This is a genomic window from Gudongella ferriphila (assembly GCF_046224405.1).
Classification (GTDB): domain Bacteria; phylum Bacillota; class Clostridia; order Tissierellales; family Tissierellaceae; genus Gudongella.
This window is the reverse complement of record NZ_JBJXRK010000005.1, coordinates 1-115,343: the sequence shown is the minus strand read 5'-3', so window position 1 is coordinate 115,343 and position 115,343 is coordinate 1. Positions and strand designations below refer to the sequence as shown.

Here is a 115,343-nt window from a genome sequence, read left to right as displayed (position 1 = left end):
TGACTTCATCACCTGGATGCCTGCCTGGGATGCATATGGGTTTGTGGTTGCAACCATGCCGTTTCTACTGGAAACCAAATTTCTTTGGGAGTTGTTGTTTAACCTGAGGGAATCCAGTCTCATGATACACTTCCTTTCTCATGATTTGAAAAATAGATACCCCTTGGGATATCTATCTCTCATTTATATTCAGATTACTTTAAAGGCTTCAGTCCCAGAATCTCCCTTGCCTCTGCAGGTGTAGCAATTTCCCTGCCCAGCTCATTTGCAATCCTGACCACCTTGTCCACCATTTCGCCGTTGGACTTGGCAAGAACTCCCTTTGAAATGTAGGTGTTATCCTCAAATCCAACCCTTACATTGCCTCCCATTGCAATCGCCATGGCAGCTATTGGGAACTGGTTTCTTCCTATTCCCGCAGCAGTCCATGTTGACCCTTGTGGAATGCTGTCAACCATAAAGGCAAGGTCCCTTGCTGTGGCTGCCATCTGAACCCCAAGTACAAAATCAAAGTGCATCGGGGTCTTAATAAAGCCCTGCTTCTGGAACTTGATCGCATAATCGATCATACCCTTGTCGAAAACCTCTATCTCAGGCTTGATATCCCTTTCAATCATTATCTTTCCGAAGTTCTTTATGGTGTTCTCTGTGTTTACGAATATCTCGTCCCCGCCGAAATTAAGGGTTCCGCAGTCAAGGGTTGCCATCTCCGGAAAAAGCTCCGTAGGTTGAAGTCTTTCCTCATCGGTCATTCCCACTGCTCCGCCTGTTGAAGGCTGGATGATGACATCTGGGCATCTTCTTCTTACCTCGTCCATGCAAGCCTTGAACCTTTCCTTATCCTGAGTAGGGGTTCCATCGTCCTCCCTCACGTGAAGGTGGATGATGCTGGCACCAGCCTTGTATGCCGACTCCGCCTCCCTACCTATTTCCTCTACTGTATATGGTACATTTGGGTTGTGTTCCTTGGTTACTTCCGCGCCACAGATTGCAGCGGTTATAATAAGCTTATCCATTCTTTAATCCCCCCGTTTTTTCAATTCACAAATCACAATTCACAGTTCTCAATTCACAATTAAAATATAAAAACCGATTTAAATTCACAATTCACAATTCATACCCTCTCGATGAATTCCAATAAAAGCACAGCTTTTAAGTAATTCTATCGCCGGGCACTTCGCAGTTCATAATTAAAAGATAAAAACAGCTTTAAATTCTCAATCATCCTGCTCAAGCCTTAAGGTCTTAGATCTCTCCACAAGCTCAAGATGACATTCTATCTGTCATCCCGACTGAAATGGAGGGATCTCTTCTTTTCCTTCCACTTTCAACTTCTTACCTCTAACTTCTTAGATCTTAACTATTGTTCATTGTTCTCTGTTAGTTGTTCTTTGTTAATTGTGCATTGTGAATTGTGAATTAGTCTTATTTTCTCTTCTTGTCCTTTGGCACTACACAGGTTCCCTCAGCTCTTGCAACAACTATAGGCTCCTCTAGGAAATCGCATGCTGAGTCGTTTATGTCAGGTCTTGGAACGATAACCTTCCTGGCTTCGAACTTCATCTTTCTTGAAGTGTTACCCACCTTTGTTATTTCACCAACCGCCTCTATGTAATCTCCTGCATAGACAGGTGCAGTAAACTCAACCATGTCATATGCAACAAAAAGACCTTCGTCTCCATCATGTCTTATAAGCAGTTCAGTGGCAACGTCTCCGAACAGGCCAAGCATTCTGGCCCCGTCAACCAGGTTTCCACCGTAATGTGCATCGTGGGCGCTCATTCTCATTCTAATCATTACCTTATCCATTGAAAAATCCCCCTTATTCTTTGTTTGTCTCAATTATAACACAATCCAGATAAGTAAACTACCGAAAAAGCGTTTTCATTCAAAGGAGCTGTATTATTGAAGAAAAGGGTTGAATCTGATATTATGGAGGTATAAATATGTTAAAGATTTACTTTTGACTGGAATTATTTTTGATTTAAAATAAGGGGGGCTGACTATGAAATTAAAGGGTAATGCACTTGTAGCACAGGGCGGAGGACCAACCGCTGTTATAAACCAATCACTTGTTGGAGTTGTACTTGAGGCGAGAAAGTTCTCACAGGTCGAGAAGATCTATGGGGCACTTCATGGAGTTTCTGGAATAATCAATGAAGAGTTTCTTGATTTGACCCAGGAGACCACCAACAATTTTGAAAGGATTGCAAGAACACCTGGATCAGCATTGCTGTCCACAAGAGACAAGCCGGATGACGAATACTGCAATAAGATTTTCAAGGTCTTGGAGGCACACAACATCAGATTCTTCTTCTATATAGGAGGAAACGACTCCGCCGATACTGTGAGGATAGTAAACCAAAAGGCAATGGAATCAGGGTATGAATTAAGGGCTATACATATACCAAAGACAATTGACAACGACCTTCTGGTAAATGACCACTGTCCAGGCTATGGTTCCGCGGCAAAATTTGTAACACAGGCCTTTATTGGCGTAAATCTGGATGTAAATTCATTTGGTGGAGTCTATGTAGGAATCGTAATGGGAAGAAATGCAGGCTTCCTAACAGCCGCAGCATCCATGGCACAGAAGTATCCAGATGATGGACCACACCTGATCTATCTTCCAGAAAGACCATTTATAGTAGATAATTTTCTTTCCGATGTCAAAGAAGTGTATGAAAAGCACGGCAGATGTATCATAGCGGTTTCTGAGGGGATTGTTGATAAAGAGGGAACTCCAATCATCGCAACCCTCCAGGAAGAGGTTGAAAGGGACAGCCACGGAAATATTCAGCTTTCCGGAACCGGCGCACTGGGAGACCTTCTGGCTGATACCATCAAGAAAAGACTGGGCATAAAGAGAGTGCGGAGCGATACCTTTGGATACCTCCAAAGATCCTTTGTGGGATGTGTCTCGGATGTGGACCAGCAGGAGGCAAGGGAAGTGGGAGAAAAGGCTGCACAGTATGCACTTTGGAACAATGTTGACGGTTCAGTAACAATCCACAGGACCGGCATATATTCAGTTGATTACCAGCTGTCACCCCTTGCAGACGTTGCCAAGTACACCAAATCCATGCCGGACGAGTATATAAACGAAGCAGGAAACCATGTTACGGAGGCTTTCAAATATTATCTCCTTCCACTTCTTGGGTCAGACATGCCACAGGCTCACAGAATTCGTGCCCCAAGGGTGGAGAAAAAACTGAACAGATAGATGACCGACCGGATTGCAGGAAAAAACCTGCAATCTTTTTTTTGTCTCATTTTAAACATTTTGTAACTACTATTCATCTCTGTTGTGGTAGACTTTAGTTGTCAATAGAGGAGGTGTATTGTCCTGGATGAATTTATTAGTTTAAGTCATGTTAGAAAAATATATCGTATGGGTGATGAAAAGATAAAGGCCCTGGATGATGTGAGTCTTTCAATAGATAAGAGAGAGTTTATCTGCCTTATTGGAACCTCAGGCTCCGGGAAGAGTACCCTGCTCAATATGATGGCAGGGCTTGAAAAGCCAACGAAAGGCGAAATCATAATCAACGGACATCATCTTGAAAAGATGAACGAGAGACAGCTCACTAAATTCAGGCAGCTTAACGTGGGCTTTGTGTTCCAGTCCTATAATCTTATTCCCACCCTTACAGCACTGGAAAATGTTAGTCTCGTCCTTACCTTCAAGGGTGTACCAAGGGCTTCACGGGAGAAGGCTGCTGCCAAAATGCTCAAGAACGTTGGACTAGGAGACAGACTTCACCACAAGCCCTCAGAGATGAGTGGAGGTCAGCAGCAAAGGGTCAGCATCGCACGTGCCTTTGTCAGCAACCCACGGATAGTCTTTGCGGATGAGCCCACAGGCAATCTGGATTCCAAGACAACCTTTGAGGTTATGGACCTGATCACGGGGATGGCAAAGGAATTTAACCAGACCCTTGTAATAGTAACACATGATGCTGAAATCTCAGACTACGCTCACAGGATTGTGCATCTTAGGGATGGAAACATAGAAAAAATTGAAATACAAGAAAACCACAAGGAGGCAACAGAATAGATGAAACGGTTAATAAGCAGCCTATTGGCATTCATTATGATATTTGCAATATTACCAATTGAGTCTTTGGCCAATGAAGGACAACCTTATATCGAGCCTAAATTGATAATGGTCAGCCCAAACACATATACAGTAGATCCTGGCGATAGTCTCCGTCTGGATGTTGAATTATACAATAGTGGTGATTATGATGCTGAAAACATAATTGCAACCTTATCCTCCGACAGTACGGGACTTGTTCTAGTTGATGGAAAGAGCTACAGAGAAGAAAAATATATCGAACCAGGAGACAGAGAGACCTTGAGATTTGATGTTGCTGTTAACAAAAATGCTCCCGATGGAACCTATACAATGAATTTGGAAGTAGTATACTATGATTACTACCTGAGTAAAGAACTTACACTTGATAAGACAATCAACATCAGGGTTATACAGGAAGATTCAACTCCTGACCTGGTCCTCACAAGAACCGATGTAATGCCCAGTACAACCGTAAACCCAGGAGACCCTGTGGTTGTAGGATTTGAGCTTCTCAACCAAGGTGAAGGACCTGCAAGAAACATTACAGTAAGCCTGCCTGAATTATCAGAAGAATCCCTGGTTCTTGCCAACGGCCTGAGCATCCAGAGGGTTCCGGACATTGCAGGCGGAAGAAAGGGCTACGTTTATTTCGAACTGCAGGCATCCAATACGATCCGATCTGGAAATCACGAGATGATGGTTCGACTCAACTACAGGGACGGGGACAACAACATTGTGGAATCCCAGGAATATTTCTCATTCCAGGCTGCTAAAAATGATGCGAGGGCATCCAAGCTTGTAATTGAGAACCTAAGCTATCCCACAGGTGCTCTTGGTCAGAACAGGGAGGTCAAGGTTACCTTCGATGTGAGGAACCAAGGCCAGTCCCCTGCGAGTGATATTGAAATTAGAGCAACCAGCCAGGATGAAAGCGGACTTGTTCCAAAGTCACTTGGGATAACAAAAACAGACGAAATTAAACCTGGAGAAGTTAAGTCATACCAGTTCCTTTTTATTACAACCAGAACAGGAGATACCAGAAATTATCCAATCGAAATAACGGTGAATTATACCGATGAGCTGGTACAGCCTGCATCCAGGGACACCCTGACCCATATAATAGGCGTCTTTCTTAACGCCCCGGATGAAAATGCCAACCAGTCAACACCAAAGCTGATCATAGACAAGTATAGCTTCTCCCCTACATTGGTCAGTGCCGGGGAGCAGTTCCAGATGAATCTGTCCTTCTATAATACCAATAGCACAAAAACCGTAAGAAACATCAAGATATACCTGACTGCAGACGAGGAAACGGATTCGGGCTCTGTTTTTACACCGGTAAACAGCTCAAACACCTTCTATATCGACAGCATCCCTCCAAAGGGGAAAATCGAAAAGACCATAAGCATGTACACCGTACCGGATGCCAAGGCGAAGACCTACACCCTCACTGCAAACTTTGAATACGAGGACAGCCTGGCCAATCCCTACACTGCAGTTGAGCTGATTGGAGTTCCTGTTGTGCAGCAATCAAAGCTTGACACTGGGGAGGTAGGTTACTTCCCAGAAAGCTACGTGGGACAATCCACTCCAATTTCAGTTGAATTCTACAATACTGGAAAGGTTCCACTGTACAATATGATGGTAAGGCTTGAGGGAAACTTCCAGACCGAAAACGGACAATATTATGTGGGTAATTTCAACAGCGGCAGCAGCGATTACTTTGAAGGCTATGTAATACCAAGCGAGCCGGGACAGCTACAGGGCGAGATTGTCTTTACATTTGAAGACTCCACAGGTCAAATGAAAGAGGAAAGAAAGCCCTTTAGCCTGAACGTGATGGATATGGAGCCTATGCCTGATTCCCCAATGGAGCCTCCCATGGAGGAGCCAGGTGTGGGAGGCTCCCTCAACAGGTTCCTGATCCCTGGATTGGCAGTCCTGGCAGCGGTGGCAGGCTTTGTGTTCTACCGCAAGAGAAAGGCAAAAAAATTCAATGAGGATCTGGAAATAGATGAATAACATTGATATCTTTTTTATGGGAATCAAAAATCTGTGGAGAAGAAAACTAAGGACCTTCTTGACGGTCCTGGGGGTAATCATTGGAGCAAGCTCTATTATTGTGATGCTTAGCCTTGGCTTTGGACTTTCCCAGGCATTCGAGGACCAAATCTCCCAGTGGGGAAGCCTTACAACAATAAATGTTCATCAGGGCTGGTTTGACCCCTCCATTCCCGGAGGTGCAGGCAAGGAGGATGTCAAGCTTGACGACGCTGCTGTTGTGAGCTTTAAGACCCTGCCCCACGTGGTCGCAGTAAGTCCGACCCTGGAAACCTACGGAACCATAATAAATGGGAGGTACATCTCAGGTGTTCCCATCAGAGGAATTGATCCAAGCGTAATGGAGGAGTTCGGATTTGAGGTGGCGGAAGGTAGGCTTCTTACAGCAGGGGATGAGCTAACTGTTCTTTTCGGTAGCGACATGGTCCATAACTTCTACGACCCAAAGGCTCGTGTATGGCGAGAACCCAAGGTAGACCTAATGAAGGACAGGATGACATTAACCCTCAACCCAAGCTATGGCTGGGAAGATCCAAACATTCCTCCTTCTGAAAAGGTAAACTACAAGGAATACAAGATCAAGACAGCGGGAATTCTTGCAGGTGGCAACTGGGAGCACAGCTACGGAGTATACATGCCCCTTACCGAGGTGCAAAAGCTCATGAAGGAAAAGGAGAAGGCTGAGAACATAAGACCGGCTCCCGGTCAATCCAACGACTCTCAGTACCAGAGGATAGATGTCAAGGTGGATGACATGAAGAATGTTAAGGATGTCCAGGATACAATTAAGGCCATGGGTTATGAGGCCTACAGCCTGAACGATCAGCTGGAATCCATGAAGGAAACAGCCGGGATAATCCAGCTGGTCCTTGGAGGAATCGGTGCAATTTCACTACTGGTCGCCGCCATCGGCATTACTAATACCATGGTCATGAGCATTTATGAAAGGACCAGAGAAATCGGCATAATGAAGGTTATCGGTGCAACCATAAATGATATTAAGAAGCTTTTCCTTTTTGAATCGGCTCTTATCGGACTCTTGGGAGGAATTATTGGCATAGGTGTAAGCTATCTTCTATCCTTTGGAATCAACCATTTTGGAAGCGCTTTCGGCAATATGTTCGGAACAGGAGGAGAGACCAAGATTTCAATAATTCCAATCTGGCTGGTCTTTGCGGCACTTTTGTTTTCAGCCCTGATTGGTATAGTGTCAGGATATTATCCAGCAAGAAGGGCAATGAACCTATCTGCAATAGATGCAATAAGAACGGAATGACATAAGCTCCCCATGGGGAGCTTATTCTATTTCAAAGATGCTTCTACAAAGGCTTTGAAAAGCGGATGTGGTCTCGTAGGTCTTGACTTGAACTCCGGATGATACTGGACGGCCACAAAGAATGGATGATCCTCCAGCTCTACAACCTCCACAAGGCTTCCATCAGGTGAAAGACCTGAAAATCTCATTCCAGCCTTTTCGAGAACATCCCTATAGTCCATATTGAACTCATATCTGTGTCTGTGTCTTTCATCTATCGTATGAGTTCCGTATATCTCCCTGGCTTTTGTACCTTCTCCCAGGAGACACGGGTATGACCCAAGTCTTAATGTCCCTCCCAGGTTCTTGACATTCTTCTGATCAGGCATGATATATATTACAGGGTGTGGAGTATCAGGGTCAAGCTCCGTAGTGTGGGCTCCATCAAGACCTGCCTTGTTTCTGGACAGCTCCACACAGGCAAGCTGCATACCAAGGCACAGGCCAAGATATGGAATCCTCTTCTCCCTTGCAAACCTGATTGCTGAAATCTTGCCCTCTATCCCCCTGTGTCCAAATCCTCCAGGTACAAGGATTCCCTGAGCATCTCCAAGCAGCTCCTCTGCATTCTCCTCACTGAGATCCTCTGAATTAATCCATTTTAGGTCGATATGGGTGCCATTGGCCAATCCACCATGGGTCAGGGCTTCGCATACGGAAAGGTATGAGTCCTTAAGCTCCACATATTTTCCAACCAGCGCAATTTTTACTGACCTTTGAATTTTCTCCATTCCTTCAACAAGACTGTCCCACTGGGATAGGTCCACCTGGTCACAATCAAGCTCAAGCTTTCTCTGAACCAGGTCTCCTAATCCCTCCTTCTCAAGCATCTTTGGAATCCTGTAGATACTATCTGAATCCAAGTTCTGGATCACTCCCTCAATTTCAAGGTCGCAAAGGAGTGCAATCTTTTCCTTCAATTCCCGTCCAAGTGGCTTTTCAGTTCTGCAGATAAGTGCATCTGGATGGATCCCTATGCTCCTCAATTCCTTTACACTGTGCTGGGTTGGCTTTGTCTTAAGTTCACCAGCCTTTGAAAGGTATGGAACAAGTGTAACGTGAATATACATCACATTTTCCTTTCCCACATCGTATTTGATCTGTCTGATGGCCTCCATGAAAGGTAGTGATTCTATATCTCCCACCGTACCGCCAATCTCAGTTATTACAACATCAAAGGGTTGAAATCTTGATGTCCTTACGATTCTCTCCTTTATTTCGTTTGTTATATGGGGAATAACCTGAACAGTCTTCCCTTCATAGTCGCCCTTTCTTTCCTTTGATATTACAGACCAATAAACTGAACCGGTGGTAACACTGTTGTTCTTGGTTAGATTCTCGTCTATGAACCTCTCATAATGTCCCAGGTCAAGGTCGGTTTCGGCTCCATCCTCAGTGACAAATACCTCACCATGCTGATATGGGCTTAGGGTTCCCGGATCTACATTTATATATGGATCAAATTTCTGGATTGTCACCTTCAATCCACGGCTTTTCAACAGCTGCCCAAGGCTTGCTGCAGTTATTCCCTTTCCCAGTGACGATACTACTCCTCCTGTTACGAAAATATACTTGGTTACCATAAAATTTCCTCCTGTAATATCACTATTGGATTCTAACGTTAACATTTTACATCATTAACGCAAAACATTCAATGCTTTGTCACAAAGACTTAATATCGCCATCTTCCCATTCAATGTATAATATAGATAGGATTAAATATGGAAAGGGGATAGAAATGAAAAAATTAAGTTTACTATTATTGGTATCGATTCTTATGATCTCACTTCTTTCCAGCTCAGTAGCATTTGCACAGGCTAATACACCACCTGAAATATTGAAGGAGCTAGGGGTTCTCAAAGGCGACAAGAATGGAGACCTTATGCTTGACAGTTATTTGATGAGACAGGACATGGTTGTCCTTATCAGTAGATTGTACAAGGAGGAGAGCAAGGCCACAACCTATCTACTTCCTGCCAAGTTCAGCGATCTGGATGAGAATAATACCTACTATCACGGCTTTATACAATGGGCAGTGGATAAGAATCTGATTATTGGGATGGATGATGGTAGCTTTGGATTTGGGCGCAATGTGAAGGTAAGGGACTTTCAGGTTCTTCTTTTAAGGGTTCTTGACTACAGGGAGGAATCCGGTCTTTACGATTCCGTGCCTGAGATTGCAGAGAAGCTTGGCTTGATGAAAGGAATCAATGTCAATCCAAACGGTTATCTGATGAGAAGGACCATGGCAGAAATGACCCTCAATGCTCTGAAGCTGAACAAGAAGGGAAGCCCGCTGACACTTGCAGAAGTGTTGGAACTGGACCTGACCAAATATGAAAATACAGCTAACAATGAACGGTGAACAAAGTAAAAACTATTCAGTCAAGAATTAATATCTAAGAGGTTAGAGTTAACAAAATAAGCAAATAGCTAGGGTCCAAGATCCTTCGTTTTACTCAGGACGACAAGATAATTGTCACTCTGAACATGGCGAAGAGTTTTGGACCCTATTTTTGTCTTTTAACTTTCTACATAAGGAAAGTGTTTATGAATAGCGAACATATGGAAAGATCAGCTAGATTTTTCACTCGAAGTGAGAAAATCGCTTTGACTTGCATGTCTGAGCGAAGCGAGTTTGCAAGTCAATTTTCGAAACAAGTGTGATAAATCTCTGAGCTTGAATCAGAGAGCGGTTCATAACACTTTCCGAGTGAAACATTAAGACGAAATCCCCAATGGTAGTCGGGATGGCAGCTTATTGTTCATTGTTCTCTGCAATGTACTCCTCCGTAATGGCCTTAACTATCCTATCAAGCCCCTCCTTGAGGAAATCCCTTGGAGCTGCAACATTCAGCCTCATAAATCCATCTCCGCCGTCACCGAACCAGGTTCCCCCATCAAGTGCAACTTCTCCCTTTTCCACAAGCACCTTCTCCAGAGTCCTTCCATCCTTTTCATATGCTCTGAAATCAAGCCACATGAGATAGGTCCCTTCAGTTTCTGTAAAATCAATATCAGGAAGTCTCTCCTTCAGATACTCTCTTGTGAACTTAACATTCTCCTGCAGATACACAAGAAGGTCTTCAAGCCATTCTTCTCCATGGTTGTAGGCAGCCATTACAGCCTCTATGCTCAATGGTCCCTGATTTCCAATGCTGTTCTTCAATAGAACCTTTTCAACCCTGCCCCTGATTTCCTTGTTTGGGATTATGATATTTGAGGCATAGAAGCCAGCCAGGTTAAAGGTCTTGGTTGTGGACGTTGCAGTGATTGAAATATCCTCAAATCCTTTGTCAACAGAGGCAAACATTGTATGCCTGTTTTCACCAAGGATCAGATCATTGTGAATCTCATCCGCCAATACATACACATCATTTTCAAGGCATATCTCCCCCACTTTTCTTAGCTCCTCCCTGCTCCATACCCTGGATACAGGATTGTGTGGACTGCAAAGTACATAGAGCTTGTTTCTGGGATCCCTAGCCTTTTCTTCCAAATCCTCAAAATCAATATGGTATCGGTTGTCCTTCATCACAAGGGGTGAGTTGACAACCTCCCTATCATTTTCCTCAATGCTTCTTGAAAATGGATAGTATACAGGTTCATTTATTATTACACCGTCACCTTCTTCCGTAAGTGCCTGAATAACATAGTTGACCCCTGGTACAATTCCCGGTGTGAAAAGAATCCACTCCCTCTCTACATCCCAACCGAATCTTTTCCTTGTCCAGTTGATCACTCCCTGGTAGTATTCAGCTGGTCTTGCCGTGTATCCAAAGATTCCGTGGTGGACCCTATCCTCCAATGCCTTCAGTATCTCCGGAGCTGCCTTGAATTCCATATCCGCAACCCAATAGGGTAATAGTCCGGACCTTCCAAACAACTCCTTTTGCACACCCTCATCCCACTTTGAAGAATAGGTACCGCTTCTGTCCACAATTTCATCAAAATTATAAGTCATCTCTTTCCTCCTGTTTAGTATTTCATGAGATTATCTCTCTTCCCTTAATTGCTTATACCTTCAAGCTTCTTGTTGATTACTCCGTCCAGGTCTTCCATTGTCCTGCCCATAAGGATCTGAACCCCTTCCTCAACATTGTCTATTGCGTAAATATGAAAATCACCCTTTTCCACTGCCTGGATGACTTCATCCCTCAGGACCAGATTCTTGATGTTAGATCTGGGGATAACCACTCCCTGCCTACCTGTTAAGCCTATTAGTCTACACACCTGGTAGAAGCCCTCGATCTTTTCATTGACTCCTCCTATAGGCTGGATTTCACCCTTCTGGTTGATTGACCCCGTCACTGCCAGGTACTGCTTAATTGGAGTGTCCGACATTGAGGATAGTATTGCATAAAGCTCCGTGCTTGAAGCACTATCTCCGTCAACCACTGAGTAGCTCTGCTCAAATCCAAGACCTACGCTTATTCCAAGAGGCTTTTTCCTTGCATATCTCTGTCCCAGATAGCCACTTAGAATCAAGACTCCCTTGTCATGGATCCTTCCACTTTGCTTGGCCTCCCTTTCAATGTTGATAACACCTTCCTCTCCACTGTAGACTGTGGCGGTTATTCTACTGGGCTTTCCAAAGCTGTACTCACCAGTTCCCATGACTGCAAGGCCGTTGATCTGCCCCACTTTCTCACCATCTATGTCAATCAGCAGGGTTCCCTCCATAAACATTTCATTCAGCTTCTGTTCATACTTGTTGGATCTGTATATCTTTTCATCAATAGCCTTCTTGACATGCCTTTCGTAGACGTAGTCCGAGCCTTCCTCAGTTGCCCAGAAATCGGCCTCATACAGTATTTCAATTATCTGATTGAACTGGGTGCTCAGTTTGTCCTGGTGTCCGGCAATTCTGGTGCTGTATTCAACCACCCTTGATACCGCCATCTTGTCAAAGTGCTTGATGTTGCTCTCCTTACAGTGGGTTGCTATGAATTCACCCATCCTTTTTAGGTTCTCACTGCTTTTATCCATCTCAATGTCAAAGTCAGCCATGACCTTGAAAAGCTTCCTGAAGTCATCGTCATAATTGTATAGAATATTGTAGGTGTAGTCGTCACCAATTATAATTACCTTCACATCCAACGGTATCGGTTCCGGCTTAAGGGTTGCAGTCACTGCCATGCCCATAAGTCTGTTGTAGTTTTCGATGTTGATTTCATTGGTCTTAAGGGACCTTTTAAGCATTTCCCATGATATTGGATTGTTGAGGATCTCCTTCATCTGAAAGATTATATATCCCCCATTCGCCTGATGGAGAGATCCTGGTTTAATCTGTGTGAAATCCGTTGTCAGGACGCCCATCTGACTCTTGTACTCGATATGACCCATCAAGTTGTTGTAGATGGGGTTTGATTCAAGAATTATTGGGGCATTTTCAAGCTGGCTGTTGTCAACAAACAGATTCACCCTATACCGTATGAAGAAATTCTCGTCATTGCCTGTGGGCAGGTCAAACAGGGAAAAGTTCTTGGGTGCGTTCTTATTCTTGAACTTGCCCAAATTCTCAAGAATGTCCTTTTCCAGCTCGTTGAGATAAATTGCCGTTGCGGCCCTTTGACCGTATTTGTCCATAAGCTTCTTTATGTCATATCTTATTACTTCAAGCACCACATTCTGATCAAGCTGGTTAATGTTTTCAGCCAGGTCTTCATCAAGGATTCTTAGGTCATTGAATTCCTCAACTGTTGCAATTCTAAGCTCCTCGTACTTCTCCATCATGTCTTCCCGCTCTTCTATTGAAAGGGCTGCGTATTCCTCTTCATTAATGGGTTTTCCATCCTTCAGGGGAATGGAAATCAGACCCTGCTCACTTGGGGTATATACAAAACCATATTCTGCCGATTTTTCATTGAGCTTTTTAAGGACATTTCCCTTCTTTTGATTGAAAATCTTTATGACATCATTTTTTCTTGTTTCGTATTCTATTCCCGCAAAGGTTTCAGGTATGGTCCTCTTAAGATGCTCAATGAATCCCTCCAGTTCCTTCTTGAATTCCTTACCCTGCCCAGGCTTGAAGGAAAGCGCCTTGGGAGATTCCTTCCTGTTGAAATTATAGACGTACACCCAATCCAGTGGAACCGGCTCCTGCTTTGAATAGCCTTCGGCAATTGAATAGGTGAATGTGCTCCTGCCTGTACCGCTTAGGCCTGAAACATAGATATTATACCCCTTCTTCTTGATTTTCAGACCAAATCCAAGTGCCTGTGTTCCCCTGTCCTGTCCGATTATGCCCTTAAGGGGACTCATATCCTCTGTGGTATCAAAGTTAAGGTCCTCCTGGTCGCAAATACTTGTTAGCTCTTCAGCCTTCAATCTAAACTTGTCCTTCACTATCATCCCTCCCTACTAGAGTTTCACTTACAGTGTATATACCCATGAAAATCTGTAGTACCATTTATTTAAGCCATTCTGCTCCAAAAAAAGAAAAAACCAGACCTTCTGGCCTGGTTCACTGACTCGTTCTCATAATTTCTTTAGATGTAATACAAAGCATTAAGCAAAAGTGGTGCAATCATCGCAAATGCAATGACAATTACTATGACCATTGTGATTTTCTTCTTGTCCCTTATATGCATATAATATTCCTCCAATATTTTACCTTTGACTCTATTCTATACGTTTTTATCGCTTCTTGCAAGTCTTCTCCCTCCATTGATTCCCAGGAGCTGCAAGAATCCCAGAATCAGAGCAATCATAAGGGCTGCTGCTGCAAGGAGGAATGGAACCTTGCTTCCAAGTCCATAGGCAAAGCCTGCAATGATGGCTCCAGACATCTCACCCAAGGCCTTCACGGCATTGAATATTCCCGACATGAACCCAGCTCCGTGATGGGAATCCTCAACTGCAAAATTCTGTAGAAGAGGGAATAGAATGGTGTGGAATGTGAAATAAAAAAGGCTCCATATCATAAATGGATAAGTGGCATCCCTAAGGTATATCATGGTTGCAGACATCAGAGCGAGACCAAGCAATACCCTCATGGATGTCCTGAGCTCTGTTTTTCTTACAATCCAAACATTGATGGTCAGGTTGGCAACAAGACCTATTAATCCAGTAGTTGCCTTCCATATTCCATTGACTATGGGTTCAAAATTCAATTCATCTCGAAGATAATAATTGAAGGCATTGTTGTTGCTGGAATAAGCTATAAATGCAAAAAAGGTGATTCCCAGAAATGAAAGTATCCAAGGAGTGAATACTGCCTCTCTCTTCTCCTTTTCAGCAAGTATGTTCCATATGAACTGCGGCTTTGAGCCCAACTTCTGGGGCTTGTTTGATTCCTCCATAAAGAAGTATATCCCAAGTCCAATTAGGATCATTACACCGCCCTGAATAAAGAATACAAATCTTATTGGCAGATACCCAAGGGCTCCACCTGTCAGAAATCCTACAGCCATGGAAACACTCATGAGAGCTGAATAGGCGGCTATCATTTCTCCTCTTTTCTCTTCATTGCTTACATCTACTATCATGGCCATAAGCCCCACCATGAAACCCCCTGTAAACAGTCCCGCAATTGCCCTCATTACAAGTATCTGCCAAATATTATTGGCCAGACCGTATATTATCTGTGATGACCCGTATAGTATTGTCGAATACACCAAGGTCATCTTTCTGCTCTTTTTGTCTCCCCAACTGCCCCACAATGGGGATGTTAAAAAGGATGCAAATACCATCATTGCAAAGGATGTCCCAAAGACGTGGCTGGGCAGACCCAGCATTGTAAAGTATGTTGGATTCACCGGATGGTGAAAGTTGGTGGTTATGAAAATAAGAGATGAAAATAGCATCACCTTTTTGTATTTGTTGTTCAAGCTATCCCTTCTTTCAAAATACGTATAGATGTTATTCTATCACAACCGAAAGGGATAAACAATTGTTTACTGCCTCGAAATTAATCATGTAAAAACCGCCGACCAAAAGGTCAGCGGCTTTAATTTGCTTATTTTATTAGTTTACCAATTCAGCAGTTGAGAAGTCGATAGTTCCAAGAACTGATCTGTCCCATCCTACTAGGTTTGGAGAAACCAGCATAACGTCTGTATAATAGTAGATTGGCATTACTGGAAGTTCTGTCATCAGAATTTCCTGTGCTTCATAAAGTGCCTCAAAGTGCTCTGCTCCTCTTGTCTTAGCAGCAGTTGAAAGAAGCTCGTCATATCTAGCGTTATTATAGTTAGGATCGTTGTATGCGTTGTCAGTTGTGAAGATTGCAAGAAGTCCCATTGGGTCCATAAAGTCTGTCAACCATCCACCTCTAGCCATCTCGTAGTCGCCTTCTTTTCTTGTATCCTGGAATACTGCCCACTCTTGGTTCTCAAGCTTGGTGTTGATACCAAGGTTAGTCTTAAGCATTTCCTGAACAAGCTCAGCTACCTGCTGATGTCCTTCTGAAGTGTTGTACATGATTGTAAACTCTGGGAAGCCTTCTCCATTTGGATATCCAGCCTCTGCCAACAATGCTTTTGCTTCTTCTACTGCACTGGCATCAGTTGGGATTCCATATGTTCCTGCTGTCTCAGCAAAGTCATTTCCTTCATGGTCTGGGAATCCTACTGGTACGAATCCAGCTGCTGGAATCTGACCTGAAGCCATTGTCTCTGTTATAAGTGATCTGTCAACTGCAAGGTTAAGAGCTTTTCTAACTCTTACATCCTGGAACAGATCAAGGTCCATGTTAAAGTTGTAGTAGTAAGTTCCAAGCAATGGGAATACGTAGAAGTTTGGATCTTCTGCCATCAATCTTGGAATTTCAGCTGATGGTACATCAGGTAGGAAATGAAGCTCTCCACTCTGATATGCCTGGTAAGCTGTTGAAGCCTCGTCGATAAATTTACCTTCGATTCTGTCAATCTTAACTGCATCTGCATTCCAGTACTCTTCGTTTTTAACAAGTGTAAGTCCGCCACCGATTGAGTAGCTTGTTAGTTTGAAAGGTCCGTTTGATACTGCGTTAGCAGGATCTTTCGCCCATGCCCCATCTGCTCCGGCTTCAACTGCCTCTTGCTTGGTTGGCAGGAAGTGGTAGAATGAAAGCAAACTTACGATATAATCTGTTGGAGTTTCAAGCTGAACCTCTAGAGTATAGTCATCAACTGCAGTTACTCCAACTTCGTCCAGTGATCCTCCATTTACTGCATCATATGCTCCAACTACATTTGTATACTCCCAAATCCAAGCATACTCTGATGCTGTTGCAGGGTCCATTCCTCTTTTCCAGGAATAAACAAAGTCATGTGCAGTAAGTGGTGTACCGTCTGACCAGTTTGACTCTCTCAGGTTGAAAGTAACAGTCATACCGTCTTCTGATACGTCCCAGCTCTCAGCGATACCAGGATAGATCTCTCCACTTTTCTCTCTTACTAGTCCCTCAAATGTCTGGTTGATTACGTCTCCACCGTCGCTTGCTCCGTTAAGAACAGGGTCGATGGTCTTAGGGTCAGCACCTATATTCCAATGGAAAACTGACTCTTCTGAAGCAGGCTCTTCAGCTGGCTGCTCTGCTGGTTCCTCTGCAGGTTGTTCTGCTGGTTGGCTACATCCAGCCAATACTGTGATTGACATTACCAAAACCAACATTAAAGCTAATAGTCTCTTGTTCATTTTTTCCCCTCCTTAATGATGTATGTTGCCTTTATTTAAACCAGGCTCTACCTGGATTAAATACTTCTTTGAGGTGGCACATAAACGTGGTAAATGTTGAGAAAATTTTTAATATACTCTATTATACCACAAATTCATTATTTGACAAGATGGCAAGCCACGAAATGACCTGGTTCAACCTCTCTAAGCTCTGGTGTCACTTCGGTACAGATGTCCATGCAGTATCTGCACCTTGAGCTGAACCTGCAGCCTTCAGGTGGATTGATCGGGCTCTTCACATCACCCTCAAGGATTATCCTCTTGTTTATCTTATGTTGCTTTGGATCTGGTATGGGTATGGCCGAAAGCAGAGCCTGAGTATATGGATGAAGAGGATTCTTGTAAAGTTCAACGCTTGTTGTTATCTCCATCATTTTACCAAGGTACATTACGCCTATACGGTCTGATATATGCTTAACCATTGACAGGTCATGTGCGATGAACAAGTAAGTTAGCCCCATGTCATTCTGAAGGTCTTCAAGCATGTTTACAACCTGTGCCTGAATGGAAACATCAAGAGCTGAAATTGGTTCGTCACAGACCACAAGCTCAGGTTCCACAGCCAGTGACCTGGCTATTCCTATACGCTGTCTCTGTCCACCGGAAAATTCATGTGGATATCTGCTTGCGTGCTCCCTCTTCAAACCTACGGTCTGGAGCAGGTCATATATCTTTTCCAGTTTCTCCTTGCCGGAGTACAGGTTATGGGTTTCTATACCCTCTCCGATAATCTCTGAAACAGTCAAACGAGTGTTAAGTGATGCATATGGGTCCTGGAAGATCATCTGAAGCCTCTTCCTGTACTTCATCATGTCGTGCTGGGAAAGATTTGTTATGTCGTCCCCGTCGTATATGATCTTTCCTCCAGTTGGTTCATAAAGCCTTACAACACTTCTTCCAAGGGTTGATTTTCCACATCCTGACTCACCAACAAGTCCGAAGGTCTCTCCCTTGTAGATATCGAAGGAAACATCGTCAACAGCAGTCAGGTAAGCCTGCTCCCTTTTGAAAAAGCCTGTGCTCACATCAAAGTATTTCTTAAGGTTCTGTAATTGTAGAAGTGGCTTTCTCTCCTCCATATTATAAAGCCCCCTTTCTATAGCCTTCAACCTCTGGTGCATCCTCGTGCATCAACCAGCAGGCTGAAGTGTGATTCTCCCCTACGCTGAACATAGGAGGTGCTTCTTCTGTACAAATCTGCATAACATTTGGACATCTTGTGGAGAACGGGCAGCCTGTAGGTGGTGACAGCAGATCCGGCGGTGATCCGGCAATAGGCTTTAGCCTTCCTTTTTCCTCCGTATCCATTCTAGGTACCGACTTTAGAAGTCCTCTAGTATAAGGATGCTGAGGGATTTCAAAAATATCCTCAACAGACCCTTTTTCCATTGGCATTCCACCATACATGACAACAAGGTCCTTGCAGGTTTCTGCAATAACTCCAAGGTCATGGGTTATAAGAATGATCGCTGTATCAAGCTTGGTTGAAATATCTCTCATGATGTCAAGTATCTGTGCCTGAATTGTAACATCAAGAGCAGTTGTTGGCTCATCGGCAATTAAGAGCTTGGGATTGCATGAAAGTGCCATTGCAATCATAACTCTTTGCCTCATACCACCTGAGAATTCATGGGGGTATGACCTTATTCTCTTTGCAGGCTCGGGAATTCCAACAAGATGAAGCATCTCTATGGCCTTTTCCTTGGCTTCCTTGTGACTTACCTTCTGATGTCTTCTTATAACCTCAGTCATCTGGTTCTCAATCCTGAAAACCGGGTTCAAGGATGTCATTGGATCCTGGAAAATCATCGCCATGTCATTTCCCCTGATGTTTGACATCTTCTGGTCGCTGTATTCTGTTATATCCTTGCCGTCAAATATTATACTGCCTTCCTTGATGACTCCAGGGTGCTCAATAAGCTTCATTACGGAGCGGGCCGTAACACTCTTTCCACTTCCGGACTCCCCAACAATACCCATAACATCACCGCTCTTGAGCTTGAAGTCGATGCCCCTCACTGCCTGAACCTCTCCAACATGGGTATAGAAGGAGGTTTTTAATCCATTTACCTCTAATATATAGTCTTTATTATTTTCCATATCTCAATCTCCCTATCCTTTTCTAAGTCTTGGGTCCAAAGCATCTCTCAGTCCATCACCGATGAAGTTGAATGCCAGCATTGTAAACGCAATTGCCAACGCCGGGAAGAACAACTGGTACGGATATGTTGTAAGGCCTGATAGAGCATTGTTTGCCAGCGTACCCCATGATGCCATCGGTGCTGAAACTCCAAGCCCTATAAAGCTTAGGAATGACTCGGTAAATACAGCTGAAGGAATCATCATGGCTATGGAAACTATAATAGGTCCCATTGCATTTGGAATAAGGTGTCTGAAGATTATCTTTCCTTTTGACACTCCCATGACCCTTGCTGCAAGTACGAACTCCTGCTCCTTAAGGGATAGCATCTGTCCTCTTACAAGCCTTGCCATGGATACCCAGTAAACGCTACTCAGGGCGATTATGATGTTTGTTAGTCCTCCACCTCTAAACCAAACCATCAGGAGGATTACATACAGAACAAGGGGTATTGAGTTTATTATATCAACGATTCTCATCATGATATTGTCCACTCTTCCGCCTTCGTATCCTGAGATACTTCCGTATACAACTCCTATGAACAGGTTAACTATGGTAGCCACAAATGCAACAAGAAGTGATATTCTCGCTCCATACATAACCCTTGTCAAGAGGTCCCTTCCAAGTGAATCCGTTCCAAATGGAAAGAGTTTGTTAAGCTTGGTCATTGCAGGGTATTGTGCCACTTCACCATCCAGCTCAAGGGTGAAGTTGTAGTCATAGCCCATTTTGTTGGGAAGAAGGTTGTATGAAAAGTCAAGTATTACATCCTCTTCTCCCAGCTGGTATGTGTAGACCTTGTTGATCATGTCCCTTTTCATCGGGTCCAGTACAAGTCGCTCAATCAGGGTTCCATCCTCTGCAACGAGAAATACGTTATAGTCGTTTGAGACGTGGAAGTATCTTCCGTCAAGCTCATAGAGCTTCAGTGTCGGTGGAAGATTCTTGTATGCGTTGATCTGGTCTGAATATGAAAAATCCGTGAAGTTCGGCCCAATGGTTCCGAACAGTACAATAAGTATTACAACAACGATACCCATCATGGAAAGCTTGTTCTTCTTCAATCTTCTCCATGCATCCTGCCAATAAGTAAGACTGGGTCTGATGGCTTCGTTTTCTTCTCCTGTCTGTTCAATAAAAACAAATTTGTCCTTTGACATAGTCTACTTATCCTCCTTCAGCTTGATACGTGGATCTATAAAGGCATAGGCCACATCCACTATGAATATCATTATCAGGTAGAACACAGCATAGAAAACTGTGATACCCATTATGGTAGTATAGTCACGGTTACTTACACTCTCAACGAAGTGTCTACCGATTCCAGGTATTGCAAATATCTTCTCAATTACAAATGATCCTGTAAGTATAGCTGCAACCATGGGCCCAATGTATGTTACTACTGGGATAAGTGCATTTCTGACCGCATGCTTCATTATTACAGTGAATTCCTTTATTCCGTTGGCCCTTGCTGTTGTTATGTAATCCTGTCTAAGTACCTCAAGCATACTGGATCTTGTAAGTCTTGTTACAAATGACAGGGAATAACCTGCAAGCGCTATTACAGGACCGATGTAGCTTTTTGGTCCACTCAGGCCGAAGCTTGGAATCCACCCCAGCTTTCCTGCAAAGAAATATATTATAACTGTTGCTATTACAAAACTCGGTACAGTGATACCTATTGTCGCCAAAAACATTACAAAGTAGTCCAAGGGACTGTTCTGCTTAAGTGCTGAAATTACCCCCAATGGTATTCCTATGGCCACAATCAGCACCGATGCAATCAAACCGATTTTGGCTGAAGCAGGGAATCCTGAAATGATCAAATCGTTAACTGATGTACCAATCTTTGAATAGGATGGTCCAAGGTCAAAGGTCACCAGACCCTTCATGTAGTTCAGATACTGAATCGGCAGTGGATCATCCAGATTGTACTTGGCGTTCAATGCTCTCATGATTTCATCGGGCACAGGCCTTTCCCGTGTAAAGGGCCCTCCTGGAATTGAGTGCATCATTGTAAAGGTCAATGTAGTGATTAATATAATAGTTATCAACATTGATACAATGCGTTTTAAGTAAAAAGATCTCAAAATTGTTACTCCTTTCTATGTATTTTTTGAGTTGCAAATACTCTATCCTATTCTACCATCTTTGCACTGATTTTTCAAAATACTTTTTCAACTCAACCCTAGCCGGAAAGCGCTTTTCACAATTGCTTTGCTAGTCTGTTATTGCTTTGGCCCGGTAGATGACATATGTTGATATAAACGTTTGAATGGTCTCTGCAAACCTTTTCACAAGGATCTGTGAATTGATTTTCCACAAAATATTCCATCCATTAATTTTTTTTCACAGTCTTTGAATGAAAAAGACACCCTGGTGTAGATCTGCTTCACCAGAGTGCCCATGTTTTTTTATTTAACTAGATTGAACAGGGGCTATAGCCACAATCCTGACACTCGGAGCATCCCCCTGAGTGGTTCAGCTTTCCACCACACATTGGACATGTGTCCGGATCTTCCTTCAGCTGCTCCTCTGCAAGCTGCATTATTTCCTCCTGAAGCTCCTCAATCCTGTCCATGTTGCTCTTCTTGTTGTTTGTTATAAGGATACCGCTTCTTGCACATCCGTCCCTGTAGATTGTGATTCCCTTTAGTCCCTTCTCCCATGCATGAAGGTACAGCTCCTCAACCTGGTCTACGGTAAACTCGTTGGGTACATTGACCGTAGATGAAATGCTGGCATCTATATACTGCTGCCATGTGGCCTGGACCTCTATTCTCTCCTTGTAATCAAGGTTTGATGTGGTCACTATGAAATCAGGCAGCTCCTCCTCGTAGGATAGGTTGTTCTCCTCCATGTACTCCTTTATTATTGGAGTGAATACCTTGTAGTAGGTGTCCTCATGGTGTAGGGATTCGGATTTTCTGGTGTATGACACCTGGAAGATTGGCTCTACACCGTTGCTGCACCCAACAAGGGTCGAGATGCTTCCAGTTGGTGGGATTGTCAGAAGCTGTGAGTTTCTCAGACCGTGCTCCTTGATAAGCTCCAGAACATCCTCATCCGCATTCTCCTTCAGGAATGGAGATGCAAGAATGGCATCAAGATTGAATCTTGGGAAAGGACCGTCCTGCTCAGCAAGATGGGCTGATTGTCGAAGTGCCTCGTTTACCATGATCCTACCGATTTGGTGAATCAATGAGATGGACTCGCTGCTTCCATATCTTACCCCCATCTTGATGAACATGTCAGCAAGACCCATAATTCCAAGGCCGATCTGTCTAAGGTCCCTGGACATATCCCTTTGCTGCTCCAATGGATGAAGGTTCATGTTCTCATCAAGAACCTCATTAAGATATACAACCCCGTTTCTAACCATTTCGCCGAACTTCTCAAATTCAAATCTGGCATACTTTGTGAATGGGTGCTTGACGTATTCGCTCAGGTTTATGGATGAAAGGTTGCAGCTTCCAAATGCTGGCAGGGTCTCCTCTGCACATGGGTTAACCCCAGCAAACTCAAATGTGGGGTCGTGGCTCATAAGGTGCCAGGAGTCGATCTTCCCCTTGTAGAGTATGCCTGGCTCCGCCATGTTCCAGTTGTTAAGTGCCAGCTTCTTGTAAAGGTCCCTTGCCCTTATGACCTTGCTCATTTCCTCACCGGTGGATTCAACCTTGAAGAACAGCTCATAATCGGTGTCATCCTTTACGGCCTGCATAAATTTATCGTCAACGTTTACGGAAATATTGGCATAGGTAACCTTGCTAAGGTCGTTCTTTACATTTATAAAATCTTCAATATCCGGATGATTGCAATCGAGGTTAAGCATCAAGGCCCCTCGTCTTCCCCTCATGCCTATAAGTCCCGTAACCATTGAATAAAGATCCATAAAGCTCACTGCTCCGGTTGTCGTGCTTGCGGCATTGTTAACCTTTGATCCCTTTGGTCTTAACTTTGAAAGGGTAAGTCCAACCCCTCCACCGTAGGAATAGGTTCTTGCAAGATACTTTGCAGTATCGAATATGGATTCAATATTATCCTCAACCTTTGGCATAACATAGCAATTGCTCAAGGTTATCTTCCTGCCCAGCTTATCAAGTCCTCTACCGGCCAGAATCCTCCCTGCAGGCATGAACTTCTTGTCCTTTATGGCTTTTTTAATAGGATTGTTGTCTCCACTAACCCTTGTAAGGAAGTCATCAAAGGTTTCTGAATCATATCTGTATTTCTTCTCGTAAATATCCCTCTGAAGATCCGTCATGTTCCAGCCCTGCTCACGAAGTCTGGCCCTTTCCTCACGATAGATGATGTACTTTCTTGCCACCTCGGGTCTTGATTTCATCAATTCGACCTCGACGTAGTCCTGAATCTCCTCAATATTCACTGTTTCCTTGCCACTGAATGCTTCAATTGCTTTTTCACCGATTGACTTTGCCAGGTCCTCGTCGATGCCCTTCTCGGTTTCATTCATGGCCTTTCTAACGGCTATTGCGATTTTTTCCGCTTCAAAATCCACAACCTGTCCGTTACGCTTTTCAACTTTCAACATACCATTGCCCCCCTTATTACTCCGTACCTTTTACTCAAACAACTATATATTGTGTATGAACGAAGCTCTATATACAACATATATAAAATTTACCACATATACCGTTAAATTACAAGATGGGTTTTGGAGAAAAAGAGGTAAGTTTTTGTAACAAAATCTGTAGGTGTTGAGTTATGGGGATTGAAGCAGAAGTGGATTAATCTGTTCCATGTGATACAATATAATCAGGACTAATCATAACATATCTTTCGGTGTTTGTCTTTATGATAATTTGAAATGGAGGTGTATTATGAGCTACGCAGCGATACTTGACAAGATTCTAGACTCAAAGGACACAACTGTAGGCGGTGACGCAGCTTCAGCCCTTGCCGGAGCCATGGCCTGCGGACTTTTGGGAATGGTTGCAAGGCTATCCCTGATGGGTGAATACGGACTTGCGGATCATCAGTATATAAAGTTGGCGGAAGAGCTTGATGGAATAAGCTTCAGACTTCTAAGAGGCACCCAGGAGGATGTGAAGGCATATGCAGGTGTTTGCGATGCCATGAAGCTGCCTAGGGAGACCGAAGAAGAAAAGGATGCACGGGTCCACATGATTGAGGAATCAGGGGAAAGGACAGCGGAAATAGCAAAAAACAATGGATACCTTTGCAAAAGGGTCCATAAGATCGGTCTGATTCTTAGAAGCAACTCCAGCGCCAATACAGCCACTGACCTAGAAGTTGGCCTTTCATTGGCACAGGTTGGAATCGACGGTGCAGTTGGATGTATTAAGTCAAGTCTTCATCTTATAAAGGATGAAGAAAAGAAGAGCTCCCTGAAAAAGGATATCGAGGAATTGACCAAATCAGAAAATTACTACGAAAACCTGTACGACAGAAGTCACCATTAGAATACAAGGTAATATCCAACAAGTAAAAGTTAATATCTAAGAAGTAAGAAGATTAGCCAGGGAGACACTAAAGGGTCCAGGACTCTTCGCCTTGCTCAGAGTGACAATATGATTGTCTTCTTGAGTGTAACGAAGGTTCTTGGACCCTGGCTGTTTGCATATTTCTTACCTCTTACCTCTTACTTCTTACCTAAAAAGCTTGATTCCTCGACTACGCTCGGAATGACAGCTTCCTTTCAATTGTTCAATGTTCAATGTTCGCTGTTCACTGTTTCATTGACTTATCCATCTCATTTAAAGCCTTGAAGAATGTCTTCATGAACTCTTCCCGGTCAACATCCATAAGTACATGGGCATTTGGAGGTTCGTGCCTCATAAGCTCTCCCGTATCAGCAGCAGTCCTTCCCCTGTATACTCCGATGGATGTATCTATTTCAACCCTGTAGTCCTTTCCTTCAAACATTTTGGGATACAGCAGATACATTACGCTGACAACATCATGTAAAGGGTATGTACTCAATCCCTTTTTCCTGTGGAAGTTGGTGTAGCTATGGAGCAATGACCCGCTCATTCTTGAAACCAAGCCATCCGAGCTCATTAGCCTTTCTATCTCTCCATCGTTTATGGCAGCTTTGTTAGTGACCTCAAGTCCGCTCATCACTATTGGAACTCCTGAATCAAAGACTATCTTGGCCGCTTCGGGATCCGCATAGATATTGAACTCTGCAAAGGGTGTTCTGTTCCCTGAAAAAATGGAGCCCCCCATAAGAGAAATCATCTCAATCTTATCCTTTGTTTCCGGAAACACTGAAAATAAGAGTCCAATATTGGTTAATGGTCCTGTTGGAATAAGCGTCACTTTCCCCTCTGCCCCCATGATCTTCTCCTTGAGAAATACAATTCCATTGTCTGATTCAAGCTGAAAAACAGGTGCCGGAAAATCCCAGCCGTCCATTCCTGTTATGCCGTGTATCTCTCCTCCGTGAAGGGGATCCTTGATCAGGGGCTTTGCGGCTCCGCAGGCAGCAGGAATCTCTATCCTCAGAAAGGTCCACAGCTTTCTCAGATTCTTGGTGACCTTTGCAAGGGTCTGGTTACCTGAAACCGTTGTAACTCCAAGAATATTAAGCTTATCCTGGTTGGCAAGGGCCAATAGTAGCGCCATGACATCATCCACACCTGGATCACAATCAATCAACACGTTTCTCTTTTTCATTCCAAACCTCCTTTAAACACCCAGGACCTTCCTGCTGGAAGGTCCCTTAAGTTTAGAGTTGTCTTATTCAGCAAGCTCCAACGCTATTTCCATCATTTGAGTGAAGCTCTTTTCCCTTTCCTCCGGCGTTGTCTCTTCCTTGTTTACGATTGAGTCACTTACTGTAAGTATTGTAAGTGCATTTACCCCTGCATATGCTGCATTGGCATAGAGGGCGTAGGATTCCATCTCAACTGCCAGGATGTTCATGTCAATCCACTTGCTTCCGGCTTCGTCGTCCACTGTATAGAAGATGTCACTTGTCAGGATGTTCCCTACATGGTAGGGTATCCCCTTCTCCTCAGCCACAGTGGTCGCCTTCTTCAGTAGATCCCAGGATGCAATTGCAGAGTAGGTGCCTGGTAGCTTGTATTGCTGGGCATAGCTGGAATTTGTACTGGCCCCCATTGCAAAGATCACATCATAAAGCTTAAGGTCCTTCTGGTATGCTCCGCAGGATCCTACTCTGATCAGGTTCTTGACCCCGTAGAAATGAATCAGCTCATATGAATAGATTCCAATTGAAGGTACACCCATCCCCGTTCCCATAACAGATATTCTCTTGCCTTTATAGGTTCCCGTAAAGCCGAACATATTCCTTACACCATTGAACTGAACCGGATCCTCCAGGAATGTTTCAGCAATGAACTTGGCTCTTAGTGGATCTCCCGGCAGCAGTATGGTTTCAGCTATTTCTCCTTTTTTTGCACCAATGTGAGGTGTTGACATATAATCACTCCTTGTTTTCATGTAGTTTATTTATCATTCACAGTTAATGATACCCTTGTATTTGTACAGCAAACCAATTTCCACCTGTTCATCAATTCTCCCGAGAAAAAAATGCTTATTTCGTTAATTAATTAGTTAACACTCATTTAAAGCTTTAGATACTGGGTATATGTTAGGTAACATAGAATGTGATGTCCAGGTTATTTTAAAAGGTTAATTAAGGAGGCGTTAGTCATGACCAAGAAAATCCTTGTACCCATTGACGGTTCTGAATGCTCAATGAAGGCACTTGAGAGAGCTGCAGAGCTGGGCAACTTCTACGAAGCCGAGCTTACACTGGTCACTGTTATCGATAGCGGAAGGTTTGTTTCTGTTGATTTCAAGCAGGATATGATCAATTCAAGTATTGAGGCCGGCCAGGAATTACTTAAGGAATCAACCGAGAAGGTAGCGGATTATCCCTTCGGGGTTAAGTCAACCTACAGAATGGGTGACATAGCCAACGAAATCATCACCATGGCAGAGGAAAGTGATTATGACCTTATAGTCATGGGAAGCAGAGGTCTTGGAGTATTTACAAGAGCACTCCTGGGAGGAGTATCCCACAAGGTGGTTTGCCATTCACCAATCTCTGTACACGTTGTTAAATAGAAGTTACTTTAGGACCCCTGAATCAGGGGTCCTACTTTTTAAAGCTTACCTTCCCTCATGAACACTGCATTTGTACCGTTGATCCCGAAGAACTCCCCTGATGCCCTTTTCCCTATGGAATCGGGATATTCATCTACCTCAGCAAGGATCTCCCCTTCATCAACATTGACAAGCTTTCCATCCTGATAGATTACTTCCCCATCCACAACGGAAAGACAAACCTCATCCCCCCTTGCACTGTACACAAGGTTTGGAACCATGTTTCTCATGGGATAGGAATATACCGGGCTCATGGATGGCTTTTTTAGATCTATTGCAATAAAGTCGGCTCTTTTCCCAACCTCCAATGACCCGACCAAATCACCGAGGCCTATTGCCCTGGCTCCTTCAATCGTCGCCATCCTCAAGGCTCTCCAGGCAGGCATCACTTCAGGATCCGAATACTTGATCTTATTGAACAGTGCAACCAGCTTCATTTCATTTATGATGTTATGGCAATTGTTTCCGGGAGCCTGATCTGAACCCAGGGCCACATTTCCTCCCGCAGCCTGAAATGCAACTGACGGTGGCACTATCCCATCAATTATACCGATGGAGCCTGGACATAGGATCATGCCTGCTCCGCTCTGTGCAACAACCTTGGCCTCATCATCCCTGGCATCAGTAAGGTGGACTGCTATTAGCCTCTCGTTCAGGAATCCTTCTTCCTTTAGCCATTCTATGGGTCTTTTCCCATATCTCTTCTGGACCTGGTAGGTCTCCCTGTCCCCCTGCTGGGTATGCATATGGACAAGGGTATCCCTTCTTTCTGCCATGCCATAAATTTTTTCCAGAAGCTCCCTTCCTACAAAATCCGGACCCTGTGGCCCGAAAAGGACCCTGATCCTTCCACTATCCCTGTTGTGCCACTTGTCATAAAGCTCCAGGTTCTTCAACAGTCCCTGCTCTCCAAGGTCCCTGTTGAACTGATACAGCTCACCTGGCTTGTAAACCCTCTTTTCAGCCTCCCGTATCATATAGGTCAGGTTTCCCCTGGCACCCAGCTTGTTGATAAAGCCCGCCACAAACTCCATATTTGTCTCGTAGTCGCCCAAGGTCGTTGTACCTGCCTTGACCGCCTCAATAATCCCTAGCTTGCTCCCCTCATTTCGCTCATTATCGGTCAATACATTGTCAAATGGCTGCAGTCCATACATCATCCAGTTTCCAGTATCCTGTGCCAGGCCTCTCATTATTCCAAAGCCGGTGTGCATGTGAGCATCAATAAGCCCTGGAAAGACAGCCTTCTTCTCAAGCTGGAGGGTTTTCTCCCCATCATATGTCTCAAGAATCTCATCCTTCTTCCCAACGGCCACAATCCTTCCCCTGTCAATTGCCATGGCACCATCCTCCAGATACCCCACACCCTCACCTGTCATGGTGTAAAGATGCTCTGACACAACTACCATATCAACCCTATTCATCTCCATCGCCTCCATACTCTTTTAGAATTTCCTCCCGTGCTCCAGGGGTATTGTATACATCCATTACAAACCTTGAAATAATTTCCCCTCCAAGGGAAATCGCCTTGTGGGTCCTGTTTGTTTTCATTGCCAGGGCAAATTCCTCTGTGTGTGCATTAAGGTCCTTTCCCAGGTCAAGATAGGGATGGAATGCTGGGCATACGCTGCTGACATTTCCAATGTCAGATGACCCCCCTGTCTCACTGCTTGTATCCACCAGGTTCAATCCCAGTTCCGTGTAAATCTCCTCCAATATTTTCTCCCCACTGATATTCCTCCTGAGGCTGTCATACTTTTCCCCAATTTCCTCAACACTCCATGAGGTCCTTGTTGCAAGGGCGGCAGCTTGTGCACAATCCATTACCCACTTGCTCACCTGGTCAAGGTACTCCCTTTTTTCCGCTCTTACAAGAACCTCCGCTTCAGTATGGTGGGGGACTATATTAGATGCATCCCCTCCCTTAACAACATATCCGTGCAGCCTTACATCATCCTTGAGATGCTGCCTCATCATATCCATAGCATCAAAGAAAAGCCTTATTGAATTAAGGGCATTTCTTCCCTCCCAGGGTATGCTTGAAGCATGTGCCGGCTTACCATGGAAGGTGAACTTGTAGGCATCCAGGGCTAGAAACCTTGAAAAAAGTGCGTTCTTGTTGCTCATATGGATCATTACAGCAAAATCCATACCATCAAAAACCCCAGACTTGACCATCGGAACCTTACCACCATGCATCTCCTCATCCGGAGTTCCGATCACATGGATCTCAGCTGGAATCTGATCCCTCACTTCGTTAAGTACCAGAGCAGCAAGGATACTGATTGAACCGCTTGCACAGTGCCCGCATGCGTGTCCCAATCCCCTTAGGGCATCGTACTCAACCAGAATTGCCGCCTTTCTTGCCTTGCCTTTGTTGATTATTCCCCTAAAGGCTGTCTCCATCCCTGCAAATGGGTATTCAACTGGAATCCCATGCCTCCTAAGGAGCTCTACCATCCTCCTGGAGGCCTCCTGTTCCTCACCGCCTATTTCCGGGTTGTCAGCCATAAAATCATTCAAGGATATAATTTCATCATGGTATTTCCGGATCAGCTCTTTCATTTAACATCCTCCTGTCAAAAAATTTACCTATTTAGCTTATCATAGCAAATTTGACTTCCCAGGTATAGTGAACTTGGTGTTTTTTTCCATAATAATACTCAATTTACGTCTCAATCACATTTACCTGAGTTATATTGGGTATATAGTTACGGAACAGCAAATACAAATGGAGGTGTGACAATGAAAAAAATTCTTGTACCAATTGACGGATCCGATTGCTCAAAGAAGGCTTTGCTAAAGGCAAGAGAGCTGGGTAAGGCCTTTGATTCCCACATTACCATACTAACCATCATAGACAGCATCCGGTATCTTGATATGGATTTTAAATTCGATGCAGTCAGGGATGGCATTGACCTTAGCAAGCAGCTTCTTGTAAGCGCCTTGGAGGATTTCAAGGATTATCCTGGTGAAGTTGAAACCATCTACAAGACCGGTGACGTGGCTGAGGAAATAATCGACGTGGCCGAAGAGGGCAACTTCGACCTAATTGTCATGGGAAGCAGGGGACTTGGGATTTTTTCAAGGACAATTCTGGGAAGTGTGTCCCACAAGGTCATCCAGCATTCTAAAACCACAGTTATGGTTGTTAAGGACTGCGGACACCAGGAAGAGTGATACTGAATTGTCAGAAAACAATTGAAATTTTATCAAAAATAGTGTAACCTATAATAGAATCTGTATGTTTCTCACAAGGGGTGTGGGAACGTATTCAGATACTAAATTATAGGGGGGTTTATATGAAAACGAAGAAGCAGGCAACAATCGGTCACGCATTAATACCTATTTTCGTTCTAGTCTCATCTTTGTTTGTTGGTATCGTTTATCTCGGTACTGATGCACATATCCCAATACTGATTGCAATCATAGTTGCAGCAGCAGTTGGAATATGGGGCCTTGGATACACCTGGGGTGAAATTGAGAAGGGAGCCATAGAGACAATTCAGATGTCAATGCAGGCAATATTGATACTGATGGTTATAGGTACAGTTGTAGGATCCTGGATTCTAAGCGGAACAGTTCCTGCAATGATCTATTATGGGCTTCAGATTCTTTCACCGGGAATTTTCCTTGTGGCAACAGCTATAATATGTGCAATCGTATCACTTGCAACAGGAAGTTCATGGACAACTGCAGGTACTGTAGGTATAGCACTTATGGGAGTTGGACAGGGACTTGGAATGCCAGCATACATAGTAGCAGGTGCTGTTGTATCCGGAGCGTATTTCGGAGACAAGATATCACCACTGTCAGATACAACGAACCTTGCACCGGCAATGGCTGGATCAACACTGTTCGAGCATATCAAGTACATGTTCTGGACAACAATACCCAGTTTCACAATAGCATTGATACTTTACGGAATAATCGGTGCAAGATATGCTGGAAGCCAGCTTGATACATCAAACATCAATGTCATACTTGATGGAATCGCAGCTAACTTCAACATATCACCGATACTCTTCCTTCCACCGGTAATAGTAATCGCACTTGTAGTAATGAAGGTTCCAGCACTTCCTGGACTGATTTCAGGTACAGTTGTAGGTGGAATCTTTGCAGCGGTATTCCAGGGCGCAGGTCTTGGAGACATAATAAACACTGCACACTACGGATTTGAAATTGAAAGTGGAGTTGAAATGGTGGACGAGTTGCTTAACCGTGGTGGACTTGACAGTATGATGTGGACTGTTTCACTTATACTTCTTGCCATGACCTTCGGTGGAATCATGGAAAGAACAGGCATGCTGCACTCAATAGCGGCTGCAATCCTAAAGCTTGCAAACAACACAGGCTCACTTGTTACTGCTACAATACTTACAAGTATTGCTATAAACATATTGGCAGCTGACCAGTACCTGGCAATTGTAATACCTGGTAGAATGTACAAGGATGCATACGACGAGATGGGTCTTGAGCCAAGACTTCTTTCAAGAACATTGGAGGATGGGGGTACCCTTACCTCAGCACTGATTCCATGGAACACCTGTGGAGCCTACATGTCCAGTGTACTTCTGGTATCACCTCTTGCATATGCCCCATACGCATTCCTGAACCTGATCAATCCTATAGTTGCAATCATCTATGGATTCACAGGCTTCAGCATAAAGAAGCAAGAACCAAAAGCAGAATAGCAAAAAACCAGCATTCCCGAGGGATGCTGGTTTTTTAAATTATCCTTTCATTTCCGGAATCACATTTATCGGCTCTTCTCCCTCAAGAATCCTGACCATGCACCTGGCTGCATTCCAGGCCAAATTGTCATAGGTCCTCTGGGTGCCTGCGGCAATATGGGGAGAAAGGACGACATTATCCATCTGGAGCAGTGGATTGTCTTCATCCATTGGCTCCTTCTCATACACATCAAGTCCGGCACCAGCAATTTTCTTCTCCTTAAGCGCGCCTATCAAGGCCTTCTCATCCACTACAGGTCCCCTAGATGCGTTTATAAGGATTGCATTCTCTTTCATAAGGGAGAACTCCCTCTCACCCATCAAATGATGGGTCTGGTCAGTAAGGGGAGTAAGAAGAACAACAAAGTCACTTTCAGCGAGTAGCTCATCCATTGGCTTGTATGAAATTCCCAACTCCTTTTCGGCCCCTTCTTTTCTGGACCTGTTGTAGTAGGAAACCTCCATCTTGAACCCAAGGCTGCAGCGTCTTGCAACCTCCTCACCAATCCTACCCATTCCTATTATTCCAACCTTTGTCCCGGAAACATCAAGACCCATAAGGTGGTTGTTCTCCACCTTTTTCCATCTTCCACCCTTGACAAAGGAGTTAAGCTCCGTGATCCTTCTGGCTGTTGCTATGAGAAGGCCCATTACAAAATCCGCCACCGTGTCGTCCAAAATCCCAGGTGAATGGGTTCCAATCACCCCTGCCTCCTTCATTGCATCAATATCAAAATTGTTGTAGCCAACAGTGATATTGCTGACCACCTTAAGCTTCTTGCCCCTTTCCAGGAGCTTCTTGTCAATTGGAGTGATAAGGACAACTGCACCTTCAACATCATCAATCTTCTCGTAGATATCATCATAGGTTATAGCCTTTGTATAGTCCATTGGAACCAGGTCGCAGTGCTTCTTGACATATTCCATGATTTCATCCTTGATAGGATACCCGATCAATACCTTCCTTTTTGCCATCCCAATTCCTCCTTAGCTTTTTCTCAATTCAGGCACTATACATGCGCTGTCTCCCTTTTCCAGAACCTCCACAATGGCTCTTGCAGCAACCATTGCCATTTCGTCCCGGGTCTTCCTTGTGGCTGAACCTATGTGTGGAAGGGTGACAACGTTTTTCATCTGAAGCAGGGGATTGTTTGCATCCACGGGTTCCTTTTCATATACATCAAGGCCTGCTCCTGCAATCCAGCCTTCCTCCAGGGCCTTGATCAGTGCCACTTCATCCACAACAGGTCCTCTTGATGCATTTATAAGGAAGGCTTCCTTCTTCATTTTCTTAAGTTCCCCTTCTCCAATAAGATGATGGGTTTCATCTGTAAGTGGGGTCATTACAACCAGAAAGTCCGCGTTTTGGAGGACCTGGTCCATGTCCATATATCTGGCTCCAAGCCTTTTCTCTGCATCCTCCTTCCTGGTCCTGTTATGGTAGATTATATCCATGTCAAAGCCTTTTGCCCTTTTGGCGACAGCCTCTCCAATCCTTCCCATTCCAACTATACCAAGGGTTGAATGATGGATGTCCTTTCCGAAGAACTTGTCCATCTCCCCCTTCTTCCAATTTCCAGCCTTTGTATCTGCATCAGCCTCCACAATCCTTCTTCCTGCTGATATTATAAGTCCCAATATAAGATCCGCAACTGTATTGTCCAAAACTCCCGGAGTATTTGTACCCAGGACCCCCATTGCCTTCATGTCCTGGAGATTGTAGTTGTTGTAGCCCACGGAGATATTGCTGACCACCTTGAGGCTGGGCGCATGCTTCAACAGGTCCCTGTCGATTTTCATCCCAACCTCCAATATTCCGTCCACATCCCCTATGTTGTCCACAATGCCCTGGAATGTCTTCCTCTTTGAGAAATCCCACATGATGTAGTCACAATGCTGCCCAATGTATTCCTCTGCCGCCTTTGGAATTTCATTTGCAATAAATACCTTTGGTCTTTTCATATTGTCTTATCATCCTTTCTTTAAGCAAATATCGCCATCAGAGTCAATGTAGTGGTGAAAATAAGTAGCAGCTGCAGTGCAAAATATGGTCCGTATTCCTTGTAAAGCTCACCTGTCGATACCTTCATCTCATTCAGTGTAAGGGCCTGGCAAAGATGCAGGGGTGAATAAAAATAACCGACAAAGGACACTGCCAACAGGAAGAATGTATATATGTGAAGGGCATTGCTTCCAAGGTCCATCATTGATAAAAGTGGCAATGTAACAGCCAAGGCAGATGTGGGATAGCCTGTGATGTATCCGAAGAAGAAGGATACCAGTGTAAATATCAGCATTATTCTCACGTCTCCCTGACTTCTCATTAGCAGGTCGTTGATCAGCCCCAGCATTTGGTCCATCTGGAGTATGATGTCCTTTAGGACCAGTATTGCCGTAACAAGAATTATGGTGTTGTAGTTTATTGAGTTGTAGGCCTTGTACAGAAAATCCTTCTTGTCACTCAGGAAGTATACAATTATTATGCTTCCAATCATGGAAAGGAAGAATGGAAGTCCTGTAATAAGGTTTATTACAACAGACATATATATGGGCGATGTTATTATGAACAGATCAAGAAGCTTCTTTACTGAGACTTCCCTCTCCCTTTTCTCTCCGTTGCCCTTTCCCCTCATAAATAGCATATATCCCAAGAAGACCGTTCCTGCAACAAAGGGAAGTCCGAATCCGATAACCCTATAGACATTCAGCTGAGGAATTGCAGCCTTCACAAACATGATTACGGATACAAAGGGAAACAGAAACATTGCTATGTGCCTGTAGATAAGATTTATGGCTGCCCTTCTGGCCGGAACAATGTTGAGCTCCTCACCTATGTTGTTGATAAATGGGGCTGACAGTACTGCTCCTCCAGGCACGGACATTATTCCTATCATTGAAGGGATTATCATCATGATGATCTTCTTGCTGGTGATAAGTCCAAGAAGGGAATCCACTATCCTTTGGAGGATACCGTAATGCTTAAGTAGATTTCCAAGTATCCCTATCACTGCCACCGTTAGTATCGTGTCCCTTGAATACTGGTTTAGGATAACACCCATAAAGGTCTCTCCCAGCTTAAAAAGTCCCAGACCTGAGAATAGGCTTATGGAAAGTGTAACGGCAAGAATTGCATGACTAAGCTTAAATCCTTTTCTGATCATTATTGGTATAAGTCCAAATGATGCAAGTGTAACTATTAACTGTGTCATATCTTCGCTCCTAACATAAGTTTCGTTAATCTAATAATATCATATAAGTAAACCATATTTCCATATGTTAAAAAGATAACCATTCTAGTAACATGAACCTTACATAAGGAGCTTAAACCAAGGTCCTCGCAGCAAAACACAGCCATCAAGTTACCTCTAACCTGTTTGGCTGTGTTTTACACTATATAAATTTAATTAGGGGCGTATTTGACAATCCTCAAATTCTTGGAATTATACCTCCTCCAATTACCTTTGGCCAAATTGCAGGAATTGCACCAGGCCACAACCTCATATCAAGATAACCTATGGCAACAAATAGCAGAATACTTCCAATAATAGTTATTGGTAAAGCTTTCCTTAATTTTTCCTTGCCTTCGAAGATTATAAACGTGAATATGAACCCTGGTATTGTTACACTGAAGCCTAAAGCGAAAAGGCTAGCTCCAAACCCAACCATCCACATTATTATTTTCAACGCCAATCTGCTGGATAATCTTTGTTTCCTTTCCCTCTCCCTCTTAATTTCCTTAGGAATTTCTGATTGGTCTTCATCGATATTCAGAAGTGTCTCAAGACCAACATCAAGCTTGCTCATAATGCTTGGATAAAACTCACCGATTAGAAGAAGGGATAGCATCACAAATGTAGGTATGCTGATTATCAACGGGAACAGTCTTGCCTCCTCTCTGTACCCCATGGTTTCTATGATTATAAGGAGTACAAGAATTGTCAAAATAAGAGTAAAATAGAAGCTCGTGTTCTTAAATGCATTTACCCTCTGTCTCTTTTCTTTGTTTTTCTTTTCTACAGCTATTTCCACACCTGATTTCTTCGCCTTCAAATTGCTGATCCATCCTCTGACAAATGGTATTGCCAGCATCAGAACCATTATGGTAATCAGGACTATCGATATAGGGCTGGTGAAGAAAATTGTATAGCTTCCTCTGGATATCATCAATGATGTATGGAAATATCTTTCAGCCATTCCACCGAGAATAAATCCAATTACTATTGTTATTACCGGGAAATTAAATCTCTTGAAACTATATCCAATTATACCCAAGAGTACAGCTGCAAGTGCATCCCATATGTAACCTCTGAGTGAAAATGCCCCCAAAGCACAGAATATCAATACAAAAGGTGCGAGAAAGTGAACTCTTATAAATGTTATTTTTGCCAGCACAGGTGCTATGAAGATGCCTGTCCCACTGGATATCATCTGAGATATGAATATTCCAAGTATCAGCATCATTACTATTGGGAGATCATCCCTCAATAGCAATGGTCCAGGCTGCAGTCCATGCACAATCAATGCAGCCAATAGTATGGCAGTATCAGGGCTTCCCGGTATTCCAAATGCAACTGTTGGCAATAGAGCAGGTCCATTTTTTGCATCATTGGCAGTTTCACTTGCAATCAAACCCTCTGCACTTCCTTTTCCATATTCTTCAGGATGCTTGGATGCCTGCATCGCTACTGTGTACGAAATGAAATTTGCCGCCGATCCGCCTACACCAGGTATGGCTCCAATCACTGATCCTATGAGTGATCCCCTCAAGACCTGAAATGGCCTTTTTAGAACTTCATTAATTCCTTCCTTAACCTGTTTTCCCCAATCGGAGCTGTCATCTTTTTTTACTGAATCATGGGCGATCCTCCCACCCTTTGATGCGTAGACAACGATTTCACTTATTGCAAATACGCCCACCACAAAGGGTACCAGTTTTAGTCCATCCCAAAGATAGTAGCTGCCTAAAGTGTATCGTTCAATAGCAAACAGGTCACTGTAACCAACGAATGCGAAGAGTATACCAATTCCTCCGCCTGCCAAACCCTTCAAAAGGTTTCCTTTGCTTGCAAATGCTATTGTTACAAGACCAAAAATTATCAGCCAAAAGAAATCCACGATTTTAAATGCCAATAGAAATGGCCTGATTATTGGAATTGATATAAGCAACAAAATGAGACCAATTGTACAACCTATTGCAGAGGATGTTGCCGAAATGGAAATAGCCTTTGCCGCGTTTCCTTTCTGAGCCATGGGAAATCCGTCAAGACATGTACAAGCATTGGGCGTAGTACCGGGTGTATTTAGTAGAATCGCAGGTACTGATCCTCCAAAATGCGCTGACCCCATAAGGCTCGAAAACAGAATCATAGCTGTCATTGGTTCCATTGTAAATGTGAAGGGAAGCAGCAATGCCATTCCAGTAATAGGGCTGAAGCCCGGCAATGCTCCAAAAATAATACCAAGTATTGTGCCACCTAGAATTATCAGTATCCCTTCAAGGTGAAGCAGATATGATAAAGCTTCCATTAATGCCTCAATCAAGTGTCATCCATCCTTTCCTTCCTTCCTAGAGTCAGGGATTATTACTGCGTCTATAGAAGTTATTTCAGAGTATTGATAATGATTTCCACTCCACATGGGAGTGGAAATCATTAAACTATTAACTATTGGTTAACCTTGTCTACTATACCTATCTCATCAAGCAATCTCATAACCGTCGTAAGCGTTTCATTTATTTCAGCTTTTCCCTGGAAGTCCGCATCTATATTGCTGTCTTCTGCCCAAGTCAAGAATTCCTGATTCTCGAAAACAGCAGCTATTCCTTCTTCAAGTGTATCTGTTATATGGTCTGGTGTTCCTGGAGGAGCTCCTACCATATATAGAGTCATTCCCAATGGTAGTATTTCATTCAACTCAGGCTGACCTACATCAGCAGCGACCTCAGCAAGTGTCGGGGTGTCTGGCAGAAGCGGATGCCTTTTCTCTCCCATAACTACAATTGCATTAAGGTCTCCTATCATGGACGCCTGTCCACCAACTGATCTTGCAACCATGTCAACTTCCCCTCTCATGATTGCCATGTTGATAGGAGGTGTTCCTTCAAATCCAAGAACATAGGAATATTCGACACCTAATCTCTCAAGAAGTGCAATTGTCCATGGTACCTGGGTACCAGCCATGGAAGAGTCTCCAATAAGGACTTCTCCATCAAAGTCAATCAAATCCTGGATTGACTGGATATCTCCATCTGCACTCACCCAAAGTGCTGCAGGCGACTTGTAGATGCTGCAGAACCACTCAATATCATCAAGTGGGAAATCCAACTCACCAAGGGCGTTAAAGTTAGCCATGGTTCCAACAACATCCTGACCAATGGTATAGCCATCAGGTACTGATCTATGTAGCTCACCATATCCTACTCGTCCTCCCGCACCGGGTACATTATTTACCGCAACAGGCACTCCCAACACATCAGGCAAAAATCTCGCTATCCCTCTTGCGATAAGGTCCTGGCCGTCACCTGGATCACGTGAAATGTTCCATGTAATTGTTTCCTCTGGGTAGTCAGATGCGAGAGCTTCAGAAGCTGGGGCTTCCGTTGCAGGCTGTTCAGGTGCAGGTGCTGGATCATCAGATCCTGCACACCCTGAAAGAGTTCCTACCAGCAGTGCAATAAGTACTAACAACATTGAAATTTTTCTTAGCTTCAACATATAAGACCTCCTTTTATTTTATGTTAATTATGTCCGCCACAGACGTTTTTTTCATTTCCCCCCTTTTATCCTTTGACACATCCGCAGCTACATCATATTCATCAATTTTTATAAGCTCATTTGATTTTCGATAGTAGGTTTTAATTACTTAAGAATTTAAAAATCTGGATGCTTAAGTATATTCTTGTTTTTTATTCAATTGCATTTTTCTAAAATGAATAATTCATTTTGAAACTCATTGTTAACCAATATGAAACATTAGGTTTTCATATTTAAATTTATTTATTTTTGATATTCCTCTTCCTAATTTTGTTATTTTATCTCATAATGCTGCATTTTATTGATATTTGAACATCTGCTTAAAAGACATGTTATTTTCTGATTTTATCGACATTCGTGAAATTTGATGAATTGTTTGTTAGATTTTTATCTGTTACTATTTAATATTTGCAATATTCAGTGTATTTTTTTGGTATGCTTTCTTTAGTATTGTTTAGATCACTTAATCATGGTGGGTTTTTATTTGTTATTTTATTGTCAATATGTTCCCCTTCCAAAGCACCTTGTTTGGATAGCTCTATATTTGCTGAATCATGCCTCCTTTAAACTTATATATAATTAATGCAATTTTCATTCCAAGTTGCTTTCACACTTAAAACAATTAAATTGCTGAACAGTATTGCATTTCAAAATTAAACTCCACTTTTAAGAGAATTTTTCATACTAAAAAAGACAAGGTTGTTTTTCAACAATCTTGTCCTTTATAAAAATTATTACAGTCTATCCAAAGCGGTCCTTAGGTCCTCAATTATATCCTCTGCATCCTCAAGTCCCACCGAAAGTCTTACCAGCCCATCCTCTATTCCACTTTTCATCCTTTCCTCTTCAGTATAGGTTGAATGTGTCATTGATGCCGGGTGCTGTATCAAGGTTTCAGTGTCGCCCAGACTTACGGCAAGGGTGCAAAGCTTAAGGCTGTTCATAAGGTCTATTCCAGCCTGGAGTCCATCCTTGAGGGTAAAGGCTATCATGGCTCCCGGCAGACTCATCTGCCTCTTGGCCAGCTGGTACTGGGGAAAGCTCTTCAGTCCAGGATAGAGGACCTTTTCAACAGTCGGGTGCCCCTCCAGAAACTCAGCCACCTTCCAGGCATTGTCACAGTGCCTTTCCATCCTTATTCCAAGGGTCTTCATACCCCTGTTTACAAGATAGGCGTCAAAGGGCGACAGGGAAGCTCCCGTCATATCCTTTACCCCGAATAATCTCACATGGTCCATAAATTCCTGGGTTCCAACAGCAAACCCCGCTATAACATCCCCATGGCCGTTAAGGTACTTGGTTGCGGAATGTACCACAACATCAGCACCAAACTCCAAAGGCCTTTGTATGTATGGACTGCAGTAAGTGTTGTCAACAACTACCATGCAGCCCTTTACTTCATGGGCGATATCAGCTACCGCTTCTATGTCGACTATTGTCATGTTTGGGTTTGCAGGGGATTCCAGATAAACCACCTTGGTGTTTTCCCTCATGGCCTTCCTGACATTTTCTGGATCCTCCATGTCCACCAGGGTCAACTCCACACCAAACTTTTCAAGTCCATGTGTCAGGTATGCAAATGTACATCCATAGAGGGTCTTAGCTGCAACAATATGATCTCCGGAAGAAACCAGGCTCCAGATGACAGATGTTATGGCCCCCATTCCCGATGCTGAGGATACTGCAGCCTCCCCACCTTCTAGATTGGCCACCTTATCCTCGACCTGGGTGTTTGTTGGGTTGCCAAGCCTGGAGTATATGTAGCCCTTCTCCTCTCCCGCAAATCTTCTTCCACCCTGCTCTGCGTTGTCGAATATGAATGTGGATGTCTGGTAAATCGGTGTCGCCAATGCACCCATTTCGTTTTTTCTGTATCCTGCATGAACCGCCCTTGTGGAAAAGCCCATGTCCTTCATCTGATTGTCTTCCATTCTCATCCCCCTCTTATTTATCATAGACCGGTGTAAGGTACTCCCTGTATTTTTCGTTTCCTCCTGTTGTTATGTTGAAGAACATATCCTTAAGCTGCTTGCACACCGGACCTTCATGGCCGTCCCCAACCTTTCTGTTGTCAACCTCTACAACAGCTGTGACCTCCATGGCAGTCCCGCTGAAGAACACCTCCTGGGAATTGTAGAGCTCAGTCCTTGAAACACTTCTCTCAACAACCTCCATTCCAAGCTCCTCCCTGGCAAGGGTCATTACCGTATCCCTTGTGATTCCCTCCAGAATATCATCCGAAAGAGGTGGTGTAACAAGCTTGCCCTTCTTCACAAGAAATATATTTTCACCCGGACCTTCACAGACCTTTCCATCGTGAGTAAGGAAAATTGCTTCATCATATCCGTTCTGGAGGACCTCCAGGGAAGCCAGGGCTGAATTAAGATATGCCCCTGTGGATTTTGTCCTTGGTGGAAGCATTGTGTCGGTTATTCTTCTCCAGCTTGACACTGCTACCCTCAGTTCAGATTTCCCAGCGTACTTTCCCATTGGCTGGCAGTAGATCAGAAGTCTGTTGTCATCATCGAAAAGGGTGGGCGTAAGGGATTCTGAGCCCTTGTAAACAACAGGTCTGATGTATGTGGTGGTCTTGAAATTGTTTTTCCTTAAAAGCTCCACCGTAACATCACAAAGCTCCTGTACGCTATATGGAATATCCATATTTAGAGCCTTTGCAGACTCCAGAAGCCTCTCATAGTGTTCCTTAAGCCTGAAGCCGTACAGCTGACCTTTTTCCTCGTCCCAGTATGCCCTAATTCCCTCAAAGCAACCCAAACCGTAGTTTACAACCTTTGATCTGATGCTGAGGCTAACATTCTTCTCATCTACAATTTCACCATTGAAAAATACAAAACTCTGTTCCATCTAAACATCTCCTCCTTCGTATACCATCTCATTTATGGCCTTTCCTGCAGGAACTATGGGGTATACCCATTGGTCATTTGAAAACCTGCATTCCACCACCAAGGCCTTCCTGTTCTCCACTACCCCTTGCAGGGCCTCTTCAAGCTTCTGTGGGCTGTTTGCCCTCTTTCCCTGGATGCCAAAGGCACCAGCAAGCTTCATAAAGTCAACCTCATCTCCCAGGTCAGTCTCCGAGTACCTTTCCTCACAGAACATTCCCTGCCATTGCCTAACCATTCCAAGTGAATTATTGTTAAATAGTAAAATTATAATTGGCAGGTTGTACTTTGCAACTGTACCAAGCTCATTGAAGTTCATCCTGAAGCTTCCATCCCCTGTAACCAGAACCACTCTCTTATCAGGATTGGCAATCTGCGCCCCAATGGCTGCACCCATTCCATAGCCCATGGTTCCAAGTCCTCCTGATGAAAGGAATGTCCTGGGTCTTTTGAATATCCAGTGCTGCCCTGTCCACATCTGATGCTGTCCAACATCCGTTGCTACTATGGCATCAGGGAATTTCCTGTTTGCAAGCTTAAGTGCGGTGACTCCGCTCCAATCCTCCTCATATGCATTTTCTTCCTTCATTTCTTGTATCTGCTGCAGCCATTCCCCTCTGTCAGACCCCTCAATTCTCTCCTCAAGTGCTGTAAGAATCTTTTTCATGGATCCTGTGAGATTTGCATCCACCGCCTTGTTCTTGCCTATTTCAGATGCATCGATATCAAGCTGGACCACCTTGGCCTTTGGGCCGAACTCCTCTGCCTTGCCAATGACCCTGTCGCTGAACCTTGCACCAACTGCGATTATCAGATCGCTGTGACATACTGCAAGATTGTTTTCCTTGAAGCCGTGCATCCCCACAAGCCCAAGTGAAAGTCTGTGGTCCCTTGGGAATCCTCCCATCCCCATAAGACTTGAAACTACAGGGATATCTCCCTTCTCGGCAAATTTCTGAAGCTCCCCGGTTGTTCCTGAGGATATGACACCTCCTCCAGCATATATCACCGGCCTCTGGGAGCTGTTTATCATCCGGACCACCTTGTCCATTTGGTCCAGCTGCTCATTGGCTGCTTCCTCTGGAGTGCTGACCGGCTGGGACCTTTCAAAATCAAGGGCTGTCATGAGTATATCCTTTGGGATATCAACAAGAACCGGCCCCTTTCTGCCTGATCCCGCAATCCTGAAGGCTTCCCTCATTGTCTCCTCAATCTCTTCAACACTATGTACCAAAAAGTTGTGCTTTGTGATTGTCATTGTTATGGATGTGATGTCAACCTCCTGGAAGGAGTCTCTTCCCAAAAGGGATGATGCTACCTGCCCGGTTACCACAACCATGGGAACTGAATCCGAATACGCTGTCGCTATTCCAGTGACGGTGTTTGTGGCACCTGGTCCCGATGTTGCAAAGCATACACCTGTCTTTCCGCTGGACCTGGCATATCCATCTGCCCCGTGGGATGCTCCCTGCTCATGGCTTGTAAGGATATGTCTAAAATGCTCCCTATACCTGGTCAAGGAATCATAAAGCGGAATCACAGCACCTCCGGGATATCCGAATATGGTGTCTACTCCTTCCCTAAGAAGGCACTCCATCACTATATCTGCACCTGTCAACTTCATCTTCTCACCCCTGTATTCTAGTCGTTACTGCCCTCATAAAGCAAATAATCAATTCTATTTCTTCAACCAGCTCATCATCTTTCTAAGATCCCTTCCAACAACCTCCATCTGATGGTCCTGTTCCATTCTTCTTCTGGCTGTGAAGGAAGGTCTGTTTGCCTTGTTTTCAAGTATCCAGTTCTTTGCAAAGGTACCGTCCTGAACCTCTCCAAGGACCTTTCTCATTTCATTTCTGGTCTCCTCTGTTACGATTCTTCTGCCAACGGAATAGTCTCCGTATTCTGCTGTATCACTAACTGAGTACCTCATATAGCTTAGTCCACCCTGATTTATCAAATCCACAATAAGCTTCATCTCGTGGAGGCATTCAAAGTATGCGCTTTCAGGCTCATAGCCTGCTTCCACAAGAACCTCAAATCCAGCCTTCATAAGTTCTGTAACTCCTCCGCAAAGTACTGCCTGCTCTCCGAAAAGGTCTGTTTCAGTCTCCTCCTTAAAGGTGGTCTGAAGTACTCCGGCTCTGGCTCCGCCAATCCCTGCAGCATATGCCAATGCAACATCCATGGTGTCACCGGTTGGGTCCTGGTGGGTTGTAACCAGACAGGGCACTCCCTTCCCCTCCTGATACTGGGTTCTAACAGTGTGTCCCGGTCCCTTTGGTGCAACCATGAACACATTCACATCCTCAGGGGGAACAATCTGTCCGTAATGGATGTTGAAGCCGTGGGCAAAAGCCAGGTAGTTTCCAGGCGACAGGTTATCCCTTACATTGTTTTCATAAAGTTCAACCTGCTTTTCGTCGTTTACAAGAAGCATAACAACATCCGCCCATTTGGTGGCCTCACCCGAGGTCATGACCTTAAGTCCTGCCTCCTGTGCCCTTTCCCAGGACTTGCTCCCCTCGTAAAGTCCAACCCTTACATCCACGCCTGATTCCATAAGATTAAGTGCGTGTGCGTGACCCTGGCTTCCATAGCCTATTACAGCCACCTTCCTGTCTTTCAGTTTGTTTAAATCACAGTCGTTTTCGTAGAACATTTTCGCCATTTTACCATCTCTCCCTATTATGTAATTTATTCTGTAATTTACTCTGTAACCTCGTATACATCCTGGAATCTTTTCATCTGAAGGATCATATTGTTCATAAGGTCCTCGCTTTCAGCTCCAACCGTCAGTGTAAGCTTTGAAAGGGCATCATTAAGTCCCACTTCATAAACTATTCCCTGTAGCTGGCATCCTCTTTTTCTCATTAGTCCTGTAATTCTCATTAGAGTCTCCGGTCCGTTTTTTACCATTGCATTCAAAGTTCTTGTCATTTTCATTTCCTCCCTTTATTTTTTTGATTTTGGGTATTAAAAAATCCCGTCTCTGAAATACTTATACGTATTTCAGGGACGAGATTACATTCGCGGTACCACCCTGGTTTACAATCCACTCACGCAGATTGACTCTTCAGGTCCAAGGACAAGCCTTTAACCATAGCCATGTAACGGTGGCACATCTTCCACTTGGAAGACTCCCGGTCGCAGCTACTTTTTACATTTCGCCTTGACAGCTCCGGAGTGATCATTCCTGCGTCCTCTGATCCTGACTCTCACCATCCATCAGTTCTCTGTTATCAGACTCTCTACAGTTTTGTCTCCGTCATTGCTCTTGTTTGTGATTTAAATTAAACCCATTCTATAACTTAAAATCAAAGGTGTCAACACCTTTTTTTAAATAATTTAAATTATTTAGAATATTTTCAATTGGCACCTTTTTCAATGTTCTGGGCTATAAGCCTTGTAATTTCCTTTGTTCCCACGGTTTTTCCACCTTCCATGAAAACGTCTTCCGTGTGATATTTTTCCTCAAAAACTTTTTTCACGGCATCCTCGATGGACCTTGCAGCCTCAGGCAGCCCAAGGGAATGCTCTAGCATCATGGAGGCCGACAGGATCGTTCCGATTGGGTTGACCCTGTCCAGTCCTGCCAAGTCAGGAGCAGACCCGTGTATAGGCTCATATATTCCCTCTGTTCCGTCACCCATGCTGGCTGAAGGAAGCAGGCCAATTGAACCTGTCAGCATGCTTATTTCATCTGAAAGAATGTCCCCAAAGATGTTTGATGTGAGGATCACATCAAACTGGGACGGATTCCTTACAGCCTGCATGCAGGCATTGTCTATGTACATGTGATTCAGCTCAACCTGTGGATATTCAAGGTGGATCTCCTCCACAACCTTTCTCCACAGCCTTGATGTGTGAAGAACATTTGCCTTGTCAACACTGGTTACCTTTTTTCTTCTCTTCATGGCGGTATGAAAGGCCTTCCTTGCTATCCGCTCAATTTCCTCCCGGCTGTACTCCTCAACATCCTCTGCCCTTTCACCATTTTCATCCTCCCAGGTCCTCTTTCTGCCGAAGTATATGCCTCCAGTCAGCTCCCTCACCACACAGATATCAAACCCATTCTCAACAATGTGGTTCTTGAGGGGTGAAGCCTCCTTAAGTTGAGGATAAAGAATTCCAGGTCTCAGGTTGGAGTAGGCCTTAAGTGCCTTCCTTAACCCCAGGATGGCAGCCTCAGGTCTGAGCTCATGGGGAAGGTCATCCCATTTGTCTCCTCCAACGGCTCCAAACAGCACGCTGTCACACCCCTTGATTGTATTCAGTGTATCCTCAGGCAAGGGGTTTCCTGTGACATCATAGGCTGCTCCTCCCACAAGAACATCCTTAAACTCAAATTCAATCTCAAATACCTCCGAGATCCTGTTGAGGATCTGCACGGCACTTTCCACAACCTCCGGGCCTACACCATCACCTCTTGCAACCGCTATTCTATATGTCATGTCCTTCTGCTCCTCCCGCTTTTACGTATCCTACCAAGCCGCCATTTTCAATTATCCTTCTGATAAATGGGGGGTATGCCTCGCCATTGTAGCTTTTTCCTGTGGTTAGATTCTGAATTTCACCGGTCTCATAATCCACCTTGATTTCGTCCCCATCCTCAATGTCCCTGGATGCTTCCGGGCTTTCAATTATTGGCAGACCTATGTTGAAGGAATTCCTGTAGAATATCCTTGCAAAGCTTTCCGCGATCACACAGCTTACTCCTGCGCCCTTTATGGCTATTGGGGCATGCTCCCTTGATGATCCGCAGCCAAAGTTCCTGCCCGCAACAACAATATCTCCAGCCTTTACCCTTTTGCTTATGTCAGGATCAAGGTCCTCCATGAAGTGTTGGGCCAGCTCCCTGGGATCCGCAGTGGACAGATACCTTGCAGCAATTATAAGGTCTGTGTCAATGTTGTCACCAAATTTAATCACTCTTCCCTTGGATTTCATCTACATCACCTCCAAATCTTCTGGATTCCGGATAAATCCGCTTACGGCAGAAGCTGCCGCTACAGCGGGGCTTGCCAGGTAGACTTCGGATGTATGATGGCCCATCCTGCCTATGAAGTTTCTGTTGGTTGTGGATACGGCCCTTTCACCCTCTGCAAGTATACCCATGTGTCCTCCCAGACAGGGCCCGCAGGTTGGGGTGCTTACAATCGCTCCAGCCTCTATGAAGGTTTCAATCAAGCCTTCCCTGACGGCCTGCAGGTAGATCTCCTGGGTCGCGGGAAATATTATGGTCCTGACCCCCTTTGCAACCTTTCGACCCTTCAATATCCTTGCAGCCATCCTCATGTCATCCAGTCTTCCATTTGTGCAGGAGCCTATTACCACCTGGTGGATGGAGATCCTTGGGATATCATCAATCCCATGGGTGTTGTCCGGGCTGTGTGGAAATGACACGGTAGGCCTCACCGTTGAAAGGTCAATTTCAATGACCTGGTCATATTCTGCATCCTCATCGGGGCTGTAGACCTTCCATTCCCTTTTTGCCCGGCCATCCATATAGCCTTCCGTCACCTCATCCACAGGGAATATTCCGTTTTTCGCACCTGCCTCTATTGCCATGTTGGCCATGGTGAACCTGTCATCCATTGAAAGGTGTCCCACTCCATCCCCCGAGTACTCCATGGATTTGTACCTGGCTCCATCAACCCCTATCATTCCGATGATATGGAGGATTATATCCTTTCCAGTAACCCATTCCCCTGGCTTGTTTCTAAGAACTATGGAAATAGCAGAGGGTACCTTGAACCAGGCCTTGCCTGTGGACATACCAGCTGCCATATCGGTACTTCCAACTCCTGTGGAGAAGGCTCCAAGGGCCCCATAGGTACAGGTATGTGAGTCTGCCCCAATCACTGCATCCCCCGCAACCACAATTCCCTTTTCAGGCAGCAGGGCGTGCTCTATTCCCATTTCCCCGATTTCAAAGTAGTTTGTTATCCCCTGACTGTAGGCAAACTCCCTCATGATCTTGCACTGCTGGGCAGCCTTAATGTCCTTGTTTGGAGCAAAGTGGTCAGGTACAAGGGCAATCCTGTCCTTGTGGAAGACATCCTTTGACCCCATCCTTTCAAACTCTGCAATTGCAGGAGGCGCTGTGATGTCATTTCCAAGCACCATATCAAGCTCTGCCTCTATGAAATCTCCTGCAGCCACGCTCTTTCTTCCTGCATGGGCTGCCATTATCTTCTGTGTCATTGTCATTCCCATCTAATCACCCTTTCTATACGGCCATTGCCTCTTGTGTCTCTTCTTCTTGCATCAGCTTGTTAACTGCGTTAATATATGCGCTTATGCTTGCCTGGACCACATCAATGCTGGCATCTCTTCCCACAAAGTGCTTGTCCTTGTATCTCAGCTTCACCACTGCATATCCCAAGGCATCGGTTCCTTCCGTAATGGACTGAAGTGAGAAGTCCTCAAGGGTTATATCCTTATGGACACACTGCTCAATCGCCTTGAATGAAGCATCCACAGGCCCTTGTGCAAATGAGATTCCCTCCCTGATTCCCTCTGGGGTATCCAGAACCACAGAGGCTGTTGTTGTTATGGTATTTCCGCTGTTTACAACAAACCTCTCAAGCTTGTAGTAGTCCCTTGTCTCCTTTATCCCTCTGGTCAGGAGTATCTCAATGTCCCTGTCGAAAATCTGCTTCTTCTTGTCTGCAAGGTCCTTGAATTGAGCGAAGATAATGTTAAGCTGGTCATCGTCAATCTGATATCCAAGTGAGATCACCTTGTCCTTGAAGGCATGTCTCCCGGAATGCTTGCCAAGAACCAGGTTGTTTTTGCTTAGACCAACGGATTCCGGAGTCATTATTTCGTAGGTTTCCCTGTTGCTGAGAACACCATGCTGGTGTATTCCCGACTCATGGGCAAATGCATTGGCTCCCACAATGGCCTTGTTTGGCTGAACGTTTACGCCAGTTATGCTGCTTAGCATATTGCTGGTTCTGGTAATCTCTTGGGTATTGATATTGCTGTTTGCACCGTATTTGTCGCCTCTTACTGAAAGTACCATTGCAATTTCTTCAAGAGCTGCATTGCCGGCCCTTTCACCTATTCCATTTACAGTGCACTCTATCTGTGTCGCCCCTGCCTTGATTGCTGCCAGGCTGTTTGCAACTCCCAGACCAAGATCATTGTGGCAGTGAACTGATATTTGCACATTGTCCAGATACTTGGATTTTTTTCTGATGTCCATGATAAATTCATAGAACTCATCTGGTGTTGTGTAGCCCACCGTATCAGGTATGTTGATAATTTTAGCTCCCGCCATGATCACCCTGTCAAATATCTCAGCCAGGAAGTCAGTATCGCTTCTTGTGGCATCCTCAGCAGAAAATTCAACCTGGGAACAAAGGCTGGCCGCATATGCAACCATCTCTTCTGCCCTGTCCGCCACCTGCTGGGGTGTCATCTTAAGCTTGTACTCCATATGTATTGGCGAAGTGGCTATAAAGGTATGGATTCTTGGCTTACTCGCTCCCTTAACGGCCTCCCAGGCCTTGTCGATGTCTTCCTTCACTGTCCTTGCCAGTACTGCCACAGTTGATTCCGATATATGGTCCGCTATGGCCTTTACAGATTCAAAGTCGCCAGGGGATGCAGCTGCAAATCCTGCCTCAATCACATCCACTCCCAGCTTTTCCAATTGCCTTGCCATCATAAGCTTTTCCCTGTGATTCATGCTGCACCCTGGCGATTGTTCCCCATCCCTTAGTGTTGTGTCAAAAAAACTGATTCTCTTTGTCATTTTTATCCTCCCTTTCATAAAAAAAGCATCTGAAGTGCTCTAATGTAGCTTTTTATGATACTCATGAACGAAAATTTCAAAAATTTAAGTGGTAGAAATTTTCTATTCGTAATAAAAAAAAATCCTCCGTCCCTATAGATATTAATCTATAGGGACGAAGGATAAATCTTTCGTGTTACCACCCTAGTTCGCAGCAAGCTGCCTCATTCCCGGACTATCATCCGGTATCCATATAACGGTGGCACCGTCACAGACTACTTGCCGAAGCTTTCGCCCATGCTGCTTTGAAGCTAGTATTACATACCCTTTACTGCTGATTCACACCAACCATCAGCTCTCTTGAAGTAAATTCCTGGTATCTTTCTCTTCATCTTGGCATTTCTTAATATTGAAACCTATTATATATCCACGGTGATTTAAAAGTCAACACAAAATTTATACTTTTCTAAAAATTCTTTTTTTAATCTGTAAAATATCCCTGATTATGGCCGCTGCTGCACCCCTTACATCAGAGGCTCCTCCAAGGATTGCAATCTCTCCCAAATTGTCTGTCATGTACTGTACACCCTTGTTCTTACCCTGTACTCCAAAGAATATATCCTCCTGGGACACCATAAGGGGCCTTACAACCACCCTTGGGTTTTCATCTTCAAGGTTCAGCTCACCAAGGAGCCTGTATCTCTTTCCATCCCTTTTGGCAGCCATTATATCCTCCCCTGTCAATTGGGTTATGCCTGTAACCTGGGCACCCTCAAGGGTAAGGTCTGTTCCTGCAAGGGCATTTGCGATGATTGTCATCTTTATTGCAGTATCCCAGCCTTCAACGTCCTGGGATGGATCCGTCTCGGCTATTCCTTCCTCCTGTGCCTGTCGGAGGGCATCAGTATAGGCAACCCCTTCCGTTTCCATAAGGTGAAGTATGTAGTTTGTGGTTCCATTTAGCACCCCCCTGATCCCAAGGAGCCTTGAACCCAGAAGGTCGTTCTCTCCTGCACTTATGGTTGGAAGTGCCGCCCCGGCTGTTGCCCCTATTCCAAATCCAAGACCTTTGCCATTAGCCAGGTCCTTAAGCTCCCTGTAGTGGAGCATAACCGGTCCCTTGTTTGCAGTTACAACGTGTAGCCCATTTTGCAGCGCCACCCTGATTGTACTTGTTGCAGGCTCTCCAGTCCTCTTGTCTGTTGGTGTGGCTTCTACCAGCAGGTCCACATGGTATCTCTGAAGGACCTCCTGAATATCCCAGACTCCAAAGCCCTCTTCTCCAAAGCCTGAAAGATCCCTGTTCTCTCCAAGATATCCACAAAGCCTTTCCGGGTCCAATCCCTCTTGGTCCCCAACTCCTGACCTGCTGTTCAGGGCAAATACAAGCTTCATGTCATCCCGTTCTCCAACCAGATCCATAAGTGCTCTTCCAACTCCTCCAGTACCCACTAAACCGATCCTTATCACAATACCCCTCCTAATCCCTGTCAAATGCTGTAATAAGAACAACTGCAGCCAATATTGACACAAAGCCGGCAATTGTCCTTCCAGATATCAATTCATTAAAGAGCAGAGCTCCGATGATTATGCTTGTTACAGGTTCAAAAGTGCTCAATATGGACGTCTTCTGTGGTCCAATAAGGGCCACTCCTATCTGGAAGAAGCTCACTCCAAGAAAGGCCACCAATACCGACAAAAGGGCCGATACTCCCCAGCCAAGGGGGGACATGTGAAAATCAAGGGTGCCCGTGAAGAGCCCAAAGAGAAAGATCATACCGCCTGCCATTACGCAGAGGTAAAGGGTTAGCTTCAGGGAATTCATTGATTTCAGACCGCTTCTGTCAAGATAGACAATATAGAATGCATAGGCCACAGATGAGCCAAATGCAAGAAGAAATCCAACCAGATTTATATTTGCTTCAGAGTCATTCAAGAACATCATTCCAATTATGGCAAGGCTCACTGATAGAAGCTTGATTCCGCTGGCCCTTTCCTTGAACATTATTACATACACCAGGATTACAAGGACCGGGTATGCAAAGTGCAGTGTTGTGGCTATCCCAGAGGCTATGTAGTCATAGGACATATACAGGGTCAGGGCGGTTGTCCCATATCCAAGGGTTCCCACCAATAGCAGTTTTTTTGCCTCTTCCCTGGTAAGCTTAAGCCCAACCTTTTGGTTCCTGTTGACAAAATATATCAGCACTGGAAGGACCAGAAAAAATCTTAGGAAAGATAGGGTCACGGGATTTCCCCCTTCCTGATAGACCGTCTTTGCCATAAGGGGCATGCTCCCAAATACTATTGCAGAAATTACCACAGCTATGTAACCTTTAAGTTTTTCAAACATTTTGTCCTCCACAATTAAGTCATTAATTAGATTATAACCATTCTGTCCCCTTTTTGCATCCAATTAATGAAAACAAAAAATCCCCAGAATAAATCCTGGGGACCTGAATCGGCATTTCTCTTAAGTATCCCTTCTAAGCCTTCTGTGGTATACAAGGGTTGTCATTACCTTGCCCTCGTGCCATTCATACCTGAGGCTTGCCAGCTTGAACTTCCGTTTTGTCTTGAAAAGCACTGATGGCAGGTTTGGTACAGGTGCAATGATGACCTCTTCAAAGATGTCAAACATTCCATCCGCCTTTATGTCCTTGATAAGCTTCCTGGATAGCATACCTCCTATTCCCTGCCTTTTGAACCTGTCAAGGACTGCTATCTTGTCCAGCATGATGAAGTTTTCCAGGTTCTCCTCATTAAAATCAGGCCTAAAGTAGCAATCCTGGATCCAATTGGGATTTTCACTTAGCCATACGTCCTTTGGAAGTCCAAAGGTGAATCCCAGAACAGACCTGTAGTCATCCTCTATGTACTCTGCTACATAGAAATAATCACTTATCTCCAGGGCCCTTCTAAGCTTGTTTTTGTAGCCCTCAGGGTCTGAATCGTAATCATCCATGAGAAATCCCTGCATGGGATCCTGGTTCTTCTTCCCGACGGAAGCTGCTACGTGAAATATCCCCTCAATATCATTTTCAACGGCCTTTCTGACCACAACGTTTTCCAGATTAATTTTCTTTATACCACTTGGTAATTTGACTCTACTCTTTAGCTGACTCAAAAAATCCCTCCCCCTCCATTACAATATCTTCATTTTTTAAATACCCTTGGAGTGCTGGATGAAACCTTTTATTTCTGATATAATTGTCTAGACTATTGAAAAGAGGTGTCCTATGTTGAAGAAAATCCTTATCCCAATTGGAGCAGTAATCCTGGTTTTGACCCTTGTGGTCTACATGAACCAAGGGCTGTTCAAGATGGGTGTAAATTATATAAAATACAGATATTTCAGTGAAGATAGGGTAACTGAAAATTTCAGGGAAGTACAGGAGAATCCATTTGAAAAGTATCTTTTGGAGGAAGAGGATCCCTTGGAGGAAGTTGAAAAATCAACTGAAATTTCTCATGAAGGAACTGATGGAGACATACCAACCCAGGAAATTGCTGAGCAGGTTGCCCCTTCTTCCCCAACCAACAGTCAATCTCCAACACCAAAGCCATCTGAAGCACCAGCCAGCAAACCCACCTTGGCACAGATTAGCAGAGAGTACATGCTGGAGTTTGAAGAGATGGAAATCAATTTCAGAAGCAACCTGGAAGGTTTAGTCAAAGAAGCAGTGCGGGATTACAATTCAGGGCAGTACAGGAAATCAAAACTTGCAGAAATGTACCTTCAAGAAGGTGAAAAGATGGAGTTGGAGTCAGATAGAAGGTTCTATAAGCTACTGGCCAATCTTGAACAGAAGTTGGTCCAAAGTTCCTTTGGTACGGATATGGTAAGAGATGTCGAAAGCTATTACATAAAGATGAAGGAGTATGAAAAAAACAGGATAATTGACAAGGGAATGGCTCTTCTTAAGGACTAGAAGAGCCATTTTTTCATTTCCCCTATTTAAGCTTTTCAGAAAGCATCAAAATCCTTGCAAGCCTTTCCCCTGTCTTCTCCAAAAGGGTCTTGGCCTCCCCCATTGCCTCGCCCAGGCCCATGGGTCTGTCTACTATGGGAAGGATCAGATCAATCCCCATGGAGTAGAGGCCCTCAGTCCCCTCTCCAATTCCTCCTGCTATTGCAACAACTGGCTTGTTAAGCTTCCTTGCCAGTTTTGCTACTCCTGCAGGAACCTTTCCCTTTGCAGATTGACCATCAATTCTTCCTTCGCCGGTTATTACAAGGTCAACACCCTGGAGCTGACCTTCAAATTGTTGTATATCCAAAACCATTTCAATTCCCGGCTTAAGCTCAGCCCTGCAGAAGGCCATCAACCCTCCACCAAGGCCACCTGCTGCTCCAGAACCTGGGATATCCCCTATGTCAACGTCCATGTCCCTTTTTAGGATATCCGCAAAATGTTTAAGGTTTTCATCCAAAAGCTTTACCATTTCAGGGTTAGCCCCTTTTTGGGGACCGTACACATAGGCTGCCCCATCTGTCCCATATAATGGGTTTTCAACATCACACATTACAGTAATCTTTGCATCCTCAATAAGTGGAGTTACCTTTGACCTGTCAATCCTCTGGAGCTGACCCAAGGCTCCGCCTCCATCAGGTATCTCATTTCCATCCCTGTCCAGAAATCTGTAGCCCAGGGCCTTTGCCATTCCCATTCCGCCATCGTTTGTTGCGGAACCACCTATGCCAACATAGATTTTTCTGTAGCCCCTTTTCAAAGCCGAAAGGATCAATTCCCCAGTGCCATATGTGGTGGTTAGGAGTGGATTTCTCATTTCCTCCTTCACCAGCACCAGACCTGAGGCTTCAGCCATTTCAATGATGGCTATCTCATCCTTTATTATTCCATACTTTGCCTGGACTCCCTCTCCCAGGGGTCCAGTGACCTCCTCATGTGCAAACTCACTGTCCATGCCGGCAACAAGGGTTTCCACGGTTCCCTCACCACCGTCAGCCATGGGAACCTTCACAATCTCCACTCCCTGATAAATCCCAGCAAACCCCTTCTCAATGCTGTCTGCAACCTCCATGGTGGTGGCCGAGCCCTTGAATGAATCAGATGCTATTAGAATCTTCATATTTCGCCTCCTGAACCTGTTATTCTGTTTCAATGTTTTCCCTGAACTTCCCCCTCAGGACCTTCCCGTATCCACTTACCCCAAAAAGAGCTATTGAAATAAGGATAATTCCAGAAACTATCCTCAGGTTAAGCGGTTCTGAAAGGAAGAAGTATCCGATTACCGCTGCCATTACCATCCTGCTTGAGGATAGCATTGACCCTGTGGCCGAATCAACGTACTTAAAGCCTTCCGTGGTGAACACCTGCCCAAGAAAGCCAGTTCCTGCAGCCAGAAGAACAATCCCGGCTGAATCCATGGACAATAGCCCAATGTCATCCATGACCAAGGGGAAATTGAGGAATGTCCCGATCAGCATTAGGTAGAATACGATTATTATGCTTGATTCCGTCTTCCTTGCCTGTGTCAGGTATAGGATTGAAGTTCCTGCAAAAAATGCAGAACCGAAGGAAATCAGATCTCCAATGTTTATGCTGCTTAAATGCGGGTCAGAAACGATGTAGGAACCCACAAGTATAAGAAAAAGATAGATGAATGCTGTTGGTCTTAGCTTCTCTCCTGTGACAAACCGTGCAAGGAGAAATACAAAAACCGGATATGTAAGGTGGATCATATTTGCATTTGTTATTGTGGTGTAGTTCAGGGATGCGGTCAATAGGATCAACGCGGATGCGTTCAGTGCTGATCTTATGAACACCGGCTTTTTTCTTACGGGCTTAAAGGAAATCCCCCTGTAGAGCATAAATGCCCCAAGGCCCACCGTGCCGAGAAAATACCTTACAAAGGATGTCACCACCGCATTCATCTCGGTGGTATTTGATACAAGCTTTCCGAAAAACGTACTCAATGTAAAAAACAAAGATGACAAAAGCATCAGAAATACTCCCATTACGACCCTTCTTTCCAGTTTGATATTAAGATTATAGCATATTTCTCCACTGGTAGGAAAATCCCGGGATAAATCCCGGGACCTTTTAGCCTAGAAGCACCTTGTACATTTCTCGTTCGATTTTGATGTATTTCTCAACCTCCCGATGAAGCTTTTCCATCTTCTTGTAGGTTGTGTCATAGGTTGGACATCCGCTTTCAGGCATTGTGTAGGTGTTTGTCTTGTCCTTAAGACCTTCAAGCTCCTTCAGCAGGATCTGGTTATCCCCTTCCACCTCCCGGACGGTCTCCCTGATTGCTTCCAGTAGCTCCTTTGATGGCTCCTTCTGGTAGTCCCAGATCATTGGCAGAAGCACCATCTGCTTCTTTACAAGTGCCAGTTCAAGCTCGTTCTGAACCCTTCCATACTGTCTATGGACCTGGATCAACTCGTCCTTGCAATCCTCGTAATGAACCTTCAGGATCTTATATGCCAGGCTCTTTATTACAGGTAGCTCCTGCTTTAAAAATCCATGATGGTTGTCTGCAATATCCTTGATTGTTTCCTTTATATCCATGTATTCCCTCCTGTTCCTTTTTCTGTTATGGTATATACCCTTAGGGACTGTTATTATCTCAAATTTTATCATAGAATCTGGTCCATTCCCTCCACCCCCAGTCGCTCATACTTCTAGGGCACAGCTTTCCGCTTGCATCGAAATGTCTGACCACCCTTTCCTTGGGTAGACCGTGTTTTTTCATAAGGCCCCTTATTAGGTCGATCCCTTTTCTCCTTGTCTCATTCCAGTCACCATCACCGTTAATGCAAAGCTCAATTCCAATGGAGTTGCTGTTGTTTATCCCATATTTTCCCCTGCCATCTCCGCAATGCCAGGCTGCGTGGAAATCCTCAACAATCTGGACCACCTCCCTGCTATCCACAAGGTAGTGGGCGGATGCATTTCTTCCCGGTTGGTCGAAGTAGCTGCAATGGGCTGCTGCATCTGCTCCATTTCTTGAATTACCGGTGTCGTGGACGACAATATACTCGATCCTATTACCCATTCTTGTTGCATAATTGTACCTGATCAGTCTTTTTCTATACATCCTTAACCTCCATTTCCCTTCTCATCCTTTCCAAGGCCCTTCTTTTGGTATTTATTACAGTCCTGTAGGTGATACCATACCTCTTTGAAATATCTCCAATAGACAGGTTTTCAAAATAGAAGCCCTGGATGACCTGCCTCTCCCTATCTGGAAGGGAAAGGACCATTTTCAATAGCTCTGCTTCACTTTCCCTGCAGATGTAGTCCTCCTCCACCTGAAAGCCATCTGCCAAAAGATCGAGATGTTCCTCCCCGTCCTCACCATTGGACACATTCAGGGACAGAAGTCTCCTGCTCCTGTTCTTTCCAAGGTAGAGGTACTTGAGTCTGGATTTCATGTAGCCAAGAAAGGGCACGCTATAATCCTCCCTGTACTCATTGATAGAGTCAAGTACCAATAGTCTTCCCTCCTGGATCAGGTCATCCATCTCGTCAGTTCTGTTGTAGTATTTTTTAATTGATGACAATATCAGGGGCTGAAGCCGCAAAAGCAGCTCAAGGGCTGCTTCCTCCCTACCTCTGGCCACGTCAATGTAAATCTCCTGAATTGTTCTTTCCAAGCCTTTCTCCTTTCAAGGCGCCTTTTCTTATTCCCGGGTGACATAAGAATACCAGACCATGGATAATAACAAAAAAATAGAGCAGCTGCTTTTCCTACAGCTACTCGTATCCGTTTTCCATTTTAAGGAGCAGGGCATCTATCTTCATATACAGCCTTGCTATGTCAGACTTCATTGCAGGCCCATCCTGGCTTGTGTAGTATTCAATCGCCTCTCCCACAAGGTCTGACCTCTTCTTTCCCATCAGCTCCCGTACAAGATTCCCCTGCCTCAATTGCTTTTTTGCAGTTTCCAGTTTGCAGAGGCAGGGATGCTCGACACCGTTTTCCATTCGTACAAGGGTTACTCCTTCCCTGGAGAATATCTTCCTGATTCCCCCAAGCTTGAAGTATCCCATTGCACCGTCATCCTTACCAATGGGCTCCCGTACCTTCAGCTGGATGTATATTCTGTCAGGATCCATTGGTATGGGCAGGTTGCTTCTTGCTGAGACAAGCTTGCCATAATGGTTGTTTGATGCCTTCAAATCAAAGTGATGATAGGAGCAAAGCTTTCTTAGGAAAGTTCTGAGCGTGCTCCTTACCACCACAACATCCTCCCGTAAAAAGAGTTTTGTGCAGTTTCCAGATTCTCCCTCGTAGGAAGGAATCATAACTAGAATATCCTGTTCAATCAATTCCTTCATCTATTCTACCCCCTGATGCAGCTCTGTGGCGAGAGCCTTGTATTTCGATACCCTGACTGAAGCGAACTAAGAAAAATATACCAGAACACATGTTCGTTGTCAAGGCGCAAAAAACCTGCTCCCATTAGGCAGCAGGCCATTTACGTGTATTATTCCATTAAGCTATTTTGACAATTCAACTACGGTCTGAAGCAAAAGTTCAATTCCATTACCCAGATCCTCATACTCGGTCCATTCCTCCGGATCATGGCTCAATCCTCCCACACTTGGTACAAAGACAATATTTGCAGGAGCCAGGGCAGCCATTACCATTGCGTCGTGGGCAGCTCCGGAATTCATGATGTTGTACTTGAGTCCCAACTCTGAAGCCTTCATTTTTAGAAGCTCTCCATTATCCTGGTCCATTTTCACAGGTGGGATATATACCCCTCTCTTGAACTCTATCTGGACCGGATCCGCATATCCTATCTTTTCCAGCTCTTCCTGGACCTTTTCGCTCATCGTGTTGATAACCTTGGAATCCGTAGCCCGGATATCCACAGAAAGCTTGACCAGCTCGGGGATAACATTGGATGCATTGGGATAGATGCTCATCTCCCCAACTGTTGCCACCGCATCATTTCCAGTTTCTCTTGCAATCTCATTCACTGCAACGATGAATTTGGCAGCTGAAACAAGTGCATCCTTCCTACCAGCCATGGGGGTTGTGCCTGCGTGACCGGAAAGTCCCCTGAACTTTACCTCGTACCTGTCAAGACCAACGATTGTATCCACAATTCCAACGTCCATACCCATTTTCTCAAGAATTGGGCCCTGCTCAATATGAAGCTCGAGAAAAGACTTCACAGCCCCCTTTTCCCTTCTTGCCGATTCCAGGTCAACCTTTATCCCGCATTCCTCCATGGCTTCCCTTAATGGCTTGCCATTCATGTCCTTGGTTCTGTCAAGCTCCTCCTCAGTAAGAAACCCCGCCATGGCCCTTGTATTGGACATTGCATTTCCAAACCTTGCTCCCTCTTCGTCATTGAAGGCTGCAATCTCTATGGGATATTTGTGCTCCACACCATTTTCCTTAAGGGTTCTTGCTATCTCAATTCCTGCAACTATACCGGCAACTCCGTCAAAGGGTCCCCCGCCGATTCCCGTGTCATAGTGTGACCCTATCATAACCGGTGGTAGGTCTTGTTCTGTGCCTTCCCTTCTTCCAAACAGGCTCCCGTATCCATCCTGGTAGACCTTGAGACCTGCCGCCTCCATCTGTGCCATGAGATAACCCTTGGCCTGGATGTCCTCCTTTGAGAATGCCAGTCTTGTAACCCCTCTTCCTGGGGTACTGCTAAAGGAAGCCAGGTTGTTTATGTCCCTCTTGACTCTTTCCATATTTATCTTCATATGAATCCACCTTTCCAGTCAGATTATTCACCTAGAAACTTGCTTCTCTCCTTAGTTGGAACAAGGCTACCCCCTGTTGACCAAACCAGCTGTACAGGCTCCCGGCCAAGGTATCTGTCCTTGGTCAGGAACAGTCCATTAAAGCCTGCTGTGGCTGAAGGTTCAACAAAGATTCCCTCCTGTCCATACAGAGCCCTCAGATATTTGAAAAGCTTGTCATCCTGGATTGTAAATGCTCCAGTCAAGAGCTTATCCATAAGCTTGCCCACAAATGAGGATGGTCTTCCAACGGCCAGGCCATCTGCTTCCGTTCTGTTGTCAAGGCCAATGTCCTCGACGGATATGCCGTCATGCTTGCCTGTTGCCAGACCCAGAAGCATGCATGGTGAATGGGTGGGCTCTGCAAAATGGCATTCCACAAGATCACCATAGCTTAGCTTTAGCCCGTAGGCAACACCTCCAGGTCCTCCACCGACCCCGCATGGCAGGTAGACAACCAGGGGATGTCCTTCATCTACAATCACACCCATTTCCTCCAGCTGTGACCTAACCCTCATTCCTCCAACTGCATAGCCCAGAAACAGGTCCCTGGAGTTTTCGTCATCAATAAAATGACTCATGGGGTCATTGTCTGAATCCCTTCTCCCTTCCTCCACAGCCTTTGAGTAGTCATCAGGGTATTCGACAACCTTTACACCCCTTGATCGCAGCAGGTCCTTCTTCCACTGCTTTGCATCCGAGGACATGTGCACAGTCACCTTAAAGCCCAGCTTGGCACTCATGATTCCTATGCTCAGTCCCAGGTTTCCAGTACTTCCAACCTGTATTTTGTATTTGCTGAATAGGTCCACAAACTCCTTCTCCGCAAGCTTCCTGTAGTCATGATCATACTCCAGCATTCCATTTTCCACAGCAAGTGTCTCTGCGTGCTTCAGGACCTCGTAAATTCCACCTCTTGCCTTGATTGATCCCGCTATTGAAAGCAGGTCGTCCCTCTTTAAGTACAGTTCCCCTGGAATGGCACTTCCGCTGTCCCTTTCGATCCAGCTCATCATTTCCGGTATGTGAGAAATAGGAGATTCTATTATTCCATCCCTTGATTCAGGAAATACCTTTGCAAGATAAGGTGCAAACCGGTGCAGTCTCTTTTCCGCATCCATTACCTCCAACTCTGTAATGGGGAGCTCATCCTTTATGTCATCAAATTTTCTGTATCCCGGGTTGGTCCAGTATACCTCCCGCATGGATTTGAGGTCATTAATTATATCCATAATATCCCTCCAAATATAATAGTCTCAGAGTATCCTCCTGAGACTATTATACCCCAAATGTAGTTGTTTGTCTTTATTGTTGCACTGTGAAAGAATTGACAAGGGTTTGATATTCGGAAAGGATGTATAGGATCCTGTCTTTTTCTATGTTACATAGCCTTAAGACTCTTCGCAGGCTCAGAGTGACAATAGCCTTGTCTTCCTGAACGCAGTGAGGGATCTTATCCTTTCAATTGTGAACTGTGAATTGAGATTTGTGAATTGCTTTTCAGTACCTCTCCGTTTCTCAAATTAACCGGCCTCTCTCCTCTTGCAATCCTTCCCACATCCCTTGCAGTGATCCTAAGCTGGTGTTCCTGGGCCTCATCTGAGAAGTAGGCGCTATGAGGGGTGACTATTACATTTGGAAGCTCCAGCAGCCCCTTCTCAGCCTCTGAAGGAGGCTCATGAAGGAGGACATCAAGACCGGCAGCAACAATCCTTCCCCTCTTGAGCATCTGGTAGAGTTCCTCCTGGTCAACAATTGCTCCACGTGCGGTGTTTACAATAACCACACCCTCCTTGGTCCACGAGAGAGCTTCCCTTGAAAACATTCCCCTGGTCTCATCCGTAAGGGGGGAGTGGATGGTTATATAATCGGATTCCCTCAGAAGGGTTTCAAATCCCACCTTCTCAACACCATAAGCTTCCATGACCTCACGGTCCACATAGGGGTCATAGGAAACCATCCTTACACCAAAGCCCTTGAGCTTTTCAGCCACCCCTCTGGCTATGGACCCAAAGGCAAAGATACCCACCGTGGAGCCCTTTAGTCTCCTGACACTGCCGATTCCATCTACGCTCCAGTCTCCCCTGTCCACGTTTTCAGTCACATGGTAGAGTCTCCTGCCACAGGCAAGGAGCAGCATAACCGTATGGGCTGAAACCTCATCCACACAGTAGTCCTTTGCATTTGTCACCATAACTCCATTGGCCGTTGCAGCTTCAATATCCGCAGCATCAAATCCCGTACTGGCAGCGCAAAAAGCCATCAGGTCAAGCTCTTTGTAGAGGCCCTCGTCCATCTGCTGATCCCAGGTCACAAGAATATCTGCACCCTTTAGCTTTTCCTTGGCCTCCTCCCTGGAAAGCACAGGCTTTCCAAGGAAAACAAAATCCTCTATACCCTCTTCACGTATATATCTTTCAAGGCTCTGGACCTCTTGATCATTCATTCCAGGCACCCCAACAAGTACAACCTTTCTCAACGGGACTCCCCCTTACTTGAAAATATCCATCCCTTCCATTCTATCGAAGGCCTCCTTCATCCTGTCAACCCCAAGGGTTACGGCCAGCCTAAGGTATCCCTCTCCTCCAGGACCAAAGGCATTTCCTGGAACAACGGCCACATGTGCCTCCTTTAGGAGCTTTTCAGCAACCTGGGCAGAGGACAATCCAGTGCCCCTTATATTGGGAAACAGGTAGAAGGTCCCCTTTGGCTCCATCACATGGACTCCCTTAAGCCTGTTGAGCCTTTCATAGGCATAGAATGTACGCTTTCTGAACTCCTCCACAAGCCCCGGCTGAATCTCACTCCTAAGTCGCAATGCGTGGATTGCAGCCCTCTGTGATATGGAAGGAGCCGAGTAGACATTGTTCTCGTTTACAGCCTTCATTACCTGTATGAAATCCGGCTTTGCAATTATGTATCCAATTCTCCATCCGGTCATTGCATAATCCTTTGAGAAGCTTCCAAGGGTGATGGTCCTTTCAGAAAGCCCAGGCAAGGTCATTGTGGGAACAAAGGGTGCCTGGTAGCTGTAGATGGTATAGATGTCATCGGCAATAATGAGGATATCATGCTTTTTGGCAACCTCACCGATCCTTACCAGGGTATCCCTGCTCAGGCAGCTTCCGATGGGATTGTTTGGGGTGTTGATTATTAAAGCCTTGGTCCGCTCTGTTATGAGTCTCTCCAACTTCCCCACATCCAGCTGATAATCCTCCTCTTCCTTTAGTGTCATGTACACAGGCACCCCACCAGCCAGCTTTACCTGGTCTGAATAGGGTGGAAAATAGGGAGAGGGTATTATGACCTCATCCCCTTCATCAAGAAGGGACTCCAGCACAAGCCACATTCCCTGACAGGCACTGGTGGTGACCATGACCTCATCAAGGCCAACCTTGTGATTGTATTCCTCATGGAAATATTTTGAGATTTCCTCCCTCAGCTCCTTCATGCCCACGGATTCAGTATATCTGGTGTATCCCCTCTTTGCATCATTGAAGGCTCCTTCGATTATCCTCTCATCGGTTATGACATCCGGATCGCCTATTGTGAAGTTTATAAGGTCATCCATTTCTGCCGCCTGGTCTGCACTTGCAGCAAGCTGGCTCTTTTCCCTTCCCTGGTATCTCTTTGCTATATATCTCTTGTCCATTTACTCTCCTCCATTTCGAATTTCATACTAGGCCCTGGTCACAAAAATTGCTGCAAAAAACGTCCCCAATCCCAGCACAGCTCCAACCACCACCATAACAAGGCTTGAAAGCAGCGAGTCCCCAAGGTAATGGGTCGTGCTTGACATGGTGATCACAAGGACCGATGCCATCATCACTCCTGCAAGGAGCACCTTTAATGACCTCAATGAAATATCCTTCCAGTGGATGAAGCCCATATTGCTATTCAAATCATAAATCCCGTATACAGATGTGATTATCACAGAAAGGCTGCTTCCAAGGGCAATTCCTCCCGGTCCAATCCACAATACAAATATAATATCGAAAATTACATTTAGCATAAGTGCAAATGCAGCTAAAACAATTGGCTCAGTGGTGTTTTCATTGGCGTAATAAAGCCTTGTAACAAGGAGCATAAGACTGGTGCCTATTATCCCTATGGCATAATACACAAGCATTGTTGAGGTTGCCTGGGTTGCCTGAGCTGTAAACTCCCCCCTCTGGTAGAAGATCCTTACAATGGGCTGGCCCATCACAAGGAGCATTACAGTGGCGGGAACCACAACCATTGATATAAGCCTTAGGGAATACCTTAGGGAATGATCCATCCCTTCCTTGTCCAGCCTGTGGTCCTTCTCGGACAGGACAGGGAATATTGCAGTGACCAGGGACATTACGACCACTCCCACAAACAGGTCTATTATATCCTTGGCATAGCTGAGCTCCGCAATTGTACCCTCTGCCAGGAAGGACCCCACAGCATTGTCTATGGCCTGGTTAAGCTGATTTATTCCAAGACCGATTACAATGGGGAACAGAAACCTGTTAAGTCTTATGATGCTTCTGTCATTGGTCACAAGAATTGGCTTGTACCTGTAGCCCTGCTTCCTGAAAACAGGCTTTGCAAGCATGTACGCCTGGGCTCCAACAGCAAATATCCCCGTTACCATCAGGCCCTCAAGACCAAAGAACCTGCTTAGAAATACAAGATAAAAAATGTATATGAGTGCATTGGCAACCCCACCCTTTGCCCCTGCCCTGAACAGGTGCTGACTTTGAAGGTAGCCTGCAAATATGGCCCTGTACACGTGGGCCATTACAATTGGGGCTCCATACCGGAACAGGCTTACTGCCTGCTTGTAGCCCTCGGGTCCAAAGCCGGGACCGAATATCCTGACAATGTAGGGTGCCAGAACGAAGTTCAGCACCATCAGGATCAGTCCCAGGATTGTCCAGTATGAAATCAGGTTGTGGGTGAACTCAAACCTGCCCTTCTTACCGTCCCTTCGGTCAATCTGGTGATAGATGGGAATCAGGGAAACAATTAATGCATCGGCCACTATCCCTATAAGGAAAATCGATGCTGAAAATGCAACAAGATATGTGTCTGTCCTGAAATTTGCCCCTATAAAAAAGGCAAGAAGAATTCCCTTTAGAAAATTCAACAGCCTCGCAAACAATCCGAAGGTCAGGAGATCCTGTGTCTGCTTTTTTATTGTCTGAAAGGACATCATGGCAATTACCCCTTTTTGTCTTGATTACAGGACTTCCCAGGAAGTCTAAGCTTTCCTGGGAAGAAATAGTGTCCCTTTTTTCTCTCCTGCTGATATCTGAGTTATAATATCCTTGGTCTTACCATGTGCCACAATCATTGGTATTCCATAGGCATTGACCATTCTTGCAGCCTTGAGCTTTGTCGTTATTCCACCGGTTCCAAATGAGCTTGTCTCTCCGATTGATATTTCCTTCTCCAGCTTGTCGATATCATCAACCACATCAATCAGACACGCTTCAGGATTGTCTGTAGGATTACAGTCATAAATTCCGTCAATGTCGCTCAATATGACCAGAAGGTCCCCTCCCCAAACAACGGTTGTATATGCTCCCAGCATGTCATTGTCTCCGATCTTGATCTCATCCACGCTTACAGTGTCATTTTCATTCACTATTGGAACCACACCCTCATCAATAAGTGTAAAAAGGGTGTTCCTTATGTTAAGAGTCCTGTCCTTGTTCTCGAAATCATCCTTTGTAAGGAGAATCTGGCCAATATGGATGCCGTGCTTGTTGAATATCCTTCTGTAGGAATCCATCAGCTCCACCTGTCCAATTGAGCATAGGGCCTGCTTGTAGTTTATGTCCTGCTGTCTTGACCACTTTCCTATTGTTGACACCCCTGCAATTCTTGCTCCTGATGAAACTATGATTACTTTTTTTCCCTGGTCCATCAGGTTCTTGACCTGAAGGATGAAATTATCTAGAAAATCCTTGTCAATGGTTCCATCTTTGCTGGTGATGGTGCTAGACCCCACCTTTATAACAATCTTGTTGGCATTTCTTATCATCATATCGTCCATCTTATCCCTACTTTCTGGTTTGTCCCTGTCCCATCACAAGGTATTTGTGGGTAACAAGCTGCTCAAGTCCAACAGGTCCCCTGGCATGGGTTTTCTGTGTGCTTATTCCCATTTCAGCTCCGAATCCGAATTCTCCCCCATCGGTGAACCTGGTGGATGCATTTACATAAACCGTTGATGCATCAACCTGTCGCTGGAATTTCAGGGCATTGCCCAGAGTCTCGGTGATTATGGATTCCGAATGCATTGTTCCGTATTTGTTTATATGAGCTATGGCCTCGTCCACATCCTCCACCACCTTGATGGCAAGAATGAAGTCGAGAAACTCTGTTGCCCAGTCCTCTTCAGTAGCAGCCTTGGCAGGGATTATCTCCCTTGTCTCCTCATCAGCCCTTAGTTCAACCTTATCCTTCAGGGCCTCGTATGCCATTGGAAGAAACTCCTTGGCCACCTTCCTGTTCACAAGAAGGGTTTCGCAGGCATTGCAGACTCCTACCCTCTGAGTCTTTGCATTTACCACAATCCTCACTCCATCTTGAAGCTTTGCCGTATCGTCAATATATACATGACAGTTTCCCTCACCTGTCTGAAGGGTCGGTACCGTTGCATTCTTCACAACGAAATCTATCAATGCTCCACTTCCCCTTGGTATCACCAGGTCAAGAAAATCATTGCTCCTTAGCATCTGAAGCACAAGGTCCCGGTCTGTGTCGTCGATAAACTCCACAACCCCCTCAGGAATCTCCGTCTTCTTAAGCCCCTCCTTTATTGCCTTTACAAGGGCGATATTTGAGTGTATGGCAGTTGAGCTCCCCCTCAGGAGTATTGCATTTCCTGACTTCAGTGCCAGACCAAAGGCATCCACTGTAACATTTGGCCTTGATTCGTAAACTATTCCAATGACTCCCAGTGGTACTGTCATCTTTGATATTGTTAGCCCGTTTTCCAGGGTCCAAACCCTGTCTGATTTCCATATTGGATCGGGAAGCTTGATCACCGTATAAAGACTTTCAATGATTCCATCAATCCTGCCATGGTCCAATAGAAGCCTGTCCACCAGACCCTCCTTCATTCCTGACTTTCTTGCTTTTTCAACATCCAGTGCATTGGCCTTTAGAATCTCCTCCCTGCTCCCGTCTATTGAATGGGCGACCTCCCTTAGTGCCAGATTTTTCTCATGGGTCGAAGCAACCGCAAGCTTTCTTTCCGATTCCTTCAACAATGCGCCCTTCTCCTGTAAACTGATCATTTCTTCCCCTCCTTTGTATCAAAAATATTTAACCTTAATTATATCAGAAAATTTAAATAATGAAAACTACTTATAATCTAGTCCTTCTGATACCCATACCCAATATTAAAGGCTTTAATATTGGCATCCTTTGCCTTGGGGGGCACATTTTCCAGGAGTACCTCCTCCCAGATTTCCTTATTGATATCCAGATGTCTTGCAAGTATTCCAAGGACCACTGTGTTCGCAGCCTTGATGTTCCCGGCCTCCTTGGCCTCCTTTACAGCATCCACCCGAATTACAACATATTCCTTTTCCAGGTCCCCTATGTCCTTTTCGGGATATTCCTTCTCTTCAAGAAGGACTGAGGATGGGTAGGTCCGCTTTTCATTTATGACAACTACTGCTCCTTTTCTTAGGAGGCCCTTCCACCTCAAGGCTTCCAGAGGCTCCATCCCAAGGAGAATGTCCCCTTCACCCACGGGAATATTTGGGGAGTGGACCTTTTCTCCAATCCTTGCAGACCCCCAGACCATCCCACCTCGCTGGGACAGACCCACAACATCATTGGTCTTCACGTCAAGTCCTGCCTTCAGTGCCGCTTCAGCCATTATCTTTGTGGCAAGGACAAGTCCCTGTCCTCCCACACCTGCCACCATTATATTTTTCATTTAAGTCCACCTCCTACCTGGATCTCTTTATTGCGCCTACAGGACAGACCTGGGCACATACGCTACAGCCTACACACATATCCGGATCGATAAAGGACTTGAGCTTGTCTATTCCCTGATACTCCTTCATCCTAATGGGTGGACAGTTTGTCTTTACACAGGTTCTGCAACCGATGCAGACCTTTGGATCCACGTAGAAGTTCTTTTCCTTTATCTTGAATCTAAGGGCGCATGGTCTTGTGGCAATTATCACTGAAGTGCCCTTCCGTCCGGTCTCCTCCTTGACGGCCTCCTTCATGGCCTTGTAGTCAAACTGATCAACCTCACGAACATTTGTAAAGCCAATGGCCGAAAGCATTGCCTTTATGTCCACCTTCATGTCATCGGCGGAATTGAAGTTTCCGCTGGATGCGTTGTGCTGACCTCCAGTCATTGCAGTTGTTGAGTTTTCAAGGATGATAAAGGTCATATTATCCTCCTCATCCATCTGGTGAAGCAGATTCACAAAGCCAGTCATGCCGGAGTGGAAAAAGGTTCCATCCCCTATTACCGACACAAGTGGTGCATGGTCACCGTTTCTCCTCATCATCTTGTTCATGCCCTTTGTGATCCCAACAGAGGCTCCCATTGAGATCATTATATCGGAGGCGTCCCATTGGTCCAGGGCAGCCATGGAGTAGCACCCTATGTCCCCTATGACCCTCACCTTGGCCTTTTTCAACACATCAAAGACCGGTCTGTGTGGACAGCCTGCACAAAACATTGGAGGTCTTGGGATCATCTGTAGCTTAGGTGCTTCAGACTCATCCACTCCTTCAATTATTCCAGCCTTCTTAAGTCCACGTCTTATATCTTCAATATGTAGCTCCCCAGTAAAGCTAAAGAGCTCCTTGCCCTTTGATTCTATCCCCATCAGGGTCAGTTCGTTTTCAATAAAGGGCATCATTTCCTCAAGCACTATAATATTTGAATACCTGTCAGCAAGCTCCCTCATCCTCTTAACGGAAAGAGGGAAGACCAGACCGAGCTTGTATATTGATACGTCAAGGTCCAGCTCAAGAAGATTGTAGTACATGAGCCCTGATGCTATTATAAGGGTGTCCGTCCCCTCCCTTTCATAAAGCTGATTTATTGGTATGTCATAGGCCGTTTCGGAGAGCTTCTCCAGCCTTTCCACCATTTCATACTGGGGCTTGAAGGTATGTGGTGGAAGCATTGTATATTTCTCCCTGTCAGGTGAAAAGCCCTTTATATCCATTTCAACCCTTTCTCCCATCTCAACAATGCTTCTGCTGTGGCAGACCCTTGATGTGATGTCAAGGAGCATGGGCATCTGGAAATTCTCGCTCATCTCCAGGGCAATCTTCATATAGTCCTTGGCCTCCTGACTATTTCCAGGGTAGAGGATTCCCATATTGGCAAACTTTCCAAATATCCTGTTGTCCTGTTCATTCTGGGAGCTGGCCATCCCTGGATCATCCCCCGAAACCAGTACAAAGCCACCGTTGATTTTTATCTGGGTGAAGGTCATAAGAGGGTCAGCAGCTATGTTCACGCCTACATGCTTCATACTTGCCATGGCCCTGGCCCCGTAGAAGGAAGCACCCATGGCCACCTCAAGGGCCACCTTTTCATTCACTGAAAACTCGCTGTATATCTCTTCGTATTCCTTAAGGCTCTCCAGCATCTCCACCGTTGGGGACCCAGGATAGCTTGCTGCCAAACGGCCGCCAGCCTCCCAGAAACCCCTTGCTATTGCCTGGTTTCCCGTCATTACACTTTTCATGAAAATCCCTCCTCTCATACCTCGATTTTACCACATTGTGCATTCCTGTTAAAGCGCTAAATCAAAAGGAAAAAATCTACCCAGGGGGACCGTCCCCTTGGGTAGATTTAAATAGCCGCAGGTCCAATACCTGCGGCATAATGTCCAGTCTTAACTCTACCTGAAGCCCTCCACAGAAAAGTCATATGGCGGCTCTCCAAGCTCCTTCCTGTCAATCTCGATTGTTATTGTCTTGTAGGTTATGACCTGAGGGACAATGGTCCCAGGATCAGGCGGTGTGATTATAAAGTCCACCCTGAAGTGGTCCGCTTCCCTCCTTATGCTGTCAACCCGAATGGTATAGCCTGGGGTTGGAAATTCCTTTGTCACAACAAGTGTTACAACATTCTCAGACACCCTTGTTGTCACTTCCTCCTGGTTGCTGTAGTTCTGGGTTACCCCAAGGGTCATGAAACTTATATTCCTCCAATCCCTAATTGCAGACTGAGTTCTCTGCAGCACAATTATGGCTTCAGCCTGAGTCAGGTTCCTGCCCGGATTGAAAACGCTGTTGCTCTCCCCATTTATTATTCCTTCCCTGTGAAGAAGTCTAAGATTGTTCTGGGTCTCCATTTGAAGTGATGATACGTCCCCAAAGGGCATCTGGTGGTCCTGGGCCGGTCTCATCCCAATCTGGATCAACCTCTCACCTAAAATATCTGCCATTCCCCTTCTTGTCAGTGTACCTGGTGCCGCTATTCCATCAACTGTATAGCCGTTGTCCTTAAAAAGGGAGGCCGATGACAATGTAAAGTCAACTCTCGAAATGCTTCCATCAGGACTCAACCCCTTGAAATCCTCCTTGGCCAGATATGGAAAGTAGCGGGTCGTAAATTCATCACTTATCAGACTCTTGGACCAATGACCCTCCAGCTTTTCAGCCACTGCACCAAAGGCAGCAGGTCCAGATGCAAATATCAATGTAAAAGCCATTATTACAGAAATTAACCTTCTAAACATATTGAAATACTCCCCCTTCCCTACAGGCTTTATACCCATGGGAAAGGGAAGTATGGTTACATTTCTATTACAAAGAGAGAATCCTCCCTCCAAACACCGTCATATCCACCTTGACATCCTTTATATTGTCCGGATGGATTGCGAGAATGTCATCAGAAAGTACCGCCATATCAGCAAGATAGCCCTCCGAAATCATACCCTTGTCATTTTCCTCAAAGGATGCATACGCACCCTCCCTTGTGAAGCCATAGAGGGCCTCCTGTACCGTAATGGCCTGGTCAGGCAGCCAGCCTTCCTGAGGGTTTCCCTGGAGGTCCTTCCTTGTGACCGCCTCGTAGATTCCCTTCATTACATCAAAGGTCTCAACAGGCGCATCGGATCCGCAGGGGATGTGGATTCCCATATCCAGCATCCTTTTCCAGTTGTAGGAGGTCTTCTCCCTTTCCTCTCCAACCCTGTCCCTTACAATCTTCCAGTCGTAGTCCAGGAATATTGGCTGGATGTAGGCAAGGGCGTCCAATTCCCTGAATTTCTCCAGCAGGGGCAAATCAGTTATCTGGGCATGGACTATTCCATGTCTGTGGTCCTCTCTTGGCTTCTTCTCAAGAGCCTTCTCAATGGCTTCAAACGCCATATACATCCCCTTGTCGCCAATTCCATGGATTGCCACCTGACAATTCTCATCATGGGCCATCTGCACAAGCTTGTCTAGGTAATCCTGGGTAGCGGTTTCAATACCCCTGTTACCAGGTTCGTCCGAGTAGTCATCTACCATTGCAGCGGTTCTTGCCCCCAGGGAGCCGTCAATAAGGAGCTTCAATGGACCAATCTTAAAGCTCTCATCCCCAACCCCAGTCCTGTAGCCCTTATTCAAAAACTCCTCCAGTCTTTCCTTCTTGGGCAGAAGACATTGCTCGTATATCCTGACAGTGTTTTCTCCTGCCTGGACCAGGTCCCTGTAGGCCTTGATGACATTCTCATAGTCACTTCCAGGAAGTGCCTCAAAATCATCCGTACCCACTGAAGTGATCCCCATGGCATTGAGATCCCTTGATGCCTTTCTAATCATATCCTTTATCTCATCCAAGGTAGGTGAAGGGATGGAGTCATAGACAACCCTCATTGCATCCTCCCTGAAAATCCCATTGGGCACCCCATCATCGTCAAGGTCAAACTGTCCCCCTGGAATCTGCGGGGTTCCCTTTGAGATTCCCATGATCTCCAGAGCCTTTGAGTTTACTGTTAGGACATGACCGCAGGTTCTTGTTACGCATACGGGATGGTCCCTTGAGACCCTGTCCAGGTCATACCTTGTGGGGAATCTCTTTTCACCATTGAAGTAGTCGTGATTCCAGCCCCGTCCCCTGATCCATCTACCCTCTTCAAGAGAGCTTTGCTCCATAAAGTCCCTGGTCCTTTGCACCACATCCCCCACTGAATCCGCCCCGTTAAGGTCTGCCATTGTCAATGAGTAGCCGTAGCTTAACAGATGCATGTGGGAATCGTTAAAGCCCGGGACCATCATCCTTCCCTTAAGGTCAACCAGCTCAGTGTTCTCATCCTTCATAGAAAGGATTTCTTCATCCCTGCCAACGGCAACCACTCTGTCTCCTTTTATGGCGACGGCCTGACAGACAGTCTGTTCGTCATCCATTGTCACCACTTTTCCGTTATAAAAAATCAAGTCCATCGTTTACCTCCTTAAAATAAGCCCCAGAGCCATAGCTCCAGGGCATGTAATTTCTATCTCTTTGCTTCCTCGTAGAACACCTTGAAGTTCTTGTCGAAGTCTCCCTCGCCCATGTGTCTTCCCCTGTAGTCCTTCACAAGTGCAATGAAGGTCGGGCTCAGGATTAGTATTGCAATTACATTGACAAATGTTGGTATGGCCGATGTAAAGTCTGCAAACAGCCAAAGTGTGGCTCCCGGAACCTCCCCGAATACCGCAAGAAGAACCATTGCGATTCCTGGGATTGGATATGTCCACTTGTAAACATTTAGTATGGAATCCTTGGTCTTTGGATTCTTTCTGAAAAGGTGTCTCAGAAGTATCTCATAGTATGCATACCAGCCGGTTGTTGTTGTAAGACCGAAAAGGAACACTGAAACAGCTATGATATATCTTCCAAAGGTTCCAATTCCCATCTCAAATGCACTTAGGGTAAGGGTAGCTCCTGCTTCTCCCGATGACCAGGCTCCTGTCATGATGATTACAAGGGCGGTGATGCTGCACACGATGATTGTATCTATAAATACCTCGAAGGATCCCCAAAGTCCCTGTCTTACAGGGTGGTCGGTCTTTGCTGTTGAGTGGATCATAGGTGATGTTCCCCAGCCGGCTTCATTGGAGTAGACGCTTCTTGCCATACCCATCTGAAGGGCTCTTGCCACAGCCGCTCCGGCAAAGCCGCCAACCGCTGCTGTCCCACTGATTGCTCCCGTGAATATCTGTCCAAATGCCGAGGGGAGTGCTCCAATATTTGTTATGATAATGAACAGGCCTGCAATAACATAGAAGGTGGTCATGAAAGGTACCAGTCTTCCAGCCCACTTGCCCAGGCTTGGAATCCCTCCACTGATGATAATGTATACAAGCAGTATGTATGCTATGGATACTGCTAGCAGTGGAATCCCGAAGGTGTTTCCAACAGCCTCTGATACTGTATAGTTCTGCATTGTAAGAAAGAATGTGGAGAATATGCCTCCTCCAAATATAAATGCCATGATTGGCCAGCCCTTAAAGCCCTTCTCTATTCCAAGACCCTTCTCCATGTAGTAGGTAGGACCTCCGTAGGGATTGCCCTTCTCATCCTTGGATCTGTAGTATACAGCCAGGGTAACCTCAGCCATCTTGATCATCATGCCCACAAGTGCGGCAACCCACATCCAAAGGACCGCTCCAGGACCTCCTACGGCTATTGCTGTGGCAACTCCACCGATGTTTCCTACTCCTACAGAGCCTCCAATTGCAGTAGATACAGCCTCGAAGGGAGAAATGATTCCCTCTGCTCCAGCCTCTCCTTCATGCTTCTTGAACAGCTTTCCAAAGGTTTCCTTCCAGATGTAGCCGAACCTCGTGAATTGAAAAAATCCTGTAGCAACAGAAAAATAAAGTCCTGTTCCAAGTATTGTGACTATCAGTGGTAGTCCCCAAAGCCAGCCAACCAAGGTTTCCAAAAATGCCATAATATCCCTCCTAAATTTATCAAGATAATAAAATTATAAGCTCGTACTGTCACAAAGTAAAGTGCGATTTTTGTGAAAATTTAAAATTTTTTATCCAGTCAAAAAAACAAAAAACCTGACCGGTAAGTCAGGTGATTTTCCACATGGCGATGCCATAGATTACCCTCTCCCCTCTTGCTCTGGTGTGAGATAGCACAACATCAAGGTACCGAGCTTTGTACCAGGATGACAGTCCTGCACTTCTTAAATGCAGACCCAGCAGCAGACTTTGGTGTCTGAAGCTTCGGCGATCCCTCCTTTCCCAACATTTCACAGGATTCCGTCCTCCATGTTGGTACTGATAGTAACCGCGCCTCTACCTCACCTATAAGGGTGAGGATTTTTTTTGATTTTTATGATGATAACACGGGGGAATATTCTCTGTCAATAGAAAATTTTAAATATGTTGTTAAATTTTGAATTTAGGCACAACTTCTAAAACGTTTTCATTGACACATTTACTGGCACCAAAAGAGAAAAGCGCGGATTTCTCCGCGCATCTTCTATCCCAAAAGACTCTTTATGGTATTCAGTGTCATGTTTGTTACATTCTCGAAGGTGTACTTCATATGGACCCTTTCAGTGAACTTGTGACCGTCCTTGCCAAATGTTCCAATGTTTACCACTGGGACATTTATATCCATGATGTCATCAATGGGGTGGTTGTACTTTGTGCCCCATGAGGGCATGTTCTTCTCAAGGGCCACCAGCTCGTGGGGATCGTCCGACAGGGCCATAAAGCTTGAGTCTGAAATGTAGGGGTAGAACATCTTCACAACAATTGGCTTGTCCGAGTGCTCCTGCACAAGCTCAATTGATCCCTTTACAGATTCAAGCAGGGCCTTTTCCTTGTCCGTCTTGCCGGTCATCTCAATCCTTGATGAGAACAGGGACGAGTAGTAGATAATCACAACTGGAGACTTGTCCTGGGACCATTTCCAGGCCTCCTCTATTACAGCCACTGAGAAGTCCCTAAGGTCCATGGAAGGATTCTTCTCGTTTAGGTCAGCTGCAAAATTCCTGATTGCAAGCTTGAATTTTTCCCCGTGTATTGTTATGAGCTCATTGTAGAACTCCTCCCAGGTGTATACCCTGGTCTTGTATGTAAATGGCGTGTAGGTGTGTCCGCCCATCTGGCAGTATTTTCTGTAGGAAGCATCCATTCTCTGGAGCACCTCTTCAAATGCCTCCTCTGCCTTCTCCTTCATCTTAAGGATAACATCCTTTGGACTCATGCTGTGTGTAAAGAAATTGTAGTAGCTATAGGCTGCAAGGGGGGTCTGGACAGTGTAACCAACCTTGGTGTCAGTCTGCTTCAGGCTAGTTGGAGGCACTGTAACCTCACCCTGGGCCTCGTCGCAAAGCTCTGGATTAAGGTCGATCTTTCTTGTGATTTCAGCCACCAGGGTGTTCGGATTAAATCCTCCAAAGGAATCCCCTACGTGGGTCTCCTTTCCTGTCACATAGAAGGACGGCAGAAGCTTCCCTATTGTACCAAAGTAAACATATCTGTTTTCATCCTTCTTGTGGTATGGTGTGGAGTAATCAGCATTTATGGCTGCCACATACTCCAGATTATGCTCCTCTTTCCACTGCTTAAGTATTTTCAGGGCTGATATTATCCCGTGGGAGTTGTCCTCCTCGTCACACTCTGCAATTGCAATCAGGTTTCCGTCAAGCTCTCCCGGATTCTCGGCAAAATATTTTATAAGGTACATGTGTCCTGCAACACCGGCCTTCATGTCAAGGGCTCCTCGGCCAAACATGTACTCCCCTGATTCAATATCCTGAAGAACCTCCTGGGACACATTCATACCCCTTAGGACTTCCGGCAGTTTTTCTGGATCAAAGGCAGCCTTCCAGTTTGTTCCGTAGTCATCCACCCCTACGGTGTCAATGTGGCCCATTAGTATTACAGTCCTGTTTGATTCTCCCTTTGTTCCCTTTACAAGGGCGATTGCATTGTGCCTTGTGACCTCGTCGTTCAAGGTCTCCTGGAACACAACCTGACCTGGATTATTTTTGAAGTAGTCCAGATTCATGTAGTAGTCATAAATCCATTTGGCTACATCACTTTCTCCCCCTGCCCTTACAATACTTGGAATCTTTACAAGGTCTCTGGTGATATTTTTGACTTCATCAAAGCAATTTAAGTACATTGGCAACAACCTCCGTTAAAGTGTTATGGCTTAATTATGACACAGCTAAGATTGCTTTGCAAGATTAGCTGTGTCATAATAATTCACGATTCACAGTTCACAGTTCTCAATTAAAAGCCATTTAAGGGATATATTTTCAGGTCCAAGATCCTTAGTTTTCACTAATGATTACTGTTTGCTTGTCACTCTGAGTCTTGCGAAAAGTCTTGTACCCTGACTGGCATCTCTAACCAATTTTGCATAGTGAATTGAGAATTGTGAATTGTCTTTCCCCTTTTGTTACTTTTTTGTTACATTTAGTTTACATAATTGATTTTATTTTCCTTAGTGATATAATGAATGTGAAAAATGAATATTTATGATAACAAGTATGACAAATACACAAAGGCGAGTCCTTTTGTATACTGTCGCCGATAAAGGCAAACCTACCGTGAGGCAGGGACGCAAAGCTAGAGGGCCTGTAAAGGCAGCCAGCTACCGAAAGGAGAGTTTATGATGCAGGATTTTTCTGGCCTTTAATTGTATTTGTTTTTTGTTTGCTCATATGATATTAATACTAGTGAAGCTGAAATCACTTTCAGCCCATTTAAAAACTTTAGGAGGATACTAAATGAGAAAGATTCTTGGCCTTATTCTGGCCTTAATAATAGTTATACAGCCATTTACAGCAGAGGCAGCTGAGTTCAGGGACGTTAATTCCACAGACTGGTTCCGCGACAATGTATATGTTCTGGTAAGGGAAGGTGCCATTCAGGGTTATCCTGACAATACCTTCAGACCAAAAAACACAATGACAAGAGCAGAGTTCATAAAGTCTACAATGTCCATCCTTGGATACAAGGACATCCCATCAAGAGGGACGCACTGGGCAGACGGTTACATAGCTAAAGCCAAAAGTCTTGGGATTGTATGCAGCGAAACCTCTTCAAATCCGGACTCGGCAATATCCAGGTATGATATGGCAAGAATTGTATCAAATGTATTGGACTACCAGAACTACAGACCTCAAGCGGAGTTAACACAATACGAGCAGCTTATAAAGGATATGAGACAGGTAACATCCCTTGGAAATCCTGAGATCAAGGCAGCGGTCCTTAACTCGTATTCCAGTGGGATCCTTACGGGGTATGTGGATGGAGCCTTCAGGGGCGATGCCACCCTTACAAGAAGCGAGGCAGCTACAGTTCTTTTAAGAATCAAATACGAGCAGTACAGGTCCCTGCCAAAGGTAGACCTAAGCTCCAACTATGAGCAGAGGGTACTTGACCTGGTAAACGTGGAAAGATCCAAGGAAGGACTTTCACCACTTAAGATGCATGTGGAGCTTTCAAGGGTTGCATATGAAAAATCCAAGGACATGGCAATTTATGACTACTTTGCACATGAATCCCCAAACTACGGATCTCCCTTTGAAATGATGAAGGAGTTTGGAATCAGATACAGCTACGCAGGTGAAAATATTGCCATGGGCCATCCAACTCCTGAGGCGGTTGTAAAGGCATGGATGGAGTCACCGGGCCACAGACAGAATATCATGAACAGGAATTTTGGAAACATAGGAATAGGAATCTACAACGACAATGGAAGAATCTATTGGACGCAGATGTTTATAAATTAGAGCATACAAAAAGACCGGAAAAACACCGGTCTTTCATTATGCCTGCATATATTCTATCTATGCACTCTTCCAATCCCTTCAGCCTCGGAGCTCATTGCCAGTCTTTCAGTTTCATTCAGAAGCTCGTTGATGGGCTCATCCCTGTAGAGCTTAACTCCTATGCTGTATTTTATCCTTATGCCCATGGGGCTGATCTGCTTGTCGATTGCCTTTTTGAGTCTTTCAGAAACAACAGTTCCCTTGTTAGGCTGTATGTCAGGAAGAAGCAGAAGAAATCCACCATCCTCATATCTTCCAACAATGTCTACAGATCTTACTGATTCTGAAATTGCCTGACCCATTAGCTTGACTAGAACATCCATAGTGTCTCTGCCGTGTTCCTCCACAAGGCCTTTGAAGTCAGATATCCTGATAAGGAGCAGGCTCAAATAGGACTGGCCTCTGGCAGTTCTAACCGCCTCATACTCCAGCCTTTCATAAAGTGAACCCCTGTTGAGCAGCCCAGTCAACTTATCCCTTGGGTTCAGCTCCTCCATTTGATTCTTCAACCTCTTGTTTTCATCACGCAAATCCTGAATTTCCTTAAGCAGAACATCCTTTGACAATTCCATGGCACAACCTCCTCCTATAACCCTTAAAGGTATTATACCCATCACTTTACAGAGTTACCAGAAAAAATCCCCTCAATCGAGGGGATTCGGTAAATTAGTTAAAAGTTTCTCTCAGTTTTATTATCTCTACTCCATCATACTCTACTCGAACCTGAAATTCATCATCTTCAGCTTCAAACTTAACCTTGCCATCTTCTTCAATCTTGATCTTTTCATCATCGATTTTTGAATCCACGTAATCCACAATTACAAGGATTTCTTCCTCAAGATCATCATGGATCCATAGCTCACCTTTGTATGATTCGTCAATAGTATCATAATCCAAGTCATCATCCCAATAGATCATATCCTCCAGTAAATCCTGGATCTCGTCCTCTGCATCTCTTAGAATTTTGTAGTATCTAGCCATCAAGGTGTTATAATCATCATCAGAGCCTATCCTTTCATCTAGGATATCGTAATAATGTCTAGCACTTTTGACCAATCCAATATCCTCAATATCCAAATCCTCAAGACTCCTATACAGTCTGGTGAAATATCTTTCAGCTTGAGCTAATGCCTTTTCAAGAACCTTATCATCCCTGATCTCATCCAGGTCATCCTCAACATTGGAATATACCAGAACCTTGCCCATAAATACCCTTACACTCAATGGCTCAATTTTCCACATTGGCATTGGTTGACTGAACTCTCCATATTCATTAATGTTAACTGTTACATTGTTCAATTTAACCTTAAGCTTTGTATTTCCCTTGAAGTTTTCAAAATTTTGACCAGTCTTCAGGTCTATTTCTCCCTCAATCAATCCAACATTGCCATTCTCCATGGGAATTATTTTGATGTCTACATCATCCACAATTCCAGACATCACTTCCATTACATTCCCTGTTTTCTCCATGGCCTTGATCCTTGCAGGATTATTCAATGCATTGGGATTAGCATTTGGGCTTACTGCAAAAGCAGCTCCCCCACCAAGAATCAATACTCCCGCAAGTACAATTGCCAACCCGCGGTTTAAAACTTTCATTTTCAGGACCTCCTTTTTAAAATAACCTTTTGCATAATATAGATACCCATCACAATAAAGTAATATCATAACAGAGGTCAGCTGAAATATTATTGTAATATTCCAGCTGACAACAAGGAGAAACTATTCAGAAATTATCACGCTATTGTTTTCTGTTATTTCTACATGGGCCTGGAGAACCTGCTCTGCAAATGACAAAGGAACATAGGTGCTTCCTTCAACTATTACAGGTGCGGCTTCAAGCTTGATTAGCATTTTTGCAAAATTGTATACATTTCTTCCGATAGTAAGAGTTGACCAGTTTGGACCCCTTAGAACCTCAACGGATTTTTCCTCTCCATTCCAGGTAACTTCAAAGCCAAGTTCCTCTGCAACCATCCTTAGTGGAATCATCATTACACCTTCGTCAGTTGTTATGACCTCTTCTGTAAGGACTATGGCAGCCCCAGGCATTTCAGTCTCTCTTTCTGGCATCACAATGATCTTGTGTGGGTTTGTCTGACCTGGATGACTGGTCATGACTATTGAATAGAAGACAACAAGGTCCCTCTCATACAGGTCATCTTCCACAAGGGCATTCCCTTCAAAATCAACAATTTCTGTTTCATCTGAAATGTTCAGTACAAGGGAGCCATCTGCACTCAGAAGGTCCTCATCGAAGTACTCAACATAGGTTGAGTGCTGGCCTCCATCATGTAGAACCACTACGTCCGGTCCTAGAAGCGGTGGATAACTTAGAGCCATCACTGTGGTTTTGTGGTAGATCACGGAAACCTCCATACCTACCTGGATATCCTCCCTGCTTGCCTCTTCCATGCTATTTTCACTTAGAAGGAGCATGTCCTCGTGGATGTATGCATAGAGTACATCCAGTCCTTCTTCAACATCTCTTCTGACAAGTATCCTGAAGTAATCCTCTGTAGCGTCAATTTCCTCAACCTTTCCATCAAACCGAATATATTCAAATTCCTGGTCTTCAATGGGCGCTGATATTGGTACCACCTCTGCTTCCTCCATTTCGTTTGCAAAGGTCAATGAGCCTCCTGTAAGAACCATTGCAAGACTGAGTCCAACTGCTGCAATTCTTCTAGATCTAAACATTTGTTTTCCCTCCTCAATTATTCTGACAAGACCATTATAGCAAGCTGAGTCCTTCTAATGGTGACAGAAGAGTGACAAAGGGATTAAAAAACGGTTAACAAAAGAGCAGGTTTCCCTGCCCTATGTTTACTTCTCCATATGTATATCCATCTGTGGATATGGTATCGATATTTCTTCCTGGTCGAATCTTTTCTTCACCGTCTCGATGATATCAAAGTATACGGTCCAGTAGTCCGCTGCATTTACCCATGCCCTTACTGTGAAATCAACTGCGCTATCACCGTGATTGCTCATTCTGATAAAGCTTTCCGGATCCTTCAGTACAAGTGGGTGTGAATTTACGATATCCGTAAGTACACTCTTTACCTTGTCTCCGTCCTGCTCATAGCCAACCCCAAAGGTCCAGTCAACCCTTCTTGTATCCTTAATGGAATAGTTTGTAATGCTTGTGTTTGAAAGCTGTCCATTTGGAATGTAGATTACCTTGTTGTCAGGTGTCTTCAATGTTGTGTTAAGTATGTGGATGGCTTCAACCGTTCCACTGAATCCATTGGCTTCAATATAGTCACCAACCTTGATGGGTCTTACAATAAGGAGCAGAACCCCTCCTGCAAAGTTTGACAGAGATCCCTGGAAGGCTAGGCCGACAGCAAAGCCTGCAGCAGCAAGTACAGCTACAAATGACGATGTCTCAACTCCAAGAATTCCAATTACACTTATAACCAGAAGAACCTTAAGTATCCCTTCAACCAGAGACATCATAAAGGGCTTAAGTGTGTCATCCATCTTTGATTTTTCAACCTGCTTGCCAACCATACCTCCAATCCTTCTGATTACAGCAAGTCCAACCAAAAGTACTACAATTGCCAATGCCACGTTTTTTACAAATGGTATTACCATTGAGTTTAGTATATTTTCCATAAGCATCCCTCCTTGAACACCTATACCCAAAATCTGGGAAAATTAGCAAAGAAAAAAGGCCAATTCAGATATCTCCAAATTTAGCCTATTGATAAAAGTCCATTCATCAGACCATTTAATAATCCTCGTTTAACAACCGGTTCAGGGTTAATCTTATTGATAACCTTGTCTTGGATAAGCAGCTCAGGATTCTGATACACTATCCTAAAGTACCTTTCCTTTCCAACCTTGGTTTCAAGTAACTTCAGGCTATTCTTTACAATCGGTGACCTTCTCCTGTCAGAATGGCTATCTGTTCCAACAAAGTGAATCAGATTATATTTCAAAAGCGCAGCTGCTGTATTCATGACATCCTTGCCGTACATTCCAGTCATACTGTGAAGATTCAACTGGGCCATTGACCCCTTCTCCACCAAGGTATAAAGGATGTTTGGATTTCTAATTATTTTACTGTTTCTTTCGGGATGGGCAATAATTGGAATATAACCTTTTATCTGCATTTCATATAGAATGTCTTCTGTGTAATCTGGTACTTCATTTGCTGGCAACTCAATCAGTATATACCTGCTTCCTGCCAATGACAGAGCCTTCCCAGACTGTATGTTCTCCATAATGTCAGGTGATAGGTACAGCTCGTTGCCAAGCTCAATTTTCAAGTCTATTCCTTCCCTGTCAAGCATGTCTTCCAGCTCTGATTTCGCCATTTCCAGATCCTCAATTTGAGGGCCCTTTCCTTCCCCAAAATAATGGCATGTGGCAACTACCCTTTCAAAGCCATTTTCCACATATAGTCTGGCCATACTTAGGGACATTTCCATATCCTTTGAACCATCGTCTATTTCAGGAAGAATGTGGGAATGTAAATCAATCATCTGTTTCGCCTCTTCTTTCTGTCCCTTCTATCAAGCTCTTCCCCATAATATTGATTGTACTGATAATATTTATAGTTATAGTACTGGTTCCCCTTGACAGGAATCTTGTTTAGTACAACTCCCAGTATTTTAGCGTTTACCTGATTTAAAAGCTCAGTTGCATGATTTGCAACCTCAGTTTGAGTTTGGCCCACCTCAAGTACCAGTATGGTTCCATCGCTTATGGTCGAAATTATTGCACTGTCAGTGACCAGTCCGATGGGAGGACTGTCAAGGATAATATAGTCATAGGACTCCTCAAGGCTTTCAAGGAATTCCTTCATCCTATTGGAGCCAAGGAGCTCCGCAGGATTCGGTGGTATGGGACCGCTGGTCAATACATCAAGGCTGCTTACTCCCTTGACCTTCTTAAACCCTTCCTCTCCTTCAATTTCTCCCATAAGGTACCTGGTAAGACCGTCGAGATTCGTAACTCCAAATAGCTTGTGAAGCCTTGGCTTTCTCATGTCGCAGTCAACAATCAAGGTTTTCTTGCCAGACTCCGCCAATGAGAATGCAAGGTTAGCACTAACCGTTGATTTACCCTCCCTTTGGCTTGGGGATGTTACGGTAATTGATTTTATGTCCTTATCTATATTTGCATACTGTATATTTGTCCTTAAGGTCCTAAATGCCTCTGAAACAATGGACTTTGGATCCTCTAGGGAGAATAATCTTTCAGTTCTTTTTTTTCTAGCCATTTTTAGTCCTCCACCATAGGTATAGATCCAATAACGGGCAGTCCAAGGTGCTTTTCAACATCCTCGGGAGTCTTGATCGTTGTATCCAGAAACTCAATAAGAAATGCTATGAATACCCCCAACATAACCGCAAGCACACCAGCTATTGCAATGTTCATCAGTGGCCTTGGCTGAATCGGCGCTGTAGGAACCTGGGCCGTGTCTATAACCTGGATATTTTCAACCTTCATGATTTCCTGCACCGTCTCCATGAATACCTCTGAGGTCTCATTGGCAATTTCTGCAGCCAAAACAGGGTCAGTGTCAATTACTGAGATTCTTATTATTTCAGTGTCCTTGACAAGGCTTACATTAAGCTTTTCCCTCAACTGATTGTATGTCAGTGAAAGTCCCATGTTTTCAATAACCCTGTCTGCCACAGTCCTTGTCTTTATAAGCTCTCCGTAGGTTGAAACAAGTCTTTGGTTAAGTAGAAGCTCATTATATTCCAGCTTGTTTTCAGTGACATAATCCTTAGGTCTTCCAACCATCAATGTGGTGTTGGCCTGATACTGCTTGTCAAGTACGTAAAAGCTTACTACTGCACTTATGGCAAGGGATAATATAAGCAGTATTATTATCATTCCCATTCTCTTCTTAAGTATATAATATATTTCCCGTAAACTTATTTCTTCCATAATGGTACTTCCTCCTAATTAAAGACTTACAAATCATTTCTTATAGGGTATATAGCCCTCAACAAATCCTGCCAGGTATTCCTTAAGACTTTCAGAATCATCCCGATCAAGATATTTTCTCAATCCGTCAACCCTTTCAATTATCTCATCAAACTTGCAGCATTCAGTTCCTTCAATATAGATCTTTTCATGCCTTGTCTGCTCAATATCAGGACTCTCTATCAACAACTCCTCGTATAACTTCTCTCCAGGCCTTAACCCAACAATATCGATAGGTATGTCCTTATGAGGTTCATAGCCGGATAGCTTAATAAGGTCCGTAGCCAGGTCAATAATCTTAACAGGTTCTCCCATATCAAGGACAAAAATCTCTCCACCCTTTGCCATGGCCCCTGCCTGAAGCACCAACTGACAGGCTTCTGGGATTGTCATAAAGTATCTTATAACTCTTGTATCTGTAACGGTTACGGGACCGCCATCCGCGATCTGTCTCTTGAAAAGTGGAATGACGCTTCCATTGCTTCCAAGGACGTTCCCGAATCTAACTGCCACAAAGTCCGTTTTGCTTACATCATTATACGCTCTGACAATCTTTTCTGCAACCCTTTTGGATGCACCCATCACATTTGTTGGATTTACTGCCTTGTCAGTAGAAACGAGAACAAACTTTTCAACATTGTACTTGTCTGAAGCCCTGACAACATTCAAGGTGCCAAATACATTGTTCTTGATGGCTTCATCGGGACTTCTTTCCATCAATGGCACATGCTTGTGCGCTGCTGCGTGGAAGACAATCTGTGGCCTTATCTTCTCAAAGGCCTTGTCAATGGCAACCTTGTCCCTTACCGAGAGTATAATCGCTTCAAAATCCAAGGCGAATGTGCTTCTCTTTAGCTCCTGTTGGAAGTCGTACAGGGCGTTTTCATATACGTCAACAAGAATAAGCTTCCTGGGCTTATACTTGACGACCTGTCTTGCCAGCTCAGATCCAATGGATCCACCGCCCCCTGTTATCATGACAACCTTGCCATTGACAAAGCCTGTCAGCTCCTCAAGATCAAGCTTGACCTCCTCCCTGCCCAGCAGGTCTTCGATCTGCACATCTCTAATATTGGAAATGCTGACCTTGCCTCCAATGAGCTCGTACATCCCAGGGAGTATTTTTGTTTTAGCCCTTGTATTCTTGCAAATGTTGATAATTTCCTTTCTATCCTTGTTGCTGGCCGATGGTACTGCAATTATGATTTCATCTACCTTAAGCTTTTCTGCTGATTCCTGAATTGAGGATCTCCCTCCAATAACCTTAACACCATTGATGACGCTTCCAATCTTGTCAGGATTATCATCAATAAAAGCCACAGGAACCATTGAAAAGTCCTTGTGGTTTCGAAGCTCTTTAAGTATCATGACCCCAGCTGCACCAGCACCAACTATCATTACCCTCTTCAATCCCTTGTTCCTGGAAAAGCCCGACTTGAGTCTTCGTATGCTTCTATAGGCAAACCTTACTCCTCCAATTAGGATCAGCTCAAATATGCCTATGCTCAAGAACATGGAGTTAGGCAATTGGTCTCCCGTTAATGCAATAGCTATCATTGTGGCTAGGTTTGCGATTGACACTCCAAAAAAGATTTCAATCAACTCATCTATACTGGCAAATTCCCAAAGACTTCTGTAAAAATTAAATAAATAAAAAATTGCAAGCTTAAGCAGGGTAACCGGTATCACCCTGCTTAAATAGAAGTCCAGGTATCCATCATAGAAAATCGAGTCAAATCTAGTGTACAGGGATAAAAAGAAAGCAAAGCTTATTATCATTGTGTCTGCAAAAACAAGTGTTGCAACTCTTCTTGTTTTCATATTATACACTTCCTTAAGTACGATTAAAAATTCAATGCTATAGAACCGGGCAAGCCCGGTCTATAGCTTGTATTTACTACTAATTAATGATTTACAGTTACTGTGAATGTCAAATCTCTTGACCCGTCAGTTACAACTACCTCAAAGACATCTCCAAATACATTGAAATGCTGCTCAGTTATTGTATGCGTAAATTCGTAATTCAAAGTACTTGAATAGCCAGTTGGAACATCTGTGGTGTTTTCATTGATAAACTGAATGTTTACACTTGAATTGTCCAAGGATGTTACGGATTTGATCTTAACTTCCTTATCAAATTCAGCAACGATAATGTATTCTCCATTTTCTCCCTCATTGGTAAACTCAATAGTGATGTCATTCCCTGAGATAGATGCTTCATCTCCGTTTAATGTAGCTCCAAGAAGTCTTGGTGAAACATATGAGGATCCACCACCACCGCCACCACCTGATGTTGTGGTTTCTTTTTCAACTGTGGCGGTATCACCTGCATCAACCTCTTCTTCTCCTGCCATTACTCCCTCAACGCCTTCAGCAGCAGTAACCTCTGTTCCTTCAGTGACCACAACTACATCATCAGCATTGGCTTCCACAGCTTCTACTGAGCCTTCGCCTTCAACAGCTGTCCCTGCTCCGTTTGCAACTACAAGGCCAACCTTTCCATCCTTTTCAACAGTGATCAATGCATTTACAGCGGATTCAGCTGTTTCAATCTCCTCTACCTCGCCATTGACCTCAACCGCTGATTTGGCTCCTGACAGAACCACCTTTTCAACAGTTGAGTCCTTGTCGATAACCAGTTTTGATTCTTCGCCCATTACCTCTGAAGATGAGATTGTTGCCGCTCTGGCCCAAACAGTAATGTCCGGTGCATTCACAACTATATTCTCAAATGTTCCTTCAATAATTACATCATCCTTGCCATCTATAAGAACAGTGCCTACGTCACTTCCATCCTCTGCGAATATCCTAACCTCTCCATCTACCTTCGCCACAGTTATGGTTCCTATTGTGGATCCTCCCTTTATTATTACTGATTCAGCTCCTCCACCTCTGACAAGAAGCCTGCCTTCAACATTTACACCATCAAGTGTTACTGCTCCATCTCCAACTCCATCTCCAATGATGACATCCCCAACTACTGTTGAGTCGGTCAAAACAACACCAGGAGAATTTTTCATTAGGTTTCCTTCAACATCTATGGAATACTCTCCTGCTTCACTGATATATTCCTTGATTGTATTGTACATAACCTGAGCAAATTCTGCTCTTGTAATATATCCCTGTGGATTCAGCATACCGTTTGATCCCTGGATATACCCATTGTTTACCAGAGCATAAACCTCACCAGTCGCCCATCCAGATATCTCAGATAGGTCTGTAAATCCATCTGGTGCAACATCAGATTCTCCAAGGTTCAATGCCCTTGCGATAACAGCAAATGCCTGTTCCCTTGTTATTGGGTCATTTGGATTAAGCTTGCTTCCACTGCCCTGGAAAGTTCCCATTGCAACAGCCTTGGCCATATCCAAGAAGAACCAGTCAGAAGCAGTAACATCATCATATTCTGCCAATACCGCTACCTTCTCGGCTCCAAATGCTCTGTTGATTACAGCAGCCATCTGAGCCCTTGTCAGGTTCTCCTGTGGCATAATCTTGCCATTGGCACCATTAAGTAAACCGTTGTCCACTGCGCTTTGAAGTGCAGCTGTTGACCAATCATCTGGCATGTCGCTAAAAGTTGTCGTTTCGGCATAAGCACCCACTGGCATCATACTTAAAACCATAACCAATGAAAGTGCAATTACCATCCATTTCTTTAACATGTAACCCCTCCTTAAATTATGTGCTTCCTTTAGATATAGAAAATTGTATCTCAAAGGATACAATTAAAAGGAACTTACCAAGCAGCCCGGCTGCCATGGAGTTTCCTTTAGGCCCGTAGCTTTGCGTCCTTACCTTTCAATAAGTTTGCCAAAATATATAATTTAACCCAATTGTAACATACTATTATAACAATTGGAACCTATTCCCATTCGGTTGTTCCTAATTTTTTTGCTTTATTTTGCCTCCAGCTCATCATTAATTTCAATCATAGTTACCATATTGTACAGACATTCCCTTTCCCTACTGTTTAACCCAATTGTAATATCTTTAGCCCCATATTTAATGTATAATACATTTATAAGGAATAAAGAACAAGGAGGATTGATTCCATGAAAAGAATATTGTCTTTAGCCCTTGCATTAACAATGCTTCTGGGTTTGGCAGCACCAGTTTCAGCAGCAAGCCCCTACCAAAAGGAGGGTGAATTCCTTAAGGATCTTGGAGTACTCCAGGGTGACCTTCAGGGAAACCTAATGCTTGAGCAGGGTCTTACAAGGGAGCAGATGGTGGTACTTATTTCACGGCTTTACGGACAGGAAGATGAAGCTGAGATTTATTCAGGTTCACACAACACTTTCTTCGATTTAAAACCTGAGCATAAGTTCTATATTCCCTACATCCTTTGGGCCAAGAATCAAAATCTCATATCAGGATACAATGATGGGACTTTCGGCATCAAGAAAGGAGTTACTGTCCACGAATTCCAAACAGTCCTGCTAAGAGCCCTTGGCTACAACGAGGAAGCAAAGGACTGGCACGGTGTACCTACTCTAGCTGAAAATCTTGGAATTATGAAAGGACTTAGCTTTTCAAAGGATGCCACACTCAATAGAGGACAGGTGGCTGCAATGATTGTAAATGCACTCGCAATAGAAGTCAAGGGGAAAACTACTCCCCTTGCTGCTATGCTCGGACTTAATCCTATCGACATTACGGAGTCCATGGTAATAAAAAACAACAAGGTCACATTCAGCGGAAGGGTACATGACGATGAAGTGGATGAACTCAGACTTAACATAAGACCAAAATCCACCTCCCAGGGAAGCTCACAGGACTTTGACATCCCACTGGACCTTGACGGAGACTTCAGCTTTGATGTTGACGGTCTACTACTGGGAGAGTACGAATACAGATACTACACCGAAACAAAGGCAACATCATATAAATCATTCAGAATATCCAATGTTAAATTCGATCTGACAGATGCCTACGCAGACAACCTTAAGGAAATAAAGCTGGAATTCAACAAGTCTGTTGACACTACACTTGCAGGTTCAACCTACAACTATTCAACCAGCGCGGGAACAATCAACAGGGTAAGGTTTGAAGACAGCGACAGGACAATTGTACTGGTACTTAACGGAACCATGACTGACGGAAACCAATATACAATCAAAGCTTCAAACATACTTTCAGAATCAGGAGAAGCACTGGATGTGAATGAAGCCTTCGGAGCATTGGATAATGAAGCTCCCAAAGTCACCGGAATAGATGTTCTTGGCTACAAGGGAATAAGGATATACTTCTCAGAGCCAATCAGAACAATCCCAACGATGAACAACTTCAGCTTCAACACCTCAAACACCCTTGGAAATCCGGTGCTTAAGGACAACCACATTACACTTAGCTACAGCTCAGCAAGTACGGTTCTCTCTTCAGGAACATATTCAATTGAGACTTCCGGACTTGAGGACTATTCAGGTAAGAGAATGAATGTAGATTACAGACAGTTCAAGGTTGACAGGGACACAGTTCCTCCTGAGGTTGACAGCATTAATGTGACCACAGAAAGGGTGACGATTATTTTCTCAGAAAACATCGACCCAACAGGTACAATGATGGGAAGCAATATCTTCCAAAGGGAAGGGACCAGTATCAACTATGCTGATGAGATATTGATAGATGGAAATAGGGTGATCGGACTGTTTGAGAAGCAGCCCCTACCAACTAAGGAAATTTCACTTTATGTCAACACTTTCTCAGACTACTGGGGAAACAGGATGGAAATCAAGGAGTTCAGAGTTACTCCAAAGGATGAAACAGTTGATCCGCAGGTATTAAGTGCCATTGTCTCAGAGGATGGCAGGACAATAAGGGTCACCTTCAACAAGAATGTGGTGGCGGATGATACCTCCTACTACAGCCTGAGGGATTCTGCAGGAAAGAATATCTTCATAAGACAGGTGACAGGCTCCGGAAGGGAATATGTCCTTGAGCTGTATACAACACTTCCTGCGGGAGACCTAAGACTTGACATAACAGGGGTTAAGGACCTGTCAGGAACCACAATCAAGGACTACAGGACCACTCTTCAGATGAAAGACCTTGAGAGACCAAGACTTCTAAATTACACAGGATACGGCAATGTAATCGTAATGGAATTTGACAAGGAAATGGATAGACAAAGTGTAAGCTACATCTCAAACTATGTGATGACCTTTGACGGATCGGAGCTTCCGCTTTCATCAGGAACAAACATATACCTTAATGATACAGGAAAGACACTAACCCTAACACTTCCTGATACCATCTCCGGTAAGGAGACCATGGTAGGAATGAAGAACAATCTCACCAAGCTTGAGGTTGTGGGACTAAGAAGCAAGGCAGGAAACCTTACAAACCCCCTTCTTTTAAGCCTGGAATTTGACGAAAGCTCGACAGGTGAGGCTAGGGTTGTGGATTACTACAGTTCAATACCAGGAAAACAGGCTATTCTATCTGAGCCGGAGGTTGTGAAGGTGAAATTCAACATGCCTATCATCCAAGCGGATGTTGAGGACTTTGATTTCAACGGTATTTCCATCTCAAGGGTCATAGCCGATGGAACAAATGTAGTTACAATAATCCTGGGGGAATCGGTAACCTGGATTGAGGATGGAGATGCTTCCATAGTAAGAAGAAACGAAATCCGAACGTCGATTGATACAGGAGTTGCCTACGGAGGCTTCAATGTTCATGACGAAGTGTCGCCAATGCTAGTAAGCAACAGGGTTGATATCAGAAACGGCAGCCTGGAAATTGAATTCAGCGAGGACCTTGAGGATGACGGAGCGAGCCTTTACAGAAGGGATCTTGAAGTGATCAGACTTGCTGACAACAGAATCCTCAGTGAGGATGAGTATTCCACCTCCCTCTTGTCAAGCTACCCTGACACCATTGTAATAGCAATCAAGAACAAATCTATCCAGTCGGAATATGCAGTTAGGATCATTGACTCACCGTCATATATAAGGGACCTTTCAGGAAACCTTGTATTGCCATCATCACCAATTCAAACTAGAGACACCCTATAGGTGCTCCAATCCTTATAATGTTTCAAAGAGACGTCAACCATTAACACTGGTTGGCGTCATTTTTAGTTTTACAAAATTCATGACAACCATTTGACATTTTTGTAAAAATATAGTGAATCCCCGAGGAATTAACAGTATAATGGTAATAACACATTTATTTTTTCCAATCACAACTTTAAATTGTACTCTGGGGAGGAAATCAAATGAATCCGAATGAATATAAAACCATTACACCAAAAGATCATCCAAATGGGTATAGCAAGGACACCCTTTTCGGACAGTCCTCTATGTTCCATGCAATACTCAATTCAACAGAGGATATGATATTCTTTAAAAATAGGGATGGAGTATACATACACTGCAACCAGGCATATGCAGATCACCTTGGAAAATCCATTGATGAAATTATGGGACTTAGGGAATATGATTTGCATAGACCTGAAATAGCTGCAAGGTTTGTAGATGAGGATAGACAGATACTCCAAACCCTCCAGTCTCAAAGATATGAAATCTGGGGCAGGAAATCGTCTGGAGAAAGGGTTAAGCTTGAAATCATCAAATCGCCGTATTTTGATGATAATCATAATATAGTAGGAATCGTGGCAATAATCCGTGACATAACAAAACGTCACAATGTTGAGCTTGAACTAAGCGAGAGCAAGAGATATCTAAGAGCCATCCTGGAAACTTCTCTTGATGCCTTTTGGGTGGTGGACAAGGATGGTAATTTCTATGATTTTAATTCTGCATTCTGTGAAATGAGTGGTTATTCAAGAGAAGAGCTTTTGAAAATGAATATTGAAGATCTTGAAATTACCGAGAACAGAACAGCTATAGAGAAGCGAATTAATAGGATCCTTACAGAAGGAAAGGACAGATTTGAAACAGTACATAGGAAAAAGGATGGCGCCACCTATGACATTGAGATAGTTTCCTCTCTTTTTGACAGCGACCATTCCCTTGTTGTTGGATTTGCCAGGGACATATCCCAAAGCAAAGAAGAATCAAAGAGGATTAGTTTCCTTAGTTTCCATGATCACCTGACAGGGCTTTACAACAGGCGCTATATTGAAGACTCAGTCAAGAGACTGGATACCAAAAGAAACTATCCCTTTACAATAATGACGCTGGATGTTAATGGCCTCAAGCTTACAAATGATGCGTTTGGGCATCACACTGGCGACCAGGTTCTAGTGTCTGTATCGGAAGCTATAAAGAAGGTCTGTCGTGAGGATGATATAATTGGAAGGACCGGAGGAGATGAATTTATCATTTTGCTACCAAAAACCGATCGCTCTGATGCAGAAAAAATAAAGAAGAGAATCGAGAAAACAGCCACTGAAGCTGATCTTGACTCAGTACTTGTTTCAGTGGCTATTGGGTACTCAATCAAAAATCATCCAGATAAGGATATACAAGAAGTTATGAAGGAAGCGGATTCTATGATGTACCGGAACAAGCTCAAGGATGGAAAGTCCTTTAGAAGAAAGACCATTGAGCTCATATTGGACAATATTAATAAGAAATACGGTTTGGAAATGTATCACACGAGAAAGGTCTCAGATTACAGCAGACAGCTAGCCCTTGCAATGGGCTATGGTGGAAGGATAGCTGATGATGTTCAAAAGGCGGGAGAACTGCACGATATTGGAAAGATAATCCTTCCTGCAGAACTTTTAAACAAACCTGAGCCCTTGAATCAATCAGAATTTGAGCTTATCAAACAGCACCCTGAGGCCAGTTATCAGATTTTAAAGAGCACAGACGAATACGCTTATCTTGCGGAGATAGTCCTCCATCATCATGAGCGATGGGATGGCACAGGATATCCCGAAGGTCTGAAGGGAGAGGAAATACCACTCCTGTCAAGAATCATTGCGGTTTCAGACACCTATGAAGCATTGACAGGGGAAAGACCCTACAAGGAACCATTGGAAAGGGCTTCAGCAATCCAGATACTCAACCAATCTGCAGGGACACAGCTTGATCCTAAAATGGTCAAGGTTTTTGTGGAAGAGGTACTATCACAAAAGAGTTGAAAGCTTGAAATTCAAGCTTTCAACTCTTTAGTTTATTTTGCTATTACATTAGCCAGTTCAGTGATGCTCTTTGTGAGCTCGTCCAGCTTCCCTTCTATCCTGACCAGAAGATAGACTGAGATAACAATTGGAAACCCAAGATTGGCAACACTGGAATAGATATCCTCCACCTCTTCACCCCCTTGCTGGATATGGAAAAAGGGCCCTGAGGCCCTATTTCTAAACTGTCATCTCATCAACTGTAGTGGTTACAACCCTTGCTCCCACTTTTTCGACCAAATCGCCGTTTCTAGACTGAAAAATCCCAGCACCAAGAAGTGTATCCATTACTGCAAAAACCTCCATGTCCGTAATATCAGCTCTTGGTTCATTGATGCTGATCCTGTAATTCTTGTTCTGATCATCCAGAAAGTCCATTTCTAGCTTTGTCTTTACCATCCTTTCACCCCCTTGTTAGAAAAGCCTACGTTTACTAAACATTTGTGATTACAGATTCCTCCACCTTCTTGACCTTCATAAGTGGAAGCTCCTGCAGTCCTGCCAATGCCTCTCCAGATGCATGGATATTGTCATCCGTAGCATCCAGCTTGACATTGCTGTAGGATTTTGAAGAAATCCTCTGTTTGCCGTCTACCATCCCGGCATCCAGCTCAAGCTTCAAGGTTCTCTTTTCCGCCATAACTTCTATCGCCATTGTCTCACCTCCCTTCTACCTATTACATTGCATAAGGGAGGAAAATGTACCTATGCAGATTCAAAAAAAGACAAAAAAATTAGAGGGGCTCTCGCCCCTCAGATATACTATGGTTGTTTTCTATTGTGGTATCATTATAATCTGGCCTGGGAAGATCAGATGTGGATTTGCAAGGCTGTTATACTCTGCAAGAACTCTCCAGTCCACTCCATATGCTCTACCAATCTTGGACAACCAGTCTCCTGACTTAACTGTATAGGCTATGTCAGCTGGTGCTGGCTCGGGAGTCTCAACCAATGGAAGGGCAACTATTCTGCCTTCTATTGCCGGGCTTACCTCAGGATTAGCTCTTAGATAAGCTTCAAGAACCTCTGAAAGAAGACCTGAGTATGCAAGGATTTCCTTGCCTTCGAACATTGTGTAGCCGTCTCCACCTGCAGCAAGGAAGTCATTTGTTACCAGTGTATAGGTTGCTTCCATGTCAACAGGCTCTTCACCTATCATAAGCTGGGTTATTCTTGATCCCACCTCCTGGTTTGGATCAAAGATATAGCTCATTCCACTTACATGTGGGAAGTGTCCAGCTGTAGCAGGGTAGTCCTTGACTCCATGCTCCAAAGCTGCCATAAGCTCTGCTCCGGTCACTTCAATGTTTGTTAATACATTTGTGAATGGGAATGCAGTCAATACATCACCTAGGGTAATATCTCCCGCTTCAATGCTTGCCCTGATTCCACCACCATTTGTAAGGGCAACATCCGCTCCTGATGCAACTATCATGGCATCGGTGATAAGATTACCCAGGTTTGTTTCACCTGATCTAACATTGTCTCTCAGACCGTCAAGGGCTACAGTAGTGCTTCCTACTACCTCCTCCTGCATCTCCTCGATTGGTGCAGTGGTTTCCTCAATCAATCCAGCTATATACTCATCTGCCACAAGCCCCTTAAGGTCTTCATACGGATGTTGGGTCGATTCGAATACCGGTACTCCATCAACCATGGATACCTTTACAACTCCAATGTGGCTCAAATAGTTTCCAGCCTGTACAATATATGCACCATTTCTCTCCTCGCCTGTAACATGATGGCTGTGACCATCCACTATAAGGTCTATGCCTTCAACATTGTCTGCCAGGGTGTAGGCTGTGTCAACTGACGATCCGTCAATCCCAAGGTGTATAAGTGCGACTATAAGGTCAACCTCCATCTCGGTAAGAGCCTCAACAGCTGCATTTCCCGTCTCGATAACATCAGCGAACTCTATTCCTATTGTATTGTTGGGATGTGACTTTGTCTTGGTCCCCTCGGTGGCTATACCGAACACTCCAACTCTCATTCCATTCTCCATCTCATATACCATGTATGGGTCAAAGTCTGAGGTTCCGTCTTCCTTGACCACATTGGCCCCGAGAATGTCGAACTCGGCCATTGCCTTAAGTTCAAGCAGTCTTTCGTAGCCAAAGTTGAAATCATGGTTACCTGGTACCATTGCATCGAATTCCATGGCATTCATCACCTCTACAACCGCCTCCCCCTCAGTCAGGTTGGCAGGGATCGTACCGTGGAATGAGTCTCCTGCATGAAGCAACAGAAGGTTTGGATTCTCTTCCTTCAATCCATCCAGGAAGGTCTTCATCTTTGGATAACCCAATGTGCCGTCAAAATCATTCTCTTCAAGTCTTCCATGTACATCATTAACATGGACAATCGTCAGGGTCTCATGTCCGTCAGCGAATGAAGCCGTGGCTGGCATTATCATCAGACCAAGAACCAGTACAAATGACATTACCATACCGATGATTCTTTTGTTTCTCAACATTGTCTCTCCTCCTTTAATTTATCTTTTTAATGCGCAATAACTATATACCCCTGATGACAACGTTTTACCAACCTTTTTAAATATATGTTTTAATAATATGTTTGTTTAGCCATTTAAATAGGTGGTATAAATAGGTAAAGAGAGAAACATAAAAAGGCAAACCTTGTGAAAGCAGGGGGCGCAAAGCTCGAAGTCTACAGCCATCTGGCTATGATAGTTCAGCTGCTATGTGAAAGCATGGCAGCTTTTCGTATTCAATCAGGAAATAATTGTAAGTGTTGGGATGTATTTGCCAAATCAATATTAAGCCTACAGCATACAAAGGCAAACCTGTCGAAAGTCAGGGGCGCAAAGCTTGAAGTCTACAGCCCACATCGGGTATGGCCGTTCAGCTGCTATGTTAATCCATAGCGGCTTTTTGTTTGGATAACTATAAGGAGATGAAGCCTATGGGAAATGAACTGTTGAATTAAGAAGACATAAATATTTCAAGCAACACCACTGCATGCACAAGCGATACATAGACTCACAAGCGTAGAGTCTAAAAACAAGAAAAGGAGTGAGAATAATGATGAGAAAGTATAGCAAGCTGCTTACGTTTCTAATAGCTTTCTCGATGATACTGAGCATGCATGTATCCTTTGCTGTGCCGGAGTATATTGATTATGAGGGCAATGACAGCTACACCTACAAGGAAAATTCAAACAAATCCAGTACTTGGTATTTTGATGAGGATGGCAATAATGTTGATGGTCCTACGGACTACTGGGTTAAGTTCAAGGTATCTGGAGATGAGCTAAGCTTTGAGACCAATAATCTGTCACTTGATCTGGTTTCCATAAAAGGAGGCCCCATGTACAGAGTTTACACAAACTTGGGATCAAGTGAATCTGGGCTTACAGCACCCTTGAATGAAAATGGAAATGAACCCTACGAACCCTATGGAATATCCCATTATTCATTCGAACTGGATGAGATTATCCCACCTCCTCCACCAGAGAAGGCTGATGTGAGAGTGGAGAAATCCATTGATGACATGGAAGATGAAGAGAGCCTTGCAGGATTTAAGTTTGTATTACAGCAAAATGATGAAACAAAATATGGCCCTGTCACAACTAACAGTAGTGGATATGCACTGTTTGAGGATGTTGAGCCAGGCACCTACGATGTAGTCGAGCTTCTTACAAATGATCAGAAGGAAATCTACACTCCTGAAAAGGATGTAACCGTAACTGTTGAAGAAGATGAAGAAGGACTTGTAAGGATTGGCTTTGAAAACAGCAAGGTTCCTGAAGATGAAGAACTTGGAAGCCTTATTGTTCACAAGAGAATCATGAAGGAAAATGGAAGCATAGTTGGAGCCCTTGACGGCGGTAAGTTTACAGTAAGACTGACTGGTCCAAATGATTATGACGAAGAGAAAACCATCAACGAACCAGACGAAAATGGTGAGCATGTAGTATTTGATGATCTTCCATTTGGAACCTATACACTTTCAGAAACAAAGATTGATCATGAAGGTAAAACTTACGGAGATCCAATCTTTGCCACATCAGGAAACAAGAACTATACTGTCTTAAATGATTTTGATGGTTTGGTCTACAAGGACACAGTAACAATTGAAATTGAATCTACTGGACAGGAAGTAATCTGGTTGATAAATGTTTTGGAAGAAGCACCACCACCTCCTCCTGAACTAGGAGAAATAGAGATATCCAAAGCATTGGTTGACGAGGAAGGCGAAGAAATAACTGATGACAACACCAATTTCACATTCAAGATTGAAATAAAGGTTGCAAATGATGATGAAGGATTTGATTGGGTTGAAATCGATGAAAGTCCTATTATCCTAAAAGGTGGAGAATTTGAAAAACTAACAGATTTACCACTAGGTGAATATAGGATTACAGAAATAAATATTCCAGATGGATATATGCTTCATGAGGATACTGACAATCCACAAACAACCACTCTTGAAACTAATGGGGATGTGGATGAAGTAATGTTCACAAATGTAAGAGAGGACGATACTCCTCCACCTCCTGAGCTAGGAGAAATCGAAGTAACCAAAGTCGTTCAGAACAGATTTGGAAACGGGATTAGCAGCAGCACAAGATTCTACTTCGAACTTCAAATGTTCAATGATGATGAAGAGTGGGAGGTAAAGGAAGAAAAATCAATCCTTGGCAATGGAACCGTTACCTTTGATGATCTTGAGGATGGTCTCTACAGAGTTAGGGAGGTCAGAATCAACAGTGACTTCAGACTTTTCTCAAACAATAATCTTGAGGTGGAGGTTGAAGATGCTTCCTCCGAGGAAGTTGAATTTATCAACAGACTCCGTCCACCACAGGATGACGAGGATGATGACAGACCACCTAGACCTAGACCAGAGCCTGAAGAAGAGGAAGAGGAAATAATTACCGAGGTATTGCCAGAAACAACAGTTGTCCCAGAACCTGAACCAGAAATAGTTGTTGAAGAAGAACCAGAAGTTGAGGTTGTGGAAGAAGTAACACCACTTGCAACACTTCCAAGAACTGGAGCTTCCGACCCAGCAGTATTTGCAGGATTTGGAGCAGCTTTCATGGCACTGGGATTGTTTCTTAAGAAGAAAAGATTTTAACTAGGAGCACTCAATAGGAGGTTTCCCTCGAGGGAAACCTCCTTTTATTGTAATTATTAGTTTCTTGGTATCATAATCTTCTGTCCCGGGAAGATCAGATTTGGGTTTGAAAGTTCATTGTACTCAGCCAATACCTTCCAGTCAACACCATAAGCCATTCCAATCTTGGACAGCCAGTCCCCAGGCTTGACTATATACTCAATATCATCCTTTGGTGGTTCAGGTGTAGGCTCTGGAACCGGTTCAGGTGCAGGCTCCATCGGGGCAACTTCAATTCCATACTCGGCTAGAACCTCATCTGGAATCAAGCCCTGCATTATCATATCATCCGCATTTATCGCCTTGGCATTGTAGCTTCTTCCATCCTCTGATACAGGAAGCTCAAGATTTCCAGCCTTTATCTCTTCAATAAGATATGGTCTTAGAGGATGATCAAGATCAGCACCTACAACCTCCCAGTTGTTGTCAACCACTGGTGCAATAGGGGTGTTTTCAGCAATATAATCTGCAATATAGCTTCTAAGTGATTTTGGATCAGACTCAAAATATGGCTCTCCACTGATGATTCCCATACTCTTCAGGCCACCGTATCTGTAGTTGTTTATGGCAAGCTTAAGTGTATCCTCTGGCATTACAGGCTCACCTTCAAACATGAGGTCAACTATCCTCTCGCCAGCGGGCTTTGTTATATCCACCTTGTAGTCCACTCCCTGGAACATGTCGTAGTTGTAGCCCCTTATGTTGGGGTTGAAGCTTATGTTGATGTCACCAGGTGCATAGGTGTTGTAGTAGCTTGCTGACCACTCCATGTAATCCTTCAATTCTGCCCCTGTTACCTCAATACCGATAAGAGTATTGGGATACTTGTAGATCTCAAATATGTCGGCGTAGGTTACATCCCCCATTCTCAGATTTGAATTCTGGCTGAAAAGTGCTGCTCCTGCAACATCCGCTCCTGTGGCCTCAAGCTGTGCGATATTAATCAGGTCCATTACACCTGTATCTCTTATCTGCGCCTCTGGAATTCCAGGAATTTCAGATGGAGGTGCAAAATCCTCCTCTACCTGTCCTATTACATCCACAAGGAAATCTAGTGTGTTCTGATGGTACTCAGCTGCATATTCCCTCAGCTCTTCACTTGCTGTATACTCCGCAACATCAATTACCTGAACTCTGCTGTCATCAATAATCCATACATCGTCCTCCATAGCAAGGTCAAAGTCAAATCTCACTACCTGTCTTCCTGCATCCCTTGCGGCTCCTACAAGTGTGTTTCCAACCTTCTGGCTTTCAGTGACATGTGCATGTCCCGTAAGTACTCCTGCTATCTCAGGATATTTTTCCACGAAAATCTCCGCTCCATCCCCAGAGCCTTCATACTCCTCCTCATAGCCTATGTGTGAGGTTACAAATATTAGGTCTGCTCCCTCATCCTTCATCATTTCAATATGCTCTCCCACTGAATCGGCAGGATAAATGAATTCCAGCTCCGTTACCTTTGGTCCGTCCCATCTTGGGATGTTTGGATTTGTAATTCCAAGGATTCCAACCTTTACTCCGGCAATCTCCTTGATTACATAAGGAATACCAGTCAAGTAATCACCGCTGTGGGAATATTTCACATTTGCTCCAAGTATTGGGAATTCTGCCTCATCAACAATCTTGTCAACCAGGTCAAGTCCGAAGTTGAACTCGTGGTTTCCAAGAACCATTGCGTCATACCCCATGAAGTTCATCACATCAATAACCGGATGTGCAAGGTCCAATCTTGTGTTGTACAGGTCGTCTGAAAGGATTGTACCTTGAACGGTGTCACCGTTGTCCACCAGCAATGTGTTTGGATTTTCCTCCCTGATTGCCTGAATGACCGAGTATACCTTTGCCATTCCCCTGTCCTCAACATCCACACCATCCTCGTAGGAATAGTTGTAGATATTTGCATGCAAGTCGGTTGTTCCCACAATGGTTATGGTGACTTCATGCCCATCTGCAAAAGCCCCGGCGGGCATTACAAAGGCACTGAGAACCATTACCAAAGCAAGGGCAATGCTAAGTAGCTTTTTGTTGAAATACATCAAAACATTCCTCCTTATACATAGTTTATTGGCCTACACTATAATTCTACCCCTACTGCAAGAATTAAACATTTAACAAGAAAAAAGATGGAGCAAAAGCTCCACCTCCTTCTCTATATCATCTACCTTACAAATATTATCTCAACCTCAATATCAATCTCAGGGTTGAAGACAACTGAAACCGTGTCACCGGACCTTACCGAAGAGTCTCCAAACACCATGTAATCAGGTGCAAGCCAGAACTCCTCGCCATCAAGTGATATTCTCTCATTTCTTGTGCTTATTGATGTCACCTCAAATCTCACACTGTCAGAATCCAAAAGAACATTTGCAGCAATTACCTTCCCATCCTCAAGAACAAGCTCAACAAGCTCATCTGTGCTCATTGAGGGAAGAACTGCAAAATCAGCCACATCAAAATCCACTGAATCCCCTTCTGCGTTCGTTCCAGTGATCTCATCGTCCCTTGAAGGGTTGAATGCGTACTCAAGCAGGAGTATCTCAACATCCACAAATTCATCATCAAGCACGAAGTCAGTGAACACTATTGTGTGGGCGGTACTGTCTGAACTTCCAACAGAAATTTTATTTCCAAGGTTCATATCTGTAATGTCCTTGTTTGTGATCACAAGAGCCCTCAGTTCACTATCGCTGTCTATTGTATCCATAAGTTCCCTTATTGATATATTGTCAATTCTGGTGGCAACATCAGCCTCCGTATTTACAATAAACACGTTTGTTTTTGAGGTGAAGTCATAGATTTTGGATTCAGTTGCAATTGTCATTCTGCTCTGATCAATCTCAAGCCTACCCCTTGAGTCCTTCAGGACATTCTCAGCGTTTGCTTCAATATATTCTGGTGTAGCTATCCTTACCAACCTGTCAATCAGGCTTCCATCATAAATGAGGTATCCCACTGATCCTCTTGTAAAATCGTCAAGTCCAGCAGATCCGGAAGGGTTTCGTCTAAGCAGCACTGAGAAGTTGTCCGTTCTGTAGCTTTCCTCGCTTCCATCCATAAGAAGTACATCCAGGTCTCTTGTTCCAGAGTCACTTACAAGAATCATCTTTTCTGATACTTCAATTTGTCCACTTATAAGCTGAAGAGAGTCATTTACATCCAGCAAGAACCTAACCTCATCATCCTCAAGAAATATCAGATCATCAGCTGCATTGATGTCCATCAGTGTAAAGAAGTTGGACCCATTAATGGTATAGACAGGTCTCTTGTTGTTAGTAGCCCTTATCTGGAATAACTCATCGTCGATCTCCACGTAGAATACATCACTTGACTCCCTGATTCTCTCGTATTCACCAGTAAACTCTCCATCTGTCCTTACAATGGCATAGCCATCGTATACATGAACCACATCTCCCGCTTTAACCTCTGACAGCTCCATTTCAAAGAAGTCGCCAGCCTCAAACCCAACTACATGATCCAGGAAATATGAATCTTCATCTGCTGATGGGTAATCAGTCCATACCATTATCTCTTCCCCATCATCCTCAACATCAATTACAGGTGCAATGTCTTCAAACATATATGCCTCAATGAAGAAAACAACATCTCCCTTGACTGTTACCCTTGCAAACTCAGCTACAAAGGCGCCATCCAAGGTTCCGTCTGAGCTGTCATTATCCTCAACATAATCAAGATAATCGTATGCCTCCTCGTTCAGGTAGACACCATAAAGCTGCTCAATAGACCTAGATGAGCTGGCTTCCTCAATAACATCAAAGTAGTCACCGGTACTTAGCATAATCTCAAGGTCCATGGCTGCAAATGGACCGGTGTAGTAATCATAGCTACCATCAACTACAGCACCAACAAGGTTGTCATCCTTGTCAATTGTTACATCGACAACCTTTCCAAGGAGCATTTCCGGATCCATGCCACTTGTCAGAAGAAGTGTCACTTCATCATCCTTCTCAAATCTCAATTCTGCCTCAGGAGAATTTGTTCCCTCACCAAGAATTACCACAGCCACTTCATTTTCATCCAGGTTTCCGACTCTTTCATTTTCCACAACTATAGCCTTGTAGACCTCTCTCTCGGCCATCAGTCTCTTCATAACGGTATTGTACACCATCTCAAAGACCTTTTCCCTGGTGGCAGCAGCATTGTAGTTGCTGTCTGGAACTGTCACTCCTTGTGTTATGCCCTGCTCAATAGCTTCGATAATGTATGGAGTTGCCCACTGTTCGCCGGTAAATCCAGTTGTATTAACCTCTGCTTCTGTTGTCCTTACAAGAATTGTTATGATCTCCGCATAGGAGATATTCCTGTCAGGTCCGAAGGTTCCATCAGGATAACCGTTAACATACTGCATGCTTGTAGAGTAGTTGATGTACCCGTTTGCCCAATGGCTCAATGGTACATCTGAGAATGCGCAAGGTATTCCCTTAAGCAACTCCGATGCTGACTCTGCATCAAGTGCCCTTGCAACCATGGCTGCAACCTCAGATCTCCTGATTGGGTCATTAAGCCTGTAGCCTCCTGCATCCCCCAATACAAGTCCTTCCTCAATAAGCCAGTCCACCTTCTGGTTCCCTGTCTGTGCGCTTACAAATCCAAATGATCCAAGAACCATTACCAGTGCCAGCACCAGGGATAATATCTTTTTGTTCATAATATCAATCCTCCTTTATCTATACATCACAGTTCTAATATACCCATTCAACTGACAAGTTATCAGATATGAGTCATTGTAAGTACATAAATTAGAAATGCCTGGAAATATTTCCAGGCATTTCTAATAATTATTAATTTTTAAAAGTATCTAATGTTTTTTCTGTGTCATTATCGATTATTAATCCATCTATAGTTGCTTTTGGGAAATCATACTCAACATCGTAAATTATATCATCCATTAGGTCCTCTTGATCTCCAGAACTTAATCTATCCCAGTCTCTCTTATAAACGAACACATCAAGAAATATTGTTCCTGTAGTCGATCCATATGCTTTTATTTCTTCTATACCTCCAAATCCAACATATTCATCCTCAAGATAATCTACTAAATCACTTAAAGTTGTACTGGAAGTACTTGATGATTTACTTATTGAAACTACGCCTCTTGAGCTCACAGTAAATGTTGCCAACTTGCTATCATCAAAGTCATCTTCAACATATCCCTCAATATCTGCATCAGGGAACTGATCCAATACATCGTCTACCATTTTTTGGATTGTTGACTTAACATCACCATCATCATAAGCATTTTTCCAGTAATCTACAGCTGCATTGGTATTAAGATTTACATAAACTCGTATTTCAATATCATCCGTCTTGCCTTTAAGGATAATCTCATCAATGCTCACATTTCTTGTGAACCTTGTATAGTCATCATTCAAATCTTTTTGCATATCATCGAGGCTATATGATGATTTTTCCTCCAACTTCGCTTCCAATTCAGCTATTCTAGCCTGGAGAATCAGAATCTCATACTGAGCTGAGGGATCCACTCCACTCCCTGTGATGTCAATCCTGTAGGTCTGTGGATTAAAACTAACCTCATACCCAAGCATCTGGCTTATTCCCCTTAGCGGTACATAGGTTGTTCCCTCGTAGATGAACGGCTCAATTACCTTGCCATTTACGTCTGTTGCCTGCTTATACTGATTGTTTACAAAGATTGTAACATTTCTGTACTGAGCTTCAATGGTCTTGCCCATCCAAGCTGCAAAGCCTGTTGTTGAGAATGCCATAGTAAGCATAAGAACTGCAATTATAATGGCAATTCTTCTATTCCTCTTGTTGTTCATCTTCTTTCCCTCCTATTGTTTTCACATTATTCTCTCAATACCATTCTACTCTCTGCACACTTTTTTGTCAAAGTAATAACGTGTAAAATGTTGATTGTAACTGGATTGTAAACAATAATCCAGTTCACAATTCATACCCTTCTGATGACTTTAAGAAAAATCAAAGATTTTTAAAAGTCTATCACTGGGCACGTGTCAGATCACAGTTCTCAATTAAATGAGCTTGAATTATGGCTCAATAATGGCCAACTCAACTAATATTAATCACTTAGCTTTAATTTAAATCTTAAAATCTTTTCATTGTGAATTGTGCATTGAGATTTGTGAATTATCTTTTCCCAGTCCACTAAATATTAAATCTATGATCCTTTCCATCTGAACCTCTTCCGGTTTCTGGTTGAATATTATGCATTGCACAACATAGTTTTCATTTATTGCACCCAGGATTATGGCGGTAGCGGACTTTGTGTCAATTCCCTCTCTCAGCTCACCTGCTTCAATTCCATCCTTCAGTACATCCTCAACAAGCTGGAATATCTTCATCTTCCATCCAAGCATCTCCTTCTTGATATCTTCTGAAACGCTTGTTGAATCTGTCATGGTGTTCTCTGCCAGCTCCATATGGCTCTTTATAAAGCTGCCGTGGTTGTTGGCAAAGGACAGAAGCCTGCTTTTGCAGCCCTTCCCTTCTGAGAGAGCCTCGTTTACATCATCATAGTAGTCTTGGGCAATGAATCTGATCATTTCCTCAAACAGGTCCTTTTTGCTGTCAAAGTATTCATAAACGGTGCTCTTGCCGATTTCAGCCTCCTGGGCAATCTCACCGATCTTTGCCCTGTGGAATCCTTTTTTGCCAAATACCCTTATTGCAGCCTGGATGATCTGGTCTCTTCTTTCCTCTCTTATGCCAGCCATCAGTCCATCACCTCTTCCGACTCTTCATTCCTTCGGATTTTGGCCTTTGTCTTTTGGGACAGGTCATCAAGGATTGTATACATTACAGGTACGACCACAAGGGTCAGCAGTGTTGAAAGGATCAATCCCCCGATTACAACGCTTCCCATGGGAGCCATAAGCTCAGCACCTTCCCCTATACCAAGGGTAATCGGAATAAGGCCAAGGATGGTTGTAAGGGTTGTCATAAGAATTGGTCTGAGCCTAATTGGCCCTGCTGTCTCGATTGCCTCTCTTCTCTCCAAGCCCTGCTTCCTTAGGGTGTTGATGTAGTCAATGAGGACTATACCGTTGTTAACCACAATTCCCGAAAGGATTATCACACCGATCAAGGCTGTCACTCCAAGGGCTCTTCCAGTAAGGAAGAGACCCAGGGCTCCCCCTGAAAAAGCAAGGGGTATGGTAAACATTATGATAAAGGGATAAATCAGGGACTCAAACTGTGCTGCCATAACCATGTAGATTAGGATGATGGCAAGTACCAGTGCAAGACCAAGCTGCTGGAAGGCATCGATCATCTCTTCGTTCTCTCCACCGATTGAGTAGGAATACCCGTCGGGGAAGGAGTACTCTGCAAGCTTCAACTCCACATCAGAAACTATGCTGTTTAGGTCCCTGTCAACAATCTGGCTGCTTACAGTCACAACCCTTTCCTGGTTTTCCCTGTTTATGGATGTGGGCCCCTTTTCAACTGTGACATCAGCTATCTGGCTCAGTGGGATGTTTGTTCCCATTGGGGTTGATATCTCCATATGCTGGAAGCTTCCGATGCTCTCCGTGATTTCACCTGTGGACCTGATTACAACATCTATTTCCTCGCCGCCATCCTTAAGCCTTGTGATTGTGCTGCCAGCTGCATTGCTCCTTACGCTGGATGCCACCTGGGCCGAAGTGAGACCGTAGGTTGCTGCAAGCTCCTTATCAACAAGGACCCGAATTTCAGGCATGGAGTCGCTTATGCTTGTGCCTACCTCTCTGGTTCCGTTAACCGACTCCACAATATCCTTGATGTCCTCGGAAATCCTTTCAAGTTCCTCCAACTCCGGTCCCTTAATTGCTATGCTGATGGGGCTTCCCGATCCGATCATGGCTGTTGATGATGCCTCTGATACTGAAATTTCAGCACCTGGTATCTCCTTCACTTTCCTTCTGATTTCCTCTGCAACCTGGGCCGTCGAACGGTCCCTTTCTGACATTGGAATAAGCAACAGTGAAATGGATGAGCTTCCTCCTCCGCCCATTCCCATCATCATATTGCCTCCACCGATGCTGGTTGAGATAATATCAAGCTCGGGTATGTCCAGTATCCTTTCCTCAACCTCCTGGGTAACCTTGTCTATCTTATGGATTCCAGAACCCAGGGGCAGGTTTATGGACATGTTGATCATTCCTTCATCTGTTGATGGAAGGAACTCCATTCCCACCACAAAAAGGCTTGCAACGCTTCCTGCAAATATTGCAAATGCCAACAGCAGGGTCAGCTTCCTCCTCCTAAGGCCAGTGGAAAGAAGCTTTCTGTAAAGCCTGTCCACCCTGTCATATACGCTGTCAAAGGCATTGTAGAGCTTCTCAAGCTTTCTCTTCTTCCCCTTCTCCTTGTCTGCAACCTTCAGAATCTTTGAAGAAAGCATGGGGATAAGGGTAAGGGATACTACCAGTGATGCGGCCAGGGATAGGGTAACGGTCAGGGCAAAGTCCCTGAATATGGTCCCCACAATTCCCTCGACAAACATTATGGGCACAAACACCGCAATTGTTGTAAGGGTTGATGCGGTTATGGCCATACCTACCTCTGTCGCTCCCTGGATTGCAGCTTCCTCCCTGGAGTATCCCTCCGAATTGAACCTGAAGATGTTCTCAAGAACGACTATGGCACTGTCAACTAGCATACCCACAGCAAGGGCCAGACCTCCAAGGGTCATCATATTCAATGTGATTCCGTTAAAGTACAACAGGATAAACGATGTTATCAGTGATATGGGTATTGCCACACCTATTATCAATGTTGTCCTCAGGTTCTTGAGGAATATATACAGGATAAAGACTGCAAGGAGTGATCCAAGTATTGCATTCTGGGCGACGGTGTTGATTGATTGCACGATGAAATCCGCCGTATCCAGGACAACATCAATTTTCACATTTGGATAGTCCCTCTGCAGCCTGTCCACTTCCCTGGCAATGTCATCTGATACCTGGACAGTGTTCCTGCCGGACTGCTTCTGGATGGACATGGTGATGCTGTCATTTCCGTTTGTCCTTGAGATTGAGCTGATGTCCTTTCTTACAAGGTTGACCTGGGCAATGTCCCCAAGCCTTATGACATCACCTGAACTGAGGGGCACCGGCATGTTCCTGATATCATCAATTCCCTGGAACTCTCCCGTTACCCTCACTGAAAGGTCCTGGTCACCCTTGCTGACACTTCCTCCTGGAAGGTTCAGGTTGGATGCACTGATCATCTGGGACAGCTGGGCAGAGCTTAGCCCGTAGTTTGCCAGCTCGTTCTGGTTCACTGCAATTTCAATCTCCCTGGAGTATCCACCAAAGATGTCCACCGATGCAACTCCGTCTATTCTCTCCAGCCTCTGGCTGAAGGTATCCTCCGCAAGGTCCTGAAGACCTGCAAGGTCCCCTTCTGTTGAAAGGGATATCTGGACAATTGGAATGGAGTTTGGGTCAATCTTCATAACCATAGGAGTCTCCGACTCCTCAGGCAGGAAGCCCTTTACCATGTCCACCTTTTCACGCATTTCCAAGGCGGCCATATCCATGTCCACTCCGAAGTTGAACTGAGCTATTACAATGGAGGATCCTTCCGAGGATATGGACGAAACCGTATCGATGTTTGCAACAGTTGAAATGGCGCCTTCAATCTGCCTTGTAACTAGGTTCTCCATCTCCTGGGGGGCTGTACCTGAATAGCTTGTCACAACAACTGCAACCGGTACCTCAATTTCAGGAAACAGGTCAATTGGAAGCTCTGTCAGGGATATTGCACCAATTAAAACCACAATAAGGACTATCATGGTTATGGTGACTGGTCTCTTAACCGATAGTTTAGAAATATTCATAACTATTCACCCCTGACTACTTTCACCGTCACACCATGGGAGACATACTGCTGGCCTTCGACAATGACCTTGTCACCCTCTGATATTCCAGATACGATCTGTACTCTATCTCCTGTGTCAAGGCCTGTCTGGACCTGTCTTTCAACAGCCCTGTCATCCTCCACGATGTAGACAACCTGAATGTCGTCCCTGTCCACCACTGCATCAGATGGGACCACAATTGTATCCTCGGCCCTGTCAAGGTCAAGCTTCACTGAACCTGTCATACCGGACCTGATTCCATACTGGCTGTTATCAACATATATCCTGACCTCATAAAGCTTATTCATAGGGTCGGCGGATGGGCTTACATAGCCAATCTCGCTTTCAACATAACCCTCAAAGGCAGCAGGCACAGATATCTGTACCCTCTGTCCCTCTGACAGTCTGTTTATAACATTCTCCACCACATTGATCCTGATGTAAACTGTGTCCATGTTAACTATTGTTGCAGCTGGCTGTCCGCTTGCTGCAATCTGTCCCTCCCTGACACTGAGGGCTGAAACCACCCCTGTCATTGGAGACTCCACCACTGTGTTGCTAAGTCCGCTTTGTGCCTGCTGGTAGGAAATCTGGGCCTGTGAAAGCTGGCTCATTGCCTGCTGGTAGGATATTTCAGCCTGTGTAACCTGTGACTGAAGGGCATCAAGGTTAAGCTCGCTTGCTCCAAGCTCCGCCTGCTCAAGCTGGGCCTTGGATACTGCCCCCTCCTCATACAGGGTTCTTGTCCTTTCCAGATTAAGCTGGGCGTTTTCTATCTGTGATTTGTTCAGCTCATAGTTGATCCTTGCAGCATTAAGGCCGTTCTCTGCCTGGGCAACGCTTTTTCTTGCCAGCTCCACCCCATTGGCAGCCTGTGATACTGAAAGGTTCATATCTGTCTGCTCGATGGTGAAAAGCACATCTCCTTCATTCACCTGGTCTCCAAGCTTTACATTAAGGGCCACAACCGTACCCATTGCCTTTGGAATGACGGACACCTCCTGGTCCGCTGAAACACGTCCGTTGATGGTAACCGAGTTCTCGATTGTTCCCAGCTGGGCTGACTGCACCTCAACTGCAGTAAAGCTTTCAACGGCAGCCTCTTCTCCTTCATTTCCCCTGCAGCCTGAAACAAAGGCTGTTATCATTATCATTACCAAAAGTAGTGATATTTTTCCTCTATTCATATTAAACTCCTCCTGATCTAATTGACATAATTCAAAAACCGAATGGTCGGTCGGCAACTAATATTATACAAAACCATAGGTCAATTAGCAATGGAGAATGTGTTAAGAATTCGATAGAATACAAAAAGATTCTTCGTTGCGTATAAAATTGCAACAATGTATGATGCAATCCTAACCATAACGAAGAATCTTCACTAGCTTATCTTTTATCAAAATCTTTATCTAACTGAAAAATTATCCAAGTAATAATAAACAGATATAATGGAGTCTAAAGAATATGCAGTCACTTTTATTTCAATACTTTCTCCTCTATAATCGGTTAAATCAATGTTATACTCTTGCCATCCATTGCTACTACCATTCCATCTTCTCATTTCAGTCCCATTAATAGAAAAATACATCCCATCAAAGCTTCCATCATTACCTACAATTTGATATTCAAAATAAAGACTGCCAGGATTGGTATCGGAGACTACTATATTTTGGGAAATTGAGGTTGTGCCTCCTCCTCCAATAATACCGTTTCCATCTGACATATATACATAATTATTATCACTATCGGTTATAATCTGAGGTAATGACCCGGAATATATAACCGTCCAACCTTCAAAATCTCCTGTTTCAAAATCACCATTTTTTATTGTACTTACAACATCATCCCTGACTATCCTCTCAGATTTCGTTCAGGTCCACACCGTACGTGCGACTTTCACCGCATACGGCGTTCCATCGATAATAGAATGTGTAAATCAATACCCCCATATTGATTTTATAATACTATTTTACATAGCATAAAAACATAAGACAACAAATATATTCAGTAGATGTCAACTTTTATGACAAAAATGAAGCTCCGATTTTATACGAAGCTTCATTTTCTCAGTTATATTTTACATTACTCCACATTAGTATTAATCTTCATAATCTAGTGTCAATTGGTAGTCACCATAGCTCAAACCCCAACCTGCAACTTCTAAATAATAGTTACCAATGGCCAAATTTCTAATAATTAATGGTTGAAGATTTCCTCCACTATCATCATTAGATTGAATTTGCACCATATTGACATCATATAGGTAAAGCATCGGGTCAAAATTACTGGTTGTAAACATAACGTACGTATCTTCTGTTGCAACTACAAAATTGTATAGTTTGCGATCCCCACTTTCTTCTAAACTTCCACTAAGTGTTTCCCCAACTTCAATTCTAATTCCTTCCATTTCATCCCTGACTATCCTCTCGGATTTCGTTCAGGTCCACACCGCACGTGCGACTTTCACCGCATACGGCGTTCCATCGACAATAGAATGTGTAAGTCAATACCCCCATACTGACCTACACTTCTATTGTATACAGCATTAAATTATCTGACAATAATTTTCTCATAAGTTGTCATTGCTCGTGACAAGAAAAGCTCCAGCAAAAAATGCTGAAGCTCTTTCTCTTTAACAATCACTTTACTTAATTATCTTGTTCTCCAACTGTTACATGATGACCCTCAGTATTTCTTAGGATTATTGCATTTTCAAGATAGTAACCATAGTCAGGAAGTGTTATGCGCAATTCTCCATAAGGAAGATTCTCAGAGACTACACCTGATATGGTTAGCGTACCGTCACTTGCAGTAGTTCCTGTTACGGTCATATCCATGTCATTTAAAATTCCACCTGAATCTGGGTATTCTGGTTGCCCTCCTCCATCGGGGAGGATTATGAACGAAACTTCAACTTCTGTCTCCTGAGCTAAGCCATGAATGTAAAGTGTAAAATCATCTCCGGCATCATAATGCTCCTGTGTTAAGCCACTTGTAGTAATCTCATCCCTAACTATCCATAAGGATTTCGTGTAGGTCCACACCATACGTGCGGCTTTCACCGCATATAGCGTTCCATCGACAATAGAATGCCTTAGGTATCCCCCAATACCTTGTTAACCCCATTGTATTTAATACTGTAAAGCATTTCAACCCATATTACTGAAAAACTTAAAATGGCATGTTCTGTGACAAAAAAGAAAGCTCCGGTTTACCCGAAGCCTCCTTCAATTACTTATTTTGTACCATTTCCTCACTAACCTTTATTGTTAGCGATCATTACCATCCCTGACTAACCTAACTTGGTAAATCATTCCTCACTAACCTTATCTTAGGTTTTCGTGCAGGACCACACCGTACGTGCGACTTTCACCGCATACGGCGTTCCATCGACAATAGAATGTTCTGTACCCCCATACAGAGTATTTTCTTTATGATATCAACATTGCTTTTATGTGTCAATAGATTGAATTTCAGATTTCTTAGATATTATATCTTAACTATTCCTTGCATCCTTGCATTTTTTCTATTTTGTTATTGTTCATTGTAAGCTGTTCACTGAATCATTACCTCAACAGCCTTCCCTTCCTCCAGCTCACTATCCGGAGACTGGATAACAACATCTCCTTGGGAAAGCCCTGAAAGCACCTCCACTTCCCTTCCGCTCCTTATTCCAGTCTCGACTTCACGAAGGGTTGCAGTTCTATTCTCAACAACAAACACATGATCCTTGTGGTCAATTGTGAATACGGAATTCTCGGGGATCAAAAGTGTCTCCTCACTGGAGTCTATAATTATCATTATCTTAAGGTCATAGCCAGGTCTTAGTCCCATTGGAACGGAGTCCATTTCAATGTCAACCTTTATCCTCTTCTGTTCAACCCCAAGGTCTGATATCTTGCTGAAGGCATTGGGATGTATTTTTGTAAGCCTTCCTGTGGTTTCAATCCCCAGGTCTGTGTTTGTAATCCTGACTTGCTGTCCTTCCTTCACTTCCGCAATTTCACTTACAAGGATATCGCTTTGGATGTACAGGTCATCTGTATCCCCAAGCTCAACAAGTCCCATTCCAGGCTGAAGGAAGCTTCCCTTCTCCACCATCCTGTGAAGCACAGTTCCCGAGGTGCCTGCAACAATTGTGTAGTCTTCCCCTGAGGAGGCCAGCTCCTGTTTCTGAAGGTCAATCTGCCTGATCTGGGCTTCGTACTGGACTATGAGATTCTGTGAAGCTGGGCTGTTCAATTGGTCCAGCTGGAGTCTAAGCTTCTGCAGGTTGGTCTTTTGGGTCTCAAGACTCCTTTCAGCTGACCTTAATTGGTCTTGACTGATGGCTCCTGCCTCATACAGGGTCTTCGTATCCTCCAGCCTTTCCTCTGCCTCCTGTATGTTCCCTGTCAGCTGATTTATGTCCAGCTGAAGGCTTCGTATTGCATTGGCATCTCCAGCCCTTCTGGCATCATTCAAGGCAGCCACAGCGGCACTTCTCTGGGCATCCAGCTGAGCAAGCTGATAGGAAAGGGTCTCCGAATCGAGCCTTGCAATAACATCACCTTCAACCACAATGTCTCCAACCTCCACCAGGACCTCTGTGACCTTTCCTGCAGCTGGTGAATACACCTGGATGTTGTTTCTTGCCATTACGGTGCCTGTCTCCTCCACAAAGTCCTCAATACTCCCTCTTCCTACCTGAGCACCATTGACCTGTATGCCGTTTCCCTGATTCATAAGGAAAAATGCAACAGCACCTGCAGCAACAACAAGGGCTCCAACTATCAAAATCTTCTTTTTCATCCTCTCACATCCCCGTAATAGATTAGAATCAAGATATCCTGTTCTTCAAGGCATCTATAAAATTAAGGTTCTTAATTTTCTTGTAGGTTGCAAACTGTGCAACTATAACAAATACAATGGTACCTATTGCTGAATAGACATAGACAAAGGGTTCCACTATTGCCGGTATTGTGTACATTTCAGTTGACACTGAATCAACTATCCCCTTGCACATTGAATACCCCAGGGGCATTCCAAGAATCAGTCCGAAAAAAGTCATAAAGGCATTTTCCCTGGTTACCAGCCTGAATATCTCCTTTTTTTCAAAGCCCAGAACCCTAAGGGATGAAAACTCCATGATTCTCTCGTTTATGCTTACTATTGTTATGTTGTACACTATGGCAAAGCCCAGAACACCTCCAAAGAGCATTAGGGCACCCATTGAAGCTATAATCATGTCCATGTATTCCATCAGCATATTACGCATATCCTGGACAGAGTTTATAGCCTGGATGTTCCTCACATCCCTAAGGTCTGGAACGATATCGTGGTCCGTAAAGATCAGGGCTCCTGTCACCAGGTCCTTTTCCTCGAGGATCTCATACATCTGATCCAGGTCCATATATGCATTTTTTCCGAAATATTGTTCAACCACTGCCTTGACCTGGATTTCCTTTCTTACCGCCTCAGGAAGCACACTCTTGATTGAGATCATATCCCCTGCCTGGACCTGAAGCTGCCTGGCAAGGATATCCGTGAGGATTATCCCCTTGCCCGGAAGCTCAACATCCATTCCCGAGGATGTCCTGAAGCCATACATCTGGGTGTCCTGGTCCACCGCTATGACAATTGCGGTCTCCTTCCTCCAACCATCCGCCAGCTCAAAGCGCAGCTCAACCTTGGGCTCAATACGGTCAACCTTTGTAAGCTTCTGAATCTCCAGCAGAGAATTCTTTCCCTGAGGGGCTGAAAAGTCAATGCTGTAGTCCATCCTCTGAAGCTCAGAGTACTGCCTGTCAAACAGGGTATTCCAAACTGTTGACATAAAAACTGGGACCATTGTGACCGCATAGGTAAGTGCAACGCCAATGACCAGGAAAGCAGCCCTCCTCTTTGTCCTTGAGATATTTCGAAGGACCATCTTCCAGCTGAAGGTAACCCTGCTCCACAGGCCCTTGAAGCCCTCTATCCACATTCTCTTTCCTGCCTTTGGAGCCTCCGGTCTCATTGCATCGGCAGGTGAGATCTTAAGGACGCTCCTTGCTCCGAAAAACCCAGCTATGATGCAGAAGGCTGTTGTCAAGAGGACCCCATATATCAGGTACTTGTTGTCAATGGTCGACCTGAATAGAGGGATGTTCATGTAGAGAATGTATATGTTAACCAGCATCCTCGATACTGGTATGCTTATGAGAATTCCAAGTATTGAACCTGTGAATCCTATTGCCATGGAGTATTTGATGTAGTGCATAAGGATCTGGGAATTTCCATAGCCAAGTCCCTTCAACACCCCAATTGCAATCCTGTCCTTCTTCACTATCCTTGAAAGCATTATGCTTATTATTACCGATGCCACCAGAAGAAAGATTATTGTCATGGACCGGGACATAAGGTGAAGGGAATCCACCTCCTGCATCATAACGCTGTGGCTAAGGTGATCTTCCCTTGTTATTACGCTCCTTACCCCGTATCTTTCCAGCATGTCCTCAATATCATCTGCAATCAGGTCCAGCCTGTTCTCATGACTTGGATGGACCTTCACAACTATGCTGTTGTAGCTTCCGTGAAGTCCAAATGCGGACTGGGCGAACTCCTCAGGTACAAATACTACCCCAAATCCCTTTTCATCCGGAAGTAGGGTCTGCTCATTCTCCATTAGATATATGTACTCGGGACTTCCAACTTCGGAAACCACCTCCAGTGAATACTCTGTCCCTCCAATAAATGGATTCAGGGTGTCCCCAAGCCTCATTTCACGTCCCCTGTAGAACTGCTGAAGGACACCTACGGTTCTTGTGCCTGGCCTCAGCTCCTCTCCCTCGATTACATAAAGGCTGTTTATCTGGTCCTCAGTTGAGGGTACAGAGACTACCCGCACCCTTACCTTCTCATCAGCATCCTCAACCCGCAGAGGTACATCTGAGACGACTCTTCCCTGGACCTGACTGATCCCATCTATTTGGAGCAGGTCATCAACTGCATTTCCAGGAACCCTTGAAACATCCACAAATATATGGGCAAAGTTCGTCTCATTGTAATACTGCTGTATTGAATTGTACAGCTGGTCTGCAACCATTGAAAAGGATACATATACCAGGAGGGCAACAATGACCACAACCACAATTGATATGAAGGATCCCTTTGATTGCCCTATTGACCTTAGGAGTCTCTTGTCCAGCTTTTTCATCACCATACAATCCTTTCAGGGTCGATTGGATTCTCGTTTTCCTTGATTTCTATTATCTCACCGCTTCGCATCTTTATTACTCTGTCACCCATCTCTCCGATTGGCACGTTGTGGGTAATGATTACAACGGTCTTCTTGTACTTTTTGTTTATGTCCCGAAGCAGGGCCAGTATCTTTATTCCAGTTTCAAAGTCAAGGGCTCCTGTTGGCTCATCACAGAGAAGAAGGTCGGCATTTTTTGCAACAGCACGGGCTATTGCGACCCTCTGCTGCTCTCCTCCTGACAGCTGGGCCGGGAAGTGGTCTTTCCTGTCTCCAAGACCAACTGTTTCCAGGACCTCATCAATATCCAGGGCATCCTTGCAAAGCTCAGTTGCAAGCTCAACATTTTCCTTTGCTGTCAGGGTTCCCATCAGGTTGTAGAACTGGAACACAAACCCCACCTTGTCCCTTCTGTAGGCAGTAAGCTTCTTGTCGTTAAAGCCAACTATGCTCTCTCCGTTCATGGTCACATTACCCTCTGTAGGCTGGTCCATTCCTCCAAGGATATTCAAGAGGGTACTTTTCCCTGAACCGCTGGGACCAAGAATAACAGCAAACTCACCATTCTTTATCTCTATATCAACATTCTTTACAGCAGCCACCGTCACCTCACCCATCTGATAGATCTTGCTCAGGTTCTCTGCCTTAAGTAAAATATTCTCGCTCAAACTATCTCACCCCCCCATAACCTCATTTTACCACTATTGCGCTAAAGTGGATACAGACCTTGTAAATTTTCTGCCCAAAAAATGAGAAAAATGCACAGCTACCCAAATTCGATTTGCTGTGCATACTGTAATCTTCTTTCTTGTTTTATAAACTACTATCTAAACAAATCAGAATGACTTCCAATGCGATTGAGCATTAATATCAATTTGTCATCCATTATTTCGTAAATCAGGAGCCAATCTGGTTCTATATGGCATTCACGAGTCCCTCTATACTTTCCGGTTAATCCGTGATCCAGATATCTATCTTCTAATTTATCTCCGTTTGCAAGAGTTTCAACGTAAGCGTCCAATAAAAACATGTATAAATGAACAAAATTTTAGCGGCTGATTTTCAGCCGCTTGTTTTTTTATAATATTTT

Annotated in this window: 93 protein-coding genes, 5 riboswitches and 2 other annotated features (1 of these 100 running past the window's edge); of the genes, 14 read left to right on the top strand and 79 right to left on the bottom strand. The window is 44.2% G+C overall.

Features of this window, described 5'->3' with window-relative positions:
• The 3 genes from ACKVDP_RS05445 to kal all read right to left on the bottom strand — a co-directional run.
• Positions 1-123 carry the beginning of a gamma-glutamyltransferase family protein gene (locus ACKVDP_RS05445; RefSeq protein ID WP_409227799.1) on the bottom strand. Its footprint begins 1,485 nt before the window's first position, so only the first 123 of its 1,608 coding nucleotides appear in the window; it begins with the start codon at positions 121-123; its stop codon lies beyond the left edge, outside the window.
• Between the two features lie 71 nt (positions 124-194).
• A complete protein-coding gene (kce, locus tag ACKVDP_RS05440; RefSeq protein ID WP_409227798.1) occupies positions 195-1,016 on the bottom strand; it encodes a 3-keto-5-aminohexanoate cleavage enzyme in 822 nt (273 codons plus the stop codon).
• A gap of 409 nt (positions 1,017-1,425) precedes the next feature.
• A complete protein-coding gene (gene kal, locus ACKVDP_RS05435) occupies positions 1,426-1,809 on the bottom strand; it encodes a 3-aminobutyryl-CoA ammonia lyase (RefSeq protein WP_409227797.1) in 384 nt (127 codons plus the stop codon).
• Between the two features lie 196 nt (positions 1,810-2,005).
• Between kal and ACKVDP_RS05430 the strand changes: the two genes are divergently transcribed.
• From ACKVDP_RS05430 to ACKVDP_RS05415, 4 genes are all read left to right on the top strand, one after another.
• Positions 2,006-3,223, top strand: a complete 1,218-nt coding sequence (locus ACKVDP_RS05430) for a 6-phosphofructokinase (protein WP_409227796.1) — start codon at positions 2,006-2,008, stop codon at positions 3,221-3,223.
• Between the two features lie 168 nt (positions 3,224-3,391).
• Positions 3,392-4,057: an ABC transporter ATP-binding protein gene (locus ACKVDP_RS05425; protein ID WP_409227795.1), complete on the top strand. Its 666-nt coding sequence runs from the start codon at positions 3,392-3,394 to the stop codon at positions 4,055-4,057.
• The gene (locus ACKVDP_RS05420) at positions 4,058-6,100 is read left to right on the top strand and encodes a COG1361 S-layer family protein (RefSeq protein ID WP_409227794.1); all 2,043 of its coding nucleotides are present in this window, start codon (positions 4,058-4,060) and stop codon (positions 6,098-6,100) included.
• On the top strand, positions 6,093-7,415 hold the full coding sequence (locus tag ACKVDP_RS05415; protein ID WP_409227793.1) for an ABC transporter permease: 1,323 nt from the start codon (positions 6,093-6,095) through the stop codon (positions 7,413-7,415). The genes ACKVDP_RS05420 and ACKVDP_RS05415 overlap by 8 nt, the downstream gene beginning before the upstream one ends.
• Positions 7,416-7,441: 26 nt before the next feature.
• Here the strand turns inward: ACKVDP_RS05415 and ACKVDP_RS05410 are convergent, their stop codons facing one another.
• Positions 7,442-9,037, bottom strand: a complete 1,596-nt coding sequence (locus ACKVDP_RS05410; protein WP_409227792.1) for a CTP synthase — start codon at positions 9,035-9,037, stop codon at positions 7,442-7,444.
• Between the two features lie 155 nt (positions 9,038-9,192).
• Between ACKVDP_RS05410 and ACKVDP_RS05405 the strand changes: the two genes are divergently transcribed.
• Positions 9,193-9,819 carry an S-layer homology domain-containing protein gene (locus ACKVDP_RS05405; RefSeq protein ID WP_409227791.1) on the top strand — a complete coding sequence of 209 codons (627 nt, stop codon included), beginning with the start codon at positions 9,193-9,195 and terminating at the stop codon, positions 9,817-9,819.
• Between the two features lie 393 nt (positions 9,820-10,212).
• Here the strand turns inward: ACKVDP_RS05405 and ACKVDP_RS05400 are convergent, their stop codons facing one another.
• From ACKVDP_RS05400 to ACKVDP_RS05360, 9 genes are all read right to left on the bottom strand, one after another.
• A complete protein-coding gene (locus ACKVDP_RS05400) occupies positions 10,213-11,418 on the bottom strand; it encodes a MalY/PatB family protein (RefSeq protein ID WP_409227790.1) in 1,206 nt (401 codons plus the stop codon).
• A 44-nt stretch (positions 11,419-11,462) separates the two neighbouring features.
• Entirely contained in the window at positions 11,463-13,802 is a 2,340-nt protein-coding gene (locus tag ACKVDP_RS05395; RefSeq protein ID WP_409227789.1) for a Lon protease family protein, read from the bottom strand.
• A 281-nt stretch (positions 13,803-14,083) separates the two neighbouring features.
• On the bottom strand, positions 14,084-15,286 hold the full coding sequence (locus ACKVDP_RS05390) for an MFS transporter (protein ID WP_409227788.1): 1,203 nt from the start codon (positions 15,284-15,286) through the stop codon (positions 14,084-14,086).
• Positions 15,287-15,422: 136 nt separating this feature from the next.
• Entirely contained in the window at positions 15,423-17,075 is a 1,653-nt protein-coding gene (locus ACKVDP_RS05385; RefSeq protein WP_409227787.1) for a peptide ABC transporter substrate-binding protein, read from the bottom strand.
• Between the two features lie 137 nt (positions 17,076-17,212).
• Positions 17,213-18,193: an ABC transporter ATP-binding protein gene (locus tag ACKVDP_RS05380; protein ID WP_409227786.1), complete on the bottom strand. Its 981-nt coding sequence runs from the start codon at positions 18,191-18,193 to the stop codon at positions 17,213-17,215.
• A gap of 1 nt (position 18,194) precedes the next feature.
• Positions 18,195-19,214, bottom strand: a complete 1,020-nt coding sequence (locus tag ACKVDP_RS05375; RefSeq protein WP_409227785.1) for an ABC transporter ATP-binding protein — start codon at positions 19,212-19,214, stop codon at positions 18,195-18,197.
• A 12-nt stretch (positions 19,215-19,226) separates the two neighbouring features.
• On the bottom strand, positions 19,227-20,414 hold the full coding sequence (locus tag ACKVDP_RS05370; protein WP_409227784.1) for an ABC transporter permease: 1,188 nt from the start codon (positions 20,412-20,414) through the stop codon (positions 19,227-19,229).
• Positions 20,415-20,417: 3 nt separating this feature from the next.
• Complete coding sequence (locus ACKVDP_RS05365; protein ID WP_409227783.1) at positions 20,418-21,344, bottom strand: ABC transporter permease; 927 nt, start codon at positions 21,342-21,344, stop codon at positions 20,418-20,420.
• Positions 21,345-21,676: 332 nt separating this feature from the next.
• Positions 21,677-23,806, bottom strand: a complete 2,130-nt coding sequence (locus ACKVDP_RS05360) for an adenosylcobalamin-dependent ribonucleoside-diphosphate reductase (protein WP_409227782.1) — start codon at positions 23,804-23,806, stop codon at positions 21,677-21,679.
• A gap of 289 nt (positions 23,807-24,095) precedes the next feature.
• On the opposite strand from ACKVDP_RS05360, the gene ACKVDP_RS05355 reads away from it, so the two are divergent.
• Positions 24,096-24,698, top strand: coding sequence for a cyclodeaminase/cyclohydrolase family protein (locus ACKVDP_RS05355; RefSeq protein ID WP_409227781.1), 603 nt, complete (start codon positions 24,096-24,098; stop codon positions 24,696-24,698).
• 265 nt (positions 24,699-24,963) lie between these two features.
• On the opposite strand, the gene ACKVDP_RS05350 is transcribed toward ACKVDP_RS05355, so the two are convergent.
• Together ACKVDP_RS05350 and deoD are read right to left on the bottom strand one after the other, a co-directional pair.
• A complete protein-coding gene (locus tag ACKVDP_RS05350) occupies positions 24,964-25,914 on the bottom strand; it encodes a nucleoside hydrolase (RefSeq protein WP_409227780.1) in 951 nt (316 codons plus the stop codon).
• A gap of 63 nt (positions 25,915-25,977) precedes the next feature.
• Positions 25,978-26,682 (bottom strand): purine-nucleoside phosphorylase, encoded by a 705-nt coding sequence (gene deoD / locus ACKVDP_RS05345; RefSeq protein WP_409227779.1) that lies wholly within the window; start codon positions 26,680-26,682, stop codon positions 25,978-25,980.
• A gap of 234 nt (positions 26,683-26,916) precedes the next feature.
• Here deoD and ACKVDP_RS05340 point away from each other — a divergent pair, with 234 nt between their 5' ends.
• On the top strand, positions 26,917-27,333 hold the full coding sequence (locus ACKVDP_RS05340; protein ID WP_409227778.1) for a universal stress protein: 417 nt from the start codon (positions 26,917-26,919) through the stop codon (positions 27,331-27,333).
• A gap of 38 nt (positions 27,334-27,371) precedes the next feature.
• On the opposite strand, the gene ACKVDP_RS05335 is transcribed toward ACKVDP_RS05340, so the two are convergent.
• Both ACKVDP_RS05335 and ACKVDP_RS05330 read right to left on the bottom strand, forming a co-directional pair.
• On the bottom strand, positions 27,372-28,796 hold the full coding sequence (locus ACKVDP_RS05335; RefSeq protein ID WP_409227777.1) for an amidohydrolase family protein: 1,425 nt from the start codon (positions 28,794-28,796) through the stop codon (positions 27,372-27,374).
• Positions 28,789-29,937, bottom strand: coding sequence for a M20 family metallopeptidase (locus ACKVDP_RS05330; protein ID WP_409227776.1), 1,149 nt, complete (start codon positions 29,935-29,937; stop codon positions 28,789-28,791). Before ACKVDP_RS05330 ends, ACKVDP_RS05335 begins: the two co-directional genes overlap by 8 nt.
• Positions 29,938-30,117: 180 nt before the next feature.
• Between ACKVDP_RS05330 and ACKVDP_RS05325 the strand changes: the two genes are divergently transcribed.
• Together ACKVDP_RS05325 and nhaC are read left to right on the top strand one after the other, a co-directional pair.
• A complete protein-coding gene (locus ACKVDP_RS05325; RefSeq protein ID WP_409227775.1) occupies positions 30,118-30,552 on the top strand; it encodes a universal stress protein in 435 nt (144 codons plus the stop codon).
• 122 nt (positions 30,553-30,674) lie between these two features.
• Positions 30,675-32,066, top strand: coding sequence for a Na+/H+ antiporter NhaC (gene nhaC / locus ACKVDP_RS05320; RefSeq protein ID WP_409227774.1), 1,392 nt, complete (start codon positions 30,675-30,677; stop codon positions 32,064-32,066).
• 39 nt (positions 32,067-32,105) lie between these two features.
• On the opposite strand, the gene ACKVDP_RS05315 is transcribed toward nhaC, so the two are convergent.
• From ACKVDP_RS05315 to ACKVDP_RS05235, 17 genes are all read right to left on the bottom strand, one after another.
• Complete coding sequence (locus ACKVDP_RS05315; protein ID WP_409227773.1) at positions 32,106-33,080, bottom strand: 2-hydroxyacid dehydrogenase; 975 nt, start codon at positions 33,078-33,080, stop codon at positions 32,106-32,108.
• Positions 33,081-33,092: 12 nt separating this feature from the next.
• Positions 33,093-34,067 (bottom strand): 2-hydroxyacid dehydrogenase, encoded by a 975-nt coding sequence (locus ACKVDP_RS05310; protein WP_409227772.1) that lies wholly within the window; start codon positions 34,065-34,067, stop codon positions 33,093-33,095.
• 20 nt (positions 34,068-34,087) lie between these two features.
• The gene (locus ACKVDP_RS05305) at positions 34,088-35,314 is read right to left on the bottom strand and encodes a DUF401 family protein (RefSeq protein WP_409227771.1); all 1,227 of its coding nucleotides are present in this window, start codon (positions 35,312-35,314) and stop codon (positions 34,088-34,090) included.
• Positions 35,315-35,531: 217 nt separating this feature from the next.
• A complete protein-coding gene (locus ACKVDP_RS05300) occupies positions 35,532-37,646 on the bottom strand; it encodes a tripartite tricarboxylate transporter permease (RefSeq protein WP_409227770.1) in 2,115 nt (704 codons plus the stop codon).
• Positions 37,647-37,768: 122 nt separating this feature from the next.
• Positions 37,769-38,818 (bottom strand): tripartite tricarboxylate transporter substrate-binding protein, encoded by a 1,050-nt coding sequence (locus tag ACKVDP_RS05295; protein ID WP_409227769.1) that lies wholly within the window; start codon positions 38,816-38,818, stop codon positions 37,769-37,771.
• Positions 38,819-39,591: 773 nt separating this feature from the next.
• Positions 39,592-40,794, bottom strand: a complete 1,203-nt coding sequence (gene megL, locus ACKVDP_RS05290) for a methionine gamma-lyase (protein WP_409227806.1) — start codon at positions 40,792-40,794, stop codon at positions 39,592-39,594.
• Between the two features lie 7 nt (positions 40,795-40,801).
• Positions 40,802-41,722 (bottom strand): branched-chain amino acid transaminase, encoded by a 921-nt coding sequence (locus tag ACKVDP_RS05285; protein WP_409227768.1) that lies wholly within the window; start codon positions 41,720-41,722, stop codon positions 40,802-40,804.
• On the bottom strand, positions 41,723-43,384 hold the full coding sequence (gene ilvB / locus ACKVDP_RS05280; protein ID WP_409227767.1) for a biosynthetic-type acetolactate synthase large subunit: 1,662 nt from the start codon (positions 43,382-43,384) through the stop codon (positions 41,723-41,725).
• Between the two features lie 54 nt (positions 43,385-43,438).
• A complete protein-coding gene (gene ilvC / locus ACKVDP_RS05275) occupies positions 43,439-44,431 on the bottom strand; it encodes a ketol-acid reductoisomerase (protein WP_409227766.1) in 993 nt (330 codons plus the stop codon).
• A 38-nt stretch (positions 44,432-44,469) separates the two neighbouring features.
• Positions 44,470-44,700, bottom strand: a complete 231-nt coding sequence (locus tag ACKVDP_RS05270; protein ID WP_409227765.1) for an ACT domain-containing protein — start codon at positions 44,698-44,700, stop codon at positions 44,470-44,472.
• Positions 44,701-44,771: 71 nt separating this feature from the next.
• Positions 44,772-45,041: a binding site (T-box leader), on the bottom strand.
• A gap of 87 nt (positions 45,042-45,128) precedes the next feature.
• Positions 45,129-46,214, bottom strand: coding sequence for a 3-isopropylmalate dehydrogenase (leuB, locus tag ACKVDP_RS05265; protein WP_409227764.1), 1,086 nt, complete (start codon positions 46,212-46,214; stop codon positions 45,129-45,131).
• Positions 46,204-46,710 (bottom strand): 3-isopropylmalate dehydratase small subunit, encoded by a 507-nt coding sequence (locus tag ACKVDP_RS05260; RefSeq protein WP_409227763.1) that lies wholly within the window; start codon positions 46,708-46,710, stop codon positions 46,204-46,206. Before ACKVDP_RS05260 ends, leuB begins: the two co-directional genes overlap by 11 nt.
• Positions 46,711-47,979 carry a 3-isopropylmalate dehydratase large subunit gene (gene leuC, locus ACKVDP_RS05255; RefSeq protein WP_409227762.1) on the bottom strand — a complete coding sequence of 423 codons (1,269 nt, stop codon included), beginning with the start codon at positions 47,977-47,979 and terminating at the stop codon, positions 46,711-46,713.
• A 13-nt stretch (positions 47,980-47,992) separates the two neighbouring features.
• Complete coding sequence (locus ACKVDP_RS05250) at positions 47,993-49,525, bottom strand: 2-isopropylmalate synthase (RefSeq protein ID WP_409227761.1); 1,533 nt, start codon at positions 49,523-49,525, stop codon at positions 47,993-47,995.
• Between the two features lie 147 nt (positions 49,526-49,672).
• Positions 49,673-49,908, bottom strand: a binding site (T-box leader).
• Positions 49,909-49,960: 52 nt separating this feature from the next.
• Positions 49,961-50,974 (bottom strand): homoserine dehydrogenase, encoded by a 1,014-nt coding sequence (locus tag ACKVDP_RS05245; RefSeq protein WP_409227760.1) that lies wholly within the window; start codon positions 50,972-50,974, stop codon positions 49,961-49,963.
• Between the two features lie 10 nt (positions 50,975-50,984).
• The gene (locus tag ACKVDP_RS05240) at positions 50,985-51,857 is read right to left on the bottom strand and encodes a DMT family transporter (RefSeq protein ID WP_409227759.1); all 873 of its coding nucleotides are present in this window, start codon (positions 51,855-51,857) and stop codon (positions 50,985-50,987) included.
• A gap of 120 nt (positions 51,858-51,977) precedes the next feature.
• Positions 51,978-52,631 (bottom strand): GNAT family N-acetyltransferase, encoded by a 654-nt coding sequence (locus ACKVDP_RS05235; protein WP_409227758.1) that lies wholly within the window; start codon positions 52,629-52,631, stop codon positions 51,978-51,980.
• A 112-nt stretch (positions 52,632-52,743) separates the two neighbouring features.
• On the opposite strand from ACKVDP_RS05235, the gene ACKVDP_RS05230 reads away from it, so the two are divergent.
• A complete protein-coding gene (locus ACKVDP_RS05230; protein WP_409227757.1) occupies positions 52,744-53,436 on the top strand; it encodes a hypothetical protein in 693 nt (230 codons plus the stop codon).
• Between the two features lie 22 nt (positions 53,437-53,458).
• On the opposite strand, the gene ACKVDP_RS05225 is transcribed toward ACKVDP_RS05230, so the two are convergent.
• The 19 genes from ACKVDP_RS05225 to ACKVDP_RS05135 form a co-directional block, all read right to left on the bottom strand.
• Entirely contained in the window at positions 53,459-54,598 is a 1,140-nt protein-coding gene (locus tag ACKVDP_RS05225) for a glycerate kinase family protein (protein WP_409227756.1), read from the bottom strand.
• A 19-nt stretch (positions 54,599-54,617) separates the two neighbouring features.
• Positions 54,618-55,487 (bottom strand): DMT family transporter, encoded by an 870-nt coding sequence (locus ACKVDP_RS05220; RefSeq protein ID WP_409227755.1) that lies wholly within the window; start codon positions 55,485-55,487, stop codon positions 54,618-54,620.
• An 85-nt stretch (positions 55,488-55,572) separates the two neighbouring features.
• The gene (locus tag ACKVDP_RS05215; RefSeq protein WP_409227754.1) at positions 55,573-56,043 is read right to left on the bottom strand and encodes a hypothetical protein; all 471 of its coding nucleotides are present in this window, start codon (positions 56,041-56,043) and stop codon (positions 55,573-55,575) included.
• Between the two features lie 58 nt (positions 56,044-56,101).
• Positions 56,102-56,572, bottom strand: coding sequence for a peptidoglycan recognition protein family protein (locus ACKVDP_RS05210; RefSeq protein ID WP_409227753.1), 471 nt, complete (start codon positions 56,570-56,572; stop codon positions 56,102-56,104).
• The gene (locus ACKVDP_RS05205) at positions 56,565-57,131 is read right to left on the bottom strand and encodes a sigma-70 family RNA polymerase sigma factor (protein ID WP_409227752.1); all 567 of its coding nucleotides are present in this window, start codon (positions 57,129-57,131) and stop codon (positions 56,565-56,567) included. The genes ACKVDP_RS05210 and ACKVDP_RS05205 overlap by 8 nt, the downstream gene beginning before the upstream one ends.
• 100 nt (positions 57,132-57,231) lie before the next feature.
• Positions 57,232-57,816 (bottom strand): hypothetical protein, encoded by a 585-nt coding sequence (locus tag ACKVDP_RS05200; protein WP_409227751.1) that lies wholly within the window; start codon positions 57,814-57,816, stop codon positions 57,232-57,234.
• Positions 57,817-57,978: 162 nt separating this feature from the next.
• Entirely contained in the window at positions 57,979-59,208 is a 1,230-nt protein-coding gene (locus ACKVDP_RS05195) for a M20 family metallo-hydrolase (protein ID WP_409227750.1), read from the bottom strand.
• Between the two features lie 23 nt (positions 59,209-59,231).
• Complete coding sequence (locus tag ACKVDP_RS05190; RefSeq protein WP_409227749.1) at positions 59,232-60,479, bottom strand: D-serine ammonia-lyase; 1,248 nt, start codon at positions 60,477-60,479, stop codon at positions 59,232-59,234.
• A gap of 221 nt (positions 60,480-60,700) precedes the next feature.
• Positions 60,701-61,726 carry a C-terminal binding protein gene (locus ACKVDP_RS05185; RefSeq protein ID WP_409227748.1) on the bottom strand — a complete coding sequence of 342 codons (1,026 nt, stop codon included), beginning with the start codon at positions 61,724-61,726 and terminating at the stop codon, positions 60,701-60,703.
• Between the two features lie 12 nt (positions 61,727-61,738).
• Complete coding sequence (locus tag ACKVDP_RS05180) at positions 61,739-62,899, bottom strand: aminotransferase class I/II-fold pyridoxal phosphate-dependent enzyme (RefSeq protein ID WP_409227747.1); 1,161 nt, start codon at positions 62,897-62,899, stop codon at positions 61,739-61,741.
• Between the two features lie 27 nt (positions 62,900-62,926).
• Positions 62,927-64,432, bottom strand: coding sequence for a murein biosynthesis integral membrane protein MurJ (murJ, locus tag ACKVDP_RS05175; protein ID WP_409227746.1), 1,506 nt, complete (start codon positions 64,430-64,432; stop codon positions 62,927-62,929).
• Between the two features lie 45 nt (positions 64,433-64,477).
• Positions 64,478-65,266 (bottom strand): glutamate 5-kinase, encoded by a 789-nt coding sequence (proB, locus tag ACKVDP_RS05170; RefSeq protein ID WP_409227745.1) that lies wholly within the window; start codon positions 65,264-65,266, stop codon positions 64,478-64,480.
• Between the two features lie 16 nt (positions 65,267-65,282).
• Positions 65,283-66,524, bottom strand: coding sequence for a glutamate-5-semialdehyde dehydrogenase (locus ACKVDP_RS05165; RefSeq protein WP_409227744.1), 1,242 nt, complete (start codon positions 66,522-66,524; stop codon positions 65,283-65,285).
• A 77-nt stretch (positions 66,525-66,601) separates the two neighbouring features.
• Entirely contained in the window at positions 66,602-67,174 is a 573-nt protein-coding gene (locus tag ACKVDP_RS05160; protein WP_409227743.1) for an indolepyruvate oxidoreductase subunit beta, read from the bottom strand.
• 13 nt (positions 67,175-67,187) lie between these two features.
• The gene (locus tag ACKVDP_RS05155; protein ID WP_409227742.1) at positions 67,188-68,960 is read right to left on the bottom strand and encodes a thiamine pyrophosphate-dependent enzyme; all 1,773 of its coding nucleotides are present in this window, start codon (positions 68,958-68,960) and stop codon (positions 67,188-67,190) included.
• A 156-nt stretch (positions 68,961-69,116) separates the two neighbouring features.
• On the bottom strand, positions 69,117-69,959 hold the full coding sequence (locus ACKVDP_RS05150; protein WP_409227741.1) for a protease complex subunit PrcB family protein: 843 nt from the start codon (positions 69,957-69,959) through the stop codon (positions 69,117-69,119).
• A 67-nt stretch (positions 69,960-70,026) separates the two neighbouring features.
• Positions 70,027-71,649 carry an amidohydrolase gene (locus tag ACKVDP_RS05145; RefSeq protein WP_409227740.1) on the bottom strand — a complete coding sequence of 541 codons (1,623 nt, stop codon included), beginning with the start codon at positions 71,647-71,649 and terminating at the stop codon, positions 70,027-70,029.
• Between the two features lie 53 nt (positions 71,650-71,702).
• Positions 71,703-73,145: an alanine/glycine:cation symporter family protein gene (locus tag ACKVDP_RS05140; RefSeq protein WP_409227739.1), complete on the bottom strand. Its 1,443-nt coding sequence runs from the start codon at positions 73,143-73,145 to the stop codon at positions 71,703-71,705.
• 182 nt (positions 73,146-73,327) lie between these two features.
• Positions 73,328-73,511: riboswitch (Lysine riboswitch) on the bottom strand.
• A 176-nt stretch (positions 73,512-73,687) separates the two neighbouring features.
• Positions 73,688-75,343, bottom strand: coding sequence for a M20/M25/M40 family metallo-hydrolase (locus ACKVDP_RS05135; protein ID WP_409227738.1), 1,656 nt, complete (start codon positions 75,341-75,343; stop codon positions 73,688-73,690).
• A gap of 408 nt (positions 75,344-75,751) precedes the next feature.
• A riboswitch (cyclic di-GMP riboswitch) is annotated at positions 75,752-75,825 on the top strand.
• 128 nt (positions 75,826-75,953) lie between these two features.
• Between ACKVDP_RS05135 and ACKVDP_RS05130 the strand changes: the two genes are divergently transcribed.
• Complete coding sequence (locus ACKVDP_RS05130) at positions 75,954-76,961, top strand: S-layer homology domain-containing protein (protein WP_409227737.1); 1,008 nt, start codon at positions 75,954-75,956, stop codon at positions 76,959-76,961.
• Between the two features lie 53 nt (positions 76,962-77,014).
• On the opposite strand, the gene ACKVDP_RS05125 is transcribed toward ACKVDP_RS05130, so the two are convergent.
• From ACKVDP_RS05125 to ACKVDP_RS05085, 9 genes are all read right to left on the bottom strand, one after another.
• On the bottom strand, positions 77,015-77,572 hold the full coding sequence (locus ACKVDP_RS05125) for a GGDEF domain-containing protein (protein ID WP_409227736.1): 558 nt from the start codon (positions 77,570-77,572) through the stop codon (positions 77,015-77,017).
• Between the two features lie 94 nt (positions 77,573-77,666).
• Complete coding sequence (locus ACKVDP_RS05120; protein ID WP_409227735.1) at positions 77,667-78,599, bottom strand: hypothetical protein; 933 nt, start codon at positions 78,597-78,599, stop codon at positions 77,667-77,669.
• A 123-nt stretch (positions 78,600-78,722) separates the two neighbouring features.
• Positions 78,723-79,700, bottom strand: a complete 978-nt coding sequence (locus ACKVDP_RS05115) for a copper amine oxidase N-terminal domain-containing protein (RefSeq protein ID WP_409227734.1) — start codon at positions 79,698-79,700, stop codon at positions 78,723-78,725.
• Between the two features lie 126 nt (positions 79,701-79,826).
• The gene (locus tag ACKVDP_RS05110) at positions 79,827-80,621 is read right to left on the bottom strand and encodes a mechanosensitive ion channel family protein (protein WP_409227733.1); all 795 of its coding nucleotides are present in this window, start codon (positions 80,619-80,621) and stop codon (positions 79,827-79,829) included.
• 80 nt (positions 80,622-80,701) lie between these two features.
• A complete protein-coding gene (locus tag ACKVDP_RS05105; protein ID WP_409227732.1) occupies positions 80,702-81,493 on the bottom strand; it encodes a tyrosine-protein phosphatase in 792 nt (263 codons plus the stop codon).
• Positions 81,490-82,233, bottom strand: coding sequence for a CpsD/CapB family tyrosine-protein kinase (locus ACKVDP_RS05100; RefSeq protein ID WP_409227731.1), 744 nt, complete (start codon positions 82,231-82,233; stop codon positions 81,490-81,492). Before ACKVDP_RS05100 ends, ACKVDP_RS05105 begins: the two co-directional genes overlap by 4 nt.
• Before the next feature lie 2 nt (positions 82,234-82,235).
• Positions 82,236-82,910, bottom strand: coding sequence for a YveK family protein (locus tag ACKVDP_RS05095; protein ID WP_409227730.1), 675 nt, complete (start codon positions 82,908-82,910; stop codon positions 82,236-82,238).
• A gap of 33 nt (positions 82,911-82,943) precedes the next feature.
• Positions 82,944-84,770: a polysaccharide biosynthesis protein gene (locus ACKVDP_RS05090; protein WP_409227729.1), complete on the bottom strand. Its 1,827-nt coding sequence runs from the start codon at positions 84,768-84,770 to the stop codon at positions 82,944-82,946.
• Positions 84,771-84,853: 83 nt separating this feature from the next.
• Positions 84,854-86,614 carry an S-layer homology domain-containing protein gene (locus tag ACKVDP_RS05085; protein ID WP_409227728.1) on the bottom strand — a complete coding sequence of 587 codons (1,761 nt, stop codon included), beginning with the start codon at positions 86,612-86,614 and terminating at the stop codon, positions 84,854-84,856.
• A 77-nt stretch (positions 86,615-86,691) separates the two neighbouring features.
• Positions 86,692-86,774, bottom strand: a riboswitch (cyclic di-GMP riboswitch).
• A 230-nt stretch (positions 86,775-87,004) separates the two neighbouring features.
• Here ACKVDP_RS05085 and ACKVDP_RS05080 point away from each other — a divergent pair.
• Together ACKVDP_RS05080 and ACKVDP_RS05075 are read left to right on the top strand one after the other, a co-directional pair.
• The gene (locus ACKVDP_RS05080; protein ID WP_409227727.1) at positions 87,005-89,968 is read left to right on the top strand and encodes an S-layer homology domain-containing protein; all 2,964 of its coding nucleotides are present in this window, start codon (positions 87,005-87,007) and stop codon (positions 89,966-89,968) included.
• Between the two features lie 203 nt (positions 89,969-90,171).
• On the top strand, positions 90,172-92,007 hold the full coding sequence (locus ACKVDP_RS05075) for a sensor domain-containing diguanylate cyclase/phosphohydrolase (RefSeq protein WP_409227726.1): 1,836 nt from the start codon (positions 90,172-90,174) through the stop codon (positions 92,005-92,007).
• Between the two features lie 32 nt (positions 92,008-92,039).
• Here the strand turns inward: ACKVDP_RS05075 and ACKVDP_RS05070 are convergent, their stop codons facing one another.
• The 4 genes from ACKVDP_RS05070 to ACKVDP_RS05055 form a co-directional block, all read right to left on the bottom strand.
• Positions 92,040-92,177, bottom strand: coding sequence for a YvrJ family protein (locus ACKVDP_RS05070; RefSeq protein ID WP_409227725.1), 138 nt, complete (start codon positions 92,175-92,177; stop codon positions 92,040-92,042).
• A gap of 49 nt (positions 92,178-92,226) precedes the next feature.
• The gene (locus ACKVDP_RS05065) at positions 92,227-92,445 is read right to left on the bottom strand and encodes a DUF2922 domain-containing protein (protein ID WP_409227724.1); all 219 of its coding nucleotides are present in this window, start codon (positions 92,443-92,445) and stop codon (positions 92,227-92,229) included.
• A gap of 34 nt (positions 92,446-92,479) precedes the next feature.
• A complete protein-coding gene (locus tag ACKVDP_RS05060; RefSeq protein WP_409227723.1) occupies positions 92,480-92,701 on the bottom strand; it encodes a DUF1659 domain-containing protein in 222 nt (73 codons plus the stop codon).
• 120 nt (positions 92,702-92,821) lie between these two features.
• Positions 92,822-94,522: a 5'-nucleotidase C-terminal domain-containing protein gene (locus ACKVDP_RS05055; protein ID WP_409227722.1), complete on the bottom strand. Its 1,701-nt coding sequence runs from the start codon at positions 94,520-94,522 to the stop codon at positions 92,822-92,824.
• 145 nt (positions 94,523-94,667) lie between these two features.
• Positions 94,668-94,752, top strand: a riboswitch (cyclic di-GMP riboswitch).
• Positions 94,753-94,835: 83 nt separating this feature from the next.
• A riboswitch (cyclic di-GMP riboswitch) is annotated at positions 94,836-94,922 on the top strand.
• A 168-nt stretch (positions 94,923-95,090) separates the two neighbouring features.
• On the opposite strand from ACKVDP_RS05055, the gene ACKVDP_RS05050 reads away from it, so the two are divergent.
• Positions 95,091-97,148 carry a SpaA isopeptide-forming pilin-related protein gene (locus ACKVDP_RS05050; protein ID WP_409227721.1) on the top strand — a complete coding sequence of 686 codons (2,058 nt, stop codon included), beginning with the start codon at positions 95,091-95,093 and terminating at the stop codon, positions 97,146-97,148.
• Positions 97,149-97,204: 56 nt separating this feature from the next.
• Here ACKVDP_RS05050 and ACKVDP_RS05045 read toward each other — a convergent pair whose 3' ends face one another.
• From ACKVDP_RS05045 to ACKVDP_RS04985, 13 genes are all read right to left on the bottom strand, one after another.
• Complete coding sequence (locus tag ACKVDP_RS05045) at positions 97,205-99,223, bottom strand: 5'-nucleotidase C-terminal domain-containing protein (RefSeq protein ID WP_409227720.1); 2,019 nt, start codon at positions 99,221-99,223, stop codon at positions 97,205-97,207.
• A gap of 122 nt (positions 99,224-99,345) precedes the next feature.
• Entirely contained in the window at positions 99,346-101,853 is a 2,508-nt protein-coding gene (locus tag ACKVDP_RS05040) for an S-layer homology domain-containing protein (RefSeq protein ID WP_409227719.1), read from the bottom strand.
• 133 nt (positions 101,854-101,986) lie between these two features.
• Positions 101,987-102,988, bottom strand: coding sequence for a stalk domain-containing protein (locus ACKVDP_RS05035; protein WP_409227718.1), 1,002 nt, complete (start codon positions 102,986-102,988; stop codon positions 101,987-101,989).
• Between the two features lie 297 nt (positions 102,989-103,285).
• Positions 103,286-103,903, bottom strand: a complete 618-nt coding sequence (locus ACKVDP_RS05030) for a TetR/AcrR family transcriptional regulator (protein WP_409227717.1) — start codon at positions 103,901-103,903, stop codon at positions 103,286-103,288.
• Positions 103,903-107,013, bottom strand: coding sequence for an efflux RND transporter permease subunit (locus ACKVDP_RS05025; RefSeq protein WP_409227716.1), 3,111 nt, complete (start codon positions 107,011-107,013; stop codon positions 103,903-103,905). Before ACKVDP_RS05025 ends, ACKVDP_RS05030 begins: the two co-directional genes overlap by 1 nt.
• A gap of 2 nt (positions 107,014-107,015) precedes the next feature.
• Positions 107,016-108,221: an efflux RND transporter periplasmic adaptor subunit gene (locus tag ACKVDP_RS05020; protein ID WP_409227715.1), complete on the bottom strand. Its 1,206-nt coding sequence runs from the start codon at positions 108,219-108,221 to the stop codon at positions 107,016-107,018.
• A 218-nt stretch (positions 108,222-108,439) separates the two neighbouring features.
• Positions 108,440-108,757: a hypothetical protein gene (locus ACKVDP_RS05015; protein WP_409227714.1), complete on the bottom strand. Its 318-nt coding sequence runs from the start codon at positions 108,755-108,757 to the stop codon at positions 108,440-108,442.
• A 375-nt stretch (positions 108,758-109,132) separates the two neighbouring features.
• A complete protein-coding gene (locus tag ACKVDP_RS05010) occupies positions 109,133-109,441 on the bottom strand; it encodes a DVUA0089 family protein (RefSeq protein ID WP_409227713.1) in 309 nt (102 codons plus the stop codon).
• Between the two features lie 241 nt (positions 109,442-109,682).
• Positions 109,683-110,081 (bottom strand): hypothetical protein, encoded by a 399-nt coding sequence (locus tag ACKVDP_RS05005; protein WP_409227712.1) that lies wholly within the window; start codon positions 110,079-110,081, stop codon positions 109,683-109,685.
• Between the two features lie 508 nt (positions 110,082-110,589).
• Entirely contained in the window at positions 110,590-111,825 is a 1,236-nt protein-coding gene (locus tag ACKVDP_RS05000) for an efflux RND transporter periplasmic adaptor subunit (protein ID WP_409227711.1), read from the bottom strand.
• A gap of 28 nt (positions 111,826-111,853) precedes the next feature.
• Positions 111,854-114,211: an ABC transporter permease gene (locus ACKVDP_RS04995; RefSeq protein WP_409227710.1), complete on the bottom strand. Its 2,358-nt coding sequence runs from the start codon at positions 114,209-114,211 to the stop codon at positions 111,854-111,856.
• Positions 114,211-114,870, bottom strand: coding sequence for an ABC transporter ATP-binding protein (locus ACKVDP_RS04990; protein WP_409227805.1), 660 nt, complete (start codon positions 114,868-114,870; stop codon positions 114,211-114,213). The genes ACKVDP_RS04995 and ACKVDP_RS04990 overlap by 1 nt, the downstream gene beginning before the upstream one ends.
• A 206-nt stretch (positions 114,871-115,076) precedes the next feature.
• Positions 115,077-115,283, bottom strand: coding sequence for a type II toxin-antitoxin system YafQ family toxin (locus ACKVDP_RS04985; RefSeq protein ID WP_409227709.1), 207 nt, complete (start codon positions 115,281-115,283; stop codon positions 115,077-115,079).
• Between the last annotated feature and the right edge of the window lie 60 nt (positions 115,284-115,343).

Bases quoted from the DNA above. Each gene is read 5' to 3' on its own strand.
- ACKVDP_RS05220 (WP_409227755.1), bottom strand. From the start codon at position 55,487: ATGGGAGTATTTCTGATGCTTTTGTCATCTTTGTTTTTTACATTGAGT.
- ACKVDP_RS05215 (WP_409227754.1), bottom strand. From the start codon at position 56,043: ATGGATATAAAGGAAACAATCAAGGATATTGCAGACAACCATCATGGA.
- ACKVDP_RS05080 (WP_409227727.1), top strand. From the start codon at position 87,005: ATGAAAAGAATATTGTCTTTAGCCCTTGCATTAACAATGCTTCTGGGT.
- ACKVDP_RS05120 (WP_409227735.1), bottom strand. From the start codon at position 78,599: ATGAAAGTTTTAAACCGCGGGTTGGCAATTGTACTTGCGGGAGTATTG.
- ACKVDP_RS05195 (WP_409227750.1), bottom strand. From the start codon at position 59,208: ATGAAGATAAATATGGAAAGAGTCAAGAGGGACATAAACAACCTGGCT.
- leuB (WP_409227764.1), bottom strand. From the start codon at position 46,214: ATGACATATAGAATAGCGGTTGCAAGAGGTGATGGTGTAGGCCCGGAG.
- ACKVDP_RS05405 (WP_409227791.1), top strand. From the start codon at position 9,193: ATGAAAAAATTAAGTTTACTATTATTGGTATCGATTCTTATGATCTCA.
- ACKVDP_RS05230 (WP_409227757.1), top strand. From the start codon at position 52,744: ATGTTGAAGAAAATCCTTATCCCAATTGGAGCAGTAATCCTGGTTTTG.
- ACKVDP_RS04995 (WP_409227710.1), bottom strand. From the start codon at position 114,211: ATGAAAAAGCTGGACAAGAGACTCCTAAGGTCAATAGGGCAATCAAAG.
- ilvB (WP_409227767.1), bottom strand. From the start codon at position 43,384: ATGAAGTTGACAGGTGCAGATATAGTGATGGAGTGCCTTCTTAGGGAA.
- ACKVDP_RS05055 (WP_409227722.1), bottom strand. From the start codon at position 94,522: ATGTTGAGAAACAAAAGAATCATCGGTATGGTAATGTCATTTGTACTG.
- ACKVDP_RS05125 (WP_409227736.1), bottom strand. From the start codon at position 77,572: ATGGAATTGTCAAAGGATGTTCTGCTTAAGGAAATTCAGGATTTGCGT.
- ACKVDP_RS05425 (WP_409227795.1), top strand. From the start codon at position 3,392: ATGGGTGATGAAAAGATAAAGGCCCTGGATGATGTGAGTCTTTCAATA.
- ACKVDP_RS05210 (WP_409227753.1), bottom strand. From the start codon at position 56,572: ATGTATAGAAAAAGACTGATCAGGTACAATTATGCAACAAGAATGGGT.
- ACKVDP_RS05190 (WP_409227749.1), bottom strand. From the start codon at position 60,479: ATGGATATAATTAATGACCTCAAATCCATGCGGGAGGTATACTGGACC.
- ACKVDP_RS05375 (WP_409227785.1), bottom strand. From the start codon at position 19,214: ATGGAAAATAATAAAGACTATATATTAGAGGTAAATGGATTAAAAACC.
- ACKVDP_RS05140 (WP_409227739.1), bottom strand. From the start codon at position 73,145: ATGGCATTTTTGGAAACCTTGGTTGGCTGGCTTTGGGGACTACCACTG.
- proB (WP_409227745.1), bottom strand. From the start codon at position 65,266: ATGATGATAAGAAATGCCAACAAGATTGTTATAAAGGTGGGGTCTAGC.
- ACKVDP_RS05330 (WP_409227776.1), bottom strand. From the start codon at position 29,937: ATGAAAGAGCTGATCCGGAAATACCATGATGAAATTATATCCTTGAAT.
- ACKVDP_RS05150 (WP_409227741.1), bottom strand. From the start codon at position 69,959: ATGTTTAGAAGGTTAATTTCTGTAATAATGGCTTTTACATTGATATTT.
- ACKVDP_RS05250 (WP_409227761.1), bottom strand. From the start codon at position 49,525: ATGACAAAGAGAATCAGTTTTTTTGACACAACACTAAGGGATGGGGAA.
- ACKVDP_RS05310 (WP_409227772.1), bottom strand. From the start codon at position 34,067: ATGAAAAGACCAAAGGTATTTATTGCAAATGAAATTCCAAAGGCGGCA.
- ACKVDP_RS05380 (WP_409227786.1), bottom strand. From the start codon at position 18,193: ATGGAGGAGAGAAAGCCACTTCTACAATTACAGAACCTTAAGAAATAC.
- ACKVDP_RS05385 (WP_409227787.1), bottom strand. From the start codon at position 17,075: ATGAACAAGAGACTATTAGCTTTAATGTTGGTTTTGGTAATGTCAATC.
- ACKVDP_RS05030 (WP_409227717.1), bottom strand. From the start codon at position 103,903: ATGGCTGGCATAAGAGAGGAAAGAAGAGACCAGATCATCCAGGCTGCA.
- ACKVDP_RS05285 (WP_409227768.1), bottom strand. From the start codon at position 41,722: ATGGAACAGAGTTTTGTATTTTTCAATGGTGAAATTGTAGATGAGAAG.
- ACKVDP_RS05075 (WP_409227726.1), top strand. From the start codon at position 90,172: ATGAATCCGAATGAATATAAAACCATTACACCAAAAGATCATCCAAAT.
- ACKVDP_RS05025 (WP_409227716.1), bottom strand. From the start codon at position 107,013: ATGAATATTTCTAAACTATCGGTTAAGAGACCAGTCACCATAACCATG.
- ACKVDP_RS05005 (WP_409227712.1), bottom strand. From the start codon at position 110,081: ATGGTGTGGACCTACACGAAATCCTTATGGATAGTTAGGGATGAGATT.
- ACKVDP_RS05240 (WP_409227759.1), bottom strand. From the start codon at position 51,857: ATGTTTGAAAAACTTAAAGGTTACATAGCTGTGGTAATTTCTGCAATA.
- deoD (WP_409227779.1), bottom strand. From the start codon at position 26,682: ATGTCAACACCTCACATTGGTGCAAAAAAAGGAGAAATAGCTGAAACC.
- ACKVDP_RS05105 (WP_409227732.1), bottom strand. From the start codon at position 81,493: ATGATTGATTTACATTCCCACATTCTTCCTGAAATAGACGATGGTTCA.
- ACKVDP_RS05130 (WP_409227737.1), top strand. From the start codon at position 75,954: ATGAGAAAGATTCTTGGCCTTATTCTGGCCTTAATAATAGTTATACAG.
- murJ (WP_409227746.1), bottom strand. From the start codon at position 64,432: ATGATGTCCTTTCAGACAATAAAAAAGCAGACACAGGATCTCCTGACC.
- ACKVDP_RS05035 (WP_409227718.1), bottom strand. From the start codon at position 102,988: ATGAACAACAAGAGGAATAGAAGAATTGCCATTATAATTGCAGTTCTT.
- ACKVDP_RS05010 (WP_409227713.1), bottom strand. From the start codon at position 109,441: ATGGAAGGAATTAGAATTGAAGTTGGGGAAACACTTAGTGGAAGTTTA.
- leuC (WP_409227762.1), bottom strand. From the start codon at position 47,979: ATGGGAATGACAATGACACAGAAGATAATGGCAGCCCATGCAGGAAGA.
- ACKVDP_RS05050 (WP_409227721.1), top strand. From the start codon at position 95,091: ATGATGAGAAAGTATAGCAAGCTGCTTACGTTTCTAATAGCTTTCTCG.
- ACKVDP_RS05020 (WP_409227715.1), bottom strand. From the start codon at position 108,221: ATGAATAGAGGAAAAATATCACTACTTTTGGTAATGATAATGATAACA.
- ACKVDP_RS05115 (WP_409227734.1), bottom strand. From the start codon at position 79,700: ATGTTTAGATCTAGAAGAATTGCAGCAGTTGGACTCAGTCTTGCAATG.
- ACKVDP_RS05410 (WP_409227792.1), bottom strand. From the start codon at position 9,037: ATGGTAACCAAGTATATTTTCGTAACAGGAGGAGTAGTATCGTCACTG.
- ACKVDP_RS05045 (WP_409227720.1), bottom strand. From the start codon at position 99,223: ATGTATTTCAACAAAAAGCTACTTAGCATTGCCCTTGCTTTGGTAATG.
- ACKVDP_RS05040 (WP_409227719.1), bottom strand. From the start codon at position 101,853: ATGAACAAAAAGATATTATCCCTGGTGCTGGCACTGGTAATGGTTCTT.
- kce (WP_409227798.1), bottom strand. From the start codon at position 1,016: ATGGATAAGCTTATTATAACCGCTGCAATCTGTGGCGCGGAAGTAACC.
- ACKVDP_RS05180 (WP_409227747.1), bottom strand. From the start codon at position 62,899: ATGGACAAGAGATATATAGCAAAGAGATACCAGGGAAGGGAAAAGAGC.
- ACKVDP_RS05400 (WP_409227790.1), bottom strand. From the start codon at position 11,418: ATGACTTATAATTTTGATGAAATTGTGGACAGAAGCGGTACCTATTCT.
- ACKVDP_RS05315 (WP_409227773.1), bottom strand. From the start codon at position 33,080: ATGGCAAAAAGGAAGGTATTGATCGGGTATCCTATCAAGGATGAAATC.
- ACKVDP_RS05100 (WP_409227731.1), bottom strand. From the start codon at position 82,233: ATGGCTAGAAAAAAAAGAACTGAAAGATTATTCTCCCTAGAGGATCCA.
- ACKVDP_RS05200 (WP_409227751.1), bottom strand. From the start codon at position 57,816: ATGAAGGAATTGATTGAACAGGATATTCTAGTTATGATTCCTTCCTAC.
- ACKVDP_RS05340 (WP_409227778.1), top strand. From the start codon at position 26,917: ATGACCAAGAAAATCCTTGTACCCATTGACGGTTCTGAATGCTCAATG.
- ACKVDP_RS05335 (WP_409227777.1), bottom strand. From the start codon at position 28,796: ATGAATAGGGTTGATATGGTAGTTGTGTCAGAGCATCTTTACACCATG.
- ACKVDP_RS04985 (WP_409227709.1), bottom strand. From the start codon at position 115,283: ATGTTTTTATTGGACGCTTACGTTGAAACTCTTGCAAACGGAGATAAA.
- ACKVDP_RS05095 (WP_409227730.1), bottom strand. From the start codon at position 82,910: ATGGAAGAAATAAGTTTACGGGAAATATATTATATACTTAAGAAGAGA.
- ACKVDP_RS05350 (WP_409227780.1), bottom strand. From the start codon at position 25,914: ATGAAAAAGAGAAACGTGTTGATTGATTGTGATCCAGGTGTGGATGAT.
- ACKVDP_RS05060 (WP_409227723.1), bottom strand. From the start codon at position 92,701: ATGGCGATAGAAGTTATGGCGGAAAAGAGAACCTTGAAGCTTGAGCTG.
- ACKVDP_RS05160 (WP_409227743.1), bottom strand. From the start codon at position 67,174: ATGAAAAATATAATGGTGGCAGGTGTGGGAGGACAGGGACTTGTCCTT.
- ACKVDP_RS05325 (WP_409227775.1), top strand. From the start codon at position 30,118: ATGAAAAAAATTCTTGTACCAATTGACGGATCCGATTGCTCAAAGAAG.
- ACKVDP_RS05355 (WP_409227781.1), top strand. From the start codon at position 24,096: ATGAGCTACGCAGCGATACTTGACAAGATTCTAGACTCAAAGGACACA.
- ACKVDP_RS05085 (WP_409227728.1), bottom strand. From the start codon at position 86,614: ATGTTAAAGAAATGGATGGTAATTGCACTTTCATTGGTTATGGTTTTA.
- ACKVDP_RS05145 (WP_409227740.1), bottom strand. From the start codon at position 71,649: ATGGACTTGATTTTTTATAACGGAAAAGTGGTGACAATGGATGACGAA.
- ACKVDP_RS05260 (WP_409227763.1), bottom strand. From the start codon at position 46,710: ATGAAATCCAAGGGAAGAGTGATTAAATTTGGTGACAACATTGACACA.
- ACKVDP_RS05225 (WP_409227756.1), bottom strand. From the start codon at position 54,598: ATGAAGATTCTAATAGCATCTGATTCATTCAAGGGCTCGGCCACCACC.
- ACKVDP_RS05370 (WP_409227784.1), bottom strand. From the start codon at position 20,414: ATGTCAAAGGACAAATTTGTTTTTATTGAACAGACAGGAGAAGAAAAC.
- ACKVDP_RS05090 (WP_409227729.1), bottom strand. From the start codon at position 84,770: ATGAAAACAAGAAGAGTTGCAACACTTGTTTTTGCAGACACAATGATA.
- ACKVDP_RS05000 (WP_409227711.1), bottom strand. From the start codon at position 111,825: ATGAAAAAGAAGATTTTGATAGTTGGAGCCCTTGTTGTTGCTGCAGGT.
- megL (WP_409227806.1), bottom strand. From the start codon at position 40,794: ATGAGAATGGAAGACAATCAGATGAAGGACATGGGCTTTTCCACAAGG.
- ACKVDP_RS05135 (WP_409227738.1), bottom strand. From the start codon at position 75,343: ATGTACTTAAATTGCTTTGATGAAGTCAAAAATATCACCAGAGACCTT.
- ACKVDP_RS05110 (WP_409227733.1), bottom strand. From the start codon at position 80,621: ATGGAAAATATACTAAACTCAATGGTAATACCATTTGTAAAAAACGTG.
- ACKVDP_RS05295 (WP_409227769.1), bottom strand. From the start codon at position 38,818: ATGTTGAAGCTAAGAAAAATTTCAATGTTGTTAGTACTTATTGCACTG.
- ACKVDP_RS05065 (WP_409227724.1), bottom strand. From the start codon at position 92,445: ATGGTAAAGACAAAGCTAGAAATGGACTTTCTGGATGATCAGAACAAG.
- ACKVDP_RS05420 (WP_409227794.1), top strand. From the start codon at position 4,058: ATGAAACGGTTAATAAGCAGCCTATTGGCATTCATTATGATATTTGCA.
- ACKVDP_RS05305 (WP_409227771.1), bottom strand. From the start codon at position 35,314: ATGACACAGTTAATAGTTACACTTGCATCATTTGGACTTATACCAATA.
- ilvC (WP_409227766.1), bottom strand. From the start codon at position 44,431: ATGGCGAAAATGTTCTACGAAAACGACTGTGATTTAAACAAACTGAAA.
- ACKVDP_RS05165 (WP_409227744.1), bottom strand. From the start codon at position 66,524: ATGATCAGTTTACAGGAGAAGGGCGCATTGTTGAAGGAATCGGAAAGA.
- ACKVDP_RS05415 (WP_409227793.1), top strand. From the start codon at position 6,093: ATGAATAACATTGATATCTTTTTTATGGGAATCAAAAATCTGTGGAGA.
- nhaC (WP_409227774.1), top strand. From the start codon at position 30,675: ATGAAAACGAAGAAGCAGGCAACAATCGGTCACGCATTAATACCTATT.
- ACKVDP_RS05015 (WP_409227714.1), bottom strand. From the start codon at position 108,757: ATGTCAGATGGAAACGGTATTATTGGAGGAGGAGGCACAACCTCAATT.
- ACKVDP_RS05155 (WP_409227742.1), bottom strand. From the start codon at position 68,960: ATGAAAAGTGTAATGACGGGAAACCAGGCAATAGCAAGGGGTTTCTGG.
- ACKVDP_RS05360 (WP_409227782.1), bottom strand. From the start codon at position 23,806: ATGTTGAAAGTTGAAAAGCGTAACGGACAGGTTGTGGATTTTGAAGCG.
- ACKVDP_RS05270 (WP_409227765.1), bottom strand. From the start codon at position 44,700: ATGACAAGAACTTTGAATGCAATGGTAAAAAACGGACCGGAGACTCTA.
- kal (WP_409227797.1), bottom strand. From the start codon at position 1,809: ATGGATAAGGTAATGATTAGAATGAGAATGAGCGCCCACGATGCACAT.
- ACKVDP_RS04990 (WP_409227805.1), bottom strand. From the start codon at position 114,870: ATGGGTGAGGTGACGGTGGCTGCTGTAAAGAATGTTGATATAGAGATA.
- ACKVDP_RS05430 (WP_409227796.1), top strand. From the start codon at position 2,006: ATGAAATTAAAGGGTAATGCACTTGTAGCACAGGGCGGAGGACCAACC.